Origin of the sequence: Myceligenerans indicum (assembly GCF_016742955.1) — a bacterium.
GTDB classification, from domain to species: Bacteria; Actinomycetota; Actinomycetes; order Actinomycetales; family Cellulomonadaceae; genus Myceligenerans; species Myceligenerans indicum.
Window position 1 is genome coordinate 1 of sequence record NZ_JABBYC010000007.1, and the last position, 112927, is coordinate 112927.

A 112927-nucleotide genomic window follows, 5' to 3' on the forward strand; every position below is an offset into this window, starting at 1 on the left:
GCCAGAACGGCGAGCCCGCTACCGTCGCCGGCCTCGACGGCGAAGAGATGGACTACGGGCACGTCGCCGAGATCACCGGCCTGCCCGGACGTGAGGGCTGGCCAGGCGATCTGCGGCTGATCGTCCGCCGTGTCCCGATCACCGCCCGCGACCAAGCCGCCGGGAAGCTCACCGACCTGGAGAAGCGCACCGGCTGGCGCTACGGGATCACGGCGACGAACATCCAGCGCATGCGCGGTATCCCCGGCACTCACCACGCCCAGTGGATCGACGTGCTCCACCGGCAGCACGCGGTCGTCGAGGACCGCGTCCGCATCGCCAAACAGACCGGCCTCGGACACCTCCCGTCGGCCTCCTGGCAGGTCAACACCGCCTGGACCCTGCTCGCCGGCACCGCCGCCAGCCTCGACGCCTGGACCCGCCTCCTGGCTTTCGCCGACCACGACCTACTCTCCAAGGCCGAACCGGTCACGATGCGCGAACTCGTCTACCGGCTCCCAGCCCGTCTCGCACACCACGCGCGCCAACGATTCCTACGGTTCGACCGCGACCACCCCCACACCCACACGATCACCACCGCCTGGCAGCGGCTGACCGCACTGACCACCTGACCCGCGACAACGACGTCCCACCACACGCCGCCCCGAGGAACGGCGCAGCACCACCACCGGCCGGAACCGGCGCACGCAGCGACACGCGCACGCGAAACGCGCCCAAACGAGACCAACGGCCAACTCAGCCGAACCGCTCAGGCCGGGCCACACACCACGCGAAGGATCAGGGCTGGTACCTGTTCGATTGGCGCACCTGCTTGAGTGCGGGGGATTCCTCCCCGGGTATACCCGTGAGCCGGTTGAGGATCGTCAGTTCGGCATCGATCAGTTGCTCGGTGATCCTGGCCTGTTCGTCACCGGCCGCCGCCTTGTCCTCCACATCGGAGTGCCAGCGGTCGAACTCCGGGGTCCAGTCGATCAGCACCCGACCAGTATTCCACGAATGGAATGCAGGGGCAAAGGGCTGCCTGCTCTCCACGCAGGTGGCTGATGGTGCGGGTCAGGTGCGTTCCCGGTGGGAGTATGACGTCACACCGGGCGCGGACGGCAACCCGGTGGTGGGTCTGCCGTCGTCGTCCACGACGGTGCATGACGGGCTGGAGTACACCACGCGGGTGGACGCGTACGACGAGGCGTTGCGGCCGACGTCGTCGACGGTCGTGTTGCCGGACGGTCTGGATGTGCTGACCGGTCTGGCGGGCCGGGAGTTCACCACGACGGTGGAGTACCGGATCGATGGTTCGGTGCGTCTGTCGGCAGCGCAGAATCTGATGTGTGGCTGTGCCGGGCAGTCTGTCAAGGAAGTGGTTCGAGCAACGGACAGGTGCTGCGCTTTGACCCGACCAACGGCTACTTTGGATCGAAGACAGGGAATGGTGTGATGAAGATCTTCTTCAGGCCGGACAATCCCGCTACGTACTGGGCAGGCGAGGTGCAGAAGGCGGTGTTGGCAGGTGGGCGTATCACCATTCCATGAGTGGTTCCGTGGCCGTGCGACTCAAGAAGGATGGCTACGAGTCGTGGAGTTCGCTGACGCCCTAATGTCGTGGTCGGAATTCGTCGACGAGTGCGCTGAGGGTTATAGCTTCGGCGTCTATGAGTACGACAACGACCTGCAAGTACGTGACCTGCTTGAGCTCGCCTTCGACGGCGAGGCCGACGAACTTCTCGGTGCTGAAGAAGCGCGCCGCAGTATCGTTGTGGTTGACGAGCGGTTTCGGAGGATCTTGAAACCGGGAGTGCGAGTTCCAGGTGCGTCTGAGACCTGGTGGAGCGGGGCCGTTCCGGCCCGAGGTGGTGTGGAGCTGGTCGAGGATCTTGAGGAGAACTACAGGACTGAGATCGACTTGGTCGAGGGTCGCTGAGAGCGCCTTGAGTGCGATCAAATATGCCTGCTTCTTCGAAGTGCGCGAGGCTTGAAAACGGCGGACTCACTGTTCGAAACCCTGGTGGGTCAGCTCAGCCAAAACCTAAGATCCCCTGCTCGCAATCGAGTATGCATTGCCGAGAGTTGGAGCATGATCCACGGTACGGATGACCAATGGCTTCCTGTGAAGACGTCGATGTCGCTTATCGCATTCAAGGCACGAGTGGACAAGCGCGGGTCCATCAAGAACTGGCGTAAGGAACGGTACACCGAGCCGCTTGTGACTGTCTTGTTGATTCGCGCAGAATGCCCAATGCACGTGACTGCGAGTCCGCGAACATTCTCATCAGGATGCTCCCTCGCCTGGCGCAACAGGAAATCCTCGAGCCACGCAATGCTTGTTTCGCGGTAGGTCAATTCGAGCAGGGAGTCCGTTGCTGCAGTCACGTCGTCACCGCAAATGCGATTCACCATCTCGCCCCCAATCCTTCACGTAGCGCCCACGCGCCGTTCGTGACCTGCGGCGACGCTCCGGAGCGGAGCACCCGTTTGGTGCGGCGGTGGTCAGCCGAGGCCGGGCAGCACCATCATGGTGCACGCTGATCTTAGCGTCTGTGCAGGTCAGCGCGCGATTCGCGCGGGGCCGTGAAGGATCGAGGTCGTACCGGGCATCACGTCCCCACGGCTTGCTCACCGAATCTTTCCATTGCACGTAACAAGGCCAACATCAGTAGGCGCGCTCTGCCGCTTCGGGTTGAGAGAAGACCAATCTCGCACGTGACCACGCCAAACAGGCCGGTCGGTGCGCAGCATAGTCGCCGTCCACGGGGATGACGCTGCCGGTGACGAAGCTCGACCGCTCCGAGCACAACCACACGACGGCGTCCGCGATCTCTTCGGGTCGCCTGATCCGACCGATGGGGTGCGCGGCGACCCGCGCGGCCATGACCCTGTCGCCGCGACCCGGACCGGGTCGGGCTGTCGGCCCGAGCTGAGGCCCACACCCGTTTTCCCGGGCCTCGATGTTGGTGACTGGTGGCACGATGACACCATGACGTGGTGCGAAAGGTGTGGCTTCGACAGTTCGATGTGTGAGCACGGCTTGGCAGAGCGGCAACGCCAGCAACGTGACGGGGCGGTCCCGGATTCCGTCCTCGTCTCGCCGCAGGGTCTCGCTCACTTCGGTGGGTGCAGCCACAAGGACGACACCGACTACTCACGCTGGGGAGTCCTCGACGCAACTGACGTGTGGCAGCGGCTCGGCAACGGCGAGTCGTTCACGATCAAGGACGACGGCGGACGGCGCCTCGTGGTCGCCGGGCGCTGCCGCGACTGCGTCGAACACGGACCTTGGTGAGGCGGTAGCCGACGTATCAGCGCCGGTGCCCGGGTTTCGGCGAATCCCGGCCGGGCCGAACCCCGGCCGGGGTCCCGGCCCGACTCGGCCGAACCGCACCTCGGTGCCGGTGGCTCAAGCTTGTGGCCGCGCCGTGGCCCACCACGCGTCGAAGTCGATGCCCTTCTTCTTCGCCAGTTCCTCCAGGCGTGCCTTGGTCGGCGGCTGGAACAGCTTCGGCGTGATCTTGCGGTCGATGGCGGCGTACTTCCGCTGACGTTTCGCCTGCGCCGCGGCCCCGTTCTCCGCCTGGGCGACCACGGCGCCGGTCGCCGTGACGCTCGCACCGGTCAGTACGCCGCTGACCAGCGGGGTGTAGCCGTTGGCGTGACCGGCGCGGTTGGGGTGGTAGGACTCCTGGAGGGGGCTGGAGAAGCCGTTGATCCACTCGGTCGGGTCGCACACGGCGTGGCCGGTGAACCGGCTGATCGGATTGACGAAGCTGAAGCCCTTCGCGGAGGCCGCCGTCGAGGTGACCGAGTTGATGAGCGTGACGGCGTCGTTGAGGGCGGCCTCGTCCGACGGGCTGAAGAAGGTCAACAGATTGCAGTCCTCGCCCATGAAGATCTTCGGGTAGCCGACGACGACCACCTTCGCGTGCGGCGCCCGCGTCCTGATGGCGGCGTAGAGGGTGTCGAGCCGGCCCGGGAGGGTGTTCGAGATGAACGAGCGCCCCGCGGCGACCGCGCCGGCGCAGTCGCTGGCCCACGCCGGCAGGGCGCACTCGGTGAGCACGTCGGCGAACCCGGCGTCGTTGCCACCCACCGAGACGGTCACGTACCTCGTGCTCGAGCTCAGCGCGCCGAGCTGGTTGTTCCGCACGTCGGCGACGACCGCTCCTGAGCAGGCCCGGAAGTTGAGGCTGTAGCCCTTGGCCGCCGCGGTGAGGCTGGCGTAGGCGTAGGCCGAGCGCAGGCACTCGGTGCCGTCGTCGATGTAGCTCCTCGTGCCGGTGCCGGAGGAATACGAGTCGCCCAGGGCGACATAGGACTCGCCGGAGGCGTACGACGGGAGGGTGGGTGTCGTCACCAGGGCAATCGTGGCAAGGCTCGTCGCCGCCACGGCGGCGACGAGCCGCAACAGGTGTCGCTTCATGGGCAGCTCCCTGAGGGTTCGTCCAGTCACTCCGAACGTGACTCGATCGCCTCTCTTTATAGGGCGTACCACCAGAAGCGCGCAATATCCGACAAATAGTTCACCAAAAGTTCTGTCTGTAGTGTTCCTCGTGCCCCCCGGTTCTTGGCCGGGCTCCGCGGACGGGACGCGACTCCAGATCTGGAGTCCGGTGACGAAGGTGGACTGGTCCGAGCAGAGCCACACCACGGCGTCGGCGATCGGTGGCGTGTCGACGGATCACCGGGCGAGCGAGATCGCGAAGGGCGCGAATCCGCTGGACCTAATCACGTGGGGTACGAACAGCACTGCGGCCTCGGTGGCGCGCGCGGTCTGGATCCCGCCGAGGTCGGTGATCCACTCCGTGCGCCAGCCGAGGTCGATGAGCAGTTCACGGACTGTCTGCTTGGCCTGAGGGTCATCGCCGGAGAGGAAGGCGTCGGGCGCCTGGGTGAGCGTGGCCGGCGCGGTCATCACCGGGAAGAGCATGGTGTTGAGCGTCTTGACGACGCGCGTTTCGGGGAGCGCTTCCTGGAGTTTCTCGGCGAGGCTCGCGCCGGGAAAGATCAGGTCGCCGGGCAGTCCGTCGGGTCCGTCGACGGTGGCGTTGGCGACGTCGAGGAGGATCTTGTCGCGCAGTTCCTCGCGCAGGGCGCCGAGCCGGTCCAGCGAGCCGGCGCCCGGGGTGGCGTTGATGACGATCTGGGCTGTCCGGGCAGCGTCGGCGGCCGCCCCCGGCGCCCGGTCCGTGGCGGTCACGGTGTGCCCTGCCCGGGTGAGGGCCGTGGCCAGGTTGCCGCCGACGCGGCCGGATCCGAGAACTGCGATCGTGGTCATGAGGAGCTGGTCCTTCCGTGTGTGCAGGTTGCGGTGTGCGGTCAACGCGAGAGCGTGGTGACGGCCTCGGCGTGGACGCCGGGCGCGGCGGCCAGGAAGCTCTCGCTCCGCGGGGTCCAGGGACGGCCCCCGGCGTCGGAGATCTGTCCGCCGGCCTCGGTGACGAGCAGCGCTCCGGGCAGCAGGTCCGCTCGGGCGCCGGCGAACTGCCAGAAGGCGTCGATCCGGCCGGCGGCCACGTTCAGCAGGTGCAGGGTCGCGGGCACGGAGGTGCGGACGACGAGCGCGTCGAAGAGCATCGCGGTGATCGAGGAGCCGACGCGACGCACGACCTTCTCGTCCTCGTCCGGCCGGGCCTGGCTGGTGGCCACGATGCTCAGGCCGAGATCCGTGGTCCAGGACACGTGCAGCGGCCTGCCGTCGAGGTGGGCGCCCGCGCCGGTGAGCGCCGTACAGGTCTCGCCGGTCAACGGCAGGTGGACCGCGGTGAGCACCGGCTGGTTCTCGCGTACGAGGGTGGCGGTCACCGCCCACTCCGGCAGGGCGTGCAGGTGGTTGACGTTGCCTTCGGCCGGATCCACGACCCACCACTCGCCGGGGGGCAATGCCCCGCCGTCCAGTTCGTCCTCCACCCAGCCGGCGTCCGGGCGCAGGTGGGTGAGGCGAGGGCGCAGGATGTCGAGGGCGGTGTCGTCGTTGGCGGCGAGCGCGCGCGTCAGCTCTTCGCGGGTCCGGTGGCGGACCACCTCGCCGAAGCGCTCGCGCAGCACCGAACCGGCGATACGCACGGCGGTCGAGGTCTGGGCGAGCAGGTCGGCGTCGGAGGCGCCGAGATCAGTGGTCTGAAGCGTTTCGGACATGGTGGTGCTCCCGTGTGAGGAAGGGTGATGAGGCCGGTCGGGGAACGAGCTGCGCTCTGCTTCCGGCGCGTCCGTGTCGAAGGTATGCAGCCCCACCGTTAACTGCAAGTGCATGTCAGGCACGGCTAGGATTACTCAGATGCAATTGGATCTGAACCTGCTCGCCGCGCTCGACGCGCTGCTGGAGGAGGGGAGCGTGGCCGGGGCGGCCGCGCGCCTGCATGTCACCGCCCCCGCGATGAGCCGGAGTCTGGGCCGGATCCGGCGCACGACCGGGGATCAGATCTTGGTGCGCACCGGCCGCACGATGACCCCGACGCCGTATGCGATCGCTGTCCGGGAACAGGTGCACGAGCTGCTGCACCAGGTCCAGGGGGTGCTGGCGCCGAGCCGTGAACTCGATCTGGCGCGGTTGGAGCGCACCTTCACGCTCCGCTGGCACGACTCCCTGGTTGCCCTGAGCGGACCTGCACTGCTCGCCGCCGTGCGCGGACAGGCGCCGGGCGTGCGGCTGCGCTTCGTCGCGGAGTCGAGCATCGACACCCCCGAGCTGCGGCGCGGTGAGGTCGACCTGGAGGCGAACGCCAACCGTCCGAGCGCGCCGGACATCCACGCCGAGGGCGTGGGCGAGGTGCGGCTCGTCGTCGTCGTGAGGCAGGGGCACCCCCTCACCCGCGCCGGGACCGTCACCGCAGAGCAGTACGCCGCCGCCGAGCACGTTGCGGTCTCGCGACGCGGAAACCTCAGCAACGCCCTCGACGACGCCCTTGCGCGGCTCGGCCTCACCCGCCGCGTGGTGGCGAGCGCGCCCACGGAAGCGACCGCGCTGGAGTTCGCGCGCGACTCCGATCTCCTGATCAGCGTTCCCGAAGTCACCACGCGCTCGGCGGCCGCCGACCTCGGCCTGGTCGTGCTCCCGCTCCCGCTCGAACTGCCGTCGGCGCCGATATACCTTTCGTGGCACCAGCGCTACGACACCGACCACGCCCACGCCTGGTTGCGCGGGCTGGCGCGAACCGCGCTGGCCATGTGCGGAGCGTCGTAGCCGGCGCTGTCCGGGTGCTCCGCCCGGCGGAGCCGCTGTCCCTTGCGGTGACACGAGTCACTCGATCGTGTACTCTGTAGTGAACGCTCCACACAGAGTGATTCTGTGATGTCGAAGAGGACAAGCGACGATGAAGTCAGAACATGCCGACTCGATGGTGGGTTCGGTGTCCGCGGCGCCCCTGCTGCTGTTGCACGGCGGTGGGCCGGGTGTCGACGCGCTGAGCAACTGGCGGAACGTGTGGGGCCCGCTGACGGACCGGTTCACCTGTGTTGCTCCCGACCTGCTCGGCTTCGGCGCGCGGATCCCGCACGACGGCCTTCCGCGCGGTCCGCGCGCCTGGAGCCGAGCGCGTGCTCACCAGCTCCTCGAGCTGATCGACGAACAGGGCCTGGATCGTGTCCACCTCGTCGGCAACTCGGCGGCGGGCGGCGCCGCAGCGCTGGCACTCATGGAGCTCGCACCCGGGCGCATCGGCCGCGCGGTGCTCATGGGTGGCGCCGGGACCGGCCCGCAGCCGCACACGGTCCCGTTCTACGACGAACCGACACGTGCGTCGATGCGCCGCACGCTGGCGCGCCTGGTCGCGGACGAGCGGGAGCACCCCCGGCTGCTCGACGAGCTCGCCGAGCTCCGGTGGCGCCAGGCCCTGGCGCCGGGCGCGGAGCAGGCCTTCCGCGCCATGTTCGCCCCCGGTCAGGACGGTGAGCGGCCGATCGACGTCACCGCGACCACCACACCAGTCCTGGCCCTGCACGGCGAGCTGGACCGGGTCTCGCCGGTCGAGGTGTCCGAGCGGCTGGTGCACGGCCTGCCGAACGGCCGGCTCAAGGTGGTCGCAGGTGCCGGCCACTGGATCCACGTGGACCGCCCGCAGCAGTTCCGTATCGAGGTCGAGGAGTTCCTGAGCACATGACGACGACAGGCGGAACAGAGCACGTCAGCGTACTCGTCATCGGGGCCGGCCCGGCCGGCCTGACGCTGGCCATGGACCTCGGGCAGCGAGGCGTCGACTGCCTGGTGGTCGAGGCGACCGAGGAGCGGTCCGCCAACCCGCGCTGCAACACGACGTCGGCACGATCCATGGAGATCTTCCGGCGCCTGGGCATCGCCCGGGAGGTCCGGCGAACAGGACTGCCGGGGGACTACCCCACCTCGGTCCAGTACCGCACGACGATGCTGGGGGAGGAGATCTACCGCCTCGACCTTCCCTCGTCGGCGGAGGTCGAGGCAGGCGTCGGGGCACGGGACTGGCCGACACCGGAGCCGCAGCACCGGATCTCGCAGCTCTTCCTGGAACCCGTCCTCGAGCAGCACGCGCTGGACACGCCCGGAGTGACCCTCCGGCGCGGGACCAGACTCCTCGAACTCCGCCAGCACGACGACCGGGTCGAGGCGGTCCTCGGGGCCGACGGCCATAGGTGGACGGTGACCTGCGACTACGCCGTCGGGTGCGACGGCGCGCACAGCACGGTGCGCAGCGCGCTGGGAATCAGGTACGAGGGCGTCGAGGCGATCAAGAAGTTCGTCTCCACCCTTGTGCGGTCACCCGAGCTGGGGCGGATCGCCGCCAAGGACCGGGCGTGGACCTACTGGACCTACGGACGTCGTCCCGCGGCCCTCATCGCCATCGACGGCGGCGAGCTGTGGCTCAACCACGTCGCCTTCGACGTCGACCAGGACACCGAGCGCGAGGACCCGGCACGGCTGCTCGACGAAGCCGTGGGCGGCGTCGTCGACCACGAGGCGCTGGGGACCGTCCGGTGGACCGGGCGGCAGCTCGTCGCCCGGCACTACCGGAAGGGGCGGGTGTTCCTGGCCGGCGACGCGGCCCACATCTGGATCCCGGCCGGCGGCTTCGGGATGAACGCCGGTATCCAGGACGCGGCGACCCTCGCCTGGATGCTGTCCGCCGTCCACCAGGGGTGGGCGCCGCCGAGCCTGCTGGACGCCTACGAGACCGAGCGCAAGCCCGTGGGCGAACAGTTCGCGGCCGCGGTGGGCGCGACCGCGAGGGCTTCCCTCGCCGGCGCACCGGCCGCCATCCACCTCGACGGGCCGGCCGGAGTCCGGGCCCGGGAGGATCTCGCCCGGCGGCTGGCCGCGACCGAGGCACACCGGTACTCGCCGGACGGGTTCAGCTTCGGCTACCACTACGCGGGGTCGCCCCTGGTCGTCGGGGGGTCGCCGCAGCCGCTCATGGACATGGGCAGCTACCCCGACGAGGCGCGGGCGGGCTTCCGGCTCCCGCACTCGTGGCTTCCCGACGGGCGATCGATCCTCGACGTGGTCGGGCCGGGCTTCACCCTCGTCCGCACCGACGCCAGCGCGGACGCGGCGGCATGGGCGGTGGCCGCGGAGAGGCTGTCGGTCCCCCTCGACGTCGTCGACGTCCGGCCCGAGCGGCCCGAGCGGTATCGCGCTCCGCTGCTGCTCGTCCGCCCGGACCAGCACGTCGCCTGGCTGGGCGGCTCGCGGGACGAACCGGCTGTCGAACCCGGGGCCGTGCTGCGTGCGGCCGTCGGGCGCTCGTAGCCCGCCCAACTCACAGCCCGCCCAACTCACAGCCCGTCCAACTCACAGCCCGTCCAACTCACAGCCCGTCCAACTCATCGCCCTTCCAAAGACGGAACCAGGCAAGACGGAACCAGGAGAACGAATTCAGATGGCATACGCACTGGGCATCGATGTCGGTGGCACCTTCACCGACGGGGTCGCGTCGGACGGCACCGGGCGCATCATCTCCGCCAAGACCCAGACCACCCCTCCGCACCGGGAGGCCGGGGTCATGCAGGTGATCGAGGACCTCTCCGCCGAGCTCGGTATCAGCGTCCGCGAGATGCTGTCGCAGACCGACTACATCGCGCACGGCACCACCGCGTCGATCAACGCACTGGTTCAGGGCGATGTGGCGGATGTCGCCCTGATCGCCACCAAGGGCCACCGCGACTCGATCTACATCATGAACGCCGAGGGAAGGACCCTGGGCCGCTCGGCGCACGAGATCCAGGACACCCTTCGCCAGCGGAAGCCGCGGCCGCTCGTCCCGAAGTATCGCGCCCTCGAGGTCACCGAACGCATGGACTACGCGGGTCAGGTCCTCGTGCCGCTCGACGAGGAGGAGGTGCGCCGCGTCGCCCGGACCCTGGTGGAGCAGGGCGTCGAGGCGATCGCGGTGTGCCTGCTGTGGTCGTTCAAGAACCCTGCGCACGAACGCCGGGTCCGCGAGCTGATCCACGAGGTCGACCCCGGCATGTACGTGACACTCTCCTCCGACGTCAGCCCGCGTATCCGCGAGTTTGCCCGGACCTCCACCACGATCATGAACGCCCAGGTCGGGCCCCGGCTGCGGACCTACCTGGAGCCGTTGCAGAAGCAGCTCGAGGACTCCGGACTGACCGGCCCGCTCCTCGTGATGCAGAGCGAGGGCGGGACCATCACCGCAGACAGGGCGCCGGAGCACGCGATCACCACCGTCGGCTCGGTCCTGTCGGGCGGCGTCATCGGCGGGCTGCGGATGGCCGGGCAGCTCGGCCACCGCAACGTCATCACCACCGACGTCGGCGGGACCACCTTCCTGGCCGGCCTCATCGTCGACGGGGAGCCCGTGATGGCCCCGGGCTCGATCGTGAACCAGTTCCCGATCAACGCCCCCACGATCCAGGTGCACACGATCGGTTCCGGGGGCGGCGCCCTGGCGTCGGTGGACGAGGGCGGCAACCTCCGGCTCGGGCCGCAGAGCGCGGAAGCGGTGCCCGGTCCGGCGTGCTACGGCAACGGAGGTCTCCGCCCGACCAACACCGACGCGAATCTGGTGCTCGGGATCCTGAGCGAGCGCGGCCTCCTCGGCGGACGGAAGCCGCTGCGCAAGGACCTCGCCGAGGAGGCGATCCGCACCTATGTGGCCGAGCCCCTCGGGCTCAGCGTGGAAGAAGCCGCCATCGCCATCCATGAGGTCCAGAACGCCCAGGCGGGCGACCTGCTCCGGCGCTCGGTGGTGCAGGCAGGGTTCGATCCGCGCGACTTCGTGGCCTACGCCTTCGGTGGAGCCGGGCCGGCGCACTGCGTCGGCTACTGCAGGGACCTGGGCGTGTCCGAGGTCGTCGTCCCGCTCGGCCCGGTCGCCTCGGCGTTCTCGGCCTACGGCCTGGCGGCGTCCGACGTCGTCATCAGCGCCGAGTTCTCCGACCCGTCGTCGTTCCCCATCGACCACACCACGCTGCAGGGCTATTTCGAGCAGCTGGAGGCCGACGTGGAGCGCGCCCTGGGAAGGCAGGGCGTGGTGTTCAAGGACGTCACCCTCCAGCGCGAGATCGACCTGCGCTACTCCATGCAGGTGTCCGAACTCACCACGCCGGTGCCGGAGGGGCCGCTCGACGAGCACAGCGGCGAGGCCGTCGTGCGCACCTTCGAGGAGCACTACGAGCGCATCAACGGCTCCGGGGCCGGCTATCGCGAGGCCGGTGTCCAGGCCATCACCTACCGCGTGCGCGCCAAGGCGAGCCTCGGCTTCCCGGTCCTGCTCCCCGAGGTCGAGGAAGCCCGCTCGGCAGACCCGTCCGCGGCACTCCTGGAGGAGCGGCCCGTGTGCCTCGACTCCCGGCGGGGGTTCGAGGCGACACCCGTCTACGAGTACTCCCGCCTGCGTTCCGGCCACGTGCTCGTGGGCCCCGCGATCGTCGACGTCCCGACCACGGTGGTGGTCATACCCGCAGGGTCGGCCGGGCGGGTCGACCACCTCGGCAACCTCGTCGTGACCTACCAGTGAGGACCCCTCAGATGAGAAACACGATCCCCGGCTCGGAGCACTTCACCAGCCGCCCGATGCCTCGCGACGAGCTGCTCGGCAGGATCCCGGACACGTTGCCCCTGCACTCCGTGCCCGAGGACCGCGTGGGCGACGTCGATGCCCTGACCTACGAGGTGGTCCGTCACCGGCTGTCGGCCATCACGCAGGAGATGGGCGAGACCCTGCGACGGATGTCCGGGTCGCACGTCGTCACCGAGTCCAACGACTTCAACTTCTCGATCTGCGACGAACTGGGCGAGCAGGTCCAGGTCGGCACCTTCAACATCGGGCTCATCGGTTCCATGGACCTCGCCGTCACCTGGACGCTGCAGCACCGCGCCACCAATCCGGGGATCGAGGAGGGCGACATGTTCCTCTGCAACGACCCCTGGATCGGCGGCGGGCTGCACCAGAACGACGCGGCGATCCTCGCCCCCGTCTTCCACGACGGAAAGCTCTTCGGGTGGACCACGGCCATCGCGCACCAGATCGACCTCGGTGGCCTCCGGCCGGGATCGTTCAGCCCGTCGGCCCAGGACGTCTTCGCCGAGGCCGCCCCGACCCCGCCGGTCAAGGTGGTCCGCGGCGGGGTCCTGCAGCAGGACGTCGCCGACATGTGGACCCGGCGCTCCCGCCTGCCCCACATGGTCGGTCTCGACCTGCGGGCCAAGATCGCCGCGAACAAGAACGCTGCCGACCAGCTTCTCCGGCTTGTCGACAGGTACGGCGCCGACACCGTGAAGTCGGTGATGCGCCGGATGCTGCAGGACGCGGAGACCCGGCTCAGGACCAAGCTCGACGGGCTTCGGGACGGTACGTGGACCGCGATCGGCTACCAGGAGCAGTCCGGTACCGGGGACCGCGACCTGCACCGGATCAAGGTGGCGATGACCAAGGCGGGTGACAGGCTCACCTTCGACTTCACCGGGACCGCCGAGCAGACGGGCATCATCAACTGCCCCTATCCGGGACTGCGCGCCGGGATCGTCTTCACGATGCTGCCCCTGCTCGCCGGGGACATCCCGTGGGCCGCGGGCGGCCTGCTGCGCTGCTTCGACATCGTCACCGAGGAACACACGATCACCAACGCCTCGTTCCCGGCCGCCGTCGGCAAGGGGCCGTTCGGCCCCGCCTGGGGTGTGGGGAACCTGGTCGCCGAGGTCCTCGCCAAGCTGCTCGACTCCGAACCGCAGCACCGCCGCGACGTCCAGTCCATCTGCAACGGCACGACCGACCTGTGCGTGGTCTCGGGCGTCGATGCCCGCGACGGCGGCCGCAAGGGCTTCGTCAGCCCCATCTTCGATGTCATGGCCGGTGGTTACGGCGCGCAGGTGAACCATGACGGCGTCGACACGGGCGGCCGTCTGATCATCCCGACGGCCAAGGCACCCGACGTCGAGATGACCGAGTACCTGTACCCCCTCGTCGCCCTGTGGCGCCGTGAGCAGACCGACTCCGGAGGTCCGGGGCGGCAACGCGGCGGCATGAGCGGCTCGGTGTGCTACGTCCAGCATCCCCAGCAGGACGCACCGATGTCGCTGGTCGTGTCCGGGACGGGAAAGGTCGCCAACCAGAACGTCGGGCTCGCGGGCGGCTACCCGGGCAACTCCCAGCTCGACATGGTCGTACGGGACATCGAGCTGCCCCAGCTGAAGGGCGCCACGACCGTCCCGGCCGACCTGGACGAGGTGGGCGGACGGGCGGAGGTCCTCCCGTGCGAGGGGGAGTCCGTGCTGGGGGTGAGGGATGCCCTGTTCCTGCACTGGCAGGCGGGCGGCGGATACGGCGACCCCCTCCTGCGGGAAGCCGGGAGCGTCCGCGACGACGTGCTGCAGTCCCGCGTCTCGACGCAGGCCGCACGCGATCTCTACGGCGTCGTGATCGACGATGGCGGAGCGGTCGACGTGTCCGCCACCGCCGCCCTGCGGCTCAGCCTCCGGGGGCGCCGCGCGGGACGGGCGGGCGGCCCGGCCCAGGCGCCCCTCGCGGTCACCGAGCCGGTGCTGGAGCGGGCGCACCGGCTCGACGACAACCTGGCGATCGTCGACGTCGACGGATCCGAGACGGTGGCCTGCACGCACTGCGGCACGCTCATCGGTCCCGCCCACAACTCCGACTTCGTGATCGAGCTGATCCGCACCGACGCCGAACCGTCGGCCGCGGGGCCGCACATCTGGCACGACCCGTCGGTCTACGTCGACGCGGAGGTCGTCTTCCGCCAGCTCTGCTGCCCGGGCTGCGCGACAGCCGTCTACTCGCGGGTCGTCCCGGTGGACCACCCGCTCCCCGAGGACGTCTACGGGGGACGGTCGTGAGCCGGGACCGGAGCCCGCGCCGCACCCTGGTCCGGGTGCGCGAGCTGACCAAGTCGTTCGGCCCCACGACCGCCCTGGACCACGTGAGCCTGACGGTGGGTGCCGGCGAGGTGCTCGCCGTGGTGGGACACAACGGGTCCGGCAAGTCGACGCTGGTCAAGCTACTGGCAGGCTTCCACGCACCCGACGGCGGTGTGATCGAGACCCGCACCCGGGACGGCGCGACGACCGACCTGCGGTTCATCCACCAGGACCTGGGACTCGTCGGCACCCTCTCCACGGTGGAGAACCTGTCCCTGGGGACGGCGCGGGGACTCGGCGTGCTCGGCCGCCTGCGCGGGGCCGACGAGCGGCGGGAGGCCGACGAGCTCATCAGGCGGTTCGGCGTCGACTTCGACGTCGACCGGCCGGTCGAGGAGCTGTCGCCCGCCGAGCGGACCATCGTGGCCATCGCCCGGGCGCTGAAGGGCTGGGACGAGCAGCAGGACGTCGTCGTGGTCCTGGACGAGCCCACGGCCTCGCTGCACGGCGCCGAGGTCGACCGGCTGATGGCGGTGGTGCGCGCGGTCGCCGAGCGCGGGGCGGGGATCCTCTTCATCTCGCATCGCCTCGACGAGGTGCTCGGCATGGCCGACACCGTGGTCGCGCTGCGCAACGGCAGGGTCGTCGGTGAGGTGCCCTGCTCGGACACGGACTACGCCGGACTCGTCGAGCTCGTTGCCGGCGAGGCGGTGGAAGGCCTCGACCGCAGGGCGCCGGTACCCGGCGACGTCGTCCTGCGCGTGTCGGACCTGGAGGGTGACACGATCCGCAACGTCAGCCTCGAGGTCCGGGCCGGCGAGATCGTGGGTGTCGCAGGCATCCTCGGGTCGGGCCGGGACGAGTTGTGCGCCGCGATCTTCGGCGGCCGGGCCTACGGGCGTGGCTCGATCGAGCTCGCGGGCCGGACGCTGCGCCCGGGTGACCTCCGGGCGGCGATCAGGCACGGGGCCGCATACGTTCCCGGAGATCGCCACAAGCACGGAGCCGTCATGTCCATGACGGCCTCCGAGAACCTGGCGGCGGTGCGCATCCCGCGGATCGAGAAGCCCTGGGCGCGGGTGCGCTCGCGGGACGAGGACCGCGAGGCGCGGCACTGGTTCACCACGTGCGGCGTGGTACCCGACCGGCCGCGCATGGAGCTTTCCCGCTTCAGCGGCGGAAACCAGCAGAAGGTGGTCATCGCCAAGTGGCTGCGCACCCGGCCCGGCCTGCTGTTGCTGGAGGAACCCACACAAGGCGTGGACATCGGGGCCAAGTCCCTGATCCACCGGCTGGTCGCCGGCTCGGCCGACGAAGGCACCGCGGTGCTGGTCGCCTCCTCGGAGGCCAAGGAGCTCGCCGAGCTGTGCGATCGCGTGCTCGTCCTCAGCGAGGGCGAGCTGGTCGACGAGCTGGCCGGCACCCGACTCACCGAAGCAGCGATCCTGAATGCGAGCGTCCCATCATGAGCACGGCAGCCAACGAGAAGGGGCACGCGATCCGGCGACGTCTTGCCGGCGCCCTGGCATTCCGCAACATCAGCGCCTTGTACATCCTCGCCGCCATGGTGGTGCTGTTCTCCGTCACGGCGCCGGAGACGTTCCCGACCATCGACACGGTGCGCATCATCCTCAACGACCAGGCGATCACCGCCGTCCTGGCCGTCGCGCTCACCGTCCCGCTGGCCGCCGGACTGATCGATCTCTCGATCGGTGCCCAGCTCGGCCTGGGCGCGATCCTGGTGGCCTGGCTGCTGTCCGTCCAGGGCGCGGGACTGGGGGTGTCCCTCGTCGTGACCCTCGCGGTGGGTGCGGGGGTCGGACTCCTCAACGGGCTGCTGATCACCCGCGCGAGGATCAGCTCCTTCATCACCACGCTGGGAAGCAGCTCCATCCTGCTCGCGGGCATCTCCTGGATCTCCAAGGACGCTCAGATCCTCGACCTGGGCGACGGCTTCCAGGCGATCGCGAACCACCAGGTCTTCCAGATCCCGCTGTCCGTCTACTTCATGGTCGGTATCGCGGTGGCCGTCTGGTACGTCATCGACAGGACCCACGCAGGCCGGGCCGTCTACGCCACCGGCGGAAACCCGGAGGCCGCCCGCCTTGCCGGTGTCCGCACCGACCGTGTCGTCATCCTCACCCTCGTGTGCTGCGGGGTGCTGGCAGCCACCGCGGGCATCCTCCTGAGCTCCTCGCTGGCGACGGGCGACCCGACGGTCGGCCCGGGGTATCTGCTGCCCGCGTTCGCGGCCGCCTTCCTCGGCTCCACCCAGTTCCGCAACGGGCGCTTCAACGTGCTCGGCACGGTGGTCGCGGTCTACGTGCTCGCGATCGGCGTCAAGGGGCTCCAGCTCTCCGGCGCACCGGTGTGGATCCCCGAGCTCTTCAACGGCGTCGCGCTCCTCGTGGCAGTGGCCGCGAACAGGCGCCAGGCCTCCGCCCGGCGGGTCCGCAAGGACAAGCCGGGCACCCCCTCGGAGTCGACGACGTCCTCACCGGCGAAGCCCTCGCCGACGACGGCCTCGCGGACGACGGCCTCTGCCTGACGGCCTCTGCCTGACGGCTCGTCCGGGCCGTCGAGGCCAACCTTCCGCCCGGGTGCATCCCGGGCGGTTCAACCCAGAAAAGGAAACCGAACCGATGAGAACACCGATGGGCCGTCCTGGCCCGAGACTGATCACCGGGCTGGCCTCGCTGGCCCTCCTCGCCGGGTGCAGCAGCGCCGACGGGAGCGCCGCCACGGCGAACTCCGACGAGTCGCAGAGCGCCGCTCAGGAGCTGATCGACCCCTATCTCGGTCAGCCGGGGGAGTTCCCCGTCACCGAGCCCCTCGACGCGCCCGTCCCCGCGGGGACCCGGATCGCCTACGTCGACAACGGCAACGCGCTCGTCGCCCTGATGTACCAGCTCATGCAGCCGGCGGCGGAAGAACTGGGCATCGAGCTGTACGCGGTGCGTGCCGGAACCTCGGCGAGCGGGGTGCAGAGCGCGTTCAGCACGGTGGTGCAGCAGCAGCCCGACGCGGTCATCAACACCGCCATCGACCCCGTCCTGTGGGACAACCAGCGCGAACAGCTGATCGACGCCGGTATCCCGATCGTCTCCCTCGGCACGGTCGCCGATCCGGATGCCGGTCTCGTCCAGCCCAACGGGGTGGCCGCGTTCGAGCGTCAGGGCCGTCTCCAGGCAGCCTGGCTGGTGGCGGGCCACGACGAGTCCGTCGATGCCGTCCTCTACGAGCACAGCGAGATCGCCTACGCGGAGGCCGTGCAGGAGGGCTTCGAGAGCGAGCTCGCCGAGCTCTGCCCCGACTGCACCGTGCGTGTCGTGCAGATCCCGATCGCCGAGGTGGGGAACAAGGCGCCCGAGCGCATCGTCAGTGATCTCCAGTCACATCCGGAGACCGACGCCGTCGTCTTCCAGTCCTCGGCCGTCGCGACCGGCCTTCCCGCCAAGCTGAAGGTGGCCGGGATGGACGACATCGAGATCGTGGGGGCGAACCCGCTGCCGACCAACCTCCAGTACCTCAAGGACGGGCAGTCGACGGTCGAACTCGGTGCCGACCTGAACACCCTGGCGTGGACGGCCGTGGACACGGCGGCACGCCTGGTGAACGGCCAGGACCTGCAGGAGAACGTGGCCGACGGTGAGGCGCTCGTGCACCAGTTCCTGCGTCCGGAGGACGTGACGTTCGACCCGGCACACGGGTTCGCGGGCTACCCCGACGTCGCCGACCGGTTCCGGGAACTCTGGAACCGATGACGGCACCGCTGCCCCGACGCCGCTCCGCCCGAATGTCCGGCGGGGACGGTGGGGTGCGGACCTATGATGGCCGGGTGTCGAGCTCAAGCATCACCGCATCCAGCCGGGACGTCATCCTCAAGGCGGCCCGGACGCTGATCTCGGACCGCGGCTACGACGGCATGGTCATCTCTGATCTCTCGGCGCTGTCGGGACTGCCGGCCAGCTCGATCTACTACCACTTCGGCAACAAGCTGGGCATCCTGACGGCGCTCCTGGAGCAGACGTTCGAGGACCTGCACGCCACGTTCCCGAGCCCGTCCTCGTTCGACGACCGAGAGCCGATCGAGCGGTTCGAGCTCTGGTACACCGCGGCGTGCCGGTCGCTCGACGAGCGGCCGGAGTACCTGCGGCTGCTGCTGGCGGTCAGCATCGGGTCCCACGCCGGCGAGGACGCGATCCGCGTTCTGGTGCGCAGGATCCGGGACTACGCGCACCAGTCGTGGATCGACGCGCTGACCCCGTTGTTCGCCCCCATCACCTCACCCGAGGACGAGGCGTTCCTCGACCAGCTGGCGGTCCTGGGTCGCGCCATGACGGACGGGCTGTCGGTCAGCACCACGTTCGACGGCGGGACGTACGTGGCGCACGTTCCGCCGTTCGTCGCGCTGGTCCGCGGCCTGGCGGCCGAGCGGCGGGGCCTGCACTCGTAGACCCCGCGCCGCTGCCGGCCTGGCGCGTCCGAGAGTTCGCGGCAAGGGATTCACGGGCAAGGACCTGTGCGGTCGTTGACTTCCACCCCGTCGATCAGTAGTGTAGTGAGCGTTACATACAGAGCGGAGATGATGATGTCGATGCTTGACCTGACCGGCACCCGCCTCGGGTACACCGACACGGGCGAGGGCGACGCGGTCGTGTGGCTGCACGGCTCCGGCCCGGGGGCCACGGGAATGAGTAATTTCGGGCCGAACCTGCCCGCGTTCTCCGGCTTCCGGAACGTCGTCGTCGACCTGCCCGGCTGGGGCGCCTCGCCCCGTCACACCGACGAGCCGCTGATCTTCCATGCGGCCGGCGTCATCGCGGAGGCGATGACCGCACTGGGCGTCGAGCGCGCTCATCTGGTCGGCAACTCCTACGGGGGCGCGGTCGCGATGCGGCTCGCCGTCGTGCATCCCGAACGGGTCGGCAGGCTCGTCCTCATGGCGCCGGGAGGGGTGCTTCCCGCCGACGCGCCGCCGTGGCCGGTCGGTCTCGAGCACCTCTTCGACTACATGGCGCTGCCCGAACCGTCCCGCTCGGCGATGGCGGACTTCGTCCGGCTCATGGTCCACGACCAGAGCCTGGCGACCGAGGCCCTGATCGACGAACGCTTCGAGGCCAGCGCCGCGACCCACCCCGAGCTGCCGATCCCGCCGAACTTCGGTGACCTGACCCCGGACCTGCACAAGATCCGGGCACGGACCCTGCTCCTGTGGGGCCGCGAGGACCAGACGGTTCCCCTCACCTGGGCCCCGGCGATCCTGCACGGCATTCCCGACGCCGAACTCCGGGTCCTGCCGAACTGCCGGCACTGGGTGCAGTACGAGCGGGCCGCCGACTTCAACCGCATCGTCCGCGAGTTCATCACGGACACCTCCACCAACTCGTCAGGGAAGTAGCCAGCATGGGAATCCGCCGACTGGGCCACGTGGGCCTCAACGTGAGCGACGTCGACGCGTGGGTCGATCTCTTCGACCGGACGCTCGGGGTCAAGGCGCGCGTGGAGAAGTACGACGACCAGGAAGTCACTCTGCTCGAGCTGGACGAGTTCACCTACCGGCTCGCGCTCTACCCGTCCACCGACGACGCGCCACGCCACATCGGCTGGGTCGTGGACGACGAGCGGGAGCTCGACAGGCTCAGCGGGCGACTCGAAGATGCCGGCCACGCCGTCAGCGACGGCACGACCGCCGAGGCGAGGCTGCGTGGCGCGACCGCGCTCAGGTGGTTCTCGGACCCGGTCGGCTACCGCGTCGAACTCGTGCTCGGCGAGGCGAAGCTGGGCCGCAGCCCCAGCCGTCCTCCGGAGGCGACTCCCGGGGTCACCGGGCTGGGACACTTCGTGCTCGCCAGTCCCCGGCTCGGCGAGCTGCGGGAGCTGTACGAGTCCGTCCTCGAGTTCAAGCTGACCGACTACCGGGCCCCGGGCCTGTACTTCCTCCGCTGCAACGCGACGCATCACAGCCTGGCGCTGGCGCACGCCGACCAGGTGAGCATCCACCACCTCGAGATCGAGCACGGATCGCTCGACGACGTCGGACGGGCACTGGACCGGGCTCAGCGCAACGATGCCCCGATCTCCATCTCGCTCGGCCGGCACATGAACGACAAGGCCATCTCCTTCTATCTCCGCAACCCGAGCGGATTCCACCTCGAGATCGGCTTCGGAGGCATCGAGGTGGACGGTGACCGGACCCCGCACGACTTCGGTGTGGCCGACGTGTGGGGGCACCACCACGCCGACGCGAACCCCTTCGCGACCCCGGCGGAAGCGTGAACGCCGCGCGTCCCGGTGCGGCACCCCGCTCGGGACCGGTGGCCGCATGAGCGGGCACGCCGGCCCGGGCCGCTTCGCCGGCCGGCTGGAGGGCGCCGCGGCCGCACGGGTCGCGATCCCGCCGCTCCGCGAGGAGATCGGCGCGGGCGACGTCGATGCGGCGTATGCCGTGCAGGCCGAGCTCACGCGGCGCCGGGTCGCTCGTGGCGGGCACGTCGTCGGGCGCAAGGTGGGCCTGACGTCGCCCGCCGTACAGGCTCAGCTCGGGGTCGATCAGCCCGACCTGGGTGTGCTCTTCGCGGACATGCAGGTCCGGGACGGTGCGGTGGTGCCGGCAGGGACACTGCTCCAGCCCAGGATCGAGGCCGAGGTCGCGTTCCGGCTCGGTCAGGACCTGACCGGCGAGCTCGACCCGGCCAAGGTCCGGGACGCCGTCGAGCACGCCGTCGCCGCGCTGGAGATCGTCGACAGCCGGATCGAGGACTGGGACATCGGGATCGTCGACACGGTCGCCGACAACGGCTCGTCGGCCCTCTTCGTGCTCGGTGGCGTCCGGCGGACGCTCGACGAGCTCGAACCTCGCGACGTCCGGATGTCGCTGTCGGTCGACGGCCGAGTGGTCTCGACCGGGTCCGGGGAGGACTGCCTGGGGGATCCGCTGGCGGCGTTGCTCTGGCTCGCGCGGACCGCTCAACGCCAGGGCGACCCGCTCCGCGCGGGTGAGGTCGTCCTGTCCGGCGCGCTCGGCCCCATGGTCGCGGTCGTGCCGGGGACCACTGTCCGCGCGGACATCACATCACTCGGCCCGGTCGCGGTCGAGTTCGGCAAGGAGTGAGCATGAGCAGGACAAAGGTCGCCGTCATCGGGTCGGGCAACATCGGCACGGATCTGATGTTCAAGATCCTCCGCCTGTCCGACTCCCTCGAACTGGCGGCACTGGTCGGTATCGACCCGGCCTCGGACGGCCTCGCGCGCGCCGCGCGCCTCGGGGTCGTCAGCATCTCCGACGGCGTCGACGGGCTCATCGGGACGGACGGCTTCGACGACATCGAGATCGTGTTCGACGCGACGTCCGCCGCGGCGCACGTCGCGAACGCCGCCAAGCTCGCGCCCTTCGGCAAGCGCATCATCGACCTCACCCCGGCCGCGATCGGTCCCTACGTGGTGCCCCCGGTCAACCTCGGCGCGCAGCTCGACGCCCCGAACATCAACATGGTCACGTGCGGGGGACAGGCCACGATCCCGATCGTTGCCGCGATCAGCCGGGTCACCCCGGTGTCGTACGCGGAGATCGTCGCGTCCATCGCCTCCCGGTCCGCGGGCCCCGGGACGCGAGCGAACATCGACGAGTTCACCGAGACCACCGCGTCCGCGATCGAGCAGGTCGGCGGCGCCGGGCGCGGCAAGGCGATCATCGTCCTCAACCCGGCCGAGCCCCCGCGCGTGATGCGGGACACCGTGCTCGCCCTGATCGGGGACGCGGACCACGAGCGCATCCGGGCCTCCGTCGCCGAGATGGTGGACCAGGTCTCCGCATACGTGCCCGGATACCGGCTCAAGCAGGACGTCCAGTTCCGGGCCCTGGCCGCGGACGAACCGGTCCACACCCTGACCCCGGCCGGTTCGCCGCGGGCGACGCACCAGGTCTCGGTGTTCCTCGAGGTCGAGGGCGCCGCGCACTACCTGCCCGCCTACGCGGGCAACCTCGACATCATGACCTCGGCCGCCTTGCGGGTGGCCGAGCGCGTGGCCGAACGTGTGGCCGCGCACACCACGGATCAGGAGCCCGCCCGATGACCAGAGTCTTCCTCCAGGACGTCACCCTGCGCGACGGGATGCACGCCCTGCGTCACCGCATCGAACCCGACGACGTGCGCCGGATCGTCGCGGCACTGGACGCCGCAGGCGTCGACGCGATCGAGATCGCGCACGGTGACGGCCTCGCCGGAGGCTCGCTCACCTACGGTCCGGGCAGCCACACGAACTGGGAATGGATCTCCGCCGCGGCCGAGACCCTCCGCAACGCACGCCTGACCACGCTCGTCCTGCCCGGCATCGGCACCATCAAGGAGCTCGAGCACGCCCATGAGCTCGGCGTCCGCAGCGTCCGCGTCGCCACGCACTGCACCGAGGCCGACGTGTCGGCGCAGCACATCGCGACCGCCCGCGAGCTCGGCATGGACGTGTCCGGATTCCTGATGATGAGCCACATGGCCGAACCGGCCGACCTCGCCGACCAGGCGAGGCTCATGGAGTCCTACGGCGCGCACTGTGTCTACGTCACCGACTCCGGCGGCCATCTCACCCCGCGCGGTGTCGCCGAACGGATCCGCGCCTACCGGGACGTCCTCGACCCGGCCACCGAGGTGGGCATCCACGCGCACGAGAACCTCAGCCTCTCGGTCGCGAACAGCGTGGTCGCCGTCGAGGAAGGCGCCGTACGGGTCGACGCCTCGCTCGCCGGTCTCGGCGCGGGTGCGGGGAACTGCCCGATCGAGCCGTTCGTCGCCGTCGCCAACAGGTACGGCTGGCAGCACGACGCCGACCTGTTCGCTCTGCAGGACGCCGCCGACGACCTCGTGCGCCCGCTCATGGACCGTCCGGTCCGCGTGGACCGCGAGACCCTCACCCTCGGCTACACGGGCGTCTACTCCAGCTTCCTGCGTCACGCCGAGCGTGCCGCGGCCGACCACGGCGTCGACGCCCGGGAGATCCTCACGGAAGTGGGTCGCCGCAAGCTCGTCGGTGGTCAGGAGGACATGATCATGGACATCGTCCTCGACCGGCTGGCCGCCCGCGCGCCGGGGTGAGTCTCCCTGCCCCGTCCGCGCGGCCGGCCAGGCCAGGGGTGCACTCGTGTTCAATCAGCCGTCCTGCCGGGCAGGACGAGCTGCTGCTCCAGGAAGGCGACCGCGCCGGCGACGCCGTACTCCTGTTCGCTCCCGTGGTTCTGCCCCTCGTGCTCGGTCAGCACGACGTCGGCGCCGCGTGAGCGGTACTGCGCCGCCAGCTCCCGCGCCCCCGAGATGGGGAGGAGCTCGTCGGCCGTGCCGTGGTACATGTACACGGGGGCGGTGGGGGTGCCGCCGATCCCGACGGGGCTGACGTCGTGGGCGAACTCGTGGAACGCCCCCCTGGTGAGCGAACCCGGCCGGGCCTCGAACTGGTCGAGGTCCGCGAAGGCCGGCCCGGAGATGACGGCCTCGCCCGCGCAGTCGTGCGCGACGTCGTCGGCATAGGCCCGCGCGGACGCGTTCAGGTACTGGTCGATGTCGGCGTCCGGGTAGGTGTTGCGCAGCGCGGCGAGCCCGAACGGGATCCAGCCGGAGTAGGGCTGACCGCTGACGGACCGCAGGACCGCGTTCAGGTCGGCAGGTACTCCTCCGACGGCGACGCCGCTGATCCTCAGCTCGGGGGCGTACCGGCGCTGCAGCTGCGCCGCGGCGGCCGTGGCGAAGCCACCGCCGGAGTAGCCCCACATGGTGACGGGTGCACGGCGGCCCACGTGGGCGTTCCTGAACGAGCGGGCGGCGCGAATCCCGTCGAGGACCCCGTGTGCGGCGGCGCCGGCGCCGAGGAACTCCGAGGCGGGCCCTTCGTAGTCCGGGACCATGACCGCCCAGCCGCGCCGTACGGCCGCTGCGACCTGCTCCCCGTCGAACCGGGCCTGGGCCAAGGTGCCGGCCGGACCCGTGGCACCCGCACGGAGCAGGTAGGACGGCGCGCAGGAGGTGGACAGGCCGTCCTCGGGGGTCTGGTAGGACACGAGCGGCCGGGTGGAGGCACCGCCCGCGGGGCGGCCCACCGGCACCAGAAGAGTGCCGGCCGTGGCCGTGGCGTGCCCCGCGTTGTCGCGGGTCTTGTACAGCAGCTGCCACACCCGAGCGGGCGCCGGAACTGCGAGCGCGTCGGCCGGCAGGGCGCGCCACCGCAGCACCGTGCCGTCCCGCTTCCGGTCCAGGTGAGGTGGTAGGTCGTAGAACGGGTCCTCGTGCGGAGGCGGAACGGTCTCGGTGGTGGCCTGCGACGGCGCGGCTGCCGGGCCGGCGGGGTCGGCGGTGGCGGGAACGGCGGTCGCGGCGCCGAGCAGCGCGGCGGCGACCAGCGCCCCGATCGCCGATCGAACCGTCCTTCTCCTGTACGGATGAGTTGTCATGGGTGCTCCTCACGCGGGTGTCCTGGTGCGTTCGGAACGAACCTACGGACACGGAGCCGCAGGTCCGTGGCACCGCTGTGCCTCGGAAAGCCGGACCCACCATCGCTGGAGCTGCTCGCCGGCTCCGGCCGGGCGACCACGCGGCGCACGGGGGTGGGACGCTCGGCGCAGCGTCCGCGCCTCCGGCCGGCCACGACACCGGTGCCGCTCGCGGGACGGCTCGAAGCGTCCACCGCACCGGCGGAACGCTTCGAGCCGTTCACCCGGCCCGCGGGACGGATCAGTCCTCGACGATGTCGGTGGTGACCGCGAGAGTGCGGGCAGCCTCGATCTCGGCGCTCAGGGTGCGGACGCGAGCCTCGGCGAACCCGAGCGAGTCGGATCCGAGGATCTGGTGCAGTGGTGCCGAACCGGTCGTCGCGACCTCGATGATCGCGGCTGCGGCCCGTGACGGGTCGCCCAGCTGGGTTCCGGGCATCGCCTGGTGTGCCTCGGTCATCTCCCGGACTGCCGGATAGGCGTCCAGTGCGGCCTCCGGGAGGCCGAGGGACTGCGAGCGAAGGAAGTCGGTGCGCAGGTACCCGGGCTCGATCAGGCTGACCCGGATGCCGTGCCCGGCGACCTCCGCCGCCAGCGACTCGGTGAGGCCTTCGAGCGCGTACTTGCCCGCGCAGTACAGCCCCCACCCGGGGAACGAGGTCAACCCCAGGATCGACGAGACGTTGACGACGTGCCCGCCGTGACGTGCGCGGAAACCGGGCAGAACCGCACGCAGCACGTTCCAGACGCCGAAGACCTGCACGTCGAACATCGCGCGTGCCTCGGCGTCGGTCACTTCCTCGACGGCGGCGAGGAAGCCGTACCCCGCGTTGTTGACCACGACGTCGAGGTCACCGAAGCGGTCTCGTGTCGCCGCGACGGCGGTGCGCACCTGCGCCTCGTCGGCGAGGTCGACCTCGAGGGGCAGGAGCCGGGTCGTGTCGGTGTCGCCGAGCGCTGCGCTCAGGCGCTCGACGGAGCGCGTGGTGGCCGCGACGTTGTCGCCGCGGCGCAGCAGCTGCGCCACGAGGTCGAGGCCCAGGCCCCGCGAGGCTCCCGTGACAAGCCAGGTCGCCGGACGGGTGGTGGGGTAGGTCATGAGTCACTCCCTTGGTCGTGGGCCGGCCAACGGTCTGGCCGGCAGTTCCAGACTCGTGCAGGAGATCCGCGCCTCATGACGCACACTCGGCCCCGCTCGTCCTGGTTCTTCGCTGCCTAGGACCACGCGGCCCAGGCGGCTCTCGACGGCACCTGGGATCATCAGGGAATGCCCAGTCCCCACCAAGAGCTCGGCGATTTCCTGCGCCGAGCGCGCGCGTCGAGCGATCCTCGACGCGCCGGGTTGCCCGCCGACGGGCGAGTTCGGCGCGTCGCCGGGCTGCGGCGCGAGGAGGTCGCCCTCCTTGCGGGGATCTCCGCCGACTACTACACGCGCCTGGAACAGGGACGTCGCATCGTTCCCTCCACGCAGGTGATCGATGCGATCGCACGTGCCCTCGACCTGGACCCGGCCGGTCGCAGATACGTTCACGACCTCGTCGGCGCGGCGGGGAGGCCGCGTCCGAGCGTGCGAAGGGCCGTGCAGCGGGTGCGCCCGGGCCTGTACCAGCTGCTCGACGCCCTGGATGGACAGCCGGCGATGATTCTCGGGCGCCGCACGGACGTTCTCGGTGCCAACCGGCTGGCACGCGCGCTGTTCACCGATTTCGAGCGCCTGCCGGCACGGGAGCGCAACTACGCGCGATGGATGCTGCTGTCGGACGAAGCGCGAGCTCTCTTCGTGGACTGGGAGGTGCAGGCCCGCCACGCCGTCGAGGCGCTCCGCCTCGACGCCGGGCGAACCCCCCAGGACCCCGGGACGCAGCAGCTGGTGGGCGAGCTGTCCCTCGCGAGCGGCGAGTTCCGGGAATGGTGGTCCGACCATCAGGTGCATCAGCGCAGCCACGGGGTCAAGAAGCTGTGCCATCCCATCGTGGGTGAGCTCACCGTCAGCTTCGAGACGCTCACCCTCCCCACCGACAGCGACCAGAGCCTGTACATCTACACGACCGCGGCCGGCTCCGCCTCACGGCAGGCACTTGGCCTGCTGGCAAGCTGGACGAACACGCCCAGCGGGGCCGATGCCCGTCCTCGATCCTGAACGGGTGTCGGTCCTGACGGAAGTCCGGGGCGTCGCTCCCGTCCGTCGCACGGCGGACGGCACCCGCGCGCGTTCATCCCGCGAAGCGGCGACCCGGGGGCGGCCCCTGGAGGTAGGTCACGCCGGTCAGTGCGGCCGATGCCTCCCAGAGGCGCCGCCCGTCGGCGACGTCGTGCGAGTCCGCGGACGCCTGGACCTCGGCGACTTCTCCGCGTCGCTCGTTCCGTCCCGCAGGTCCGAAGAACTGGCCTCCCTGTACGCCCGGGGCGGTGGCGGCATGGAGCTGTGGGAGGGCGCCCTGCGCCGTCGGCTGGGTCATGAGGGCGAGGAAGAGCGAGGCGGTGAGACGCCCGACCGGGCCGCGGTCGGCCCAGGCCCGCGGCGTGAGGTTCGACCGGGAGATGCCCGGGTGCGCGAGCAGGCTCATGATCGGGGAGCCCGCGGAGCGGAGCCGGCGGTCCAGCTCGATGCCGAACATGGTGTTGGCCAGCTTCGAGGCTCCGTAGGCGGCAGACGCGTCCCAGGTCCGTTCGAGCATGAGGTCGTCGAGGTCGAGGTGGGCGGTCTTGTGGGAGAGCGAGCTGAGGGTCACGATCCGGGGCGTGCTTCCGCGTTCGAGAAGCGGAAGGAGGAGGCCGGTGAGGGCGTAGTGGCCGAGGTGGTTCGTTCCCAGGTGCAGTTCGAACCCGTCCGCCGTGGTGTGTCGCGGTCCGAGGATCACCACTCCGGCGTTGTTCACCAGCAGGTCGATGTGTTCGTGCTCGTCCGCCGTGCGCGCGGAGAACTCGCGCACGGAGTCGAGCGAGGCGAGGTCGAGGGCCCGGACGGTGACGCGCGAGTGCGGCGCCACCGAACCGATCGCCGCTGCCGCCTCCTCACCCGTCGTCGTGTTCCGCACGGCCAGGACGACGTCGGCGCCGTGCCGGGCCAACTCGGTCGCCGTCACCAGGCCGAGCCCGGAGTTGGCTCCCGTGACGATCGCCGTCCGACCGGTCTGGTCAGGGATATCGGATGTGGTCCATGCAGTCATGCTCCCCACGCTAGGAGTGCCGATCCGGTTCCCCGGCGTTCTCGCTTCCCTGGGTCTGCCCGAACCACCCTCACGGTGGTCGTGGGGGCCAGAATGGAGGGGTGAGCAACAGGTCGACGGCAGAGCGCGAGCTGGGAACCTTCCTGCGCTCGCGCCGGGAGCGAACCCTGCCCGAGGACCTCGGGCTGGAGCCCGGACCGCGGCGGAAGGTGGAAGGGCTGCGCCGGGAGGAGGTTGCAGCACTCGCCGGGCTGAGCACCGACTACTACCAGCGCCTGGAACAGGGCAGGAACGTGCGCCCCTCCGACGCCGTGCTCGACTCGATCGCCGAGGCCCTCGACCTGGACGAAGCCGAGCACCGCCACCTGCTGACACTGGCCCGGACGGCGCGGCGGCCCGCGCCGCCGGCCCGTCGCACGAAGGATCAGGTGCCCCAGAACGCCAGACGCATGCTCATGGCGATGGGACTGCCCGCGTTCGTGATGAGCCGGCATCTTGACGTGCTGGCCTGGAACGATCTTGCGGAGGACCTGCTCGGCGATCCCCGCCGGCTTCCCCCGAGGCAGCGCAACGTCCTCTTCGAACTCTTCCGCGACGACGACTCGCGACTGCGCTGCAAGGGCTGGGAGGCGATGGCACTGGACTACATCGGTATGTTCCGCACCGCGATCGCTCATGATCCCGAGGATCCACGCGCCATCGCGATCGTGGGGGAACTGAGCATCCAGAGCGCCGACTTCCGTCGGCTGTGGTCCAGGAACGACGTCAGGGAGAACCTCCACGGCGCCAAGACGATCCGGCACCCGCGCATCGGTGAGATCGACGTCGAGTGGGACGCCTATCCCTTGGGCGGCACACCCGGGCCGACCATGATCGCCTTCGTCCCGCAGCCCGGGCACGAGGACCGGCTCAGCCTGCTCACCGCGGTCGCGGCGGAGGAGCGGACCGTGTCGCCTGCTGCGACCGAGGCCTGAGCGGGACGGCGTCCCCGAGTGCGGCCGTGATCCTGTCGACGAGCCCGAGCGCGGCGGACAGCTCCCGGACCTCGTGCTCGTCCAGGCACCGCGCCATCGCGTCGGCAAGACGCCCCAGGCGGGCCTCGCGGTCGCCGTCGAGCGCATCCTGGCCGGCCGGGGTGAGGTCGAGGACCTTCTTGCGGCCGTCGGCAGGGTCTGCGACGGCCGCTACATGGCCTGCCTGGACGAGTTCCTTGACCGTGGCGGCCATCGTCTGGTGCCGCACCCGACGGATCGCGGCAAGGTCGGACGTGGTCATGGGCCCGTTGCGATCCAGCAGGTCCATCACCGCCGCCGGGACCGGCGGCAGGCCGTCACGGGCGCGGCCCGCGCGGACCAGGTCGCCCACGGCGCGCCGAAGATGGGCGGCGGTCGCGTGGGGGTCCGCGCCGGGCGGGGAGGAGTCATTGCTCATGGGAGCAGGGCTCATGGGAGCAGGGCTCATGGGAGCAGGGCTCATGGGAGCAGGTCCAGTTCGGCGGTGAGAATCTGTACAGGCATACCTGTACAGTTTAGCCTGCACATTCCGCGACCAGGGAAGGACCTCGGATCATGGACCTGACCAAGCACGCCCACGCCTGCGTCAGCCTGGACAAGAACGGCTGCCGACTCGTCATCGACCCCGGTGCGTTCACCCCGGACGCCGCCGAGCTGGTCGCCACGACCGACACGGTGCTGATCACCCACGAGCACTTCGACCACGTCGACGAGACCGTGATCGGTGCCGCCCTGGCCGCCCGCCCGGAACTGACCGTCGTCGGGCCCGACGCCGCCGTGGGGCGCTGGCGCGAGGAGTACCCCGGCCAGATCGTCACGGTCGCCGACGGCGACCGGTTCGCGGCGGCGGGCTTCGACATCACCGTCCACGGCAGCCTGCACGCCGAGATCCACCGGGACATCCCGCGCTGCGCCAACGTCGGGTACCTGGTCGACGGCAGCTTGTACCACCCGGGCGACTCCTACCGCCTGCCACCCGGCCCGGTCGACACCCTGCTGCTGCCGACCAGCGGGCCGTGGACCTCGGTGAGGAACGCCGCGGACTACCTGCGTGACGTCGGCCCCCGGCAGGCGATCCAGATCCACGAGGTCATGCTCTCCGAGATCGGGCAACGGTCCGTCGCGAGGTTCCTCAGCCCCGAGATGCTGACCGAGGTTCCCCTGACCGTCCTTCCCGTCGGCGAGAGCGTCACCCTCTGAGGCAGGCGGTGAACGCTGCGGCGTCGGCCATGCGCACCCGCCCGGTCGGTGCGACCATCGGCGTGACGGGCGGCAGGGCGGCGGAGGGGGTGGTGACACTGACACGCGAATCGGTCGGTGCGGGCGCACCGAGTGATGCCGGCCGGAGGCCGGGCCTGGGGGCGCTCGCGGCGCTGGCGGCGGTGGTCGGTGTCCTGGCGGCGCTCGGCGCGGCGCTGTTCAGCTCGCTGGTCCACCTGGTGGAGGGCTGGTTGTGGGAGTCCGTGCCGCACGCCATGGGCAGAGCCGAGGCTCCGTGGTGGTGGGTGCTTCTCCTGCTGGTGATCGGAGCCGTCGGGGTCGCGGGCGCGACACGGCTGCCGGGGCACGGCGGGCACCGGCCGCTCGACGGCCTGGCCTTCGACATCACGCCGCGCGAGTTGCCCTCGACGCTGCTGGCCACGTCGTCGTCGCTGGTGTTCGGCGCGGTTCTGGGGCCGGAGGCGCCGTTGCTGGCGATCGGCTCCAGCATCGGTTTCGCCGTGCACCGGCGGATGCGGTCTCCGGCCTCGCGCGTGCTGGTCATGGCGGGGGCCGCGGCGGGGCTCGGCGTCGTCCTGGGCAATCCCGCCGTGACCGCGCTGCTGGTTCTCGAGGCGGCGTTCCTGTCTGCTCGCCCGAGCCCGGAGCGGCCGCTGGGCATGATGGTCGTGATCCTCGTGGCGCTCGGTGCCGGGTATCTCGTGCGGATCGGCGTCGGGGGATGGTCGGGCGTGCACGTTCCGGAGCTGTCGATGGGGGATATCGGGTCCTACCCGGCCGTCCGTGTGACAGACCTGCTCGTCGGGGCCGGCGTGGCGGTCGTGGTGGCGGCTCTCGTGGTCGCCGCGACGCGGGGCGCGGAGGCCGCCTCGCGCGTCGGTGCGTCCCGTCCGTCGGCGGCGCTGGTGACCGGGGCGCTCGTGATCGGTGGCCTGGCGGTCGTGGTGCGCGCCGTCACCGGTGCCGAGGTGGGTACCGTGCTGTTCTCCGGCCAGCAGGCACTGGGCGGCGTCGGCTCGACGGCGGGTGGGACCCTGCTGGTCATCGTTCTCGCGAAGGCGGCCGCCTACGCCGTCAGCCTCGGGACCGGGTTCCGGGGCGGGATCATCTTTCCCGCGGTGTTCCTCGGCGCGGCGGTCGGTGCGGCGGCGGCCGCTCTGGTGCCCGGGACATCCCTCGCGCCCATGGTGGCGTGCGGGATCGCGGCAGGTGCGGCTGCTGCTGCCGGGCTGCCGGTGACCGCGCTCGTCCTGGCACTCCTGTTGTGCCTGAGCGCGGGCCCGGCCGTCACGGTCCCGGCGATCCTCGGAGCGGTCGGGGGTGCCATGGCCAAGGCGTTCGCCCGTGCCCGCCGGCCCGCGCCAGCCCGCGGCGACTGAGCGTCGAGGGCTCCCGCGCGTGCGATCGGACCGAGCGGGAGCCCTCCCGCGTACGCGATCGCCGGGGTGTTCACCACGACCAGAGTTGGTTCGCGCCGCCCGTGCAGGTCCAGATCTGGAGTCGTGTCCCGTTCTCGGAGCTCGGGCCCGTCGCGTCGAGGCACCTGCCGGACCCGGTGTTGACCAGGCTGCCGTCCGCGAGCCGCTCCCATGCCTGGGCGCCGGTGCCGTTGCACGAGTACAGCTGCACCACGGTGCCGCCGGCGGTTCCGGCTCCGGCGACGTCGAGGCACTTCCCGAGCGCTCGCACCGAACCGTCCGGACCCGGTGACCACTGCTGGGCGTCGGTGCCGTTGCAGTCCCAGAGCTGGACGGCCGTCCCGTCCGCCGGGTTCGCCCCGGCGACGTCGACGCACTTGCCGCCGTATCCGACGATCGGCGATGCCGTCGGCGCCGGCCCGTCGTCGGGGACGACGTACGGGTTCTCCGCGTGTGTCAGCGTCTCCCATGCGACGAACAGGTAGTTCGTGCCCTGCGGCCGCAGCTGCTCGGTCAGGGCCTGGGTGTTCGTCATCGCGTGCCCCTGCCGGAAGCCGAGCGCGTTGAACCCGACCTCGGTGACGGGCCCGAGGCCCAGGTGCGGTGCGCCCCCGCAGAGCCAGGAGGGCGCCGGCTCGCCCCGCTGGTACTTCGAGTGGAACCCGAGCGCGTGCCGCAGCCGGTCGCCCACCTGCGGGTACAGGTCGTCCCCCTGGATCGCGGCGGTCTCGGCGACGTGCGAGGCGGCGGCCAGCCCGTACCCGGTGTGCGTGAAGTCGCGGCAGGTCTCCTGGGCGATCCCGTTCACGAGCGTGCGCTGACCGTGCCAGTACCCGAAGATCTCCTCGGGCGTGTCCCGCCAGTCCCCGGGCACGGTGCGGGGGACCGCGCCGTCGGACGTCAGGTAGATGAACGCCGGGACGCGGTTCAGGTATCGCTGCCGTGCCGCCGCGTACACGGCCGTGTCGTCGAGGAAGACGCCGATGCCCTGGGTCGCCTCGGTCATCGAGAGCTCCCAGTTCCCGTTGCTGAGCGAACCGTTGATGATCTCGGGCAGGTAGACGTCGCGCAGCATCCCCTCGAAGCGGTCGATGTCCTGCGCCCGCCACCGCGTGGAGGTGTATCGGGCGATCTCCGCGGCTCGTGGCCACACCGAGCCGGACCACGCGGTCTGCAGCGGTGCGTTCGAGTTCGTGTGGTCGCGGATCACCGCCGACCAGGCGTTCATGATCTCGATCGCCTTGTCGGCGTGCCGCTCGTCGCGCGTCACGTACCAGGCCAGGGCGTGGGTGTAGGCGGCGATGGCGTCCTGCCGCTCGTCGGTGCACCCGTAGTTCGGGTTGGAGTAGGACCCGCACTCGACCACGGCCCGCGGGTGAGGCGTGTAGGACAGGGATCCGAACCTGCTCGACATCATCTGGTCCCAGGCGTTCTGCCACGGCTGTGCCCCGGCCTGCACCTTGGCCCGCACATGGTCCAGCTGTGGCCGGCTCACGAGGACGCCCGGATGCGTGAACGACGCCGGCACGGCCGCCGGCATCGCGCCCTGTGCGACGACGGCGGTCGTCGTCGGGGGCGCCGATCCCGCAGCCGGGCCGGCCAGGACGGGGCCGGTGACGAGACCTGAGGCCAGCGCGACGGCGAGCACGGCGCGGATGCCGGGGGTGCGGCGCCTGGCGTTGCGGGATCGCTTCATGGGAGAGCTCCTCGTCGTCGAGGCCCGTGATGTGATGGGGCCGTCAGCACGGGAAACGTACTTCGGGGCGCTGGTTACTGACATCTGAGTAACCACGTAGGTGCACGGCGTGATTTCTGTACGTGACTTCCCTGATGTCGAGAACGAGGATGCCGCGTAGCGTTCGGATACTGACATGTCAGAAAGTTGAACGGGTTCGAGGAGGAACCATGTCACGTGTCCGCAGGCTCGTCGTCGCCGCGGCGGCCGTTCTCGTCACGGGGGCGCTCGGCGTCGTCGCCCCCGTGACCGCGACCGCCGCGTCCAGCGGCGAGGTCGTGAGCCAGGCAAACGGCAAGTGCCTGGATCTCACCGACGGCAGCACGGCCAACGGCACCCGGCCGCAGATGTGGACGTGCTACGCCGGGTCGGCCAACCAGACGGTCACCTTCGCCGACGACGGCAGCGTCCGCCTCAAGGGCAAATGCCTCGACCTCGCGGACAACAACACGGCCGACGGCGCCGTCGTGCACGTGTGGGACTGCTACAGCTCCGTGGCGACCCAGCGCTGGACGCTCAACGCCGCCGGCGACCTGGTCAACCTCGCGGCCGGCAAGTGCCTCGACATCACGGACGGCAACCTGGCCGACGGCGCGAAGCTCCAGGTGTGGAGCTGTTCGGGTGCGGCCCACCAGAAGTGGCGGTTCACCGGGACGACGACGCCGGGGCCCGGCCCCGACCCGGTCCTGCCCAACCCCGCCAATCCGGACCTGGGGCCGAACGTCGAGGTCTTCGACACGTCCATGTCCGACGCCGCCATCCAGTCGCGGCTGGACGCGGTGTTCGACGCGCAGGAGGAGGCGCAGTTCGGCGACGCCCGCAAGGCGTTCCTGTTCTACCCGGGCGGGTACGACGTCGACGCCAACATCGGGTTCTTCACCCAGATCGCCGGTCTGGGGCGCACCCCCGACGCCACGAACATCGACGGCCACGTGCATGTCGAGGCCGACTGGTGGCACGACGGCTCGCAGAACGCCACCCAGAACTTCTGGCGGTCCGCCGAGGGGCTGTCCGTCACACCGCCCGACGGCGCCGACCGCTGGTCCGTCTCGCAGGCCGCGCCCTACCGGCGGATGCACCTGCGCGGCAGCCTCGTGCTCTCCGACGGCGGCTGGTCGTCGGGCGGGTTCATGGCCGACACGGTGGTCGACGGGCAGATCGACTCCGGCACGCAGCAGCAGTGGCTGACCCGAAACTCGGCGATCGGGTCGTGGACCGGCTCGAACTGGAACCAGGTGTTCGTCGGGGTCGACGGCGCGCCGTCGAACAGCTTCCCCTCACCGCCGTACACAACCGTCGCCCAGGCGCCGAAGATCGCCGAGAAGCCCTACCTCTACGTCGACGCCGACGGGAGGTACCGGGTGCTGGTCCCGGCGGTACGGTCGAACAGCTCCGGGACGACCTGGGCGGCCGGCGACCCGGCCGGCACCTCGCTCCCGATCTCCACGTTCCAGGTGATCCGTCCCGGAGACACGGCGGCGACGATGAACGCGGCGCTTGCCGCGGGGAAGAACCTCCTGGTCACGCCCGGCGTCTACCACCTGGACCAGACGGTGCGGGTGGACCGGGCGGACACCGTCGTCCTCGGGCTCGGACTGGCGACGTTCGTGCCCGACGGCGGCATCGACGCGATGCACGTGGCCGACGTCGGCGGCGTCCGGCTCGCCGGGGTCCTGTTCGACGCCGGCACCGCGAACACCGACACGATCCTGCGGGTCGGACCCGAGGGCGCGTCGGCCGACCACGCCGCGAACCCGACGGTCCTGTCGGACGTGTTCGTGCGGGTCGGCGGCGCGATCGCGGGCAGGGCGACGAAGAGCATCGTGGTCAACAGCAACGACGTCATCGGCGACCACGCCTGGATCTGGCGGGCCGACCACGGCAACGGCGGCACGGTGGGCTGGAACGTCAACACCGCGCGCAACGGCCTGGTCGTGAACGGCGACGACGTCACCTTCTACGGCCTGTTCGTCGAGCACTACCAGCAGTACCAGACCATCTGGAACGGCGAGCGCGGCCGGACGTACTTCTACCAGAACGAGATGCCGTACGACCCGCCGAACCAGTCCGCGTACCTGAACGGAGCCACCCGCGGCTGGGCGGCCTACAAGGTGGGCGACCAGGTGACCACGCACGAGGCGTGGGGTCTGGGCAGCTACGCCTTCTTCAGTGCCGATCCCTCCATCGTCAACGAGCGTGCGTTCGAGGTGCCGGTCCGCGGCGGGGTGCGGTTCCACGACATGGTGACCGTCTCCCTGGGCGGCAACGGCACCATCGCACACGTCATCAACGACACGGGGGAGGCGGCGAACAACTCCCACCAGGTCACCTACCTGACCGCAGGACCGTGATCGGTGCGTGGCCGGCCCCGGCCGCCGGCCACGCCCGAACGGTCCCGGACCGTGCCGCCGCGTGCGGGGTCCGGGAAGGGGAACCAGCCGACCTGTGCCGCGAGCTCGGGCAGCGCTCGCGCACCGTCGACGGCGCGTTCGGTGAACGGCCGCACCGATTCGCCGAGCTCGGCGACCGCGTCGGCGAAGATCTCCATGTCGACCAGTTGCATCTCCCGCAGGTGCTCGGCGTTCCCCGGAGTGATGGCATGTCCGAGGGACTCGAGGGCGCGGCTGGACCCCGTGCCGGAGCGCAGGAGATCCATCAGCGGCGCGACCTCGATGCCCAGGTCGCTCGCGACTCGCACGATCTCGCGCAGGCTCTCCTGGTTGGCCATCAGCAAGGCGTTGTTGAGGAGCTTCGCCATCTGGCCGGCGCCTGCCCCGCCCATGTGCGAGATCTTCGCCGAGAAGGACTCGAACACCGGCGTGCACCGCGTCAGAGCCGCCCGGTCACCACCGACGATCGTCGTGAGCTGCTTCGCGACGGCACCCGCACGGCCACCGCTGACCGGGGCGTCGAGCACCGCGACCTCGTGCGGCTCGGCCAGCGCGGCCAGCTCGCGGGCGAAGGCGGGCAGGCCGGTCCCGTGGTTGACGAGCACCGCCCCGGCCCGGAGGGCTCCGAGGAGGCCGCCGTCGGTGAGAACCTCCCGGACGTTGTCGTCCACGTTGAGGCAGAGCCCGACGATCTCGCAGGCCGCGCCGAGTGCTGCGGGCGTGTCGTGGACGGTGAACGGCACGCCTCGCAGCTCCTCGAGCGAGGAGGGGCGGCGCGCCCAGACATGGAGCTCGTAGCCGGCCTCGGCGATGGCGCGCGCCATCGGTGCGCCCTGGTCGCCGAGTCCGATCCAGCCGACGGCGACGTCCTGATCGTTGGCCATGTGGTTCCTTCCTCTCCTCACGCGTGGCCGGATGGTCCCGCGCCACGTCGTGAATCCATGGTCGTGCGCGGACGCCGATCGACGGGATGCCCCGCTGAGACAGGGGCCTGGCAGGACCAGGTTCGGCGCCACGGAGCGGGCACGTGGCCGGCGTCGCGATGTCGTCCCGTGCTCCTCGGCCGGGGCGGAGACATGTGGGAGGCGGGAACTCAGCGCTCCGGCTCGACGAGCCAGGCGACGAGAGTGCGCCACTGCTCGGGGCGGTCCGTGTCCCGGGGGCCGATGCGGTAGATCTCCTCGACCAGGCCCGTCGAGCGCAGGTCGTTGCGGGCGGCGTGGGCGCCGACCGCGGCATAGGTCAGGTCGAGGTCGTCGTGGGGCCCTGCGTGGGTGGCGACCACCGCGCTCCGCTCCGGGAGCTGCAGCCGCCGTACGGCGGCGGGCACGTCGCCCGACGGCGGTGCCTCGGCCGGGAGGTAGACCGTGGCACGGCCGTGGCCCTCGGTGAACAGTTCGTGCTCGTAGCGGCCTCCGGGCGGGTGCACCGGCGCTCGGCCCGCCGCCTGATCGAGGTCCCGCATCGCGGCGTCGTACCACGTCAGGTCGGATCCGGGAGGGACGTCGAGGGACACGGCGAGGACGTCTTGCGGCGGCAGGACCTCCAGACTCACGGCTCGTTCGGCGTCCGGGTCGAGCAGCTCCCGAAGCGCCCCGACCGCACGCTGGGTGCGCCCGAGGCGGTCTTCGAGGCGGCGCAGGTGAGCGGCGAGAACCTGCTGTCCCTCGGCGCGACCGGACGCGTCGCCGCCGCCGGCCTCGGCGCGCAGGAGCCGCCGCAGGTCGGCGATCGGCAGCTCCAGATCCCGGAGCCGGCGAATGGCCAGCGCCGGGCGGATCTGCGCGGGGGAGTAGTAGCGGTACCCGGTGAAGGCGTCGACCTCGGCGGGCACGAGGAGATCCTGGTCGTGGTAGCGGCGGAGTGTCCGGATGCTCAGGTGCGTGATGCGGGAGAACTCCCCGATCGTGAGCCGCTCGGCCATGATGTGCTCCTCGTGTTCCGCGCCGGTCAGGGCTCGATGCTCAGCGACGTGATCCTCCCCTGAGTATCACGCTCGAACACGAAGTGGAGTGTCACCGGGCTTCCGGGGAAGTCGCCGGAGATCTCCGCCGTGGCCCGGCACGCGGCGGCGGGACCGGAGACCTCCCGGACGCGGTACCGCACCGGAGGTACCTCCGACCGCCAGGCGCGGACCTCTGCCAGGCCCCGGTGGGTCTTCCCGTCGTCACGGACGACCACCTGCTCGGCGAAGAGCGCGTGGTACCGCTCCGGGTCGGGATCGATCGCCGCGGCGAAGTATTCCTGGACGAATTCCTGGGTGTTCAGCACTGTCTTCTCCCGTTCTGCTGCTTCTCTGCTGGTTCTTCGGTGACTCCGCCGGCAGGCTCCCGGGGGTCGTCGCGAGCCGTCGGCCGCGGAGTCAGATGGTGCGGACGGTGCCGCCGTCGACGACGAGCTCGGTTCCGGTGATCGCGCCGGCCCGGTCCGAAGCCAGGAAGGCGATCGCGTCGGCGACCTCCTCGGGTTCGGCCGGACGGCCGAGCGGGATACCGCCGAGAACGTGCATCAGGTTGTCCAGGGCGGTCTCACGGCTGAGACCTTCCTCGCGCATGCGGCGTGCGATGAGCCGCTCGGCGCCGTCGGTCCGGATGAAGCCGGGAGCGACGGAGTTGACACGGACGCCCGACGGCGCGACCTCGCCCGCGAGTCCCTTGCTGTAGGTGGTCAGGGCGCTCTTGGCGGCGGCGTACGCGAGGGTCGAGTCGTGCAGGGGCATGCGGCGCTGGATCGAGGTGACGTGCACCACCGCGCCCGACCCCCTGTCCACCATCGACGGGAGGAGCCCGCGGTCCAGGCGCACCGCCGCGAGCAGGTTGAGGGCGAGCTCCTCGGCCCAGAGATCCTCGTCCAGCGCCGCGTACCCGCCGGCCGGCGCGCGGGAACCCCCCACGGTGTGCACCACGATGTCCGGCACGCCGCGCTCGGCGACGGCCGCGACCGCCGAGGCGCTGCCCTCGGCCGTGGCCAGGTCGGCCTGCACGGTGAACGATCCCGAGTCGTGCGGCGTCCGCGCGATCGTGACGACCTCCGCCCCGGCCTCGCGGAGCCTGCGGGCCGTCGCCAGCCCGGTTCCCTGGCTCCCGCCGGTCACCACGGCCAGGCGTCCCTGAAGTTCTGCTGCGTTCATGCCGTGAGAGTGGACCCTCCCGCAGGGAGAGACTCAACCCCGGACGTCGCGGGCGGCGTCCACCGGACATTCCGCGTGCGGGGCGGTCGTGCTCCTCGCGCCCACGGACCCGTGACTTTCGTGGCGGTGGTGGAGGGCGTCTGCCATGATCACGCGCATGACAACCCCAGCCCGCACCTCCGCGGGCCACTCTCCCGCCCCGGGCCCGGTGTCCGCGGCCCAGCTCGCCGAGTGGGTCGGTGCGGGCATCATCACGCAGGAGCAGGCCGACCGCGTCGCCGCGCACGAACGCTCCCGGGCGGCTGGGACACCGGCGGCGACACCGACCGCGACCCGCTCACTGCTCGTCGAGGCGCTCGGCTATGTCGGTGGCGTGGTCATCCTGGTGGCGGCCGTCCTGCTGGCCACCGAGTTCTGGGAGGAACTCGGCGACGCCGGCCGTGTGGCGGTGCTCGGCGGGGCGGCCGTGATCCTGTTCGTCGCCGGCATCGCCGTACCCAGGCAGGCCGGGAGCCAGGGGAGCCGTTTGCGGGCCGTGCTCTGGGCGGGAGCCACGGGCGCGTTCGCCGGGCTCATGGGGCTGCTCAGCTCGGACGTGCTCGGTATGGACGGCGACGACGGCTTCCTGACGGCCGCCGCCGCCACCGCGGCCGTCGCGGCCGTGCTCTGGTGGCTCCGGCCCACGGCGTTGCAGCACCTCGTGACTCTCGTGGCCCTGGCCACCGCGACGGCCGCGACGGTCGGGAAGTTCAGTGACCCCGACTCCCCGACCGGGATCGGCGTCTGGGCCCTCGGCCTGGTGTGGTTCCTCCTGGCCTACTTCGGGGTGCTCCGCCCGCGCAGGTTCGCGCTCGGTCTCGGCGCGCTGCTGGCGGTCGTCGGGGCGCTGCTGTTCGCGCTGTCGAGCGACGACGCCGGACTCGTGATGCCACTGGCCACGGCTGCGGCGATCGCCGCGATGGCCGTGGTGACGACGGACCTGGTGCTCCTCGGGGTCGGCGCCGTCGGGCTGCTCGTCGCCCTGCCGTGGGCCGTCTCGGCGTGGTTCGGCGGGACCTTCGCCGCCCCGGTCGCGCTGCTCGGAGCCGGGGTGATCCTGGTCGTGGCCGCGCTCTGGATCGCGCGCCGGCGACACCGGCCCGACGACGCCGCGGCGGTGCACGAACACGACGAGGCGCCCGAACACCACGACGAGCCCAGACCGTAGCTCCACGCCGCACCGGCCGCGCCGCCCCGCCGCGCCGCCCGGCCCGCGACTTGCCTTCGAGCGCGCTCGAAACCCTAGCGTCGCCCCCATGACGACGCACGAGAACACGGTATGGCTCATCACCGGCGCGAGCTCAGGTCTCGGCCTCGCCCTGGCCGAGGCCGCGCTGCGCGCCGGCGAGCGGGTGGTCGGGACAGCGCGGCGCACCGCCCGGTTCGACACGCTTCGCGCCCGGTACGGTGACCGGCTGCTCGCGGTCGAGCACGACGTGCGGGACACGAGCGGGGCGGCCGCGGTGGTGCGGCAGGCCCTGGAAACGTTCGGCCGGGTGGACGTGCTGGTCAACAATGCCGGCGCCGGACAGGTCGGCGCCGCCGAGGAGATCACCGACGCCCAGTTGCGCGACATGCTGGACCAGCATCTCTTCGGCCCTGCCGCCTACGTCCGAGCAGTCCTGCCACACCTGCGTGAACGCGGTTCGGGCGCGGTCGTGCAGATGAGCAGCCAGGGCGGGCGCATGTCGTTCCCGGCGGTCGGCAGCTACTCGGCGGGCAAGTTCGCGTTGGAGGGCTGGTCCGAGGCGCTCGCGGGTGAGGTCGCTCCGTTCGGCATCCGGGTCCTGATCGTGGAGCCCAGCAGGTTCCGTACCGAGTTCAACGCCGCCGGGGTCCTGCGGGAGGCTGCGCAGGACGCGTCCTACGACGGGGTGATCGGTGCCGTGCGCGCGAACCTGGCCGAGGCCGACGGGGTCCAGGAGGGGGATCCGGAGCGTGCGGCCGTCGTCGTGCGTGAGGTTCTCGACGCCCCCGACGCGCCGCTGCGCCTGCCGTTGGGGACGGAGTCGGTGCGCAACCTGCGGCGTGCCTACACGCGCGCCCTGGAAGACGTCGAGACGTGGGCGTCCGCGAGCGCGTCGGCGGACTTCCCGGGCCTGCCTCCTGCCGTGCGGGCGTTCTGATGCCCGGTCGCACCGTGGTCCCGTCTAGGGTGGCCGGCATGGCAACGGATGACCTGATGTCCCGGGCGCTGGACTTGCTGGGGGAGGACGGCGTGCCGTCGGTCGAGGCGATCCACCTGCTGACCGACCCGGACGCGACGACCGGGCCGATGACGATCGCCGAGGCCGCGGCCCACCTCGACGTCTCGCCTCACACGCTGCGCTACTACGAGCGGGCCGGCCTGGTCGAGGTGGGCCGGGACGCCACCGGCTACCGGGTGTACGACGCCGCGGCGATGCGCCGGCTGGTCTTCCTGACCCGGATGCGCCTGTCGGGCATGCCGATGCGTGACCTGCAGCACTATGTGTCGCTGGTCGACGCCGGTAGCCACACCGAGCCGGAGAGGCTGGACCTCCTGCTGGAGCACCGGGACACCATCCGTCGTCGTCTGCGGGAGCTGACCCTCTCCCTGGTGGCCACGGAGCACAAGATCGCCGCCTACGGCGGATCGACGGGGCCGGACGTGGCCGGGACCAGGGGCCGGGCGGCCTCGCCATGATCCGCGCCACGATCGCGCGCACGGTGGATCGCCGGGATCCCGAACGGTCTTCGCGCGGGTGCCCGGCCGTCGTCGCCCGTCACCCGCAGGTAGTTGCGTAGCTGCACGGCCGCCGAGACGACGCAGCCGAGGACGAAGCCCCACTGGTCGGTCGCCGGCCTCACAGGAGGCCTACGACCGCATGCTGCTGCCGGTGTCCGGCGAACCGCCCGGGCCGGTGCCGGGGTGCAGGACGAGCTTGCCCACGTGCCGGCGTCGTGCCAGTTCCTCCTGGGCGCGGGCTGCTTCCTCCAGGGGAAACGACGCCGCGACGACGGGCCGGATCTCCGCGCGCCGTGCCAGGTCCATCAGGAGGCCGAAGTGGGCGGGGGTGTGCATCGTCGAGCCGACCACCTGCGTGTTGTGCAGGTAGAGGCGGCGCACGTCGAAGCTCACCCGGTACCCGCCGAGCGCTCCGGCGACCACCCACCGCCCGCCCGGGCGCAGCAGCGGCAGGCCGTGACCCAGCAGGTCGCCCGCGACGACGTCGAGTGCGACGTCGATCCCCTCGGGCGCCGCCGCGCGGAGCTGCTCCACGACGTCTCGTGACCGGTCGACGACGTCGTGGGCGCCGGCCGCGCGGACGGCGTCGACCTTGGAACCGCTGCTGATCGCGACCACCCTGGCCCCGCGGGCGCGGGCGAGCTGTACCAGCGCCAGACCGACACCGCCGGACGCCCCGGAGACCAGGGCGGTCTGCCCGGAGCGCAGCCGTCCGCGCTCGATCATGCCCAGCGCCGTGCCGTAGGCGATGGGCAGGCTCGCGAGCTGGTCGTCGCTGAGCGGCGACCGCGTGACGTCGTGCACGCGCTCGGCGGGTGCCGTCACGTACTGCGCGTAACCTCCGTCGCGCTCGCTTCCCATCAGCCCTGCCACGTTCGCGTCCGGGCCGTCGGCGTCGTAGATCGCCGGGTCCACGACGACGCGGCGGCCGACGAGGCCGTCGTCGACCTCTGGGCCGACGGCGGCGATCCGGCCGGCGACGTCGGCGCCCTGGATGCGCGGGAAGTCGATCGGTCCGCGCCAGCCGGACAGCGCGGTGGGATCGTCCGCGCGACCGTACGCGCCCTCCCGCGTCCACAGGTCGGTGTTGTTCAGCGCTGCGGCGCTGACGGCGACCAGCACCTCCCCGGAGGCGGGCGTGGGGACGGGCACCTGCGTGACCTCGAGGGCCCCGGGGCCTCCGTGCGCGGTGATCCGTGCGGCGTTCATGGTCGTCGGGATGTTCATGATGCTCCACCCTGTCGAGAAGTACACTGATCGGTGAACCATGCCAGGGTATACCGATCGGTGAAGGAGTGCGCGCATGCACGAGACCCGGACCGTCACCCCTGCGGGCCGCCGCATCCTCGAGGCCGCGGAGGAGCTCTTCTACGGCCGGGGGATCGCGGCGGTCGGCGTGGACCTGATCGCGGAGCGGTCGGGCGTGACCAAGAGGACGCTGTACAACCAGTTCGGTTCCAAGGACGCCCTCGTCGCGAGCTATCTCGCCGAGCGCGACCGGCGGTGGCGGTCCCTCGTCCGCCAGGAGGTCGAGTCGAGCCCCGACCCCGTCGAGGCCGTCACGGCGCCGTTCGGCGCCCTGCGCACCTGGAGCCGGACCAGCACCCGCGGATGCGCCTTCATCAACGCGCTGGCCGAGCTACCGGATCCGTCGCTTCCCGCGTACCGCGTCGTCACCGAGCAGAAGCGCTGGCTGCTGGAACTGTTCACGGACCTGGCCACCGCGGCGGGCTGCGCCGGTCCCGACACGCTGGCCGTACGTCTCCTCGTCCTGCACGAGGGAGCGCTCGCCATGCAGCCGCTCCCGTTCGACGCGCTCACGCAGAGCACCGAGCTCGCCCGGGAACTCGTGAGAGCCGGCCTCGGCACGAGGGAACCCGGGCCGGACGCGCGTCGTAGGCTTGCCCGGTGACCTCGACCGAGCCTCCGGAGCGTGCCCTGGCCGACGCCGCCGCGCGCGGGCTGGAGGTCGCCCTGCTGTCCCGCACCTCGCGGCCCGAAGGAGTCGGTCCGGACGGGACCGTCGCGGTGAAGACGATCGTGCTGCACCGGCGCGACGGGTTCGTGTTCGTGCTGGTACCCCTGGACGAGCGGTTCTCGTGGCCGAAGCTGCGTGCGGCGCTGGGGGTGAACCGGGTGCGGCTGCCCAGCGAGGACGAGGCGTACCAGGCGACGGGGTACCGCCGGGGAACGATCACCCCGCTGGGGGCCGGCACGGCCTTCCCGGTGGTGGCGGACCTGCGCATCCTCGGCCACGACATCACGCTCGGCTCCGGCAGCCCCGGTCACGCGGTGAGGGTGCGGGCAGACGACCTCGTGCGGGCCTATGACGCGACCGTCGTCGATCTCGTTCCCGGTGGTCCTGCTTCCTCGGGCGAGCCGTCGACCGCCCGATGATCCCGGCCGCGTGCCTCAGCCGCGCGTGCTCTCCCGGACCACGATCGTGCTGTCGAGATGGATGTCCGAGCGGTTCGACGTGTCGAGCGCCAGTGCCAGGGCCGCCCGGCCGGCGTCGTCGAACGGCAGGGACACGGTGGTCAGCGACGGCGTGAGGTCGCGCGCGATCGGGATGTCGTCGACGCCCGAGAGCGCGACGTCGCGCGGTGCCTCGAGGCCGGCGTCGCGCAGGGCGTGCAGCGCGCCGATGGCCAGGAGATCGTTGCCCGCCAGGATCATGTCCGGCTTCTCCCGCCGGCGCAGCAGGCGGCCCGTGGACGCGTTTCCCCCGGCGCGCGTGACGGGTGAGCTCTCCACGGCGATCGACGCGGCGTCGTAGCCGGCGGCGCCGAGACCGGCCAGGAAGCCGCGCGTCCGCGCCTCCACGGCCGGGTGGCCCTGGCTGGTCAGCACGGCGGGACGGGCCCGGCCCAGGGTGGCCATGTGAGCGGCGACGGCGTGACCGATGGCCACGTCGTCGAACCGTACGGAGGGAAACGCGTAGTCGTGCTCGCCGATGAAGACGATGTGCACGCCCTCCCGCTCGGCGGCCTCCAGTTCCTGGAGGATCCGCGTGCTCTCCGTGCCGACGAAGCTGGCGCTGGTCACGACGAGGGCGATCGGCCGCAGGCCACGCAGGATCCGCAGTGCGGCCAGATGGGCCTCGGTGTCCGGCCCGACGGCGGTGATGGACACGGCCACGCCCCGTTCCCGGCCGGCCTCCTCCATACCCGCCGCCATCGCCGCGATCGACGCGGTCCGGGGGTCGCTGGCGAGCAGCACGACGCCGGATCGCCTCCCGCGCAGGGCGCGCGCCGCCTGGTTGCTCACGTACCCGAGCGCGTCCGCGACGGCGAGCACCCGGATGCGCAGTTCCTCCCGTACGCCCCGGCCGTCGCCGTTCAGGACCCGGGACGCGGTGGACGGCGAGACACCGGCCACCTCGGCGACGTCACGCAGCGTCGTGCTGCCGCTGCGGCGGTCGGTCGGCACTCGTCATCGCTCCTCTCTGCCGGGCCTGGCCGGCTCGTGCCCAGTATCCCGTGCCACGTCCCGCCCGCACCGCCGGTGACACGGTCCGACGGCCCCTCGAGGTGGGACAATGAGCCGGTGACGAGCGGCATCAGCAGTGACCAGGCCGGCGCCCGGCGGGCTGCCGTCACGCTCCGTGACGTCGCCCGGGAGGCCGGCGTCGGCCTCGGCACGGCCTCCCGGGCCCTGGCCCCGGGATCCCAGTACGTGGCGGACGACGTGCGCAGCCGGGTGCTCGCGGTCGCCGAGCGGCTGAGCTACCGGCCCAACGCCTCGGCGCGGGCGACGACCACCGGATCGACGCCGACGATCGCGGTCCTGGTCTCCGACATCCGCGACCCGTACTACGCCCAGCTCGTGCACGGAGCCATCGGCAAGGCCCGCGGCGACGGGCAGATGGTCACCATCACCGGCACCGACCACGCCGTGGACGACGAGGTGCGCGTGATCAGGATGCTGCGCAGCCAGCGGCCACGGGCGCTGGTGCTCACCGGTCCGCGGACCGGCTCGCCCGCCTCCCTGCTGCGCGAACTCGAACGCTACGAACGTGACGGCGGCCGGGTCGTCGTCGCGGGGGACGACGACCTGCCGTTCGACACCGCCGTCGTGCCCCGGCAGGAGGGCGCCCGCCTGCTCGTGACGACGCTGCGGGAGCTGGGGTACCGCTCGATCGCCCTGATCCGGCCCGCGGCGGACACCGCGGACGTGCGTGCGTGGGAGGCGGGCATCGTGCAGGGCGCCCGGGCGGCCGGTGTCCGGGTCGACGTGGTGCGGACCCCGGGCGTCGAGCGGTCGCGCGACGGCGGCCGGGCGGCGACGGCCGAGCTCCTGGACGACGGGCGCCCGGACGTCGACGCGGTGGTCGCGGCGACGGACACCATGGCCCTGGGGGCACTGAGCGCCGTTCGGGACGCGGGGCTCGAACCGGGCCGGGACCTGGGCGTGGCCGGGTTCGACGACGTCGTGGACGCGGACGACGTCGTCCCCGGGCTGACCAGCGTGGATCTGTCCCTGGAGGCGATCGGTGGTGCCGCGGTGGACCTGGCGCTGCTGGCGCCGGCCGCCGAGCGCCGCCGCATCGAGTTCGATGCCCGCGTGGCGGTGCGCGGCAGTACGCCGCCGCGCGGCTGAGGCAAGGGTGGCGCGCGGGGCCGGCCCGGCCGGCCCCGCGCGGTGTCGTCGTGGCATCGCCTACTTCGCGGCGTCCACCGCCGACCGGAGCTCGTCGATGAACCCTTCGGCCGCCTCCGCGGGCGTCCGCTCCTCGAACAGCACGTCCTGGAGGTACCGCAGGATCAGCGTGTCGGTCTCGGACGCCCCGTTCGGCACGATCTCCGGGGCGTCACCGAGCTGCGGGGCCAGGGAATCGCTGTAGTCGACGGCCTTCTTCTCGTCGTCGGTCAGCCCGTCGGCGATCGAGGCGAGGATCTCGGGGTTCGCCGGAAGCCCTCGCTCGGTTCCGAGGATCGCGCCGGCCTGCGGGTCGTTGACCATGAAGTCGACGAACAGCGCGGCCTCCGCCGGGTGCGCGCTGCGGGCCGACACCGACCAGTACATGCCCGGCTTGAGGTACTGGTAGCCCGACCCGTCGGCGCCGTCGGCCGGCAGCGCCGCGATGGTCACGTTCGCGCCGCCGGCGGCGGCCGCGTACGCCGTGAGCTGGGTGACCTGAGAGAAGATCATCGCGGTCTTCCCGGTCGCGAAGTCCTGCTGGTCCAGGGACGCCGACGCCTGCTCGGCGAACTGCGACGCCGACTGCGCCGCGCCGTCCTTGGTCCAGTCCAGTGCCCGCTGGAAGTACTGCTCCAGCGTCGCCGGGTCGATCGCCACGTCGCCGTCGGCGAAGAGCTCGTCACCGGCCTGCCGGGCGGCGAGCTGGAGGGAGTACTCGTTGTTCCACGGCGTGATGCCCACCGTCCGGCCGCCGGACTTCTCGGAGACCGACCGGGCGAACGCGTCGAACTCGTCCCACGTCCAGGTGTCCGTGTCCGGCAGCTCGATGCCGAGGTCGGCGAGCACGTCCTGGTTGACGAGAAGGCCGAACGCCGTGGTGGAGACCGGCATCCCGTAGAGCGTGTCCCCGGACCGGCCCATGCCCAGCACGGGATCGTCGAGGCCGGACGTCGTCAGCTGCGGGAGCGCGCCGAGGTCTGCGAGCGCGCCGCGGTCGGCGTAGGAGGCCAGGTAGAGCTGGTCCATCTGGATCACGTCAGGGGAGTTGCCTCCGGCGGTCGACGTCGCGAGCTTGTCCCAGTACCCCGTCCAGTCGGCGAACTCGCCGGTGACGTGAATGTTCGGGTGCTTCTCCTCGAAGGCGTCGATGGCTTCCTGGGTGCGCTCGTGCCGGGCGTCGCCGCCCCACCACGTCACCCGGAGGTCGACGTCCCCGCCGCTCAGCTCGGTGCCGCCGCTGCCTTCCGCCGTGCCGCAGGCGGCCAGGCCGACGGTCAGCGCGAGGGTGCCGGCGGCTGCCGCCGCACGCACGGACCACGTTGTCGTACGCATGTGTGTCACTTTCTGTCGGTGCCGTCGCCGGCAACTGGTGGTTACTTGCCGCCTGTGGTGGCGATGCCGCGGACCAGGTACTTCTGTCCGACGCCGAACGCCACGACCAGCGGGAGGACGGAGACGACGCTCATCGCGAACATCGCCCCGTAGGAGGACTGGGACTGCGCGTCGACGAACGACCGCAGTGCGACCGGGACCGTGTAGAGGTTCGGGTCGGTGAGGTAGATGAGCTGGCTGAAGAAGTCGTTCCAGGTCCAGATGAAGGTGAAGATCGCCGTCGTCGCGAGGGCCGGGGTCATCAGGGGCAGCAGGATCTGGCAGAAGATCCGTCCGTGGCCGGCGCCGTCGATGCGCGCGGCCTCGTCCAGCTCCTTGGGCAGGCCGCGGATGAACTGGATCATGAGGAACACGAAGAACCCGTCGGTGGCCAGGAACTTCGGCACGATGAGCGGCCACACCGTGTTGATGAGGCCGGCCTGTGCCCAGATCACGTACTGCGGCACGATCACGACGTGGATCGGGATCATGATCATCAGCAGCATGACCACGAAGGCCGGCCTCTGGAACCGGAACCGCAGCCGCGCGAACCCGTAGGCGGCCATGGAGCAGGAGATCAGGTTGCCGACGATGGCGCCGGCCACGACGAGCGCCGAGTTGAGCAGGTAGGTGCTGAACGGCGCGCCCAGGGCGTTCCACCCGGAGGTGTAGTTGGAGACCTCGAAGGTGTTCGGCACCAGGGAGGGGTTGCCGAAGATGTGGCCGTCGGGACGGAGCGAGCTGACGATCATCCACAGGATCGGGTAGAGGGCGACGACCACGACGGCGATCATGAGGGCCTGCCGCAGCACGCGGAACACCCGGGTGCGGACGCTCGGGCGGTGCCGTCGGAGCTCCGGGGGTGTCCGGGGACCGGTCGTGGTGGCGGGAGTGGTGATGGTGTCAGTCGTCATAGTGCACCCAGTACTTCGAAGCCCAGAAGTTGATCAGTGTGAAGGCGCCGACGATGACCACCAGCAGCCAGGCGAGGGCGGACGCGTAGCCCATGCGGAAGGCTCCGAAGCCTTCCTGGTACAGGTACAGCGTGTAGAAGAGGGTCGAGTCGCTCGGCCCGCCCGTTCCTCCGGAGACCACGAAGGCCTGGGTGAACGACTGGAAGGCGTTGATGATCGCGAGCACCAGGTTGAAGAAGATGATCGGCGTGAGCAGGGGGAGGGTGACGGACCGGAACTGCCGCCACGGGCTGGCGCCGTCGGTCGAGGCCGCCTCGTAGAACTCGCGGGGGATCTGCCGCAGCCCGGCCAGGAAGATCACCATGGGGGACCCGAAGGTCCACACGTGCAGCAGGATGATGGCCCACAGGGCGGTGTCGGGGTCGGCGATCCAGGAGGTGGAGGTGTCGATGCCGACGGCGCCGAGCAGGCCGTTGAACAGGCCTGCCTGGCCGAAGATCAGGCGCCACAGGACGGCGATCGCGACGCTGGAGCCCAGCATCGAGGGCAGGTAGAACGCCGAGCGGTAGAACGCCAGGCCGCGCATCCCGCGGTCGAGGGCGACGGCCAGCGCCAGCGCCACGACGAGCTGTGCGGGGACCCCGACGATCACGTAGGTGAACGTGACGGCCAGCGAGTGGTGCAGGCGTTCGTCGCCGAGCATCCGGGAGAAGTTGTCCAGGCCGACGAAGTTCGGGTCCTGCAGCAGGTTGTAGTCGGTGAACGCCAGGTACAGCGAGGCGAGCAGCGGGCCGACCACCAGCACGACCGCGCCGATCAGCCAGGGTCCGAGGAAGACGAGTGCCGCCTTGTCGTCCGGCGTCTCCTGCCTGACCCGTGGACCACTCCTCCGGCGGGTCATCCGTTGTAGCTCAGCAAGACTCACGGCCTGGTTCTCCTTCCGCACCCTCGCGCGAAGTTCTGGCCGACGCTGGGTCGGCGGCTGCCCGGTTCCTCCCGCAGCGGCTCGTTCGTATACTGACAACGGTTCCATACGATGTCAACGGGCGGTAGGCTTCCGCACACCGCCGGAGACTCTCACGGCAAATGCTCTGAAACATGCCGCGAGGTGCTCGACGGTCCCCGACCTGGACAGGGATGTCTCGGGTCGATGAAGATAACGGTTCCATTGCGAGTCGCGGGAGCTGGCAACGACACCTTCGGAGGTGGGCATGAGCAGGGGATACGTGCGACAGGAGCGCGAGGACGGTCTCGTCGTCGCCGAGGCCGGCGTGACCGTGCGCGTCGGGGTCGCGCCTGGTGAACCGCCCGCGGTCCGCAGGGCGGTGGACAACCTCGCCGCCGATCTCGCGACGGTCAGCGGCTGCTCCGCGACGGTGACCCACGACGGCGCGCTCGCGCGGGTCGTCGTCGGCACGATCGGCTCCTCGCCGCTCGTGGACGAGGCCGTCGCCTCCGGAACCCTGGACGTCACCGGGCTCCGGACGGACGACGGCGGCCTGCGGTGGGAGGGCTTCGTCATCGCCGCCGCCGGGGACACGCTCTACGTGGCGGGGGCCGACCGCCGGGGCACGGTCTACGGCGTGTACGACCTCTGCGAGGCCATGGGGGTCTCGCCCTGGAGCTGGTGGGCCGATGTCCCCGTGCGACGGCGGGAGCACGTCACCGTCGTCCGCGGGACGACGTTCTGCGACTGGCCCGGGGTCCGCTACCGCGGAATCTTCCTCAACGACGAGGAGGAGCTCGAGGCCTGGGCCCGCGCCCACCTGGGGGAGGACACCATCGGCCCCGCGACCTACGAGCGGGTGTTCGAGCTGCTCCTGCGCCTCAAGGGCAACTACCTCTGGCCCGCCATGCACGTGAACGCCTTCAACCACGACCCGGCAAACGGGCGCCTCGCCCACGAGATGGGCGTGGTCGTCGGCACCAGCCACTGCGACATGCTGCTGCGCAGCAACGAGCACGAGTTCGGCCCGTGGGCCGCCGCGCGCGACGAGCCCGTCGCCTACGACTACTCGATCCCGGGCCGCAACCGCGAGGAGCTGCGGGAGTACTGGCGGGGCAGCGTGCGCCAGAACCGTGACTTCGAGGTCTCCTGGACCGTCGGGATGCGCGGCATCCACGACTACGGCTTCCAGACCTCGGTCATCGACGCCGACGAGCACCTGTCCGAGGCGGAGAAGCACCGCGCCCGCGTCGAGCTGCTCCGCACCGTGATCGCCGACCAGCGCGACCTGCTCGCCGAGGAGCTCGGGCCGCGGGGGCGGGACGCCCCGCAGCTCTTCGTCCCGTACAAGGAGGTCCTCCCGCTGTACGACGCCGGCCTGGAGGTCCCCGAGGACGTGACCATCGTGTGGTCGAACGACAACTTCGGGTACGTCCGGCGGTTCCCGAGCTCCGCGGAGCGCGAGCGCACCGGCGGGCACGGCCTGTACTACCACTCGTCGTACTGGTCGATGCCGCCCCGGTCCTACCTCGCCACGTCATCCACGCCCCTGGCACTCATGCGTCACGAGCTGGGCAAGTGCTGGGACCGCGGCATCCGGACGCTCTGGGTGAACAACGTGGGCGGCATCAAGCCCCTGGAGGTCGAGACCGAGTTCTTCCTCCGCTGCGGCTGGGAGGCGGGCAAGGAGACCACCACCGACGACGTCGTCGGCTTCGTCGAGCAGTGGACCGACCGGACCTTCTCGGGCGGGCACGGCAAGCGGGTCGGGCCGCTGTACGCGGCGTACTACCAGCTCGCGAACCAGCGCAAGATCGAGCACCTCTCGAGCCAGGCGTTCAGCCGGACGGCGTACGGCGACGAGGCCGGCCGCCGGCTCGACGCGCTGCGGCGCCTCTCGGAGGAGGCCGACGACGTCCTGGACGCCCTGCCCGCCGACGAGCGCGAGGCGTTCTTCCAGCTCGTCGTCGTGAAGATCCACCTGGCGCACCTGACCAGCGGCCAGTTCGCGCACGCCGACCGCAGCACGCTCGCCCACCGGCAGGGCAAGCTCGCCGCCGCGGACCAGCACCTGGCGCTGTCCCGCACCTACGACGCGCACAAGCGTGCGCTGCTGCACTACTACGACACGGCGATGTCCGGGGGTAGCTGGAGCCACATCTTCACACCCGAGCAGTTCCCGCCGCCCGTCATGGCGCTCCACCCGGCGGCCACGCCCGCACTGCGTCTCGGGGACCCCGGCCTGGGCGTCGTGACATACGACGAAGAGATCCCCTCCGGCCGGCCGGCCCTGACGTTCTGGCCCTACGGGCGCGCCGCCAAGTGGATCGAGGTCTTCACCACCGGCGCCCCGGGCGTCACGTTCACCGTGACGGCCGACGACTGGATCGACGTCGACGTCGCCGCAGGCACCGTGGACACCGAGGAACGGATCGGGGTCCGGGTGACCGACGCCCTCGCCCACGCCGGCCGGACCGGTGCGATCACCGTGACCGGCGACGACGGCACCGTCGTGGGCATCGAGGTCCGGGTGGCGGCCGATCCCCGCGTCGCCGCGGGCTTCGTCGGGGCGGTGGAGGCGGACGGGTACGTCTCGCTGGACCCGACACTTCCCGAACGACACGCTCAGGGCCCGGACTCCGCCTGGGTGACCGTGCCCCATCTCGGCCGCCACGGGAACGGCGCCGTCGTCGCCCACCGCACCGGGCCCGACGCGCCGGACGGGGACGCGCCGGACCCGGACGCCGCGACCCTCGAGTACGATCTGCAGCTCGCCACACCGGGCGCCCACCTGGTCGAGCTCCAACGACTGCCCACCCTCGACTCCACGGGGCGCATCCGGACGGGCGTGAGCATCGACGAGACACCCGCCGTCGTGGTCGAGTCCCCGACCACCGACGAGTACCGCGGTGCCTGGGAGAGCGCCGTGCTCGACAACGTCGAGCGGCTCCTGGTGCGGATGCCGTACCTGGAGGCGGGACCCCACACGCTGCGGCTGCACGCCGTCGACCGTGACGTGGCGCTGTCCAAGATCGTGCTGCACACCCGTCCGCGCCGCGAGTCCAACCTCGGCCCGGAGTTCAGCCGCCACACGGGCCGGGCCGCGCGGGAGGTGCAGGACCCGCCCGTCGGCGCCGACGCCGCCGCACGGCTCGGCGAGCTCGCCGGCGCCCTGCCCCGCGGCGGCCCGGACCGGCTCCTCCCGCCGCCCGTCGTCTACGCCGGGCCGGGGTTCTGGGACGGTCCCACGACGTTCCGCCCGAACCTGTCCGTGCCACAGACGTCCCTCGGACCTCCCCGGGACTGGACCGGCCCGGACGGTCGCAAGGACGTCCCGGCCCGGCTGCGGGCCGGGGCCGCGATCGAGGCCGGGGGAGTCCTGGCGATCGAGGCCGAGTCCGTCCTGGGGCAGAACGCCGGAGCCTGGACCACCCCCAGCCTCGACCCGGAACCCCGGGACTGGACCCACACCCAGGCCGAGACGGACGGCGGCACCGGCCTGGCGATGCACGTCGCCCGGCGCGGCCTGTCCTGGGACGACCCGGGCCGCGCCCCCGGCCTGCACCACGCCCTGGAGGTCACCCGGGCCGGGACCTACCACGCGTGGCTGCTGGTCAAGTTCGACGGTACGGACGACGACGCCTGCCTGCTGGCCGTGGACGGCACCGTCCAGCCGGCGGTCCGGCAGTACTCGGGCGGGAACCTGTACAGCTTCGGGACGCAGCAGATCTGGTTCTGGACCCTGCTGTCCGACGTCGACCTGCCGACGGGCCGGCACGTGCTGTCGGTCCTGGCACGCAGGTCAGGGCTGCGCATCGACCGGATCTACCTCACCACAGGGGACGAGCTCCCCCCGGCCGACGCCGCCTGGGTGCCCAGCCCGCGTACGTCGACGAGGCCACCCCGATGACGCCGCCCGCCTCCGGAGACGGCGTGCGCACCCGCCGCCGCCCACCCTCCCCGGCCAGGTCGCCACCGGCCGGCTCACCGACCCGGGCCTCCGGCCGCATACCGGCATCCCCACCACCCACCTCACGGACAGGAAGGCACGACGATGTACCTCGCACAGTCCACACCCAGACGCCTCGCGGCCGCGCTCGCCGCGGCGGCGACGGTGGCCGCGGCGCTCGCAGCGCCCGCGGCCGCCGCACCACCGGCGACCACGCCGGGCGCCTCCCACGCACGGCCGCCCGCCGGCTACCTGGACAAGTCGGAGCTGAAGGCGGCGGGCCGCCAGGTCGTGGGCAGCGGCCTGCTCCCCGTCACGGACGGCTCGGCCCCCACCGGAACGGGAACCACCTACTACGTCGACTCGGCGGGCGGGGACGACGACGCCGCCGGAACCTCGCGATCGTCCGCGTGGCGCACGTTCGCCAACGTCAACGCCACGGTGTTCGGCCCGGGCGACCGCATCCTGCTCAGGGCCGGCAGCACCTGGTCCGCCGGCGGGGACGAGGTGGCGCGCGAGGCCTACGACTACACCGACTGGACCACCGGAGAACCGCGCGACGTGCTGGGCGAGCCCGCCACCGCTCTGCTCGCGCCGCGGGGCTCGGGCACGGCGGACGCCCCGGTCGTCCTGTCGAGCTACGGCGACGGGAACGCTCCCGAGCTGAACGGCCGCGGCGTCGTCAACGACGTGCTGCAGCTGACCGGCCAGCAGCACTGGGACATCTCCCACCTGGAGATCAGCAACGTCACCGACGGCTTCGACCCGACCACGTTCGAGCCCGCCGCCGGCAACGGCCAGACCCCCGGTGACGAGAACCCCGCCACGGGCGACCTGCGCGGCATCCACGTGCAGGCCGAGAACGCGGGAACCCTCAAGGGGTTCGAGATCCACGACGTCTTCGTCCGTGACGTCTCCGGCGTGACCTGGTCGGTCAGCCGTGCGGGCCTGGACCGCTCGAAGCGCACGGGCGGAATCGTGTTCGAGGGACTCAAGGGCGACGCGCTCACCGCCTCCCAGCTCGCGGACGTCACCGTCCGGGACAGCTACCTCGCCAACACCTCGTTCGCGAACCTCTCGTTCCGCCAGTTCTCCGGGATGGGCACCAACCGCTACCGGGACGTCGCTCCCGGATGGGGCGACCGCGCCGCCGGCGCGGCGGCCGTCGACGGGACCCTCACCGAGGACCCGGACTGGCGTCCCCACTCCGACATCGAGATCGCCGACAACTACCTCACCAACCGCGGCACCGAGTACGGCTGGGACGCGATGTACCTCACCAGCGTGCGGGGTGCCACGGTGAAGGGGAACGTGATCGACGGCGCGGGCGTCTCCGGCATCGAGATGTACTACTCGGACGACATCGTCGTGCAGGACAACGAGGTCGCGGAGCTCGAGCCGCGTACCGGGGCCGCGGACTCCAACGGCATCGACCCCGACCGCGGGACCTCGAACATCCTCGTGCAGGCCAACTACGTGCACGACTCCGGCGAGGGCATCCTGCTGTGCGGCTTCGGCTTCAGCACCACGGTGGTGCGCTACAACGTCATCGCCGACGTGGACCGCAACTACGTCAACCCGCACGGGAACAGCGGCGTGAACGTCGTCCACAACAACCTGATGTACAACACCCGGGAGCCGCTCAAGGACAGTGTCGGGTTCTTCAACTCCTCGGGCAGCAACGGCTCCTACCTGGTCGAGCGGAACCGGCACCACCTGATCGACAACGTCTTCGTGAACACGCGCGAGGACGTCGGCGGGGCCGCTTTCGCCGCCGGCTATCCCGGCGTCGACTTCTCCCACAACGCCTACTTCGGGCCCGAGGTCGTCGCACCGGCCGCCGACGCCGCCGCCATCACCGGCGATCCGGTCCTCGGCGGGGACCCGGCGGACGACCTGCGCAACATCGTGCCCGGTTCGGCCGCTTCCGCCCTGATCTCCGCGGGGGTGGCGGTCGACCTCGCCGAGATCGCTCCCGGCATCCAGGTCACCGGCGGCACGAACCGCAGCGCCCTGCCGCCGGCGGGCGACTTCTTCGGTGAGCAGGTCCTGACACCGCCGCACGTGGGCCCGGCGTCCTACCGGCCCGCCACCGGCAACGGCCTCGTCACCGGCCTTGTCACCGACCAGGACGGCGAGCCGGTGGCGGGCGCAACGGTCTCGGCCGGTGAGCTCACGGTGGCCGCCGACGACGGCGGACGGTACGCGATCGAGGTCCTGGCGGGCGACTACGCGCTGACCCCGTCGGCGGACCTCTACGCCGACGGTGACACCGTCGAGGTGACGCTGGGCGACGGCGAGACCCTGCGCCGGGACCTGGCGCTCGGCCGGACCCTGACCACCCAGGGCACCGTCGCCGGAACCGTCTCCTCAGGGGGTGAGGGCCTCGCGGACGCGTCGGTGACGGTCTCGCGCGGCGGGCAGGCGGTCGCGACCGCGACCAGCGGTGCCGACGGGCGGTTCACCGTTCCCGGCGTGGACGGCGGTGACGGCTACACGGTCTCGGCCACGAAGGACGGCCATCTCCCGGCGTCGCGGTCCGACGTGACCGTCCGGGCGGCTCGCACCGTCACGGTGGACCTCGTCCTGTCGCTCGACCCCGGCGACGTCGTCCACGTGATCGACGAGGACTTCGACGACGAACCGGCAGGAGCGTTCACCGGCACCGCCGACGGCGTGCTGGCCGCACGGGCGGACGCCGGGGCGGGAACCGTCACGGTCGTCGACGACCCCGCCGGGGGAGGCAACAGGTACCTGCGGCTCGACAAGTCCGGGTGGGGTTCCCTGTCGGTCTACAACACGAGCGACCTCGACCTCACCGGGGTCGTGACGCTGGAGGCGCGGCTCCAGCGCACCACCACGTACGACGGTCCGGACCAGGTCGCGATGTACTCCTACACGGAGTCGGACTGGAACGCCGCCGACCCGCCGTCGTCGAGCAACCCCTCGGCGACGTTCGGGTTCTCCCGGGGCAAGATCATGACGCACAACGTCACCGGATCGAGTTCCGTGGTGAACGCGGCCGACTACGAGGTGGGGCGGTGGTACACCGTGCGGAACGTCGTGAACCTCGACACCGGCACGTTCGACTTCTACGTCGACGACCTGACCACCCCGGTGCTCGCGGACCAGCCGCTGCGCACGCAGGTGGACGACCTCGACCGCTTTCTCTTCTTCGGCAACCGGTCGAACGAGGGCGACCTCCTGGTCGACTACTTCCGGGTGAGCACCGGAACGCCGTAGGGAAAGAACCGGCCCGGGAGGTGGCTGCTGCCTCCTGGGCCGGATCCGGTGCCGCCGGGAGTTGTCCCCGTGGGCCTACAGCCTGCGCGAACGGGTCAGGGTGCGCAGGACGGCGTCCGTCTCCGCGGCGGCCTGGGCGATGTCGCCATCCGACGCCGAGCGGCGTCGGCGGGCAGTCCGTAATCCGTTCCTCGCGGCTCCCAGTGCGGTAAGCCTCGGAAGAGGCTGAGCTTCGGTGTGTTCGGGGGTTCGTGAGCGACGACATACGTGGTGTTCAGGGATCCTTGCGCGACCGTTCTGACCATGTTCGCACCCTTCTCGTGGATACGAACGTAGCGAATCGGCACATGGCAGGGAATGCTTCGTGCGGCAGGGAATGCTTCGTTCGGGTGAACGGAACAGCGGCCGGCTCCGTGCCGGGCCGTCACCGGGTGCGGTCGCCTCTGGATGTCGGGTTCCGGCCCCCGGCGTATCGTGAAAATGTCCACTCCGCCACAGGCGGTTCCGAGCGGGAGCAGTCAGGAGGTCATGGTCATGGTCAGGTTCATGGACGTGCACACAGGGATGCAGGGCATCACCGAGGAGGCTCTCAAGGCGGCCCACCAGGCCGACGTCGACATCCAGGCCGACGAGGGCGTCGACTTCCAGAAGGCGTGGGCCGACCCTGACTCGGGGAAGGTCTGGTGCGTGTCGGAGGCGCCCAACGCGGACGCCGTCAGGCGCATCCACGAGCGCACCGGTCACCCGGCGGTCGAGGTCTACCCGGTCCCGCTGGAGGTGTAGGTGCGGCGCCGCCCGGCCGGTACCGGTGCGGATCGCGGGCGGACGGCCACGCGCTCCACGACGGCCCTCCCCCCGCGGGTGGGGGCCGTCGCCCGTCTCAGCGGGTCAGGGCGACCAGTGCGGAACGGGAGCGCGCCCCGTGCTTCCGCAGCAGGTTGCCGACGTGGTACTTCACGGTGTTCACCGTCACGCCGAGCTGCCCGGCGATCTCGGCGTTGGGGGCGCCGGAGGCCACCAGGCGCAGGACCTCCCGTTCGCGAGGGGTGAGGTCCTCGGAGTCGTCCACCCGCGCGGCGGTGGCCGGCGGGTCGAGCGGGATCCTGATGCTCAGGTTCGAGCCCCACCCCGACGTGGACTCCAGTTCGAGCGATCCGCGCACGGACCGGACGCGCTCCCCGATCGGGCGCATGGCGTCGTCGTGGGCTCGTAGCTCGCCCGCGCCGTCGTCACGGATCTCGATGAGGAGGTGCAGCCCGTCGCAGTCCCACTGGACCCGGACGCGACGGGCACTCCCGCCCTCCGCGAGCGCGAGGACGGCGCTGCGCACGATGGCACGTGCCTCGTGGGCGATGTCGCCGGGCAGGCCGCGTCCGGTCGCCGGGGGCTCGACGAACTGCACGTCCAGGTCGCCGAAGCGCGCCAGGGGCCGCAGGTCTGTTCGCAGGCGTGAGAAAGCGCTGGTGACAGGCTCGATCAGGGCTGTGCGGCGTTCGTCGGTGGCGGTGCGCAGCCGCACGAGCTCGGCGGACGCGATCTCGATCGCCTGGGCCCGGGCGGCGTGGTCGTCGAGGTGTTTCGAGCGCAGTGCCGCCACGACCGCCTCCAGCGCGAGCATGTAGCGGTCCGCCTGCTCGGCCAGTGACTGCGCGTGCTGCCGAACCGCCGCGCGCGCTTCGGGCGAGGGGACGGGAGGGTCCGGGTCCACGACGTGCACCCTATCCGAAAGCGTCTCCCTGCCCGAAAGGATAGGGCGACTGCCGGTCCTGGTAGCGGCACGCCGCGAAGGCGTGCTGCAGGCTGAGTCGCATGAATGCCACTCGGACCGGCGTCGCTGACGCCCTTGGGATCGTCGCCGACGAGAACGTCGAGCTCATCCAGCGCCTTCGGGCGCTCGGCGACGCTCCGATGGACGGCCTGGCCTCTCGCATGGAGTCGGCCCGGCGGGTCTTCGTCCACGGCGCCGGCCGTTCCGGCCTCGCGCTGCGGATGGTCGCCATGCGGCTGATGCACCTGGGGCTGAAGGTGCACGTCGTCGGCGAGGTGACCGCACCGGCCATCGGCCGGGGCGACCTCCTGCTGGTCGCGAGTGGATCGGGTCGTACCCCCGGTGTCGTGCGGGCGGCGGAGACCGCCACCGACGTCGGCGCTCAGGTCGCCGCCTTGACCACGGCCGCCGACTCACCGCTCGCGCGGCTCTCGTCCGTCGTCGTCCTGCCCGCTGCCCACAAGACCGACCGCACGGCGACCGCGTCCGTGCAGTACGCCGGCTCGCTGTTCGAGCAGGGCGTGCTCCTGGTCGGGGACGCGCTGTTCCACCTCCTGTGGCAGCGCGGCGGGCAGACGGCCGACGGCCTGTGGCACCGCCACGCCAACCTCGAGTAGACGCCACGCGCGAGACCAGCCCGAACCCCCCCACCCGGATCACCAGACGGAAGCAGAAGACGATGCAACTCCAGTTCGCCATGGACACCCTCACCACCGAAGCCGCGCTCACGCTCGCGGCTGCCGCGGCGCCGCACGTGGACATCCTCGAGCTCGGCACGCCGCTCATCAAGAGCGAGGGGCTGTCCGCCATCACCGCGATCAAGCAGGCCCACCCCGACAAGATCGTGTTCGCCGACCTGAAGACGATGGATGCGGGGGAACTCGAGGCGGACATCGCGTTCACGGCCGGCGCGGACCTGGTCACGGTCCTCGGGACCGCGGGCGACAGCACCATCGCCGGCGCCGTCACCGCGGCGAAGCGGCACGGCAAGGGCGTGGTCGTCGACCTGATCGGCGTCCAGGACAAGCCTGCTCGTGCCCGCGAGGCGGTGGCGCTCGGTGCTGACTTCGTCGAGATGCACGCGGGGCTGGACGAGCAGGCCGAGGACGGTTTCACCCTCGACACGCTCCTGCGTGACGGTGAGGCCGCGGGCGTGCCGTTCTCGGTCGCCGGGGGGCTGAACGAGAGCACCGTCGCTGCCGCGCAGGCGTCCGGGGCGCGGACGGCGGTCGCGGGCAGCGCGATCTACGGTGCCCCCGACGTCGCCGCGGCCGCCGCGGCGATCCGGGCGGCCATCGCCTGAGCGGGGATCTCCCGCACGCGGACCGGCGAGACGAGCCCCGCCGGTCACTGCCACCTCGGCGGTGACCGGCGGGGCTCGATCGTGTGCTCGCGGTGCCGGTGGGTACCCTCATGGACTCCAGATACCCCATGGGGTATATTGAGTTCCGCAGATACCCCAGGGGTATACCCGGGTGCCCGTCGCCAGGAAGGATGCACATGGCCGAGGTCTCCATCGACGAGTTCGCCGCGGCACGGGCGGACGGCGCCTTCGTCGTCGACGTCCGCGAACCGTCCGAGTACGTCCAGGGGCACGTCCCCGGTGCCGAACTCGTCCCGCTGGGCGAGCTCGCGCGACTCGTGCGCACGTTCCCCGGGAGCGGGCCGGTCTACGCGATCTGCGCCAGCGGCAACCGCAGCCTGCGCGCCACCGAGCACCTCCGTGCCGCCGGCGTCGAGGCCTACTCCGTCCGTGGAGGCACCACGGCATGGATCGGGACCGGGAGACCGGTCGTCACCGGACCGCACGTGAACGCCTGAGCGCCGCCCCACCACCGTCCAGGGAGGACCCCCTTCATGACCACCAGGATCATCGCCATCGAGACGCCCTCGCTGGGCGACCGCACCTATCTCGCGCACGACGGGGAGGTCGCGTTCGTCGTCGACCCCCAGCGCGACATCGACCGCGTCCTGGACGCGGCGGCCGCGGCCGGCGTGCGGATCACGCACGTCTTCGAGACCCACATCCACAACGACTACGTCACCGGCGGCTACGCCCTGGCCCAGGAGACGGGTGCCCTGTACCACGTCAACGCCGACGACGCGGTGTCGTTCGAGCGCACCCCGATCCGTGACGGCGACGTCGTCGAGGTCAGCCCCGAGCTGAGGGTGCGCGCGATGCACACCCCGGGCCACACGTTCACGCACCTGTCCTACGTGCTCGAAGGCGCGGAGCCCGCGGTGTTCTCCGGCGGCTCCCTGCTGTTCGGCTCCACGGGGCGGCCCGACCTGCTCGGGGAGAACCACACGCACGACCTCGCCCGTCACCAGTACAGCTCGGCCCGCAGGCTCGCGGCCGAGCTGAGCGACGAGACGCGGGTGATGCCCACCCACGGATTCGGCTCCTTCTGCGCCGCCACCTCGGCGGGCGAGGACGCGACCGCCTCGACGATCGGGCAGGAGCGGCTGATCAACCCGGTGCTGAGCCAGGACGAGGAGGACTTCGTCGCCGACACCCTCGCGGGCCTGGACGCCTATCCGGCGTACTACGTGCACATGGGTCCCGCGAACGCGGCGGGCCCGGCCGCCGCGGACCTGTCCGAGCCCGAGCGGGCGGACAAGGAGCAGCTCCGCCACCGGCTCGAGCAGGGGGAGTGGCTCGTGGACCTGCGCAACCGCACCGCGTTCGCCGCGGGGCACGTGCCGGGCACGTTCAACTTCGGCCTGGACGGCCAGTTCTCCACCTACCTGGGCTGGCTCATCCCCTGGGGCACCCCGGTCACGCTGCTCGGCGAGTCCCGCGAGCAGGTCGCCGAAGCCCAGCGGGAGCTGGTCCGGATCGGGATCGACCGCCCCGCCGCGGCCGCGACCGGGCGGCCGGCCGAGTGGACCGACGCGCCGCTCGCGACCCTCACGACCGCCACGTTCGCCGACCTCGTCCAGGTCCGCCACCACCGGTCCGTCACCATCCTGGACGTGCGCAGGGCCGGCGAGTGGCGTACGGCGCACGTCGACGGCGCCGTGCACGTCCCGATCCACGACATCGTCACGCGCATGGACGACCTGCCCGAGGGGGAGATCTGGGTGCACTGCGCGTCCGGCTACCGTGCCTCGATCGCCGCGTCCCTGATCGCGGCCACCGGCCGCCGGGTCGTGGCCGTCGACGACGACTTCGACCGCTCCGCCCGGGTGGCCGGCCTGGCCGTGGTCCCCGAGACGCAGCCGGCCCCGGCGTGACCGCGCGGGCCGCTGCCCGACGCCGGGGGGAGGCGCGGCCGTGCTCGCGGTGATCCTGCCGATCGGCCTCGTCGTCGGGGTCGCCCTCGGCGCGCTCGGCGGCGGCGGCTCCATCGTCACCGTCCCCGCGCTGGTCTACCTGCTGGGCCTCGATCCCCGGTCGGCGACTACCGGATCCCTCGTCATCGTGGGGGTCACCACCCTGATCGGGGTGGTGCCGCACCTGCGGGCCGGCCGGGTTCGCCCGGGGCAGGGCGTCGTGTTCGGGCTCCTCGGCGTCGGCGGCGCGTTCGCGGGCTCGCTGATGTCGGCCGCGGTGCCCCAGAACGTCCTGCTCGCAGCCTTCGCGGTCCTCATGCTCGTGGTCGCCGCGGTGATGACCCGGCGCCGTCGCGCCGCCGCACGGGCCGCCGCGCCCGGCGGTCGCGAGGCGGAGCTCCGCGAGGCCCCGATGATCTCGCTGCGCCCCTTCCGGTGCGGCTGCCAGGCGGTCGCCGTGCTGGTCGCCACGGCCACCGCGGTCGGGATGCTGACCGGGTTCTTCGGGGTGGGCGGCGGGTTCGCCGTCGTCCCCGCCCTGGTGCTCGCCCTGCGGATGCCCATGCCCGTCGCCGTCGGGACGTCGCTGGTGGTCATCACCGTGAACAGCGCGAGCTCGCTGCTGTTCCGGCTCGGCCAGGACGTCTCGCTCGACTGGGGTGTCATCGCCGCCTTCTCGGCAGCGGCCGTGGCGGGCAGCTTCCTCGGCGCCCGCATCACCTCGCGGGTGCGGCCGGACCGGCTCAACCTCGCGTTCACGGTGCTGCTGGTCGTCGTCGCGCTCTACACCGCCGTCCGCAGCATCTCCTCGTTCCTCTGACCGTTTCCCGGACCCAAGGACCCGTACATGACCCTCACCCTGCCCGCCGCACGCGGCACTGCGCCGCCACGTCGCCGGCCCGGCGCCGAGACGCGCTCGGTCGCCGGGATGGTCGCCGGCGTGCTGCTGCTGAACCTGGTCGGCTGGGGCGTGCTCCTCCTGGCCGTGGTCCCGCAGGGCCTGGAGATCGGCAGCGCCGGAGTGTTCGGCGTCGGGGTGGGCGCCACGGCGTTCCTGCTCGGCGTCCGGCACGCCTTCGACGCCGACCACCTCGCCGTCATCGACAACACGACCCGCAAGCTCGTCGGCGAGGGACGGCCCGCCGCGACCACCGGGCTCTGGTTCTCCCTGGGGCACTCCAGCGTCGTCCTCGGCCTCTCGCTGCTGCTCGCCCTGGGCCTGCGGGCCGTCGTCGGCCCGGTCTCCGGCGCGGGCTCCGGCCTGCAGCAGACCCTGGGCGCCGTGGGCGCGGTCGTCGCCGGGACGTTCCTGATCCTCGTCGGCCTGCTCAACCTCGGGTCCGTCGCCGGGATCCTCCGGGTCTTCCGGGAACTGCGCGGCGCCCCACTGGACGAGGCCGAACTCGAACGGCACCTGAACAACCGGGGCCTGCTGGCGCGGGTGCTGAGCCGGTTCACCCGCCGGGTGGGCGCGCCATGGCACCTGTACCCGGTCGGCCTGCTCATGGGTCTCGGCCTCGACACCGCCACCCAGGTCGCCCTGCTCGTGCTCGCCGGCGGCACCGCCGCCCTGACCCTGCCCTGGTACGCCATCCTCGTGCTGCCGGTGCTCTTCGCGGCCGGCATGAGCCTGTTCGACGCCGCCGACGGCGTGCTCATGGCGCGCGCCTACCGATGGGCGTTCCTCGCCCCCGTCCGCAAGGTCTACTACAACCTCGCCGTCACCCTGCTGTCCGTCGTGGTCGCGCTGGGCGTCGGAGCGATCGTGCTGCTCCAGTTCCTCGCCGAGCGCACCGGGGCCGGCGACGGGTTCCTCGGCTGGGCCGCCGGGCTGGACCTGGGCCACGTCGGCTACGCGCTCGCCGGGCTGATCCTCCTGGCCTGGGGCGTGAGCGCCGTCGTCTGGCGCCTCGGCCGGTTCGAACGGCCCCGGGACGGCGTCGCGGCGGTTCCCGCTACGACTCGCGGGGGCGCATGAGGTAGGGCTCCGGGCCGGTGGTGAACAGGGCCTGGTGCAGGAGAGCGCGCACCCGCGTGAAGGGGTGCTGGTTCCCGTCGTACGCCTCGGCCGCCTGGGCCGCCATCGCCATGGGCAGCGTGAGCAGGACGTCGTCGACCGTCACCCCCGGCCGCAGGGCGCCGGCCGCGCGAGCCCGCTCGGCCAGGGGTGCGATCGCCGCAGCCGTACGTGCCGAGAGCTCACCCAGTCCCAGGGACGTCCCTCCCGCGATCATCCGAGCCAGCCAGGGGGCTTCGAGCTGCGCGTCGAGGAGGTGATGGAAGAGCTGCTCGGCACCGTCGTCCGCGCCGGCCAGAGCGGCGGACCGTGCCTCGATCTCGGCCACGTTCTGAGCGAGGACGGCCGAGGCGAGCATCTCGCGGCTGGCGAAGTGCCGGTGGAGCGTGGTGCGGCTGACGCCCGCGGCCGCGGCGATCTCGTCGAGCGGTGTGTCGGGCCCGAGGCGCGCGAAGACGCTTCGCGCGGCGTCCAGCAGGCGCTCGCGGTTTCGCGCGGCGTCTCGCCGGGTGGGTGCGTGCGTCATGCGTCCGAGGCTACCGAGCCGTGCCCGGCGCAGGGGCGGACGGGTGTGCCGGGAGCCGGCCGGGTGCGTGCCGGGGGATCGGGACCTCGCCTCGCGGGGGCTCCCTGTGCTAGAAACGTACACGCATGTACGTTTCTGGCCCACCGGCCCGACGAAAGGTTCAGCCTTGACCGACACCACCACCACCTCCGAGCCCCGTGACCTGGGCTTTGACCCGGACGAGCTGCGCGAGAGGTACCGGCGGGAGCGTGACCGGAGGGTCCGTCCGGACGGCGCCGCTCAGTACCGGCGGGCGGCCGGGGAGTTCGGCTACTACGCCAAGGACCCGTACACCGAGCGCGTCGAGCGCGAGCCGCTGACCGACCGTGTCGAGGTGCTGGTGGTGGGCGGCGGTTTCGGCGGCCTGCTCACCGGGGCACGGCTGCGCGAGGCGGGCGTGGAGTCCCTGCGCATGATGGACGAGGCCGGTGACTTCGGTGGCACCTGGTACTGGAACCGGTATCCGGGGATCCACTGCGACATCGAGTCCTACGTCTACATGCCGCTGCTGGAGGAGACGGGGTACCTGCCGCGGTGGCGCTACGCGCCCGGGGAGGAGATCCGGCAGCACGCCGTGCGGATCGCCGAGCACTACGGCCTGTACCGGGATGCGGCCTTCCACACCCGGGTCACCGAGCTGCGGTGGGACGAGAAGGCGGGCGAGTGGGTGGTGCGGACCGATCGATCGGACGTGATGCGCGCCCGGTACGTCGTCGTCTCCTCCGGCACGCTCTCGCAGGCCAAGCTGCCCGGCATCCCGGGCATCGAGGATTTCCGCGGCCACACCTTCCACACCAGCCGCTGGGACTACGCGTACACGGGGGGTACGGCCGACGGCGGCCTGACCGGCCTCGCGGACAAGCGCGTGGCGGTGATCGGCACCGGTGCCACCGGACTTCAGGTGGTGCCCCACCTCGCCCGCGACGCCCGGCACCTCTACGTGATGCAGCGGACGCCGTCGACGGTGGACGTCCGGGACAACCGGCCCACCGACCCGGAATGGGCGGCCTCGCTGCGGCCGGGGTGGCAGCGGGAGCGGATGGAGAACTTCCTGGCGACTCTTGCGGGCGAGCCGGTCGAGGAAGACCTGATCGGGGACGGCTGGACCGGCACGGCGCGGCTGCAGCGCCAGATGATCACGGGTGCGGTGGACACGACCCTGGACCCGGCCGAGCGCGAGCGGCTGGACGAGCTGGCCGACTTCGCCACCATGAACCGGCTTCGCGCCCGGGTGGAGGAGCTCGTGGAGGACCCGGCCACCGCGGAAGCGCTCAAGCCCTGGTATCGGTACATGTGCAAGCGCCCCGGCTTCAGCGACCAGTACCTGCAGTCCTTCAACCGGCCGAACGTGACCCTGGTGGACACGGCCGATCACGGCGGCGTCACCCGGATGACCGAGGACGCGGTGGTCGTCGGCACCCACGGGTACGAGGTGGACTGTGTCATCTTCGCCACCGGCTTCGAGGTGGGCGTCTCCGGCGTGGTCTCCGGCACCCTGCCCGTCCACGGCCGGGGTGGCACGCAGTTGCTGGAGGCGTGGGCTCGCGGGCCGCGCACGCTGCACGGCTTCTCCGCGCACGGGTTCCCCAACCTGTTCCATCTCGGCAGCGTGCAGAACGCGAACTCGGTCAACTTCGTGCACATCCTGTCCGAGCAGGCCGGGCACATCGCCGCCGTCGTGGCCCGTGCCGCGAAGGACGGGGCGCGCCACGTGGAGCCCACCGTGGCAGCCCAGGACGCCTGGGCCGCCACCATCGCCGAGGAAGGGGCCGGCCGGGACAACTCCGCGTTCCTGGCCGAGTGCACGCCCGGCTACTACAACGGCGAGGGCTCCCGCAGGGGCGGGGCGCCGACGTCGTACGCCCCCGGGCCGGTCGCGTTCCACCGCGTGCTGGCGCAGTGGCGCGAGGGCGACATGAGCGACGTCCTCGTCGGCGCCGCGGAACCGGCGGACGGCTGAGCCGCGAGGGCCAGCCCACCGTGGCGGAGGCCGGGGTCCGGGCGCCCTGCTCGACGCCGCCCGCGCGGGGCGACGGCTCCGAAGGAGCCGAGGCGGCCGGCGTCGTGCCCGCGGCGGGTCACGACGTCGCGGTCCTCAGGCCGTGGCGTGGCGGGGATCCCCGGGTGCCGGACGCGCCTCGCGGTCGACATGCGAGCGGGCATGGGTGATCGCCGCGTCGAGGGTGGTGAACAGATGGCTCTCGTGGCGCAGCCGCTGGAGGGCGCCCACGTTGACCAGCAGCGTGCGGTGCCTGTCCTGCACGCCCTTGACCAGCACGGTCACCCCGCGCTGTTCGAGCTCCGTGATGAGTTCGGCCAGGGCGTTGGCCCCGGTGGCGTCGACCAGCCGGACCTGGGACAGCCGCAGGATCACCACGCGCACGTCGTCGCGTCGGCTGGCGCGGGTCACCTCGTCGAGAATGCGCCCGGACGCCCCGAAGAACATGGCGCCCTCGAGCCGGTACAGCGCGATGTGCTCGTCACCGGGACTGGCCAGGCCGGGCAGCGGGTCGCGGTGCACCGACGAGGCGCGGGCGATGTGCCGCAGCGTCAGGAAGGCGGCGACGAGCAGCCCGATCTGCACGGCCTCGATGAGGTCGAACGCGACGGTGATGATCGCGGTGACGACGAACGTCGCGGCGTCGGACCGGGTCGAGGTGAGCACCGCCCGCACGGTGGCGGCGTGCACCATCCGGAAGGACGTCACCATGAGCACCCCCGCCAGCGCGGCCAGCGGGATCCGGGACACCGGACCGGTCGCGAGGTAGATCACACCGAGAACCACCAGGGAGTGGACGACGGCGGCGAGCCGCGTGCGCCCGCCGGAGCGGACGTTGACCGCGGTGCGCGCGATGGCGCCGGTGGCGGGCATCCCGCCGAACATCCCGCTCGCCACGGAGGCGAGACCCTGGCCGACCAGTTCCCGGTCGGGCTCGTAGGGTCCGGTCCCGCCGCGGTCGGTGGGCATGGTGGCGGCGACCCGTGCGGACAGCAGGGACTCGATCGCGGCCAGCGCGGCGATGGCGATCATGGCGCCGAACACGTCGCGGACGGCGTCCGGCGTGATGCCGGGCAGGTGGGGGACCGGGAGCGCGGAGGGCAGCTGGTCGATCCGGGGTGCCGGCGCGCCGGCGAGCTCGGCCGCCACGGTGACGACGGTGACGGCGACGAGGGAGGCCGGAAGTCCCCGGCTGATCCGGGGGAGCAGGACCATGATCGCCACCACGGCCGCGACGATGCCCAGTGTCCAGAGCGTGGCCGCGTCCGGCTCCCGGACGGCGTCGGCGATCGCGACGAGTGCCGTGACGAACGTGTTGTGCCCGGCCTGTGCCGCCACCGCGAGAGCGTGCGGGATCTGCTGCAGGAAGATGATGGCGGCGATGCCGAGCGTGAAGCCCTCGACCACGGGCCAGGGGAGGTAGGTGACGACGCGGCCGAGCCGGAGGATGCCGAGCGTGAGCACGATGAGCCCGGCGCCGACGGTCACCAGGGCCACCGAGCCGAGACCGTGCCGGGCCACGATCGGCGCCAGGACCACGGCCATCGCGCCGGTGGGTCCGCTGACCTGGACGTTGGAGCCGCCGAACACCGCCGCGACGACGCCCGCGATCACCGCCGTGACCAGGCCCGCCGCCGGGCCCACACCGGAGCTGATGCCGAAGGCGAGGGCCAGCGGGAGGGCGACGACGCCGACGGTGATTCCCGCCGCGAGGTCCGCGCGGAAGGTGCGGGGCCTCAGGTCGTAGTCGGTGCGGGTGGGCAGGAGGCCGCGCAGGTCGAGCCGCGCGACGAGATCACGCGCGGTCATGCACGTGACCCGGCGTCTGCGGCGTGGGTGGCGGCCAGGACGGTCCGGGCGCTGGCACCGGGCAGTGCGGGCAGGTCGCGAGCGGCGGCGAGTTGCTGCGCGGCGCCGTCGCGGCCCGCGCTGAGGGTGGAGAGCAGGAAGGCGCGCGCGACCACGAGAAGCTCGGCGACGAGCGGTTCGGCCAGCCGGTAGTGCACGGCGTTCCCGGTCCGGGTGGCCGTGACGACGCCGGCTCGCTTGAGTACCGCGAGGTGCTGGGAGAGCTGGGACGCCTCCGCGCGGGTCACCTCGGCGAGCCGGGCCACGGCCGCGGTGTGGTCGGGTGCGGCGGCCAGGACCTCCAGCACCTGGATGCGGGTGGGGTGCCCGAGGGCCTTGAAGAGGTCTGCCTTGATCTGGTAGAGCGGCTGAGTGTCCATCGATTGGTGAGTTTAGCAATCCATCAAGTCATGTGCCCGCGGCGGGCCTCAGCCCGAGGTCCCGGCGGCGATGCCGAGCAGGTCGCGTACCGGGCCGGCCGGCGGGCGGGCGCTGCCGACCCACACCGCGGTGAAGTCCCGGCGCAGGTCCAGGCCGGACGTGGCGACCTCGCCCAGGCGGCCGGCCTCGATCTCGCCCCGTGCCGCCCGGCCGCTGACGAAGGTGGGCGGGCTCCCCGCGCGGACCGCGGCCAGGATCGCCGCCGTCGTGGTCAGCTCCACCTCGGAACCCGGCGGTCCGACGCCGAGCGCGCGGAACGCGTTCTCGACCACCTGGCGCGTCCCCGACCCGGGCTCCCGGCTGGTGAGCCGGCGCCCGGCGATCTCCCCGGCGGTCAGCGGCCTGCGGCGACGCAGCCAGGGATCACCGGGCTCCGCGACCAGGACGAGCACGTCGTGGTCGACCACGCGTGAGGCGAGACGGCCCAGGTCCGCCGGGCCCTCGATGAAGCCCACGTCCGCCAGTCCGCCGCGGACGGCGTCGAGGACGGTCTCCGAGTTGGTGGCGTGCAGGCTCGCCGTCGTGTCGCGCTCCCGCCGCAGCCTCACGAGCAGCCGGGGCAGCACGAACTCGGCCGTGGTCATGCTGGCGTAGACACGCAGCTCCCGGGAGTGCTCCTCACGCAGGGTTCGCAGGGCGAGGTCGATCTCGTCGGCCTGCTCCAGCAGCGGCCGGCTCCACTCGATCAGGAGCCGCCCGGCCGCCGTCAGCGTCGAGCCGGTCGTCGCGCGACGGATCAGGACCAGTCCGGTCTGCGCCTCGACCGTGCGCAGGCGCTCGGAGGCCGACTGCTGCGAGATCCCCGCCGCGCGGGCGGCGGCCCCGATGCTCCCCAGCCGCGCGACATCGGTGAGCAGGCGCAGGGCCGGGAGGTCGGGCAGCAGATCCATTCCGTCACCGTACCCCGGGGCCACAGGGATCTCCTGTGGCGGCACAGGGGACGGGTCACTACCGGTGAGCGCGCGCCGCACGCAGGCTGGAGCCATGACCGCCACCGCCCTGGACCGAGGGGCCACCGAGTACGCCGGGCGAGCCGGCCGCATCAGCCGGCCTCTGGCCGAGCTCGCCGGCGCGTCCCCCGTCGGCTTCATCGGACCCAACTGGTTCGCGTCCGTGATGGGAACCGGAATCATCGCCGTCGCACTGGCCGGGCTCCCCTTCCCCGTTCCGTACGCCGAGACGGCCGCGGCAGGGGTCTGGGTCCTGGCGACCGTGCTCCTCGTGGTGGTCCTGGGCGCCACCGCCGCGCACCACAGGCACCACCCCCGCGTCGCCCGCGGACACCTGGACGACCCCGTGATGTCCCACTTCTACGGCGCTCCCGCCATGGCGCTGATGACGGTCGGCGCCGGCGCGATGGTCGCCGGACACCGGCTGATCGGCACGGGGCCGGCGCTCGCGGTCGACGTCGTGCTGTGGTCGGCCGGGACGCTGCTCGGTCTCGTGACCGCGGTCCTGGTGCCGTACAAGGCGTTCACCGGTCACGAGGTGCGCCAGGACTCCGCGTTCGGCGGCTGGCTGATGCCGGTCGTGCCCCCGATGGTCAGTGCCGCCACGGGCGCGCTGCTCGTGCCCCACCTCCCGGCCGGTCAGGCCCGCGAGACGCTCCTGCTGGCCTGCTACATGTGCTTCGGGCTGACGCTGCTGGCGAGCCTCGTCGTGATCACGTTCGTCTGGAACCGGCTGCTGCACCACGGGGTCGGGGCGGCCGGTGCGGTGCCCACGGTGTGGATCGTGCTCGGCCCGCTGGGCCAGTCGGTCACCGCGGCGCACCACCTCGGTCAGCTCGCGCCCGGCGTCGTGGGCGACCCGTACGGACCCGCCCTGCGTGCGCTCACCCTCGTCTACGGGGTGCCGGTCATCGGGTTCGCGCTGCTGTGGCTCGCGCTCGCGGCGCTGATCACCCTCCGCACCGCGCGGACGCAGGATTCCGGCCTGCCCTTCAGCCTGACCTGGTGGTCGTTCACGTTCCCGGTCGGGACCGTGGTCACCGGTCTGTCGGGACTCGCGGACGTCACCGGGCTCCTGGCGTACCGGGTCGCCGCAGGCACCCTGTTCGCGCTGCTGGTCCTCGCGTGGGCCGTGGTGCTCGCGCGCACCGTGGCCGGCACGTGGTCCGGGCGTCTCCTCAGGGCGCCGGCTGCCGCTCCGGCCCCGACACCCGCTCCGACACCGGTACCGGCTTCGGTGCTCGCCCGCTGATCACGGGCGCCCGGGCCGCTGCACCCGTGGCGTCAGCGGCCCTCGTCGTAGGCGGCGCGGGCCGCGTCCACGTCGGTCATGTGCCGTTCGGCCCAGACCTTGAGCCGCCCGACCACGGCCACGAGCGACGTGCCCAGCGGGGTGATCGCGTAGTCGACGCGGACCGGGACCGACGGGGTGACGGTGCGTGTGACCAGGCCGTCCCGTTCGAGCCTGCGCAGGGTCTGGGTGAGCATCTTCTGGCTGACGCCCTCGATGCGTGACGCGAGCTCGGAGTACCGCATCGGGCTGCGCCATCCGAGCGCGACGAGCACGAGCGTGACCCACTTGTCGCCGATCGTGTCCAGCAGGCGCCGGCTCGGGCAGTCGGCGCTCAGCGCGTTGAAGCAGTCCGTATAGCGCGAACCCTCCGGATCGGCCGGACCGGCTGACTCCTCGCGCGCGACCGTCGTCGTCCCCGCCATGGCATACCTCCAGGTGCGTACCCGACTTCAAAGTGCCTACTTCCCAACGGAGAGTAGCTCTCGCACAGTAAGTGCGTCCAGGCGTGGTCCTGGACGTACCGAATGCACCTCGACCGAAGGAAGTACCCATGCGATCCCTCGTCACACGGCCGGGAGCCACCCCCTTGCTCATCGACGTCGAACCCGCTCCGGTCGGTCCCGCCGGCCTGCGGATCGAGGTCGCCGCTGCCGCGGTCAACGCCTCCGACGTGTTCCTCGCCACCGATCTGGGCCGCGCCACGTTCGGCGTCCCGGAGCGGGCCGGCCTGGGCATGGACGTCAGCGGCACGGTCACGGAGGTCGGGCAGGAGGTCACCGGGTTCGCGGTGGGCGACCGGGTCGCCGCGATGCACCACGACTTCACGGCGCCGAGCCGGACGCACGCCGAGAGCGTCGTCGTCCCCGCGGCGCACGCGGCACCGGTCCCCGACGGCCTCGACCTGATCGCCGCCGGATCGATCCCGCTGAACGCGCTCACCGCACGCCAGGGCCTCGACCTGCTCGGCCCGGCCGACGGCCGCAGCCTGCTGATCACGGGTGCGGCCGGCGGCGTCGGCGGCTACGCCACCGAGATGGCGGCCCGCGAGGGCTGGCGGGTCTCGGGGCTCGCCCGGTCCGGCGACGCGGACGTGGTCCGCGACGCCGGTGCCGTCGAACTGCTCACCACGATCCAGGCGGGCAGGTTCGACGCGCTGTTCGACGCCGCCGCGCTCCAGGGCGACGCGATCGGCGCGGTCCGCGACGGAGGTGCGTTCGTCGGCGTCCAGCCGCCCACTCCGGTCGCGCCCGAGCGCGGGATCGAGCCGGTCGACGTGTTCATCCAGCCCGACGCGGAGCGGCTCGCCGAGCTCCTCGCGCTCCACCTCGACGGCACCCTGACGGCCCGGGTCGCCGGCCAGGTGGCGCTGGCCGAGGCCGAGACCGCCTACGCCAAGGTGGCCGGGGGAGGGCAGCGCGGGCGCTGGCTCATCGTTCCCTGACCCCGGCCCGGTAGGCTCGGATGCCATGCAGCACTCCGACCCGTCCGGCGTGAGCGCGGCCACGCCGGACAGGCCGGGCGTCGCGGTGCTCGGCCCCGTCGAGGTGCTGCCCGACACCGTTCCGGTCGCGCCGAGCGGGCACCGCACCGGCGTGCTGCTCGCCGTTCTCGCGCTGGCCGCGCCGCGCCCGGTACCGGTCGCCACGCTGGTGGACACCCTCTGGGGCGAGGACCTGCCCGCCGTGCCGCGAGCGGCCCTGCAGTCGCTGGTGTCACGGCTGCGGGCGGTGGCCCCCGGAACCGTGCGCTCCGGCCCCGGCGGGTACGGGCTCGACGTGCCGACCGATCTGGACCTGGCCCGCGACGCCGCCGCGCGGGCCAGGACCCTGCTCACGTCGGCCGGGGGCGCGTCCGGCACCGATCCCGGGGCCGGGCGCGCAGCCGGGCATGACACCGAGCCCGGAACCGAGCCCGGAACCGAGGCCGCGGCCGTGCTGGACCGCGCGCTCGCGCTGTGGCGGGCGGCCCCGGGGGAGGACCTGGCAGGCCACTCGCCCGGGGTCGCCGCCGAACTCGCGGACGCCGCGCGCCGGGTGCGCACCGAACTGCTGACCCTGCGCCGCACGGCCGCCCGCAGGACCGCCGATCACGACACCCTTGCCGCGCTGGCCCGGGCGGCGCTGGAGGCGGACCCTCTCGACGAGGACGCCGCACGCGACCTCATGACCGCGCTCGTCGCCACGGGTCGTCCCGACGAGGCCGTACGGGTCTATGCCGGACTGCGGCACCAGCTCGTCGCCGAGCTCGGCACGGACCCGGCCCCGGACATCACCGCCCTGCACGACGGGCTCCTGTCCCCGGCGGGGCCCGCTCGGCGCGGCCTGCCCGCCGAGGCCACGCCGCTCCTGGGGCGGGAGGAGGACGTCGCGGCCGTCTCCGGACTCCTGCGCACCCACCGGCTGGTCACGGTGCTCGGCCCGGGCGGGCTGGGCAAGACCCGCCTGGCCCGGGAGGTGGCCCGTGCCGAGCGGCACGTGGTGATGGTCGAGCTGGCCGGAGTGCGCACCGACGACGACGTCGTGCTCGCCGTGGCGGATGGTCTGGGCGTGTCGGCGGGATCAGCCACGACACGGCTTGCCGACCGGCTGCTCGCCGGCGACCTGCACGAGCAGATCGCCGCGCGCGTCCGGGGCGCGAGCCTGCTGGTGGTCCTGGACAACTGCGAGCACGTCGCCGACGGCGCCGCGCGCTGGGCGGGCGAACTGCTCGCCGCCGGCCCGGGCGTGCGGCTCCTCGCCACCAGCCGTTCCCCGCTCCAGCTTACCGCCGAGCAGGTGTACCCGCTGGCACCGCTCGTCTCGCGCCACGGCGGCGGGACCGGGCCCGCCGTCGAGCTGTTCCGCCAGCGTGCGCGCGCCGCCCGGCCCGGCGCGTCGCTGGCCGACGACGTCGTGGCGCGCCTGTGCGACCGCCTGGACGGGCTGCCGCTGGCCATCGAACTGGCGGCCGCGCGCGTCCGCACCCTGTCCGTGGAGGAGATCGAGCGGCACCTCGACGCCCGCTTCGCGCTGCTGCGCGGCGGGGACCGCAGCGCCCCGGACCGGCACCGCACCCTGGAGGCGGTGATCGACTGGAGCTGGAACCTGCTGACGGACGGCCAGCGGGCACTGTGGCGCCGCGTCGCGGTGCTGCCCGACGGCGTCCCCGCACGGGCGGTCGCGGTGCTCGGCCGCGCCGGGACGGACACCGGGGGCGCGCCGAACGGCGGCGAGCACCTGTTCGACGTGCTCGACGACGTCGACGGGCTGGTCGCCCAGTCCCTGCTGACCGTCACGGAGCCCGACGGCGACGTGCGCTACCGGATGCTCGAGACCGTGCGGGAGTTCGGCCTGCTGCGCCTGTCCGAGGCCGGCGAGGAGGAGACGGTGCGTGAGGCCCTGTGGGCGTGGGCCCTGGGTGTCGCGGCCCGCTGCGAGGCGGACTTCCTGGGGCCGGGACAGCCCGGCGTGGTGGCCGAGCTGGCGCGGGAGAGCGACAACCTGCTGTTCGCGCTGCGCGAGGCGGCGCGGCCGGGCGCGGCGGGGCCGGCGCGCCCCGACGTCGTCGTCCGGCTGTTCGTCATGCTCGGCGGGGTGTGGATGGTCAGCGACGCCGGGGAACGGATCCTGGGTCTGGTCCCGCTGCTGAACGACGCCGTGACCGGGTGGCAGGTACCCGAGGAGCAGGCGGGCACGACGGCGCTCGCGCTGCTGCTCGCCGTGGGGGCCGCGCAGTTCCCCGGCGGCGGGAACGCTGCCCGGCCGCTGGCCCGGCTGCGGCGGCTGCTGCGGGACCACCCCGGGATCGGCGAGCGCACCCGCGTGATCGCCGAGCACGCCTTGTCGACGCCCCAGGAGGCACTGGCCGGGCTGGCCGGGCTGGGTGACCACCCGGACCCGCTGATCGGGTTCCTCGCGTGCATGGGCGTGGCTCAGGAGGCGGAGAACGCGGGCCGGATCCAGCTGGCGCTGGAGCGCTCGCTGCGGGCGTACGAACGCGGCCGCGACGTGGGCGACGTCGCCACCCGCGCCGCCGGCGCGATGTACGTGGCCTCGTGCGCCGCCGAGCAGGGCGACCTGGTCACGGCGGCGCAGTGGTCCGCCACGGCGCGTGCGCTGCTGGACGAGCTCGGGGCGCACGCCATGCAGCGGCAGCTGGACGGGATCGATCTCGCCGTGGCGCTCGAGGAGGGGGACCTGCGGCGGGCCGAGGAGGTGTGCGCACGCCTGGAGGCGGCGCGTGACGACGAGGCCGGTGGACGCGACGTCCTGGCCGCCGCGGAGTCGTACCGTGCGGAGATCTCGCTGGCACGCGGGGACGTGTCCGTGGCGTTCACCTGGTACGAGCGGGCGATCGCCGCGATCTCCGCCGGTGACGGGCCCGGGCCGCACACACCCTGGGTGATCATCCTGGGATCCGCCTACCTGGTGCGCCTGGCCGAGCACGGCCGCACCGGCGGGAGCCAGGATTCCGGTACCGCGGTGGGCGGGGAGGCCCGGGCCGCGGAGGTCCTGTCCCGGGTGATCGACGCCGTCGGCATCTACCGGCGGTGGAACACCAGGCCGATGGACCATCCGGTGGTGGGTACGGCCTGCCTGGGCGTCGGGGTGCACCGGGCGCTGGGCTCGGACGCCACCGCCGCGGCGGGCGGCGCCGCCCTGGAGCTCGTGGCCCTGGGCGAGGTCATGGGTGCTCGTCAGGACATGGTGGCGCTGCGGCACGAGCGGTTGTTCGCGCTGCTCACGCGCCGGTACGGGGACGACGCCGTGAGCGCCGCCCGTGCCGCCGCCTCGCGCATGCCGCGCGAGGACCTCCCGGCGCGCGCCCTGACGCTCCTGGAGGTCCCCGCCGACGAGGATCAGGCCTTGCGCATGTAGGCGCGCACGGCCAGCGGCGCGAGCACGACGACCACCAGTGCCGCGCCCACGAGCGTCCAGGTCACCTCGCTGGTCGCGGTGCCCGTCCCGGTCAGCTCGCGGACCGCCGTGACCAGGTGGGACACCGGGTTCACCTGGACGAACGAGCGCAGCCAGCCCGGCAGCGTGTCGGCCGGGACGAAGGCGTTGGACAGGAACGTCAGCGGGAACATGATCAGCATCGAGATGCCCTGCACCGACGACGCCGTGCGGGCGATCATCCCGACGAACGCCCAGATCCAGCTCACCGCCCAGGCGACGAACATCACCAGCAGCCCGGCGCCGACCACCGCCAGGACCCCGCCGCCGGGCCGCCACCCCATGATCAGGCCCATCACGATCGTGAGGGTCGTGGCGATGAGGTAGCGGACGGAGTCGGCGAGCAGTGCCCCGGCCAGCGGTGCGATGCGGGCGATCGGCAGCGAGCGGAACCGGTCGAAGACCCCCTTGTCCATGTCCTCGCGCAGCTGTGTCCCCGTCACGACCGAGGTCGTGATGACGGTCTGCACGAGGATGCCCGGGATGATGGTCGGCAGGTAGTCCTGCACGCTGCCGGCGATGGCGCCGCCGAAGATGTAGGTGAACATCAGCGTGAAGATGATCGGCTGCAGCGTGACGTCGAACAGCTGCTCCGGCGTGCGCCGGATCTTGACCAGACCCCGCCAGGCCATGGCCACGGACTGGCGTGCGGCCGCGGCGACGCCGCCGGCAGGCGGGGGCACGGGAGCGGAGGTGGGCGACGGCGCGGCGGGCGCGGTCGTGAGGGTCGCGGCGGTCATGCGGGCACCTGCACCTTCGGGGTCTCGTTCGGGTTCTCGGCCTCGGGGTCCTGTTGCTCGGCGGTGTGGCCGGTCAGCGTCAGGAACACCTCGTCGAGGCTCGGCCTGGACAGGCTCAGCCCGAGGATGTCCACACGGTCCTCGCGCAGCCGCAGCAGGACGTCGGCCACATGGTCGGGCGACTCCAGCGGCACGGTGAGGCGGACGCTGCCGTCCGCGTCCGGACCTCCGAGCGCGGTCCGGGCGGCGTCGTGCCCGGTGACCGCCGCCAGGGCGCGTGCGGCGGCGTCGGCCGGCGGCGCGCCGCCGGGCGGCGTGGTGGTGGGAACCGTCACCTGGAGGGCCTGGGCGCCCACCGATCGCTTGAGGTCGTCGGCGGTGCCCTCGGCCACGACCTGCCCGCGGTCGATGACCGCGATGCGGTCGGCGAGCTGGTCGGCCTCGTCGAGGTACTGCGTGGTGAGCAGCACCGTGGAGCCCTCGGCGACCAGGCGCCGGACGGTGTCCCACATCTGGTTGCGGGTGCGTGGGTCCAGGCCGGTGGTGGGCTCGTCCAGGAAGATCAGCGGTGGCCGGGCGATGAGGCTTGCGGCCAGGTCCAGACGGCGGCGCATGCCGCCGCTGAACTGCTTGAGGGGACGACGGGCGGCGTCGGACAGGCCGAACTCCTCCAGCAGTTCCACCGCCTTGGTGCGCGCGGCCCGCGTGGACAGGCCCAGCAGCCGCCCGAACAGCACGAGATTCTCCGTGGCGCTCATGTCCTCGTCCACCGACGCGTACTGGCCGGTGACGCCGATCAGGGCGCGCACCGCCTGGGGCTCGCGCACGACGTCGTGGCCCAGGACGCGGGCGGAGCCGCCGTCGGGGCGCAGAAGCGTGGCGAGCATCTTGATCGTGGTGGTCTTGCCTGCGCCGTTGGGCCCCAGCACCCCGTACACGGAGCCCGTGGGCACGGTGAGGTCGACGCCGTCGACGGCGCGGTTCCGGCCGAAGACCTTGACGAGGCCGGTGGCCTCGATCGCGTTCGTTGTCATGGCCTCAGCCTGCGGGGGCGCGCTCGCACGGTGCTGTCACGGCACTGTCACGGTGCTGTCCGGCTCCGTCACCGCAGGGCGCTGCCGCGGCCCGCGGCTGCCGGTCACGCCTCGGTGAGGGCGTCGAGCCGGCCGCGGTAGATCTCCGCCATGGCGCGCTGGTGACGGGCCAGGAAGGCGAGCTCGTCGGCGGTGTAGCCGGCGGTCAGGGAGACGACCTCGTCGACGTACGGGGAGTACAGCGCGGCACCGCGTCCGAGGCCCTCGGGATCGGGCGTGACGATGACACGGCGCCGGTCGGCGGGGTCCCGTTCGGCCGTGAGGTACCCCGCCTTCTCCAGACGGCGGATCATGCTGGTGATCGCGCCCGTGGTGAGGTGCGTCTGCCGGGCGAGCTCGCCCGCGGTGGCGCTGCCGCGCTCCATGAGGAAGTCGAGGCATTCCATGTCGGTGACCGTGAGCCCGAGCCGGGCCGCGACGGCGGTGCGGAACATCAGGGACAGGCGTGACTCGTCACGGCCGGTCGCCAGGTAGTCGTCCAGCACCGCCTCGCGGCGCCCGGCACTCACGTCGCCGGGAGCAGGGGGCGGTGCAGGCTCGGCAGAAGCTTGAGCATCACCCATTGCTGCACTCCCTTGCTGCCGGTCAGACGCCGCATCATGCCCTCGGCCAGGTCGACGGCCTTGAAGGCGTAGGGGATCATCTCGTCGCGGTAGGCGGCGAGTGCCGCGGTGATCGCGTCGGACGAGCCGCCTGCGGCGTACGCGGCGGCCAGTTTAGCGCCGAGGAGTGCGGCGTCGCGCAGGGCGGTGTTGCCGCCGTGAGCTCCGAAGGGCGGCATCGCGTGGACGGCGTCGCCCGTCGCGGCGGCGTTCGGGAGCGCCCAGGGTCCGGGCCGGCTTCCGGCCGCGAACGTGCTGAGGATCGTGGCCGCGGGGTCGCTGGTCTCGATGAGGCGACGGATGAACGGGTGGTGGTCGGCGGCGGTGGCGAGGGCGAGCTGCCGGAGGGCCACCGGGTCGTTCACGGCGGCTCCGGCGGGGATCTCGGGCCGGGGCAGGACGACGCCCCACATGATGTAGTCCTCGATGTCGGGGGCGGGTGCGCCGGGGGCGTGCCGGGCGAAGGCCTGGGCGGGTGGCCGGGCGAACTCCATGGTGGTGAAGAAGACCGCGCGCCCGGTGCGGTCGCCGAGGGCGAGGACGCCGCTGCGGTCGAGCGCGTCGGGGAGGATCCGCGTGCCGTTCTGCACCAGCGGGGTCCGTCCGTAGACGCCCGCCATCCCCGTGTCGCGAGGGGCGCCGTCGGGGGCGATCCGGTCGCGCAGCGCCGAGCCGATGCCGTCGGCGGCGATCACCGCGTCGGCGGTGACGTGCCGGCCGTTCTCGAGGCGGAGCAGGGCGCGGCCGTCGGCGGTGGGCTCGACGGCGGTCACCTCGTGGCGGTAGTGGACCCGGTCCTCCAGGCCGAGCAGGAGCACGGAGCGCAGCACCTGGCGGTCCATCTGCCGTTCGGCGTCGTCGTCGGCGTCGAAGCTGAGCTTGAAGGCCTGGCGCAGGCGCTGGTCGGTGAAGCGGAAGTAGCCGCCGGGGTTGCCGGCCGCGGAGATCGCGAGCTCGTACAGGTGCGGCGGGAGGCTGTCGCGCAGGGCGGTGAGGCCGTCGGCGTCGACGGTGATCCGGTAGCCCTGGGGGCGGGTGAAGGGGCCGGGGTCGCGCTCGTAGACGCGGACGTCGATGCCGCGCAGGCGCAGGTACTGGGCGAGGCACAGGCCTGACAGGCCCGCGCCGGCGATCGCGACGGAGGTGGTGTGGTGCGTGGAGGGCTCGGTCATGCAAGTATCTTAACCATTAAGATAAATGGACGCCAGGGCGGGGGAGCGAGCCGCCCTGCGCGGTGGTGGAATGGAACGGGGAACGGACTCTCTCGGATCCACCGCTGGAAGGAGAGGAATCATGCCCAAGGCATCCAAGACCACCGCCTCGGAACACGTCGAGGTCGAGGGCTACGAGGGGCACATGGAGAACTTCGACGGGGGCTACACCGTGGCCTTCGAGAAGTACACGGCCGACGCCGACCTCGCGGAGTTCTTCAAGGGGCTGCCCGGTGACCAGTGCCAGGCCGCTCACTGGGGATTCGTCCGGGCGGGCAAGGTCACCTTCAGGACGGCGTCCGGCGAGGAGACGTTCGAGGCCGGTGACGCCTACTTCGTCCCGCCGGGGCACACGCCCGTGCTGTACGCCGGCACCGAGGTCGTGGAGTTCAGCCCCACCGACCAGCTCCAGGCGACCCTCGACGTGGTCACCAAGAACATGGAGGCCGCCGGCTGAGTGCCGCCGGGAGGGGGCGCGCAGGCACGGGCGCGTCACGCCGGTCACCGGGGCCGCGGCGCCGCCGGCGGTGGCCCGGCAGGGTGCCGGGCCACCGCCGCGCGTCAGGCGGCGACGAACTCCAGGAGGTCCTTCGTGAACTCCTCCTCGTAGGCGCCGTGCAGGCCGTGCGGGGCTCCCTCGTACACCTTGAGGGTGGCGTCCTTGACGATCTCGGCCGTCTTGAGCGCTGCCGCGGCGATCGGCACGATCTGGTCGTCGTCACCGTGGGCGACGAGGACCGGGACGTCGATCGTCTCCAGGTCCGCGGTGTAGTCGACGGCGGAGAACTGCTCGATGCAGTCGTACGCCGGCGCCAGGCCGGCCTGCATCGACAGCCGCCAGAACTGGTCCCGCGTCCCCTGGGTGACGGTGGAGCCCTCCCGGTTGCCGCCGTAGAACGGCACCGACAGGTCCTGGTAGAACTGCGCGCGGTCGGCCAGCACCCCGGCGCGGATGTCGTCGAACGCCGACAACGGTGTGCCCTCGGGGTTCTCCTCCGTCTGCAGCATCAGCGGCGGGACGGCGCCGAGCAGCACGGCCTTGCGCACGCGTGCCGAACCGTGCCGGCCGAGGTAGTGGGCCACCTCGCCGCCGCCGGTCGAGTGGCCCACCAGGACGACGTCCCGCAGGTCCAGCGCGTCCAGCAGGGTGGCGAGGTCGTCGGCGTAGTGGTCCATGTCGTTGCCGGTGAACGTCTGGGTGGAGCGTCCGTGCCCGCGCCGGTCGTGGGCCACGCCCCGGTACCCGGCGTCGGCCACGGCCTTGAGCTGCCGGTCCCAGGCGTCGGAGTTCAGGGGCCAGCCGTGGCAGAACACGACCGGGCTGCCCGAACCCCAGTCCTTGTAGAAGATGTCGACGTCGTCGGATGTGGTGATGTACGGCATGTCAGAGACCTGCTTCCTTGATCCAGTCGATGGCGATATCGGCGACCTCGGACCAGCCGTGGTCCACGGTGAGCGAGTGCCCGCGGTCGACGAGCTCCACGAGGTCGGTCACCTCGTGGGAGTTTCGGGAGTACAGCTTGTGCGCGGTCCGGGTGAGCGAGGCGGGCACCGTGTGGTCCATGCCGCCGGCCACGAGGAGGAGGGGTCCGCGCTCGGCCGAGAAGTCGACGGCCGCCGGTGAACTCGGCACCAGGTTGGCTGCGGCGTCCTCGAAGAGCGGGCGGCCCGGTGAGGGGACCGTCCAGCGCTCGTACAGCTCGGTGCACTCGGCCTCGTCGAGCTCGTTGCCGAACCCGTAGGCGAACTCCGACGGCGTCAGGCTCACCGCGCCCCGGAAGTTCGCCGGGTTGCGCAGCGCGACGGACGCCACCCGCAGGGACGACGGCGGCAGGACGATGTTGCCGCGGACCGGGGCCGGGTCGACGGCGACCGCGGCGGCGACGTGGCGCTCGGCCAGGAGCCGCTGCACGACCAGCCCGCCGAACGAGTGGCCGACGGCGACGACCGGTTCGTCCAGGGTCGCGACGTGGTCGGCGTAGTGGCGTACCACGTCGTCGATCCCGTACCCCCCGACGCTCTCCGGGTGCGCACGGGTCTCCTCGACGGTGGGCAGGGTTCCGGGCCAGCCGGGCGCATGGGCCTCGTGCCCGGCCGCGGTGAAGTGTTCGATCCAGGGGTCCCAGGACGTGGCGTGCAGCCACAGTCCGTGGACGAAGATGACGGTGCTCATGGGTGCCTTCCGGAAGCGGATGAGGGCGTGATGCCAATCTGCTCCGGAACCGGCCCGCGACGCATCAGTCAGATGACTGCACCTGCACCTGCACCTGCACCTGCACTGCCATGCCATCTGCACCGTCGCGGGCGCGGAGCCCCGGGGCCGCCCGTGGCCCCGTTCGCGCGCTCGGTTCCCGCGGGGCGGCGTGCGACGCAGCCGTCCCCGTCGTCAGTCGCCGACCACGTCGCGCAACTGGGCCCGGCTGGTCACGCCCAGCTGTGGGAACACGCGGTACAAATGGGACGACACCGTGCGAGGCGACAGGAAGAGGCGGTCCGCGATCTCCCGGTTGGTGAGGCCCTGGGCGGCGAGCCGCACGATCTCTCGCTGCTGCGGCGTCAGCCCGGCGAGCGCCTCGTCGGCGGCGGACCCGCGGACGCCCGCGGCGCGCAGCTCCGCGGCCGCCCGGCGCTCCCAGGGTTCGGCTCCGAGACGCCGGAAGGTGTCGTGGGCCGCGATCAGAGGGGGCCGGGAGTCGGCGGAGCGTCTCCGCCGGCGCAGCCAGCTGCCGAGATCCAGTTGCACCCGGGCACGCTCGTACGGCCAGGTGGCGCCCCGGGGATCAGCCAGTGCGGCGGCGAACCGGGACTCCGCCTCGGCGTCCGCGCCCCCGGCGCGTGACGCGCCGGCGACGAGCGCGGCCGCGTGCTCGACCAGGCTCCGCAGACGCGGGGAGCCGTGCCCTGCCCGCTCCCGGAAAGCTGCCGCGACGTCGCGTGCCTCGGAGAACCGGCCGCTGCGCAGCGCCGCGGTGACCACATCGGTCATGCCGAAGAGGGACTGCTGGGGATGCACGGGGTGCCCGGTCTCGTCGACGAGCAGACGCAGGAAGTGATGCGCCCGTTCGTGGTCGCCGGCGGACAGTGCGGCCAGACCGACCGCCCACCGGGCGAGCACGGCAACCGACCGGCTCGCATCCGGGTCCAGGCCGGCCAGGGCGCGGTCGGCCAGCTCCGTGGCGAGCCGGGAGTCACCCCGCAGGGCCGCCAGGCGGGCGAGCTCGGCGTGGCAGACATGCACCACCATCTCCGTGCCGGTGTCCTCGGTCAGCCGGAGGCACTCCGCGTACGTCGCCTCTGCCTCCTGCCACCGGCCGGCATCCCGCAGCGCGGTGCCCAGCGTGCTCAGAGCCAGGGCGTCCGCCGCGCCCAGGGCCGCGCGCCCCTGGCGTTCCAGGAACGTGCGCAGCACGGTCACCGCCAGTTCGGTCCGGTCGATCGTCCAGGCGGCACCGCCGAGCTGGTTGAGCGTCACCTGGTCCAGACCGGACGGGTGGCCTGCGGCGTCCAGCGCTGCCTCGACGGCGCGAACCGAGCCCACCGGGTCGAGCGAGGCGGCCAGCCACACGGCCTGCGGGAGGAGGCCCTCGCCGCCCGGACCGTCGTCGAGTCGGTGACGGTCGAGAACGGCGGGATCGAGGACGGCGGCGCCTGGCGGCGGGTCGAGCGGGACGGGGGTGTCGTACGGGGCAGGGGCGGCCTGGATCCGGGCCAGCAGTTCGGCGCCCCCGAGCGGGGGCTCGCGGTGACCGAGGACCTGGGTGAAGCGCTGGACGACATCCCGTGCGGCCGCGACCTGCTGACGGTGCGCGATGTGCCCGGAGTAGTAGGCGGCCACCGCGGCCGGGGACAGCGCCGACCACGCGAGATCGAGAGCCCCGGTGCGGGCCGCCCGCACCGCGACCGTGGTCAGTGTGGTCACCGCCTCGCCGTGGTGCACGCCCCGGGCCGCCGCCCAGCCCTTGGCCAGGCATGCCTCCAGGGTGAGGCGCAGGTTGTCGGTCAGATCGGCGGCCCGGTCGCTCAGGCGCCCCGCCCAGGTCGCGTCTCCGGCGTAGATCGCTGCCCGTGCGGCCAGCACGTAGCGGCGGGCGGCAGCGTCGTCGTCGGTGGAGAGCCGGGCCGCGTGCTCCAGCATCCGGGCGGTCGCGGACCAGCCGCCGTGTCGCTGCGCGGCGCCCGTGGCGTGTTCGAGCTGGGACGCCATCTCCTCGGACGGGCCCAGCGCCGCCGCGGCGAGGTGCCACGCCCGCCGGTCCGGTCGCGTGGTGAGAGTGCTCGCGAGGGCGCGGTGGGCCCGACGGCGGTCGACGAAGGGCGCGGCGTCGTACAGGGCGGCCGGGGTTCCGGCATCCGACCAGGACAGCGGTACCGGGTCCGTGCCGTCCAGACGGACCAGGCCGGCTCGTTCGGCGGGTGCCCAGTCCGCGTCGGTCGCCTCCGGCAGCCCGGCGAGGAACAGCGGCAGGTCCTCCGGAGCCGCACTCGCCGCGGCGAGCAGGAGGTGCCGGGTCCGCTCCGGCAGGCCGGCGACGACCGTGCGCGGGTCCGGGCCGTCGCCCGTCCCGCGGCTCACGAGGTCCGGGGCGCCGGTCTCCCCGGCTGTCTCGCTCCGGTCGTCACCGCCCGGGCGGGAACCCGGTGACGCAGGGCCGTCGATCGGCGCTGGGACCACGGCGGTTCTCCCTCCAGGTGCAAGGGCGGCCGCCGTCGCCGTGAGGGACCCGGCGGCAGTGTTGCGGACCCCCGAAATCTACACCGCCGAGGGCTGCACCCTGCCCGTCCCGCCCGGCTCGTACCCGGCGTTCGTGACCGTCGCGGACACCGCCCACCGGAAGAGCGTGAGCGAGGAGGGCGAGTGATCGCCCGCTGGGGCGCCGGATGGTCGTGCGCGCGGTGGCGGGTGTGGTCGTTGGCCTGAATCATGGTGAGGTCCCTGCGGGCGCGAGCCCGGGACGGCCCTACCGACGATCGGATCGAAGATGCCTGCATACACGCTGCCGGACCTGCCCTACGACTACTCCGCCCTGGAACCCCACATCAGCGGTCGCATCATGGAACTGCACCACGACAAGCACCACGCGGCGTACGTGGCGGGGGCGAACGGCGCCCTGGAGGCCCTGGCCGGGGCCCGGGCGTCCGGCGACCTCGGGGCCGTCAACCTCTACGAGAAGAACCTGGCGTTCAACCTCGGCGGCCACGTCAACCACACGATCTTCTGGAACAACCTGTCCCCGGACGGGGGTGGCGAGCCCGAGGGCGAGCTGGCGGCCGCGATCACCGAGTACTTCGCCTCGTTCGACGCCTTCAAGGCGCACTTCGCCGCCGTGGCCACGGGCATCCAGGGCTCGGGCTGGTCGGTGCTCGCGTGGGACGTGGTGGGGGAGCGGCTCTCGGTGTTCCAGCTGTTCGACCAGCAGGCGAACCTGCCGGCGGGGACCGTTCCGCTGCTGATGCTCGACATGTGGGAGCACGCGTTCTACCTGGACTACCTGAACGTGAAGGCGGACTACGTCAAGGCGTTCTGGAACCTGGCGAACTGGGCGGACGTCGCGGCGCGGCTGGAGCGCGCCCGGTCCGCGACCAGCGGGCTGCTGACACCGGGGGCGTGAAGGCCCCACGGCGGGGTGCCCGCCGAGAGGCCGGCGTGCGTCCCACGGCCCGGCCTGGCACGGCAGACCGGAGCAGGTCGCGGCCGGTGTCCGCCACGGCCGGGGCTGCGGGCCCCCGCGCGCGGGGCGGGGTACCGGGATGTATCGTCCCAGACAGCTGCAACGTCTCACCGTGTCATCACCGGTGTGCACGTCATCGACCGCAGGCACAACGCGCCTGACCAGCCATTACGTCGCTGGGAGCATGCATGGCACACCTTGAGACGGAGGCGCCGGCAGGAGGGGCCGCGACACGGGTCACACTGCTGACCCTCACGGCGATGGTCGTCGGCTCCATGGTCGGGGCCGGGGTCTTCTCCCTGCCGAGCAGGTTCTCGCAGGAGACCGGGGTCGCGGGCGCTCTCATCGCCTGGGCGGTGGCCGGGACGGGCATGCTCATGCTCGCGTTCGTGTTCCAGCGGCTCGCGATCCGCAAGCCCGAGCTCGATGCCGGGGTCTACGCCTACGCCAAGGCGGGGTTCGGGGAGTACACGGGGTTCTTCTCCGCCGCGGGCTACTGGGCCAGCGCGTGCGTCGGCAACGTCACCTACTGGGTGCTCATCATGTCGACGCTGGGGCAGTGGGTGCCGGCGCTCGGCGCGGGGGACACCGTGCTCGCCATCGTGCTCTCGACGGTGGGGCTGTGGCTGTTCTTCCTGCTGGTGCGGCGCGGAGTCAAGGAGGCGACGGCGATCAACCGGATCGTGACGGTCGCCAAGGTCATTCCGATCATCGTCTTCGTCCTGCTCGCGCTGTTCGTCTTCGACCCGGCCGCCTTCGCCGAGAACTGGGGCGGAGCCGACTATGCGGGCTCCCTGTTCTCGCAGGTGCGCGGCACCATGCTGGTGACGGTCTTCGTGTTCCTCGGGGTCGAGGGAGCCAGTGTCTACTCGCGGCACGCCCGCCGCCGGGAGGACGTGGGCCGGGCGACGATCCTCGGGTTCGTGAGCGTGCTGGCGGTGTTCGCGTCCGTGACGATCGTGTCCTACGGCATCCTTCCGATGAGCGAGCTCGCCGAGCTGCACCAGCCGTCGATGGCGGGCGTGCTGGAGGCCGCCGTCGGCGAGTGGGGCACCGTGTTCGTCTCGGTCGGCCTGATCGTCTCCGTGCTCGGCGCCTACCTGGCGTGGACGCTCATGGCGGCCGAGGTGCTGTACGTCGCCGCCAAGGACCGCGACATGCCTCGCTTCCTCGCCCGCCTGACGGATCGGGACGTGCCGGTCAACGCGCTGCTGCTGAGCACGTCGCTGTCGATGGTGGTGCTGGTGCTGACGTACTTCTCGGAGGACGCCTTCGACTTCGCGCTCGACATGACCGCGGTGATGACCCTCATCCCGTTCCTGCTCGCGACGCTCTACGCGCTCAAGCTCCGCGTGACGGGCGAGACCTACGCAGGGGCGCGGGCCGCGACCCTGCGCGGAGACCTGCTGGTGGCGGTGGTCGCCACCGTCTACACGGCCTTCCTGGTCTTCGCCGCCGGCCTCTCGCTCGTGCTGGTCTCCTTCCTCTTCTACGCCCCGGCGACGATCCTCTTCCGCATGACACGTCGCGAACAGGGGCGCCGTGTCTTCGCGCCCATGGAGCTGGCCATGTTCGTGGTGGTGCTGGCCATCGCCGTGGTCGCCGTCGTCGGGCTCGCCGCCGGACGGATCTCGATCTAGCTCGTCTCCTGTCGACCATGCCAGCCGAGGAAGGATCCCCTCATGACCACCACACAGCCTGCTCCGGTCCATGGCGTCCACTCGGAGGTGGGCCGCCTGCGCAAGGTGCTGGTGTGCGCACCCGGCCTGGCCCACGAACGGCTCACCCCGACCAATTCCGACAGCCTGCTGTTCGACGACGTCATGTGGGTGGAGTCGGCGCAGCGGGACCACCTGGACTTCGTCAACAAGCTGACCAACCGCGGGGTGGAGGTCGTCGAGCTGCACGAGCTGCTCGCCCAGACCATGGCGATCCCCGAGGCACGTTCCTGGCTGCTGGACCGCAAGATCGTGCCCAACCTGGTCGGGCTGGGCCTCGTCGAGGGGGCGCGAGCCTACCTGGACACGTTGACGCCGAGCGAGCTGGCCCGCTTCCTCATCGGCGGGTTGTCCACCGCGGATCTGCCCCAGGACTACCGCACCGGATACGCGGCCCTGGCGCGCGAGTCGCCCGACGCCCGCGAGTACCTCCTGGCGCCGCTGCCCAACACCCTGTACACGCGCGACACGACGTGCTGGGTCTACGGCGGGCTCACGCTCAACCCGCTGTACTGGCCGGCCCGCACGGAGGAGACGCTGCTGATGAAGGCGATCTACTCCTTCCATCCCGACTACCGGACCTCGACCGTGTGGTGGGGCGACCCGGAGCAGGACTGGGGGCAGGCCTCGCTGGAGGGCGGCGACGTCATGCCCATCGGCAGGGGAGCCGTCCTGGTCGGTATGAGCGAGCGCACGTCGCGGCAGGCCATCACCCAGTTCGCCAAGGCCCTGTTCGACGCCGGTGCCGCGCAGCAGGTGGTCGTCGCCGGGATGCCGAAGCTGCGAGCGGCCATGCACCTCGACACCGTGTTCACGTTCGCCGACGTCGACCTCGTCACGGTCCACCCGACGATCGTCGACGGTATCCACCCCTACGTGCTGCGCCCCAGCGACAAGGCTCCGGGGATCGAGGTGACCGACGACGGCGGCACCCCCTTCGTGGACGTGGTGGCGCGCGCGATGGGGCTGCCGTCCCTGCGCGTGGTGGAGACCGCGGGCGACGCCTACGCCTCGGAGCGCCAGCAGTGGGACTCCGGCAACAACGCCGTCGCCCTCGAACCCGGCGTGGTGTTCACCTACGACCGCAACACGATGACGAACGCGGCCCTGCGCCGCGCCGGGGTCGAGGTCATCACCATCGTCGGCGCCGAGCTCGGCCGCGGGCGGGGCGGGGGACATTGCATGACCTGCCCGATCACGCGGGACGCGATCGACTGAGGCGGGCCATGGCCCCGCGCGGCGCTCAGGAGCGCTCGTCCTGCGCGTCCAGGGCTCGGGCGGCGAGGGTGAGGCGTAGGGCGATCTCGGCGTTCGTCTCGACCTGCTCGTAGCCGTCGGCACCGAGACGCACGATGACCACGCCGGTCTCCGGGGCGACCACCATCACCTGACCGAAGCGGCCCAGGGCGGCCGTCGTGCCGTCCGCCTCGTCGAGGCCCCACCATCCGCCCCGGTAGGAGAACCGGGCAACCTGCCAGTCCACGACGGGCGGGGTCTCCTTGACGGTCAGCGCGGAGGCCACCGTGTCCCGTGGGACGACCTGCCGTCCGTCCACCCGGCCGCCGTCCAGGAGGAGCTGACCCACCCGGGCCAGGTCCCGTGCGGTGAGCACCGCACCGCTCTCGTGCCAGGGAAAGCCTTCGCCGTCGACCAGCCAGCGCGCCTCGTGCTCGGCGCCGAGCTCGTCCCAGAAGGCGGGGAGGGCGTGGGCGTCCAGCGTCTCCCCGGTCGCGCGCTCGTACGCGAGCCCCAGCAGGTTCGGTGCGTAGTCGTTGTACACGAAGCTGCCCGGCGGCGCCTCGATCTGCGTCCGCGTCAGCACGGTGGAACGCAGGTCGCTCGCGTAGTAGACACGGGCGGCGTCCTGGTCGAGCCAGGGGAATCCCGCCTCGGCGTCGAACGCGACCCCGGAGCGCATGTCGAGCAGGTCCCGCAGCGTGACGGCGGTGAAGCGGGCGTCCCGCTCGGCGAGCTCGGGGACGTAGGTGGTGATCGCCTCGTCCAGGTCGATCACGCCCTCCGCCTCGGCGCGAGCCAGCAGGAGGGCCAGCAGCGACTTGCTGACGGAGAAGGCAGGGAGCGGGTCGTCGGGCGTGACGCCGTCGGCGTACCACTCGCAGATGACCTCTCCGTCGCGCACCACGACCAGCGCTCTCGCCCCGCCCGCGCGCAGGTGGAGGTCGGCGTTCCCGTCCGTGCCGAGCGCGGCCTCGACGTCCCGGCAGTCCGGATTCTCGGGCCATGCCCGTGGGCCGGAGGAGGCGGGGACCGTCACCGCGTGCTTCCACAGCACGTCGTCCGTCCCCGCGTCGCCGTGGGTCAGGACCCGGCCGGCGTACGCGAGGTCGCCGTCGCTCAGGGCCGTGGCCGCCGCGAGGAGGCCCAGGGCGAGGACCGTCACGGCCAGGACGCCGCCCAGAACGGTACGACGGCGGGGCCCGTGTGTGCTCATGCGATCACTGTAGGGAGCATTTCCGGGCGGTACGGGAAAACCGCCGGCCGGCTCAGCCGCGCGCCGGCTGGAGTTCGTCCAGGTCCCGCAGGTGCCGGATCGGGCTGCGCCAGATGATGACCGGTGCGAGGAGCATGACGAACGCGGAGGCGACGAGGACGGTGCGTGTCCCGGCCAGTCCGGCCGCCGCGCCTGCGACCAGCCCGCCGAGGGGAATCGCACCCCAGGACACGAAGCGCACCGTCGCCATCACGCGCGACAGCAGCTCGGGCGGGCTGGCGACCTGCCGGTAGGTGCGGGTCACCACGCTGCCGGGGACGACGGTCGCGGCGAACAGCAGGTTGCCCAGGGCGAAGCACACCCAGCCGAGGTATCCCACGCCGGCGGGGATCAGCAGAGCCGCGAGGAACCCGGCCACGCCGTCGTACAGCACGATCCGCGCCGAACCGAAGCGCCGCACCAGCCACGGTGTCACGGCCGCGGCGGCCAGCGCCCCGGCGCCCTCGACGGCCAGCAGCACCCCGACCAGCGCGGGAGGCGTGTCGAGCTCCCGGACGAGGTAGACCGTGAACAGGGCGAGCTGGGCACCGCACACCGCGTTCGTCACGAAGGCCCACCAGGTCGCCGGGGCCATCACGGGGTGGTGCATGACGAACCGGAACCCGTCGGCGATCTGCGATCGCATCGAGGCGGGGAGATCGCCCGCGGGCCGGCGTCGCTCGGGGAGGCGGTGCAGCAGCGCGGCGGAGGCGAGGTAGGAGACGGCGTCGGCCAACAGGGCACCCGCGGCTCCCGCGACCTGCACGAGGAGGCCGCCGAGCGAGGGGCCGCCGAGCTGGCTCGCGGCATGAGTGCCGGAGATCAAGGAGTTGCGGGCCGTGAGTTCTTCCCGGGGGACCACCGAGGGCAGGAACGTGGTGTTCGCGGCGAAGAACAGCACCTCGGCGGCGTTGAGGACCAGCGCCACCAGGACGAGGTGCCAGAAGGTCAGGTGCCCGGCCCAGGCGGCGAGCGGCACGCTGAGCAGGACCGCGGCCCGGACCAGGTCGCACGCCACCTGCACGGCTCGCAGCGGCAGGCGGTGCACGATCGCGCCGGCCGGCAGGCCCAGCACGATCCACGCGACGTACGACGCCGCGGCGAGCACGCCGGTCCGCAGCGGGCCGGCGCCCAGGACGGTCACCGCCACCAGCGGCATCGCGACGACGGTGACCGCGCTGCCCAGGTTGCTCGTGGCGGTCGCGGACCAGTAGAGCCAGAACGGGCGGGAGCCGAGCCGGTCCTGGGTGATGTCGTCCCGGGTGCTTCCGGTGGGGCCGGTGGCCCGTCCTGATGCGCGCATCCTGTCCTCCTCGATGTGAGTTCCAATTTGGAACTGACTGCCGGAAGTGTGACAGGATCGCCAGGGCATGGGCAAGCCGTGCCGAGGACGGCGCCCGGAGAGGAAGCCTTCGTGAGACGTGAGGACCTGGCCGACGCCGACTGCGGCATCGCGCAGACTCTCGGCGTGGTCGGCGACTGGCAGAGCCTGCTGGTGCTGCGCGAGGCCGCCGCCGGCGTCACCCGGTTCGAGGGATTCGACCGGGCGCTCGGGTTCAGCCGCCGGGCGCTGACCGAGCGCCTCGGCGCGCTGGTGGAGCACGGGATCCTGCGCAAGGAGGCCTACTCGGACCGTCCGCCGCGCTACGACTACGTCCTCACCCCGCGCGGCGAGTCCCTGCTTCCCGTCCTGGTCGCGCTCCAGGAGTGGGGGACGCAGCACCTGCTCGGTGACGGGGAGACCAGCGGCGCACCGGGCGACGCCGAACTCCGTCGCGTCAGCGGTCTGCTCGGGACGACACCACCCGACGTCGTCCTCGCCACCCAGGACGGCGCCACTGTGCACCTGCAAGACCCGGACCTGTGGACGGTCGCCTTCTTCTTCCCCGGCGCCTACGCGCCCGAGTCGCACTCCTACCCGCCCGGCTGGTCGGCGGTACCGGGCGCGCGGGGCTGCACCCTGGAATGCCGCTCCTACGCGACCCGGCACCAGGCGCTGCGCGATGCCGGGGCGCGGGTGCTCGGAATCAGCACGCAGCACCCCGAACAGCTCGCGGCGTTCAGCGCCTTCGCCGGGCTGCCGTACACGCTGGCGTCGGACCAGGACGGACGCGCGGCATCCGCGCTGCGGCTCCCGGTCTTCCGCGCCGGCGGATCGGACCGGCTCAAGCGGGTCACCCTCCTGCTCGACCCGGCCGGAACGGTCCGCCACGTCCAGGCTCCGGTGACCGACCCGGCCGGGGCCGTCGACGAGATGCTGGACGTGGTGTCGGCGGCGAGCGCGCGGACGCGCTGAGGAGGCGCGTGCCAGCATGTGTCACATCCTGCCTCGCGGTGGCCGCTCAATCGGATCCCGTCGGCATCCCGCAGGACCACCAGCCCCCGTCCAGCCGAACGGGGTCGGTGCAGGGCATGCCGTGCATGTCCAGGTGGGGCGTGCGGTGGGGCGAGTAGATGTAGCCCCCGGCGTCGTCGACCAGACGGGCCCACTGCGGAACGAAGATCGTCACCGTGTCCGGGTCGTCGGTCGCGTGGTGCACGTCGACGGAGCCGGTCACGGCGACGAACTCCAGGGTCGGGGGGAGCTCGGCGTACATCCCGTCGAGGTCACCGCGCGCGGCGAGCTCGACGACGTCGTCGAGGGCGGGACGCAGCGTCTGGAAGCCCTGCCGTGCGTCGTCGTGCGACAGGCCTGCTCTTCCCGGCAGCCCACCGGTGTCGGGCGGTTCAGCCGGCGGTGAGCGGCGCCTCCTGCTCGATCCGGGCGTCGAGCATGCGGACGGTCGCGTCGACCGTGGCCAGCGTCGCGGCGTCGTGCGAGACGAGCAGGGTCGCCGCGCCGGTCTCCCGCGCCAGGCCCGTCAGCAGCTCCACCACCTGGGTGCCGCGCTCGTGGTCCAGCGCCGACGTCGGCTCGTCCACCAGCAGGACCTGCGGCTCGCCGGCCAGCGCCCGCGCGATCGCGACGCGCTGGCGCTGCCCGCCGGAAAGCTGCGCGGGCCGCTTGGCGTGGTGGTCGGCCACGCCCACGGCGTCGAGCAGTTCCATGGCACGTGCGCGCAGGCTCGCCGGGCGGCGTCCGCGCAGGTGTGCCTGGAGCTCGAGCTGCTCCAGCGCGGTGAGGGAGCCCAGGAGCTGGGGCGACTGGAACACCATGCCGATGCGCTCAAGGCGCACCCGGGTGGCTTCTGCCACCGTCGTGGCGGGGGTGAACACGATCTCGCCGCCGATCCGCACCGTCCCGCTGCTCGGCCGGGTCAGTCCGGCGGCCACGGCCAGCAGGCTGGACTTGCCGGCCCCTGACGGGCCCAGCAGAGCGGTGGTCGTCCCTGCGGGCACGGCGAGGCCGACGTCGTTCACCGCGGTGAGGGTGGTGTCGCCGTCGGGGTAGGTGAGGGTGATGTTCTCCAGGTGCAGGTCCACCGGGTTCTCCTTCGGGGATCGTGGGTGTGGGGGTCGGGCTGGTCAGCGTGCGGCGAGCGCCGCGTGCGGGTCGACGCGCGTGATGCGGGCCACGGCCACACCGGCGCCGATCAGGCCGAGCAGGATCAGGGTCGCGGCCGGGGTGAGCGTCGTGGCCGTGGTGACGACGACCGGCACGGCGGCCGGCAGCAGGGAGGCGCCGGCGACCGTGAGACCGGTGCCGATCGCGACGCCTCCGGTCAGCAGCACCACGGCCTGGCCGAGCGCGTCGCGCAGGAGGTAGCCGGTGGACCCGCCGAGCGCCTTGAGGACGGCGATGTCGCCGGTGCGGCCGATGGTCCAGACGGTGAAGAACGCGCCGACCACCAGCGCGGAGATGGCGAGCAGGAAGGCCTGCATGATCGTCAGGGAGGTGTTCTCCCCGGCGAAGGACGGAACCGCCGATCGTGCCTGGGAGGTCGTGACGGTCGTGGTGCCGAGGTCGTCGTCGGCCGCGGCCAGGTCGGCGTCGTCGGCTCCTGACGTGGTCAGTGCGACGACCGTCGCGACCGGGCCCTCGGACGGGTCGGCGAGGCCGCGCGCCCCGACGGCCTGCCAGTCCTCCAGCGCCATCCACACCACCGGCGTGTGGGAGAGCGACTGGTCGGCGTCCACCGTCGCCGCGACGGTCAGCTCGTCGCCGCCGAGGGTCACCGTGTCGTCGGTGGTCACACCGAGCGCGTCGGCGGCGCCGGGGGTGAGCACGACCGTTCCGGGGCGGACGTCGCCCGCGTCCGACGGCACCAGGGCGCTGCCCTGCGCGACGCCGAACGCCGTGACCGAGGTGGTGGTGCTGTCCGACTCGGCGCGGGTGGTGGCCACGCCGAGCGGGTCGGCGGACACGACGCCCGGGATGCGTGCCCAGTCGTCCCACTGGCCGGAGGTGACGCGGGACGCGGTGAACCCTGGTGCCTCGTCGCCGGAGGGCATGGAGAACGCGACGTGGTCGGCCGGCAGGTCCGTCAGGGCCGACGTCGAGTCGCGCGCCAGGCCTGCCGTGAGGGATGCCAGGAAGGTCACGAGGAACGTGATCAGCACGATCACCACGGACATCAGGACGAAGCGGCCACGGGCATGGGTCAGATCGCGCAGGGCGACGAACACGAGGTACCTCCATACGGGGCGGAGCTGGATCGCTGGTCGGATCCGTTGCCGGACGTGTTCCAGCCTCCGCCTCGACGGGCCCGGGATCATCGGGACGCGGAGTGATCCCGCGACGCCGAAGGATGGGGCCGCGGATCATCCGTTCGGACGATGCGCGCGTTGTGAGGCTGGCTATCGTGGACGGGTGATCCGCCGCCACCCCGTCCCCTCGGCGACGCACGGGCTCATCGTGGGGCTCGACCTGCTGCTGGCGACGCTGGTGGTGGTCGCCGTCGTCCAGGCTCCGCCCGAGACCGCGCTGAGCGCGCTGCTCGTGGGCGGGGTGCTGCTCGCGATCTACGTGTGGGGGCGTGCCGTGGTGCGCACGCACGAGGGGCTCGTCGACATCCCCCGGGGCGCGTGGTGGCCCGACGCCGCCTGGATCGGCGCGCTCATGGTCAGCTGGGTGCTGCTGCTGGGGCTGTCCCCGGCGGCGCTGTGGATCGCGTTCCCCTTCATGCTCCTGCAGATGCACGTGCTCGGGCCGCATCGCGGCGTCCTGCTGGTCGCCCTGACCACGGTCGTGACGGTCGCCGACGGCCTGCTGACCCAGGCCGGGACCGGTGAGCGGTGGACGGGCTACGTGCTCGGTCCCGTGCTCGGGGCGGGGGTGGCCGTGGCCGTGGTGCTCGGCATCGAGGCGTTCCTCCGGGAGTCGCAGGACCGGCAGCGCACCGTGGACGAGCTGACCCAGGCCCGCCTCCATCTCGCGCAGGCCGAGCGTGAGCGGGCCGTCACCGACGAGCGGGCGCGCCTGGCCCGCGACATCCACGACACCCTGGCGCAGTCCCTGTCGGCGATCGAACTCCTGCTGCGTGCCGCCGAGGACGCCGTCGGGGTCGACGAGCCCAAGGCGCACGAGCTGCTGGGGCAGGCGCGATCCGCCGCGCGCGACAGCCTCGCCGAGGCCCGGCGGGTGGTGCAGGACCTCACCCCGGCCGACCTGGAACGCACGACCCTGCTGGGAGCGGTGCGGCGTGTCGCCGACCGGCTGAGCGGCCCGCGGCCCGGCAACGACCGGCCGTCCGCGCCCCTGGCGATCACCGTGCACACCAGCGGTACCCCGCGTCCCCTGCCTGTCCCCCTGGAGACCGCCCTGCTGCGCATCGCCCAGTCCGCTCTCGCCAACGTCGCCGAGCACGCCGCCGCCGCTCGCGCCCGGGTCACCCTGACCTACGAGGCCGACAGCATCACCCTTGACGTCGTCGACGACGGCACCGGCTTCGACCCCGCGGCGCCGGGAACCGGCCGCACCGGCGGGCGCGGGTTCGGCATCCCCGCCATCCGCTCACGCGTGCAGGAGCTCGGCGGGACGTTCGCGCTGGAGACCAGCCTCGGCGGTGGGACGGCACTGGCCGTCACGCTGCCGGTCCGGGCGGAGGACGAGCGATGATCGACGTCGTCCTCGCCGACGACCACCCGGTGGTCCGTGCCGGGCTGCGCGCCGTCATCGACGGCCAGCCCGACATGCGGGTCGTGCACGAGACCCCGACGGCCGAGGACCTCCTGCGCTGGCTCGACGACGGCGGCCGGGCGGACGTCATCCTCCTCGACCTGCGCTTCGGCGAGGCGCGGATGGGCGGCGCGGAGGCCACCGGGACCATCGTCCGGCGGCACGGTACGCCCGTGCTCGTGGTCACGACCTACGGCACCGACGCCGACATCCTGGCCGCCGTCGAGGCCGGCGCCACCGGCTACCTCCTCAAGGACGCCCCCACCGAGGAGCTCGCCCGCGCCATCCGCTCCGCCGCGGCGGGCGAGGTCGCACTCGGCGCCGACGTCCAGCGCCGGCTGCTCGGGCGCATGCGGGCGCCCGCGGTGACGCTCAGCGCACGCGAGCTGGAGGTCCTGCGCCTCGTCGCGGCCGGGCGCTCCAACGACGCGGTCGCCCGCGAGCTCTTCCTCTCCGTGGCCACCGTGAAGTCGCACCTGGCGCACATCAACACCAAGCTCGGCACGCAGTCGCGCACCGAGGCCGCCGCCAGAGCCCGCGACCGCGGCATGCTCTGACCGCGTGACACGATCGTCGCCATGCCACCGGAAGCCGGGCCGCCCGTCACGATCAACTTCCACCCCGACCGTCTGGTGGCGGACGGCTCCGAGACGCTCGTCGAACGGCTGGTGCGCGACGGCGTCTGGCGCTCGCAGTTCGAGACCGGCACCTCCAACGGCGGCCTGACGGCCGGTCCCGGCGGGGACCGGCGGCGGTGGGAGACGCGGCTGTTCGCGGGCAGGTACGACGACGGCCCGGCCCGCGAACGCCCCAGGTACGGCGCGCTGAACCGTCTCGGGCGTGCGGCGGGCGGCTCCCCGCGCTTCGGCTCGGCGCACCTGCGCCTGCGCCCGCACGTGCTGGAGCGCACCTCGTTCTGCTATCCCGACTCGGTGTTCGAGCCGGAGAACATCGCCGCACAGGGCGACGCGGCAGGACTGGCGCACCTGCTCGCGCTCGCGGAGGCGGACGACGCCGCCGGAACGCACGATCTCCTCGACGACTACGTCGAGGCGCACGTCCACGGCCCGGTGGTCCTGGCCGACGACGTGGCCGCCGTCGTCCTGGACCCGTGCTATCGCGGCGCCGCCGTCGAAGCGGCCGCGAGGGAGCTGTCGGCGCGGCACGGCCTCGCCGTGGAATGGCACGACGGCTTCCGCCTGCACGTCGATGACCTGGCCGCACGGCCCGGATATCGCGGTGCTCGGATCGTGGCGGTGGCGCGGGAGGTCGCCGCCGGGCACGCGCCGGACGGATGGTTGGACGGCCGGGTGGTCGGTGACGCCGTGCGGACCGGCCTCCACGACCCGCAGGACCTGAAGAAGGTGTGGCACCACGTCGCCCGCTGGGGCGCCGCCCCGGACCAGGCAGCCGGCTCGTCCCCCGGAGCCGGGAGGCCGGCGCCGCCGGCCCGCTGACGGTGGAGGCGTGGCGCGGACGTTACGCTGCGCGGCATGACGACGACAACGGTTGCTGCTGTTCCTGGTCAGGCGGTCGCGGTGCGGCTTCGGCGGCGGGTGCGGGGGTGGCTCGTGGTGTTCGTCGTCGGGCTGGCGGTCAGTGGGCTGACGGCCTTTCCGCTGGAGACCGAGGTGCGGGCGGGGCTCGACGTGTTGCACGCCTGGGGTGCCGAGCAGTGGGCTCCCGGGCTCGTGGAGTGGTTCACCCGTGTGGAGCAGGGCCTGACGGTCACGAACGACGCCTACCCCTTCATCGCCTACGGGACGGACTGGCTCGCCTTCGCCCACCTGGTGATCGCGGTGGCGTTCTGGGGGCCGCTGCGTGACCCGGTGCGGAACGTGTGGGTGGTGGACTTCGGCCTGATCGCCTGCGCCGGCGTGATCCCGCTGGCCCTGATCTGCGGCCCGGTCCGGGGCATCCCGTTCGGATGGACGCTGATCGACATGTCCTTCGGAGTGTTCGGCGCCATTCCGCTGCTCCTGGTCCGCCGCATGATCCAGCGCCTCGAGGCCCTGGAGTCGCCCGGCCTGTCGTAGACGGGTCACCGCACGGGTGCCGCGCCGACGGTCCCGTCGTACTCGGGGAGCTCGATGGCACCGGTCCGCTTGTCGATCCCGCCCATCATCGGGCCGGCGAGCGGGGTGCGCAGGAGCCAGCGCGTCACGGTCTGCCCGGTGCGGATCGCCCGGCGCGTGGCCGGCAGGAAGGCCTTGGTCCCGCCGGGCAGCGGCGCACTGTTGGCGTGCGCGTACGGGCGGACACGCTCCTCGTAGGCGGCGAAGGCCGAACGGGGGTCGCCAGGACGCCGCGCCAGCTCACCGGCCATCACGTACGCTCCCACCAGCGCGATCGTCGTGCCCATGCCCACCGAGCCGGCAGCGCACGCATCGCCGAGCAGAACCACTCGTCCGCGACGCCACGGGGTCTCGACACGGCCGTGCCGGTCGAAGTAGAAGTCCGGGGCGTCGTGCAGGGCGGCACGCACCTGCGGCACGTGCCAGCTCTCGCCGGCCAGCACCCGGTCGACGATGCGCTTCTGCTCCTCGACGTCGTGCCGGTCGTACTCCATCGGCGGGCACGCGAAGTGCACCATCGCCCGCGCGGAGTCGCGGGTCGGGTAGAGCAGCACGTTGCGCCCTCCCGTGGTGCCGTTGCCGGCCGGCATCGAGTACATGAGCTCCCAGCCGTCGAGGTCGGGCCCGCCGGACATGGTGAACACCGCGCGGTGGTACCCGCTGTCGATCAGCCGGGCCTCGGGGAACATCAGACGGCGGACGGCGGAGAACACGCCGTCCGCCCCCACCACGGCGTCGAACCGGCGGGGTGCGGACCGCGCGAAGGTCACGTCGACGCCGTCGGACCGTTCCGCCAGGCTCGTGACGGTGTCGCCGAAGACACGCTCGACCCCACCGGAGGCGACGTCGTGACCGGCGGCTGCGGCCAGGATCCGCACCAGGTCGCTGCGCAGGATCTCCAGGTCGGCGACGATCCCGCCCGAATGGCCGACCGCGTCCGCCGGCATCTCCACGCGGACGCGGCCCGCGGCGTCGACCTGCCGGATCCCCCGCACACCGGTGTGCGCGGCGCGGACCTGCCGGGTCAGGCCCATCCGGTCGATCACCTCGCGGGCCGCGCCTCGGATGTCGATGCCCTGCCCGCCGGGACGCGGGCCGGGAGCGCGCTCGACGATCGTCACGTCGATCGCATGGTGCCGCAGCCGCGCGGCAAGGGCTTCGCCGGCAACACCGGCGCCGACGACGAGGATTCGGGTCATGAGGATGCCTCCTGGTTCCGCCGAGCCCTGTCGCCCGGTTGAGTACACCGTACGAACGAGCACGCCATCGCAGCCAGCAACAGGTAGTACGGTGGTAGTGCACTACCTCGGGACGGTACCTCCGGCAGGGTGGTGCACCAGTGCACCGACCGGGAGGAGCCCGATGACCGCCGCCTACGAGCGCATCGCCGACCGCATCGAGGGGCTGATCCGCTCCGGCGACCTCGCCCCGGGCGACCGCGTGCCCTCGACCCGCCGCATCGTGGCCGACCACGGCGTCGCGATGGCGACGGCGACGCACGCGCTGTCGGAACTGCGACGGCGCGGACTGGTCGAACCCCGGCGCGGGGTCGGGACCGTCGTCGTCGGTGACGCCGCACGCCGCCGGTCCGGGACCGCCCGGGGCGGTCCACCGGCGCACGCCGTCACCACCACCGACGTCGTGCATGCCGCCGTGCGGCTGGCCGACGCCGAGGGCCTGGGCGGGCTGACGATGCGGCGCATCGCCGCGGACGTCGGCCTGCCCACGATGTCCGTCTACCGGCACGTCACCGGTCGCGACGACCTCGTCACCCGCATGCTGGACGCCGTGTACGGCCGGTTCCCGCCGCCCGAGCCGGGGCCCGGCGGCTGGCGCCAGGTCGCAGAGGCCTGCGCGCGAACGCTCTGGGCGATGTTCCAGGTCCACCCGTGGGCCGCGCACGCGATGTCGGTGACGCGGCCGCAGGCCACGCCGAACGGGATGCTGTTCACCGATGCGCTCCTGCGCGCCTTCGGCGACGCGCCGTCCGGCCGCCGGCTCGACACGGAGGCGCGCATGCACCTGACGGTCGTGCTCTTCCAGTTCGTGCGCGGGGTCGGGGTGAGCCTGGAACCCACCCTTCAGGCACGGCAGGACTCCGGCATCTCCGACGAGGAGTGGATGGAGCGCGCCAAGCCCGCGCTGCGGCGCGTGGTCGACCCGCGCCGCCACGAACATCTCGCCGAAGCGATCCGGACCGAGATCGACCTCACCCAGGACTCGCTGTTCGAGTTCGGGCTCGCACGACTGCTCGACGGCTACGAGGCCTTCCTCTAGCGGGCAGGGCCGCCCGGCCACCGCGCGCCGCGGGATCGCCTACTCGGCGACGGCCGCCACCTCACTCGCCACCTCACTCGCCACCTCACTCGTCACCTCCGCGCCGGCCTCACGGCAGGCAGGCACGTCCCGGACCAGCTCGACCAGGTGCGGCGCGGGGGAGTCCGCCGCCGACGGCGCCGTGACCACGGAAACCACCCACTCCAGGCCCACGTCCCCACGCAGCGGCACCTTGACCAGCGTCGACGCCTGCGGCTTGGCCGCGACATGCCGAGGGACGACCGCGACCCCGAGGCCGCGGGTGACCAGGTCGAGCAGCGTGTGGACGTCGTTCACCGCGAAACGCACCCGGCGGTGCACCCGGCGCGCCTCGAACGCCAGGTCGTTGAGCTGCCGCACGCCCCAGGACGGGTGGAAGTCGATGAAGCTCTCGCGCGCGAGCTCGTCGTGCCCGACCGACGTGCGAGAAGCCAGAGGATGCGCGGACGGCAGCACCGCGACCAGCGGCTCGTGCCCGAGCCGCACACCGGACAGCGACCCTGCCTGCTCCGCCCCGGCGACGAACGCGACGTCGATCCGGCGCTCGCGGATCGCGGCCAGGAGGTCGCCGGAGCCGGCCTGGAGGAACTCGACCTCGACGCGCGGGTGGCGGCGATGGAACCGTTCCAGCACTGTGGGTACGTCGACGATGCCGAGGCACTGCTCGGCGCCCACCCGCAGCTGCCCCGACAGCTCGTGGGAGAGGTGCACGACGGCGTCTCGCGCAGCGGCGGCCTGACCGAGCATGGAACGGGCGTAGGGCAGGAGCGCCGAGCCGGCCTCGGTCGGTTCGACCTTGCGGGTGGTGCGGTGGAACAGCTTGGTGCCCAGCTCCTCCTCGAGGCTGCGGATGGCGGCGGAGAGTCCCGACTGGGACACGCCGGTCAGTTCCGCGGCCCGGGTGAACTGGCGCTCCTCGGCCAGTGTGACGAGGTACGCAAGCTGTCGCAGCTCCATTGATCGATCCTTCTTCTGAGAGTCATGAGTTGGAGTTGTTGGACTTCTAGGTTACCGCTCTCTACTGTCAGGACGGGCGGTGCCGTGTCGCTCGGCCCGCAGGGCGATCCGCAGTGCGAGCACGACGACCACCCGGCCGGCCCGCGGGCCGGCCACCCCGCACGACCAACCCGTATGGCAAAGGAGACGTACCACGATGCAGACCCGCAGCATCGGTGACCAGCAGGTGGGCGCGATCGGCCTCGGCGCGATGCCGATGTCCATCGAGGGCCGCCCCGACACCACCCGGTCGATCGCCACCATCCACGCCGCGCTCGATGCGGGCGTCACCCTCATCGACACCGCCGACGCCTATCACCGCGAGGCCGACGAGGTGGGCCACAACGAGGAGCTCATCGCCACGGCGCTGCGCACCTACGGCTCGTCCACCGATGACGTCCTGGTCGCCACCAAGGGCGGCCACCTGCGCCCGGGCGACGGTTCCTGGACGCAGAACGGCGACCCCGCCTACCTCAAGCAGGCCGCGAAGGAGTCCGCCCGGCGGCTCGGCGTCGAGGCCATCGGCCTGTACCAGTTCCACCGGCCCGACCCGGCGGTCCCGTACGCCGACTCGGTCGGCGCCGTCCGCGACCTGCTCGACGAGGGCGTCATCCGGATGGCGGGCATCTCGAACGCGAACCCGGACCAGATCCGCGAGGCCAACGAGATCCTCGGCGGACGGCTGGTCTCCGTGCAGAACCAGTTCTCGCCACGCTTCCGCTCGTCGCTGCCGGAGCTGGAGCTGTGCGCCGAGCTGGGCATCGCCTTCCTGCCCTGGAGCCCGCTCGGCGGCATCGCCCTGGCCCGCTCCGGTGAGCTGGGCGCGGACTTCGCGCCCTTCGGCGAGATCGCCCGGGAACGGGGCGTGAGCCCGTTCCGGGTGGCGCTGGCCTGGGAGCTGGCGCTGGCGCCCGTCGTCGTCCCGATCCCCGGCGCCTCGCGGCCGGAGTCGATCAGGGACTCGGTCCAGGCGGCCGACCTCGTGCTGACCGACGACGAGATCGCGCGGCTGCGCGGATCCGGCGAGCGCACCGCGGAGGTGGCCCGATGAAGACCTTCACCCTTCCCGGTACGGACATCGTCGCGCCGAACGTCGTGCTCGGCCTGATGCGTATCCAGGAGAAGTCCGACGACGAGGTGCGCACCCTCGTGCACACCGCGCTCGACGAGGGCATCACCTTCGTCGACCACGCCGACGTCTACGGCTCCGAGCTGCACGGGTGCGAGCGGCGCTTCGCCGAGGCGATGCGGCTGACGCCGTCCGAGCGTGAGCGGCTGGTGATCCAGACCAAGTGCGGCATCGTGCGCGACGGGCCGTACTTCGACTTCTCCTACGAGCACATCGTGAACTCGGTCGAGGGATCGCTCCAGGCGCTCGACACGGACTACCTGGACATTCTCCTGCTGCACCGGCCCGACGCGCTGGTGGAGCCGGAGGAGGTCGCGCGAGCGTTCGACGACCTGTCGGCGGCCGGCAAGGTGCGGGCGTTCGGCGTCTCGAACCACACGCCCGGACAGATCGAGCTGCTGCGCCGGGCCGTGTCCCAGCCGATCGTCGCCAACCAGCTGCAGCTGTCGCTGCCGCATGCCGCGATCGTGGCCCAGGGCGTCGCGGCCAACATGGTGGGCCTGGACCAGTCGACCAGCCGGGACGCCGGAGTGCTCGACTACTGCCGGCTGAACGACATCACGGTCCAGGCGTGGTCGCCGTTCCAGGCGGGGTTCTTCACCGGGACGTTCCTCGGGTCCTCGCAGTTCGCGGAGCTGAACGCCGTCATCGACCGCCTCGCCGAGCGGTACGACGTCCCGCCCATCGCGATCGCGACGGGCTGGATCACGCGTCACCCGGCCGGGATGCAGGTGGTGCTCGGCACCACGACGCCCGAGCGGGTCGCGGGCGCCGCGCAGGGGTCCGAGGTGCCGCTGACGCGGGCCGAGTGGTACGAGCTGTTCCGCGCGGCGGGTCATCTCGTCCCCTGAGCTGCCCGGGGCCCGTGCCCTGGTGACGCGGGGACGGCCGTCCCGGGACGGGGGCGGCCGGCCCCGCGTCCCGGGACGCCGGCATCCGTGGCGGCAGTGGTGGGGCCGCCGTGGGTGTCCTCGGTCCCGCGGCCGAGGACCGTTGGTCCCTGGCCGGGCGGCCTGGTGGCGAGGAACGCTGGGGTGCAGGCTCGCCGTCCGAGGCGGGGAGGCACCGACCGACAGGAGCATCGCCATGGCCCACACGTGGAACGTCGTCGTCCAGCTCTTCGACGCCGACGACATCGAGACCGAGGGCACCGAGACCACGGCCCACGCCGTGCTCACGACGTCGAGCGGAACCTCGCTGGAGAGCCGCGGGACGGCCCGGCGCAACCCGGACGACCCGGAGGTCCCGGAGATCGGCGAGGAACTCGCCACGGCGCGTGCCCTGCGTGACCTGGCGGACCAGCTCCTGCGGGTGACGTCGGACGACATCTCCCAGATCGAGCACCAGTCGATCCATCTGCGCAGATGACGTCCCTGGCGCGCGCCGTAGGTGGGCCTTCGGGTGCGGCGCGTGGTGGGGAGTGGCAGGGGGATGACCGGCCGTGCCGCGCGTTCGGGGCGCGTGGCACGGCCGGTCGCATGCCGGCGTCGCATGCCGGCGTCGCATGCCGGCGTCGCATGCCGGCGGGAGACCGGATAGAGGTGCGTCAGTCCTGCAGGATGGTCCTGGACCGGGCGGGCGCGACCGGGGCGTTCACCGGAGCGCCGCCGAGCGGGACCACCTCGACGGGCGTGTCGGCGGCAGCGAGAACCGCTCGCGGCACCGGGCCGAGGCGGGCCAGGTGCCGCAGGTCCCGGTGGTGCCGGGCGACCAGCACGACGTCGGCGTCGAGCGCGGCCCGAACGAGGGCGGGGGCCGCATCCCCGGAGGGGAACGAGGTCTCCACGGCGACGTCCGGGAAGGCGGCCGACCAGTCGCGGACGAGCGCCTCCAGGCGCATCGTCTCCTCGCCGACGTGCCCGCGTGCGTGGACGACCCGCAGGACCGCGTGCTGCGTGTCGGCGGCCGAGAACGCGGTCGCGAGCAACTTCCCGGAGTAGGCGCAGGACTTGACCCCGGCGACGACGCGGCGGTACCTCAGGCCCTGCCAGTCGGCCGGGACCACCACGACGGGACCCGTCGCCCGGGCCGCGACCTCGGTGGTCACGGCACCCAGGACGGGCTTCCCGGTGTCCTCGCGCGGGAGGCGGCCCAGCACGAGGAGGCCGGCGGCCGTCGTCGTCTCGACCAGTTCCGCCGTGCGCGAGCCCCGTTCGAGCAGCCAGTCGAACGTGACGTCGGTGGCGTCGGCGCAGGTCTGCGACATGCCCGGATCCATGATCTCGTGCGACGGGCACCCGTGGTCGCTCAGCACATGGACCAGCCGCACGCCGGTGCCGCGGGCGCGTGCCTCCTGGATCGCGTAACGGATCGCTCCGGCGGTGCGGCGACCGTCGACGGCGACCACGACCCCGGGTGCGGCGCCGCTCATGACGACGTGTCCCTCGACCTGTCGTCACCTCCCGGCCCGCCCGCGGTGGCCAGGTCGTCGACGCTGCGGCGCGGTGCGTGCTCCTGTGCGGCGCTCGTGCCCAGCCGCATGAGCATCTGCGGGAACGAGTCGAGCGACAGTGCCCTGCGCAGGTCGTGGCGGGTGGTGGGGTTCTCCAGGACGGTCGTGGCGAACGACGCACGGACGAAGTACGTGGTGCCCGTCAGCAGGGCGTGCTCCAGGGCCTGACCCGCCGCCACCCAGTCCCGGGGCGAGTCACCCGGTGTCGCCAGGACGGCCATCGTCGAGCGCTGCTCGAAGTGTGCGCTGCCCTGGCCGGCGAGGAAGTGCCGGACCGGCGCGTCGTCGGAGTCCGGGACGGGACCGAGGAGCCCCTGGGGGATGCCGTCGTGCCGGTCGGCCGTGATCGCGGTCCAGGCTTCCTCCTCGGCGCGCGCGGCGGGGTCCTCGGCGGCGAGTTCCTCGGCACGGCGCACGAGACCGGTGACCTCCTGGCGCACCGGGTCGCTGGGCTGGATGAGCCGGAGCCGGGCGCCTTCCGTGTGGGCGGCCGCCTGGATGGCGGCCAGGACGTCCGTGGGCAGGGGTTCGTCGGCGAACGGCTCACGTGACGTCGACCGCCGGGTGATCGCGACCGACAGCTCGAGCTCGTCGCTGCTCGGGTCGCTGCCCGGCTCGAGGGAGACCTCGGCGACGAGGTGCTCGTCGTCCGGATCGGGCAGCACACGGGCGACCGCGACCAGCGATTCCCGGCGGGCCGCCGCCCGCGCGTTGAACAAGAACGCCCCGCAGCTGATCAGCATCTCGCGGCCCTGCGGGTCGCTGTGCCGCAGCTGCCTGGACGGATCGGCACGGAGGGTCAGCAGGCTGCCCGTGACGTCCACCTGCCAGGGCTGGGTGTTGTAGACGCTCGGCGCCCAGCTGGCCGCCTGCAGGATTCTCTCCACCCGTGCATCGACGTTGTTCATCGTTGTCTCCCTCGTCGCTGGTCCGGCAGGTACGCATCGTCACCGCACCCGCCGCGAACTGCTCGTGTGCCTACGGCTCAGAACATCACCCGGCCGTCCGGGTCGCCAGGGCAACAGGGCCTCTTCTCGGCGCCCTTCGTCCTGCCGCCCAGGGACCAAGGCCCCTGTGCGCGCGGGCGTGACCTCCCGTGGCGCACCCGGCCGGAGCGGCTCACCGCGCGATGTAGCCACCGTCGACGTAGAGCTCGGCCCCCGTGACGAAGGACGCGTCGTCGCTCGCGAGGAAGGCCGCGGCCGCCGCGATCTCCTCGGGGCGGCCCAGACGTCCCATGGGCGTCACGTCGAGCATCATGGTCTCGAAGTCGGTGCCGCGTGCCTGGTCGAGGATCGGGGTGTCGATGAAGCCCGGGTGGATCGAGTTGACACGCACCCCGTCACGGGCCCACGCGATCGCGACGTTCTTGGTCAGCGTGCGCACGGCGCCCTTGGCGGCGTGATAGGCCGGTGACGTGCCGAAGCCGCCGCTGGTGCCGAAGATCGAGCTGATGTTGACCACCGAGCCGTGGCCGGAGGACTTGAGATGCTCCGCGGCGGCCCTCGTGCCCAGGAACACCCCGGTCTGGTCCACCGAGACCGTGTGCTCGTACTGCTCCAGGGTCGTGTCCTCGATGGTGCCGAGGCCGCCGATCCCGGCGTTGTTGACCAGGACGTCGAGCCCGCCGAACTCGGCCACGGCGCGCTCCACCACGGCGGCCCACGCATCCTCGTCGGCCACGTCGTGATGCAGGAACAGGGCCCGGCCGCCCTCTCCGCGGATCTCGGCGGCGACCTTCTCGCCGGCGTCGTCCTGGACGTCGGTGACGAGCACCGCGGCCCCCTCCTCGGCGAACCGCAGGGCGATGGCCCGGCCGATGCCGCTGGCACCCCCTGTGACCAGTGCCGTCCTCTCGCGCAGTCGATCCATGGTCGTCCACTCCTCCCGGAAGTCGCGTCGTGGGTCTCGGCCGGGTCCCCGGCCCCGCGCCGGAGACCGTTCCGGCACTCCTTCGAGTCTTCGCGCGCGGGCGCCGGCCGGGCAGGGGCCGAAAGGCCCATGTGCGCGGGACCGACGGCTCTGACCCGCGGCCGACCTGCCGTCAAAGGTGGTACCAGTGAGCCGAGGAAGAGCCGAGGCGCCGTCGAGGGAGGCGAGAACGTGGTACGCGCACTGGTGATCTATGAGTCGATGTTCGGGAATACGGAGGCGCTGGCCCAGGTGATCGGAGCGGGCATCCGTGCCTCGATGCCCACCGACGTCGTCGAGGTGGGGGCCGCACCCGACGTCGTGCCCAGCGACGTGACCCTGCTCGTCGTGGGCGGTCCCACGCACGCCTTCGGCATGTCGTGGCCCTCGACCCGCCGCGACGCCGCCGGGATGACGAGCGACGTGATCTCCCGGCACCACGGCATCCGTGAATGGCTCGGTGCCCTGCCCGGATCGGTGACCGGCGCCGACGCCGCCACGTTCGACACGCGCGTGACGTCGTACATCACCGGCTCGGCGGCGCGGGCGGCCGGGCGCAGGCTGGCGCGGCTGGGCTACCGGATCGTCGTCGCTCCCGCGAGCTTCCGTGTCACCGACGTCCAGGGCCCGCTGGCCGAGGGCGAGCTCGACCGTGCCCGGCAGTGGGGCAAGACGCTGGGCACCCGGGCCACGGCGACCAGCTCCGGCGGGCTGACGTACTGACCCGCGCCGGCAGCGTGCCGGCCGAAGGAGGCGGACATGACGACGGCGCTCGCCACCCTGGACCTCGGCGTCCTGGACGCCGTCGTTCTCGACACGGACGGTGTCATCACCGACACCGCCCGGGTGCACGCCGCCGCCTGGAAGCGGGCCTTCGACGAGATCCTCGGGGACAGGGATCGTGACCGGCGCGACGGCGGACGGCGCGAAGACACCCGCACGGCGCCGTTCGACATCGGGTCGGACTACCTGCGGTTCGTCGACGGCCGGTCGCGCGCGGACGGCGCCCGCACGTTCCTCGCCTCGCGCGGGATCGTGCTGCCCGAACGGGAGGGCGCCGGCTCGCTGGAGGCCCTTCTCGACCGCAAGACCGGGTACTTCCTCGAAGAGGTCGCGGAGCACGGGGTGCGGGCCTTTCCCTCCACGGTGACGCTCCTGCGCGAGCTGAGGGATCGGGGTGCGGGCATCGCAGCGGTCTCGGCGAGCCGCAACTGCGGCGCGGTGCTGCACGCGGCGGGCGTGGACGGCCTGGTCGACGTCCGGGTCGACGGCGTCGACGCGGCGCGGCTGGACCTGCCGGGCAAGCCCGATCCGGCCCTGTTCCAGGAAGCGGCGCGGCGCCTGGCCGTCCCACCCGGCCGGTGCGCGCTGGTCGAGGACTCGCTGGTCGGCGTCGAGGCCGGCCGGCGCGGCGGGTTCGGGTCCGTGGTCGGCGTCGACCGGCAGGGCCGGCTGCGCGAGGACCTGGCCGGCCGCGGCGCGGACGTCGTGGTGCGCGACCTCGCCGAACTCACCCTGGTAGGGAGGCACCATGGAGCACGCCACCCTCTCGTATGAGGGCTTCGACCCGGAGGCCGAGGGACTGCGTGAGGCGCTGTGCACCCTCGGCAACGGATACGTGGCGACGCGGGGCGCGGCCCCGGAGTCGCCGGCCGGAGACGTGCACTATCCCGGGACCTACCTCGCCGGCTGCTACGACCGACTGACGTCCGAGGTGGACGGTCGTGAGGTGGAGAACGAGGACCTGGTCAACGCCCCGAACTGGCTGCCGCTCACCTTCCGCACGCCGGGCCAGGACTGGCTGACCCTCACCGGGAGCGAGGTGCTGGAGCACCGCCAGGAGCTTGACACCCGCCGGGGCGTCCTGGTCCGCCGCACGCGCTTCCGCGACCCGGCCGGCCGGGTGCTCGCCGTGACCCAGCGGCGGGTGGTGTCCATGCACGACCAGCATGTCGCCGCGCTGGAGACCACGTTCGTGGCGGAGAACTGGTCCGGTTCGCTGGAGGTGCGCGCGAGCCTCGACGGGCGGGTGACCAACTCGGGCGTGGCGCGGTACCGGGACCTGGACGGACGCCACCTGGTGCCCGTCGTGGAGGGGTACGACAAGGAGGAGCGCGTCGCCTGGCTGCAGGTGCGTACCGCCACGTCGCAGATCCGGATCGCGCAGGCGGCGGCGATGGTGGTCACCGGGGCGGGGCAGACACCGGCGATGACGTTCGAGCGGACCGCCGGCCAGGCCACGCTCCGGTTCCGTGCCGAGCTGACCGAGGGCGTCCCCGTCACGGTCGAGAAGCGCGTGGCGATGTACACCTCGCAGGACCGGGCCATCTCCGAGTCGCTGTACGCCGCCCGCCGGCACGCCGCCCGCCTCCCGCGCTTCGAGGAGCTCGTGGCGGAGCACGCCTTCGCCTGGGAGCGCCTGTGGCAGGTGAGCCGTGTCGCCGTCCCGGGCGAACCGCAGCGGGCCCTGGACCTGTACGTCTTCCACCTGCTGCAGACGCTGTCCGAGCACACCGCACACCTCGACGTCGGCATGCCCGCGCGCGGCCTGCACGGGGAGGCCTACCGGGGGCACGTGTTCTGGGACGAGCTGTTCGTCTTCCCGTTCCTGCTGCTGCGATTCCCCCGGACCGCCCGCTCGCTGCTGATGTACCGGTGGCGGCGCCTGCCACGGGCCCGGCGGGCGGCGGCCGACGCCGGGTACCGGGGCGCGATGTACCCGTGGCAGAGCGGCAGCGACGGCCGGGACGAGACGCCCCGGATGCACCTCAACCCGGCGTCGGGCCGGTGGATCGAGGACCACACCGACCTGCAGCGGCACGTGGGCATCGCCGTGGCGCACAACGTCTGGCAGTACTACCAGGCCACCGGCGACCTGACCTTCATGTACGACCACGGCGTGGAGATGCTCGTCGAGATCGCGCGGTTCTGGTGCAGCCTCATGACGCACGACGAGGCCGACGACCGGTACGACATCCGCGGCGTGGTGGGCCCGGACGAGTACCACGACGGCTACCCGGACGCCGAACGCCCCGGGATCGACAACAACGCCTACACCAACGTCATGGTCGCCCGGGTGCTCAGGTATGCCCTGGAGGCCCTCGACGCGCTGCCCGAGCGGGAGTCCCGCGCGCTGCGTCACCGGCTCCGGCTGGAGGAGGGGGAGACCGGCCTGTTCGACCGGATCAGCCGCCGGATGCGGGTCGTGTTCCACGGCGACGGCGTGATCAGCCAGTTCGAGGGCTACGACCGGCTCGCGGAGCTGGACTGGGCCGCCTACCGGGCGCGCTACGGCGCCATCCGGCGGCTCGACCGCATCCTGGAGGCGGAGGGCGACTCGGTCAACCGCTACCAGGCGTCCAAGCAGGCCGACGTCCTGATGCTGGTGTTCCTCCTCGGTGAGGACGGGGTGCTGGAGACGCTGGCCTCGCTCGGCTACGACTTCGACGCCGCCGCGCTGAACCGCACAGTGAACTACTACCTGGCACGTACCAGTCACGGCTCGACCCTGAGCGCCGTGGTGCACGCGTGGGTGCTGGCCAGCCGGGACCGGCGTGCCTCCTGGAGGTTCTTCCGCGAGGCTCTCGACAGCGACATCGCGGACGTGCAGGGAGGAACGACCCCCGAGGGGGTCCACCTCGGCGCGATGGCCGGGACCATCGACCTCCTCCAGCGCTGCTACACGGGCCTGGACATCACCGGCGGCGTGCTGCGGCTGGCCCCCCGCCACCCCGCGGAGCTCGGCACCCTGGACCTTCGCCTGCGCTTCAGGGACCACTGGGGCATCACCGTGAGATGCACCCACGACCGCGTGCGCATCGGCATGGCCCGCTCGCCGCAGCTGCCGCTCACGGTCGCCGTCTTCGGCCGGGAACACGTTCTGGCGCCGGGGGAGACCTGGGAGGTTCCCTCCCGTGAGGCGCCGCGGCCCCACCGGCCGCAACTACGCTGACCCCATGGACGTCCACCCCGTGATCCTCCTCGTCGGAGGCGCGCATGCCGACGAGATCGAGGCCGAGTTCCGGGCGCGCTACGACCGCGACTACCGGATCGAGTGCGTGGGATCGGCCACCGCAGCCCTGGAGGCGCTTCGCGACCTCGTGGCAGGTGACGTCCCGGTCGCCATGGTCGCCTCCGAGTACCGGCTGTCCGACAGCGACGCCGTCACGCTGCTGCACCAGGTCCCGGCCGTGGTGGCCACGGCCCGCCGTGTCGCGCTGGTGCCGGTCGCCGAGTACACGGACGCCGTGGACGGCCTGCGGGCCGCCACCCTGCGACGCGACATGGACACGTTCGTCGGCATCCCTCGCGGAGAGCGCGACGAGGAGTTCCACACGGCGCTGGTCGAGCTCCTCTCGGAGTGGGGCTGGTCGGTGTCCCGCCCCACCGTCACCGCGGTCGACGTCGTCGCCCCCGAGGGCGACCGGCAGGCAGGGGCGGTCCACGACCTGCTCGAACGCCTGGGCATCCCCAACCGCCGGCTCGACCCGCTGCACGAGGACGCGCGGGCCGTCCTGGAAGAGGCCGGCTCCGGCGCGCAGCTGCCGGTCGTGCGGGCGTACAACGGGCGGATCATCACCGGGGCGACCCCGGCGGCAGTGACGGAGGCGATCTACGGAGGGTTCGACTCGATCCCTGACGGCTCCATCGCCGACGTCGTCGTGATCGGCGCCGGGCCCGCCGGCCTCGCGGCCGCGGTCTATGCCGCGTCCGAGGGCCTGGCCACCATCGTTCTCGAACGGGACGCGATCGGGGGACAGGCCGGATCGAGCTCCATGATCCGCAACTACCTCGGGTTCCCGCGCGGCATCTCCGGGATGCGGCTGGCCCAGCGCTCCCGCGTGCAGGCGGGCCGGTTCGGCGCGCGGTTCTACACCGGCCGCGCCGCGGCACGCATCGAGCCGGGGCCGGCGGACGAACCCCGGCACCACCACGTGCACGTCGACGGCGCGCAGATGTGCGCGCGCACCGTCGTGCTGGCCACCGGGGTCGCCTACCGGCGACTCGGCGTGGAGGGGATCGACGACCTGGTCGGCGCCGGGGTGTACTACGGCGCCGCGACGTCGATGGCCCGTGAGATGGCGGACCGCGACGTGTACGTCGTGGGCGGCGGCAACTCCGCCGGGCAGGCGGCGGTGCACCTGGCCAAGTTCGCGGGGTCGGTGACGATGGTCGTCCGGCGGGCCGGCCTGGCCGAGACCATGTCGGACTACCTGGTGCGGGAGATCGAGGCGACGCCGAACATCTCGCTGCTGGCCCGCACCGTCGTGGCCGACGGCGGCGGCGACGGGTGGCTGCGATGGCTGCGGTTCCAGGACCTGGACTCGGGGTCGGTCACGCTGCGGATGGCCGAGGGGCTGTTCTGCATGCTCGGGGCCGAGCCGGACTGCTCCTGGCTGCCGGGCGGTCTCGCGCTCGACGAGCACGGGTTCGTGCTCACCGGCCGCGACACGCCGCGCGAGTCCTGGGCCGACGGATGCCCGCCCGCGAGCCTGGAGACGACGCTGCCGGGCGTCTTCGCCGTCGGCGACGTGCGTGCCGGGTCCATGAAGCGGGTCGCGTCCGCCAGCGGCGAGGGAGCCTCGGTGCTGCCGCTGGTGCACGCCCACCTGACATGGCTGAGCGAGCAGGAGTACGGCGCGCCCGTCTGACAGGACCACGGCACCGGGGCGGTCGGTCCGGGCCGTCACTCCGGGCCGGTCGGTCCGGGGCGGTCACTCCGAGCCGGTCGGTCCGGGCGGTCGGTCCGGGCGCCGGCGCGCGTACTCCAGTTCGGGGCGTCCGCGTGTCCCGTACCGGGGCGAGCGGGTGACCACGCCGCTGTCCGCGAGGAACTCCAGGTAGCGGCGCGCGGTGATGCGTGCCAGACGCAGCTCGTCGGCCACCTCGCTCGCGGACATCGCGTCGGTGCGCCGCGCCAGCAGGTCCGACACGGCGTCCAGCGTGTCCTGCGACAGGCCCTTCGGGAGGCCGGCCGCGTTGGAGGTGCGCAGGGCCGCGAACGCGGTGTCCACCTCCCGCTGGCTGAGCCGCGACACCGGGGAGCGCAGCTGCTCGAAGTAGGTGCGGTACGCCCCGAGCTTCTCGGCGAACAGCCCGAAGACGAACGGCTTGATGAGGTACTGCACGACGCCGACGGCGACCGCCCCGCGCACGACGTCGAGCTCCCGGGCGGCGGTCACCGCGATGACGTCCACCACGAGGCCCGCGGCCCGGAGCCGCCGGCACAGCACGAGACCGTGCCGGTCGGGCAGGTTCATGTCCAGCAGGAGCAGGTGGACGTCCCGGCCGGCCTCCTGGGCGTCGTGCAGCGCCCGGACGGCGTCGTTCGCGGTGTGCACCACGCCCGCCAGCTCGAACCCCTCCACCCGGCGGACGTACTCGCCGTGTGCCTCGGCGGTGCGCGGGTCGTCCTCCACCACCAGGACGCGGATCACGGGGCTCCCGCCGGGGCGGAGGGGCCCGGAGGGGCAGGCCGGGGGATCGTGACGGTGAGGACCGCGCCGCCACGGAGGCCCGCGCCGTCGGACACCTCGATCTCGCCGCCCAGGCTCTCCACGGTCTCCCGCACCAGGGTCAGGCCGTACCCGCGGCCGGCGGCCGTCGCTGCCTTGGTGCTCCAGCCCTGGCCGAAGACACGCTCTCGGTCCGCCTCGGGGATGCCGGCCCCGCTGTCGGAGACCTGGAACACCAGAGCCCCGTCGTCACCGCTCGCG

Annotated in this window: 104 protein-coding genes (1 of these 104 cut by a window edge); 60 read left to right on the plus strand and 44 right to left on the minus strand. The window is 72.3% G+C overall.

What is annotated here, in order from left to right:
• Nucleotides 1–611, plus strand: a 611-nt coding sequence (locus tag HGK34_RS06385; protein ID WP_201845752.1) for a transposase, incomplete at its 5' end; no start/stop codon positions are given.
• 166 nt (nucleotides 612–777) lie between these two features.
• On the opposite strand, the gene HGK34_RS06390 is transcribed toward HGK34_RS06385, so the two are convergent.
• Nucleotides 778–978, minus strand: a complete 201-nt coding sequence (locus HGK34_RS06390; RefSeq protein WP_201845753.1) for a hypothetical protein — start codon at nucleotides 976–978, stop codon at nucleotides 778–780.
• 58 nt (nucleotides 979–1036) lie between these two features.
• On the opposite strand from HGK34_RS06390, the gene HGK34_RS06395 reads away from it, so the two are divergent.
• Nucleotides 1037–1435, plus strand: coding sequence for a hypothetical protein (locus tag HGK34_RS06395; RefSeq protein WP_201845754.1), 399 nt, complete (start codon nucleotides 1037–1039; stop codon nucleotides 1433–1435).
• A gap of 138 nt (nucleotides 1436–1573) precedes the next feature.
• Nucleotides 1574–1918: a hypothetical protein gene (locus tag HGK34_RS06400; protein WP_201845755.1), complete on the plus strand. Its 345-nt coding sequence runs from the start codon at nucleotides 1574–1576 to the stop codon at nucleotides 1916–1918.
• 729 nt (nucleotides 1919–2647) lie between these two features.
• On the opposite strand, the gene HGK34_RS23480 is transcribed toward HGK34_RS06400, so the two are convergent.
• Nucleotides 2648–3118 carry an SDR family oxidoreductase gene (locus HGK34_RS23480; protein ID WP_307815824.1) on the minus strand — a complete coding sequence of 157 codons (471 nt, stop codon included), beginning with the start codon at nucleotides 3116–3118 and terminating at the stop codon, nucleotides 2648–2650.
• Here HGK34_RS23480 and HGK34_RS06410 point away from each other — a divergent pair.
• Nucleotides 3023–3277, plus strand: a complete 255-nt coding sequence (locus HGK34_RS06410) for a hypothetical protein (protein WP_201845757.1) — start codon at nucleotides 3023–3025, stop codon at nucleotides 3275–3277. The genes HGK34_RS23480 and HGK34_RS06410 overlap by 96 nt on opposite strands.
• 114 nt (nucleotides 3278–3391) lie before the next feature.
• Here the strand turns inward: HGK34_RS06410 and HGK34_RS06415 are convergent, their stop codons facing one another.
• The 3 genes from HGK34_RS06415 to HGK34_RS06425 all read right to left on the minus strand — a co-directional run bounded on the left by HGK34_RS06415 (nucleotide 3392) and on the right by HGK34_RS06425 (nucleotide 6126).
• On the minus strand, nucleotides 3392–4411 hold the full coding sequence (locus tag HGK34_RS06415; RefSeq protein WP_201845758.1) for an SGNH/GDSL hydrolase family protein: 1020 nt from the start codon (nucleotides 4409–4411) through the stop codon (nucleotides 3392–3394).
• Nucleotides 4412–4669: 258 nt separating this feature from the next.
• Nucleotides 4670–5266 carry an NADPH-dependent F420 reductase gene (locus tag HGK34_RS06420; RefSeq protein WP_201845759.1) on the minus strand — a complete coding sequence of 199 codons (597 nt, stop codon included), beginning with the start codon at nucleotides 5264–5266 and terminating at the stop codon, nucleotides 4670–4672.
• A 41-nt stretch (nucleotides 5267–5307) separates the two neighbouring features.
• On the minus strand, nucleotides 5308–6126 hold the full coding sequence (locus tag HGK34_RS06425; RefSeq protein WP_201845760.1) for an inositol monophosphatase family protein: 819 nt from the start codon (nucleotides 6124–6126) through the stop codon (nucleotides 5308–5310).
• A 139-nt stretch (nucleotides 6127–6265) separates the two neighbouring features.
• On the opposite strand from HGK34_RS06425, the gene HGK34_RS06430 reads away from it, so the two are divergent.
• From HGK34_RS06430 to dmpG, 14 genes are all read left to right on the plus strand, one after another.
• On the plus strand, nucleotides 6266–7171 hold the full coding sequence (locus HGK34_RS06430) for a LysR family transcriptional regulator (protein WP_201845761.1): 906 nt from the start codon (nucleotides 6266–6268) through the stop codon (nucleotides 7169–7171).
• 130 nt (nucleotides 7172–7301) lie between these two features.
• Entirely contained in the window at nucleotides 7302–8087 is a 786-nt protein-coding gene (locus HGK34_RS06435; RefSeq protein WP_201845762.1) for an alpha/beta fold hydrolase, read from the plus strand.
• Complete coding sequence (locus HGK34_RS06440) at nucleotides 8084–9706, plus strand: FAD-dependent monooxygenase (protein ID WP_201845763.1); 1623 nt, start codon at nucleotides 8084–8086, stop codon at nucleotides 9704–9706. The genes HGK34_RS06435 and HGK34_RS06440 overlap by 4 nt, the downstream gene beginning before the upstream one ends.
• Before the next feature lie 130 nt (nucleotides 9707–9836).
• Nucleotides 9837–11939, plus strand: a complete 2103-nt coding sequence (locus HGK34_RS06445; protein ID WP_201845764.1) for a hydantoinase/oxoprolinase family protein — start codon at nucleotides 9837–9839, stop codon at nucleotides 11937–11939.
• 11 nt (nucleotides 11940–11950) lie between these two features.
• The gene (locus HGK34_RS06450; RefSeq protein WP_201845765.1) at nucleotides 11951–14275 is read left to right on the plus strand and encodes a hydantoinase B/oxoprolinase family protein; all 2325 of its coding nucleotides are present in this window, start codon (nucleotides 11951–11953) and stop codon (nucleotides 14273–14275) included.
• The gene (locus tag HGK34_RS06455) at nucleotides 14272–15765 is read left to right on the plus strand and encodes a sugar ABC transporter ATP-binding protein (RefSeq protein ID WP_201845766.1); all 1494 of its coding nucleotides are present in this window, start codon (nucleotides 14272–14274) and stop codon (nucleotides 15763–15765) included. The genes HGK34_RS06450 and HGK34_RS06455 overlap by 4 nt, the downstream gene beginning before the upstream one ends.
• Entirely contained in the window at nucleotides 15762–16844 is a 1083-nt protein-coding gene (locus HGK34_RS06460) for an ABC transporter permease (RefSeq protein WP_201845767.1), read from the plus strand. Before HGK34_RS06455 ends, HGK34_RS06460 begins: the two co-directional genes overlap by 4 nt.
• A gap of 94 nt (nucleotides 16845–16938) precedes the next feature.
• On the plus strand, nucleotides 16939–18060 hold the full coding sequence (locus tag HGK34_RS06465) for a sugar ABC transporter substrate-binding protein (protein ID WP_201845768.1): 1122 nt from the start codon (nucleotides 16939–16941) through the stop codon (nucleotides 18058–18060).
• Nucleotides 18061–18134: 74 nt separating this feature from the next.
• Nucleotides 18135–18752, plus strand: a complete 618-nt coding sequence (locus HGK34_RS06470) for a TetR/AcrR family transcriptional regulator (RefSeq protein ID WP_201845769.1) — start codon at nucleotides 18135–18137, stop codon at nucleotides 18750–18752.
• A gap of 141 nt (nucleotides 18753–18893) precedes the next feature.
• Entirely contained in the window at nucleotides 18894–19697 is an 804-nt protein-coding gene (locus HGK34_RS06475) for an alpha/beta fold hydrolase (RefSeq protein ID WP_201845770.1), read from the plus strand.
• A 5-nt stretch (nucleotides 19698–19702) separates the two neighbouring features.
• A complete protein-coding gene (locus HGK34_RS06480; RefSeq protein ID WP_201845771.1) occupies nucleotides 19703–20575 on the plus strand; it encodes a VOC family protein in 873 nt (290 codons plus the stop codon).
• Nucleotides 20576–20621: 46 nt separating this feature from the next.
• Entirely contained in the window at nucleotides 20622–21410 is a 789-nt protein-coding gene (locus HGK34_RS06485) for a 2-keto-4-pentenoate hydratase (protein ID WP_201845772.1), read from the plus strand.
• Between the two features lie 2 nt (nucleotides 21411–21412).
• Complete coding sequence (locus HGK34_RS06490) at nucleotides 21413–22372, plus strand: acetaldehyde dehydrogenase (acetylating) (RefSeq protein ID WP_201845773.1); 960 nt, start codon at nucleotides 21413–21415, stop codon at nucleotides 22370–22372.
• A complete protein-coding gene (gene dmpG, locus HGK34_RS06495) occupies nucleotides 22369–23385 on the plus strand; it encodes a 4-hydroxy-2-oxovalerate aldolase (protein WP_201845774.1) in 1017 nt (338 codons plus the stop codon). Before HGK34_RS06490 ends, dmpG begins: the two co-directional genes overlap by 4 nt.
• A 50-nt stretch (nucleotides 23386–23435) precedes the next feature.
• Here dmpG and HGK34_RS06500 read toward each other — a convergent pair whose 3' ends face one another.
• Nucleotides 23436–24731, minus strand: coding sequence for a lipase family protein (locus tag HGK34_RS06500; RefSeq protein ID WP_201845775.1), 1296 nt, complete (start codon nucleotides 24729–24731; stop codon nucleotides 23436–23438).
• A 280-nt stretch (nucleotides 24732–25011) separates the two neighbouring features.
• Complete coding sequence (locus tag HGK34_RS06505) at nucleotides 25012–25869, minus strand: SDR family NAD(P)-dependent oxidoreductase (protein ID WP_201845776.1); 858 nt, start codon at nucleotides 25867–25869, stop codon at nucleotides 25012–25014.
• Between the two features lie 168 nt (nucleotides 25870–26037).
• On the opposite strand from HGK34_RS06505, the gene HGK34_RS06510 reads away from it, so the two are divergent.
• Nucleotides 26038–26910: a helix-turn-helix domain-containing protein gene (locus HGK34_RS06510; RefSeq protein ID WP_201845777.1), complete on the plus strand. Its 873-nt coding sequence runs from the start codon at nucleotides 26038–26040 to the stop codon at nucleotides 26908–26910.
• 73 nt (nucleotides 26911–26983) lie between these two features.
• On the opposite strand, the gene HGK34_RS06515 is transcribed toward HGK34_RS06510, so the two are convergent.
• Nucleotides 26984–27940 (minus strand): oxidoreductase, encoded by a 957-nt coding sequence (locus tag HGK34_RS06515; protein WP_201845778.1) that lies wholly within the window; start codon nucleotides 27938–27940, stop codon nucleotides 26984–26986.
• Between the two features lie 101 nt (nucleotides 27941–28041).
• Here HGK34_RS06515 and HGK34_RS06520 point away from each other — a divergent pair, with 101 nt between their 5' ends.
• On the plus strand, nucleotides 28042–28914 hold the full coding sequence (locus tag HGK34_RS06520; protein ID WP_201845779.1) for a helix-turn-helix transcriptional regulator: 873 nt from the start codon (nucleotides 28042–28044) through the stop codon (nucleotides 28912–28914).
• Here HGK34_RS06520 and HGK34_RS06525 read toward each other — a convergent pair.
• The gene (locus tag HGK34_RS06525) at nucleotides 28859–29371 is read right to left on the minus strand and encodes a MarR family winged helix-turn-helix transcriptional regulator (protein WP_201845780.1); all 513 of its coding nucleotides are present in this window, start codon (nucleotides 29369–29371) and stop codon (nucleotides 28859–28861) included. The two genes, HGK34_RS06520 and HGK34_RS06525, sit on opposite strands and share 56 nt — an antisense overlap.
• A gap of 137 nt (nucleotides 29372–29508) precedes the next feature.
• On the opposite strand from HGK34_RS06525, the gene HGK34_RS06530 reads away from it, so the two are divergent.
• Nucleotides 29509–30153, plus strand: a complete 645-nt coding sequence (locus HGK34_RS06530; protein ID WP_201845781.1) for an MBL fold metallo-hydrolase — start codon at nucleotides 29509–29511, stop codon at nucleotides 30151–30153.
• Between the two features lie 29 nt (nucleotides 30154–30182).
• Nucleotides 30183–31553, plus strand: coding sequence for a chloride channel protein (locus HGK34_RS06535; protein ID WP_201845782.1), 1371 nt, complete (start codon nucleotides 30183–30185; stop codon nucleotides 31551–31553).
• 70 nt (nucleotides 31554–31623) lie between these two features.
• Here HGK34_RS06535 and HGK34_RS06540 read toward each other — a convergent pair whose 3' ends face one another.
• Nucleotides 31624–33288: a ricin-type beta-trefoil lectin domain protein gene (locus HGK34_RS06540; protein ID WP_244666489.1), complete on the minus strand. Its 1665-nt coding sequence runs from the start codon at nucleotides 33286–33288 to the stop codon at nucleotides 31624–31626.
• A gap of 209 nt (nucleotides 33289–33497) precedes the next feature.
• Between HGK34_RS06540 and HGK34_RS06545 the strand changes: the two genes are divergently transcribed.
• Nucleotides 33498–35678 carry an RICIN domain-containing protein gene (locus HGK34_RS06545; protein ID WP_201845783.1) on the plus strand — a complete coding sequence of 727 codons (2181 nt, stop codon included), beginning with the start codon at nucleotides 33498–33500 and terminating at the stop codon, nucleotides 35676–35678.
• Here the strand turns inward: HGK34_RS06545 and HGK34_RS06550 are convergent.
• The 4 genes from HGK34_RS06550 to HGK34_RS06565 form a co-directional block, all read right to left on the minus strand.
• Nucleotides 35657–36601, minus strand: coding sequence for an NAD(P)-dependent oxidoreductase (locus HGK34_RS06550; protein ID WP_201845784.1), 945 nt, complete (start codon nucleotides 36599–36601; stop codon nucleotides 35657–35659). The genes HGK34_RS06545 and HGK34_RS06550 overlap by 22 nt on opposite strands.
• Before the next feature lie 209 nt (nucleotides 36602–36810).
• The gene (locus HGK34_RS06555) at nucleotides 36811–37641 is read right to left on the minus strand and encodes a MerR family transcriptional regulator (protein ID WP_201845785.1); all 831 of its coding nucleotides are present in this window, start codon (nucleotides 37639–37641) and stop codon (nucleotides 36811–36813) included.
• A gap of 26 nt (nucleotides 37642–37667) precedes the next feature.
• Nucleotides 37668–37988 carry a nuclear transport factor 2 family protein gene (locus HGK34_RS06560; RefSeq protein WP_201845786.1) on the minus strand — a complete coding sequence of 107 codons (321 nt, stop codon included), beginning with the start codon at nucleotides 37986–37988 and terminating at the stop codon, nucleotides 37668–37670.
• Between the two features lie 91 nt (nucleotides 37989–38079).
• On the minus strand, nucleotides 38080–38847 hold the full coding sequence (locus HGK34_RS06565; RefSeq protein WP_201845787.1) for an SDR family oxidoreductase: 768 nt from the start codon (nucleotides 38845–38847) through the stop codon (nucleotides 38080–38082).
• Between the two features lie 157 nt (nucleotides 38848–39004).
• Here HGK34_RS06565 and HGK34_RS06570 point away from each other — a divergent pair, with 157 nt between their 5' ends.
• From HGK34_RS06570 to HGK34_RS06580, 3 genes are all read left to right on the plus strand, one after another.
• The gene (locus HGK34_RS06570) at nucleotides 39005–40054 is read left to right on the plus strand and encodes a DUF2157 domain-containing protein (RefSeq protein ID WP_201845788.1); all 1050 of its coding nucleotides are present in this window, start codon (nucleotides 39005–39007) and stop codon (nucleotides 40052–40054) included.
• Between the two features lie 88 nt (nucleotides 40055–40142).
• A complete protein-coding gene (locus HGK34_RS06575; RefSeq protein WP_201845789.1) occupies nucleotides 40143–41012 on the plus strand; it encodes an SDR family NAD(P)-dependent oxidoreductase in 870 nt (289 codons plus the stop codon).
• Nucleotides 41013–41050: 38 nt separating this feature from the next.
• On the plus strand, nucleotides 41051–41551 hold the full coding sequence (locus tag HGK34_RS06580; protein WP_201845790.1) for a MerR family transcriptional regulator: 501 nt from the start codon (nucleotides 41051–41053) through the stop codon (nucleotides 41549–41551).
• Between the two features lie 171 nt (nucleotides 41552–41722).
• Here the strand turns inward: HGK34_RS06580 and HGK34_RS06585 are convergent, their stop codons facing one another.
• Nucleotides 41723–42820, minus strand: coding sequence for a zinc-binding dehydrogenase (locus tag HGK34_RS06585; protein ID WP_201845791.1), 1098 nt, complete (start codon nucleotides 42818–42820; stop codon nucleotides 41723–41725).
• 76 nt (nucleotides 42821–42896) lie between these two features.
• On the opposite strand from HGK34_RS06585, the gene HGK34_RS06590 reads away from it, so the two are divergent.
• Both HGK34_RS06590 and HGK34_RS06595 read left to right on the plus strand, forming a co-directional pair.
• The gene (locus tag HGK34_RS06590) at nucleotides 42897–43505 is read left to right on the plus strand and encodes a TetR/AcrR family transcriptional regulator (protein ID WP_201845792.1); all 609 of its coding nucleotides are present in this window, start codon (nucleotides 42897–42899) and stop codon (nucleotides 43503–43505) included.
• A complete protein-coding gene (locus tag HGK34_RS06595) occupies nucleotides 43502–43990 on the plus strand; it encodes an aminoacyl-tRNA deacylase (RefSeq protein ID WP_201845793.1) in 489 nt (162 codons plus the stop codon). The genes HGK34_RS06590 and HGK34_RS06595 overlap by 4 nt, the downstream gene beginning before the upstream one ends.
• A gap of 15 nt (nucleotides 43991–44005) precedes the next feature.
• On the opposite strand, the gene HGK34_RS06600 is transcribed toward HGK34_RS06595, so the two are convergent.
• Nucleotides 44006–45022: a LacI family DNA-binding transcriptional regulator gene (locus HGK34_RS06600; protein ID WP_307815826.1), complete on the minus strand. Its 1017-nt coding sequence runs from the start codon at nucleotides 45020–45022 to the stop codon at nucleotides 44006–44008.
• A 117-nt stretch (nucleotides 45023–45139) separates the two neighbouring features.
• Between HGK34_RS06600 and HGK34_RS06605 the strand changes: the two genes are divergently transcribed.
• A complete protein-coding gene (locus tag HGK34_RS06605; protein ID WP_201845794.1) occupies nucleotides 45140–46192 on the plus strand; it encodes a LacI family DNA-binding transcriptional regulator in 1053 nt (350 codons plus the stop codon).
• 60 nt (nucleotides 46193–46252) lie between these two features.
• On the opposite strand, the gene HGK34_RS06610 is transcribed toward HGK34_RS06605, so the two are convergent.
• Genes HGK34_RS06610 through HGK34_RS06620 form a run of 3 tightly spaced genes read right to left on the minus strand, consistent with a single transcriptional unit; the run spans nucleotide 46253 to nucleotide 49420 of the window.
• Nucleotides 46253–47566: an ABC transporter substrate-binding protein gene (locus tag HGK34_RS06610; protein WP_201845795.1), complete on the minus strand. Its 1314-nt coding sequence runs from the start codon at nucleotides 47564–47566 to the stop codon at nucleotides 46253–46255.
• Between the two features lie 41 nt (nucleotides 47567–47607).
• Nucleotides 47608–48519, minus strand: a complete 912-nt coding sequence (locus tag HGK34_RS06615) for a carbohydrate ABC transporter permease (protein WP_201845796.1) — start codon at nucleotides 48517–48519, stop codon at nucleotides 47608–47610.
• Nucleotides 48509–49420: a carbohydrate ABC transporter permease gene (locus tag HGK34_RS06620; protein ID WP_201845868.1), complete on the minus strand. Its 912-nt coding sequence runs from the start codon at nucleotides 49418–49420 to the stop codon at nucleotides 48509–48511. The genes HGK34_RS06615 and HGK34_RS06620 overlap by 11 nt, the downstream gene beginning before the upstream one ends.
• 310 nt (nucleotides 49421–49730) lie before the next feature.
• Here HGK34_RS06620 and HGK34_RS06625 point away from each other — a divergent pair, with 310 nt between their 5' ends.
• The 3 genes from HGK34_RS06625 to HGK34_RS06635 all read left to right on the plus strand — a co-directional run bounded on the left by HGK34_RS06625 (nucleotide 49731) and on the right by HGK34_RS06635 (nucleotide 57440).
• The gene (locus tag HGK34_RS06625; protein ID WP_201845797.1) at nucleotides 49731–53375 is read left to right on the plus strand and encodes a glycosyl hydrolase 115 family protein; all 3645 of its coding nucleotides are present in this window, start codon (nucleotides 49731–49733) and stop codon (nucleotides 53373–53375) included.
• Nucleotides 53376–53519: 144 nt separating this feature from the next.
• Nucleotides 53520–56657 carry a carboxypeptidase regulatory-like domain-containing protein gene (locus HGK34_RS06630; RefSeq protein ID WP_201845798.1) on the plus strand — a complete coding sequence of 1046 codons (3138 nt, stop codon included), beginning with the start codon at nucleotides 53520–53522 and terminating at the stop codon, nucleotides 56655–56657.
• Nucleotides 56658–57203: 546 nt separating this feature from the next.
• On the plus strand, nucleotides 57204–57440 hold the full coding sequence (locus HGK34_RS06635) for an SCO4226 family nickel-binding protein (RefSeq protein WP_201845799.1): 237 nt from the start codon (nucleotides 57204–57206) through the stop codon (nucleotides 57438–57440).
• Nucleotides 57441–57537: 97 nt separating this feature from the next.
• Here HGK34_RS06635 and HGK34_RS06640 read toward each other — a convergent pair whose 3' ends face one another.
• Nucleotides 57538–58365, minus strand: a complete 828-nt coding sequence (locus HGK34_RS06640) for a helix-turn-helix transcriptional regulator (protein WP_307815828.1) — start codon at nucleotides 58363–58365, stop codon at nucleotides 57538–57540.
• Between the two features lie 101 nt (nucleotides 58366–58466).
• Here HGK34_RS06640 and hxlB point away from each other — a divergent pair, with 101 nt between their 5' ends.
• The 6 genes from hxlB (at nucleotide 58467) to HGK34_RS06670 (ending at nucleotide 63679) form a co-directional block, all read left to right on the plus strand.
• A complete protein-coding gene (gene hxlB / locus HGK34_RS06645) occupies nucleotides 58467–59042 on the plus strand; it encodes a 6-phospho-3-hexuloisomerase (RefSeq protein ID WP_201845800.1) in 576 nt (191 codons plus the stop codon).
• Between the two features lie 62 nt (nucleotides 59043–59104).
• Nucleotides 59105–59728 carry a 3-hexulose-6-phosphate synthase gene (hxlA, locus tag HGK34_RS06650; protein ID WP_201845801.1) on the plus strand — a complete coding sequence of 208 codons (624 nt, stop codon included), beginning with the start codon at nucleotides 59105–59107 and terminating at the stop codon, nucleotides 59726–59728.
• 197 nt (nucleotides 59729–59925) lie between these two features.
• Nucleotides 59926–60246: a rhodanese-like domain-containing protein gene (locus HGK34_RS06655; RefSeq protein WP_201845802.1), complete on the plus strand. Its 321-nt coding sequence runs from the start codon at nucleotides 59926–59928 to the stop codon at nucleotides 60244–60246.
• A gap of 36 nt (nucleotides 60247–60282) precedes the next feature.
• Nucleotides 60283–61662, plus strand: a complete 1380-nt coding sequence (locus HGK34_RS06660; protein ID WP_201845803.1) for an MBL fold metallo-hydrolase — start codon at nucleotides 60283–60285, stop codon at nucleotides 61660–61662.
• Between the two features lie 40 nt (nucleotides 61663–61702).
• Nucleotides 61703–62521 (plus strand): sulfite exporter TauE/SafE family protein, encoded by an 819-nt coding sequence (locus HGK34_RS06665; protein ID WP_201845804.1) that lies wholly within the window; start codon nucleotides 61703–61705, stop codon nucleotides 62519–62521.
• A gap of 27 nt (nucleotides 62522–62548) precedes the next feature.
• Nucleotides 62549–63679 (plus strand): HoxN/HupN/NixA family nickel/cobalt transporter, encoded by a 1131-nt coding sequence (locus HGK34_RS06670; RefSeq protein WP_201845805.1) that lies wholly within the window; start codon nucleotides 62549–62551, stop codon nucleotides 63677–63679.
• Here HGK34_RS06670 and HGK34_RS06675 read toward each other — a convergent pair.
• A complete protein-coding gene (locus HGK34_RS06675; protein WP_201845806.1) occupies nucleotides 63657–64244 on the minus strand; it encodes a TetR/AcrR family transcriptional regulator in 588 nt (195 codons plus the stop codon). The genes HGK34_RS06670 and HGK34_RS06675 overlap by 23 nt on opposite strands.
• A gap of 166 nt (nucleotides 64245–64410) precedes the next feature.
• On the opposite strand from HGK34_RS06675, the gene HGK34_RS06680 reads away from it, so the two are divergent.
• Entirely contained in the window at nucleotides 64411–66243 is a 1833-nt protein-coding gene (locus HGK34_RS06680; RefSeq protein ID WP_244666490.1) for a flavin-containing monooxygenase, read from the plus strand.
• Between the two features lie 135 nt (nucleotides 66244–66378).
• On the opposite strand, the gene HGK34_RS06685 is transcribed toward HGK34_RS06680, so the two are convergent.
• The 3 genes from HGK34_RS06685 to HGK34_RS06695 are packed head-to-tail and all read right to left on the minus strand — an operon-like array spanning nucleotide 66379 to nucleotide 69461.
• Nucleotides 66379–68091: a SulP family inorganic anion transporter gene (locus tag HGK34_RS06685; RefSeq protein ID WP_201845807.1), complete on the minus strand. Its 1713-nt coding sequence runs from the start codon at nucleotides 68089–68091 to the stop codon at nucleotides 66379–66381.
• Complete coding sequence (locus tag HGK34_RS06690) at nucleotides 68088–68510, minus strand: ArsR/SmtB family transcription factor (RefSeq protein ID WP_201845808.1); 423 nt, start codon at nucleotides 68508–68510, stop codon at nucleotides 68088–68090. The genes HGK34_RS06685 and HGK34_RS06690 overlap by 4 nt, the downstream gene beginning before the upstream one ends.
• A 48-nt stretch (nucleotides 68511–68558) precedes the next feature.
• Nucleotides 68559–69461 carry a LysR substrate-binding domain-containing protein gene (locus HGK34_RS06695; RefSeq protein ID WP_201845809.1) on the minus strand — a complete coding sequence of 301 codons (903 nt, stop codon included), beginning with the start codon at nucleotides 69459–69461 and terminating at the stop codon, nucleotides 68559–68561.
• 94 nt (nucleotides 69462–69555) lie between these two features.
• Here HGK34_RS06695 and HGK34_RS06700 point away from each other — a divergent pair, with 94 nt between their 5' ends.
• On the plus strand, nucleotides 69556–70773 hold the full coding sequence (locus HGK34_RS06700) for a TDT family transporter (protein WP_201845810.1): 1218 nt from the start codon (nucleotides 69556–69558) through the stop codon (nucleotides 70771–70773).
• A gap of 32 nt (nucleotides 70774–70805) precedes the next feature.
• On the opposite strand, the gene HGK34_RS06705 is transcribed toward HGK34_RS06700, so the two are convergent.
• Nucleotides 70806–71237: a winged helix-turn-helix transcriptional regulator gene (locus HGK34_RS06705; RefSeq protein ID WP_201845811.1), complete on the minus strand. Its 432-nt coding sequence runs from the start codon at nucleotides 71235–71237 to the stop codon at nucleotides 70806–70808.
• A gap of 128 nt (nucleotides 71238–71365) precedes the next feature.
• Here HGK34_RS06705 and HGK34_RS06710 point away from each other — a divergent pair, with 128 nt between their 5' ends.
• Nucleotides 71366–72256: an alcohol dehydrogenase catalytic domain-containing protein gene (locus HGK34_RS06710; RefSeq protein WP_201845812.1), complete on the plus strand. Its 891-nt coding sequence runs from the start codon at nucleotides 71366–71368 to the stop codon at nucleotides 72254–72256.
• Nucleotides 72257–72281: 25 nt separating this feature from the next.
• Entirely contained in the window at nucleotides 72282–75671 is a 3390-nt protein-coding gene (locus HGK34_RS06715) for an ATP-binding protein (protein WP_201845813.1), read from the plus strand.
• Here HGK34_RS06715 and HGK34_RS06720 read toward each other — a convergent pair.
• From HGK34_RS06720 to HGK34_RS06735, 4 genes are all read right to left on the minus strand, one after another.
• Nucleotides 75653–76489 carry an ABC transporter permease gene (locus HGK34_RS06720; RefSeq protein WP_201845814.1) on the minus strand — a complete coding sequence of 279 codons (837 nt, stop codon included), beginning with the start codon at nucleotides 76487–76489 and terminating at the stop codon, nucleotides 75653–75655. The two genes, HGK34_RS06715 and HGK34_RS06720, sit on opposite strands and share 19 nt — an antisense overlap.
• Nucleotides 76486–77523 (minus strand): ATP-binding cassette domain-containing protein, encoded by a 1038-nt coding sequence (locus tag HGK34_RS06725; RefSeq protein ID WP_201845815.1) that lies wholly within the window; start codon nucleotides 77521–77523, stop codon nucleotides 76486–76488. Before HGK34_RS06725 ends, HGK34_RS06720 begins: the two co-directional genes overlap by 4 nt.
• A gap of 104 nt (nucleotides 77524–77627) precedes the next feature.
• Nucleotides 77628–78092 carry a MarR family winged helix-turn-helix transcriptional regulator gene (locus HGK34_RS06730; protein WP_201845816.1) on the minus strand — a complete coding sequence of 155 codons (465 nt, stop codon included), beginning with the start codon at nucleotides 78090–78092 and terminating at the stop codon, nucleotides 77628–77630.
• Entirely contained in the window at nucleotides 78089–79357 is a 1269-nt protein-coding gene (locus HGK34_RS06735; protein ID WP_201845817.1) for an FAD-dependent oxidoreductase, read from the minus strand. Before HGK34_RS06735 ends, HGK34_RS06730 begins: the two co-directional genes overlap by 4 nt.
• A 121-nt stretch (nucleotides 79358–79478) precedes the next feature.
• On the opposite strand from HGK34_RS06735, the gene HGK34_RS06740 reads away from it, so the two are divergent.
• Nucleotides 79479–79853 carry a cupin domain-containing protein gene (locus HGK34_RS06740; protein ID WP_201845818.1) on the plus strand — a complete coding sequence of 125 codons (375 nt, stop codon included), beginning with the start codon at nucleotides 79479–79481 and terminating at the stop codon, nucleotides 79851–79853.
• 104 nt (nucleotides 79854–79957) lie between these two features.
• Here the strand turns inward: HGK34_RS06740 and HGK34_RS06745 are convergent, their stop codons facing one another.
• The 3 genes from HGK34_RS06745 to HGK34_RS23485 all read right to left on the minus strand — a co-directional run bounded on the left by HGK34_RS06745 (nucleotide 79958) and on the right by HGK34_RS23485 (nucleotide 84068).
• Entirely contained in the window at nucleotides 79958–80779 is an 822-nt protein-coding gene (locus HGK34_RS06745) for an alpha/beta fold hydrolase (protein WP_201845819.1), read from the minus strand.
• A gap of 1 nt (nucleotide 80780) precedes the next feature.
• Nucleotides 80781–81569: an alpha/beta hydrolase gene (locus tag HGK34_RS06750; RefSeq protein ID WP_201845820.1), complete on the minus strand. Its 789-nt coding sequence runs from the start codon at nucleotides 81567–81569 to the stop codon at nucleotides 80781–80783.
• Between the two features lie 213 nt (nucleotides 81570–81782).
• Nucleotides 81783–84068 (minus strand): LuxR family transcriptional regulator, encoded by a 2286-nt coding sequence (locus HGK34_RS23485; protein ID WP_201845821.1) that lies wholly within the window; start codon nucleotides 84066–84068, stop codon nucleotides 81783–81785.
• A gap of 61 nt (nucleotides 84069–84129) precedes the next feature.
• Between HGK34_RS23485 and HGK34_RS23165 the strand changes: the two genes are divergently transcribed.
• The 4 genes from HGK34_RS23165 (at nucleotide 84130) to HGK34_RS06770 (ending at nucleotide 88001) form a co-directional block, all read left to right on the plus strand.
• Nucleotides 84130–84255 (plus strand): hypothetical protein, encoded by a 126-nt coding sequence (locus HGK34_RS23165; RefSeq protein WP_280517859.1) that lies wholly within the window; start codon nucleotides 84130–84132, stop codon nucleotides 84253–84255.
• Between the two features lie 120 nt (nucleotides 84256–84375).
• Nucleotides 84376–85005, plus strand: a complete 630-nt coding sequence (locus tag HGK34_RS06760) for a superoxide dismutase (protein WP_201845822.1) — start codon at nucleotides 84376–84378, stop codon at nucleotides 85003–85005.
• Between the two features lie 248 nt (nucleotides 85006–85253).
• Nucleotides 85254–86705 (plus strand): basic amino acid/polyamine antiporter, encoded by a 1452-nt coding sequence (locus tag HGK34_RS06765; RefSeq protein WP_201845823.1) that lies wholly within the window; start codon nucleotides 85254–85256, stop codon nucleotides 86703–86705.
• A gap of 42 nt (nucleotides 86706–86747) precedes the next feature.
• Nucleotides 86748–88001: an arginine deiminase gene (locus tag HGK34_RS06770; RefSeq protein WP_201845824.1), complete on the plus strand. Its 1254-nt coding sequence runs from the start codon at nucleotides 86748–86750 to the stop codon at nucleotides 87999–88001.
• A gap of 25 nt (nucleotides 88002–88026) precedes the next feature.
• Here the strand turns inward: HGK34_RS06770 and HGK34_RS06775 are convergent, their stop codons facing one another.
• Nucleotides 88027–89235, minus strand: a complete 1209-nt coding sequence (locus HGK34_RS06775; RefSeq protein WP_201845825.1) for a serine hydrolase domain-containing protein — start codon at nucleotides 89233–89235, stop codon at nucleotides 88027–88029.
• Between the two features lie 52 nt (nucleotides 89236–89287).
• Nucleotides 89288–90577: an MFS transporter gene (locus HGK34_RS06780; protein ID WP_201845826.1), complete on the minus strand. Its 1290-nt coding sequence runs from the start codon at nucleotides 90575–90577 to the stop codon at nucleotides 89288–89290.
• Nucleotides 90578–90688: 111 nt separating this feature from the next.
• Here HGK34_RS06780 and HGK34_RS06785 point away from each other — a divergent pair, with 111 nt between their 5' ends.
• Nucleotides 90689–91570, plus strand: a complete 882-nt coding sequence (locus tag HGK34_RS06785; RefSeq protein ID WP_201845827.1) for a winged helix-turn-helix transcriptional regulator — start codon at nucleotides 90689–90691, stop codon at nucleotides 91568–91570.
• Between the two features lie 46 nt (nucleotides 91571–91616).
• Here HGK34_RS06785 and HGK34_RS06790 read toward each other — a convergent pair whose 3' ends face one another.
• From HGK34_RS06790 to HGK34_RS06800, 3 genes are all read right to left on the minus strand, one after another.
• Nucleotides 91617–91871, minus strand: coding sequence for a hypothetical protein (locus HGK34_RS06790; RefSeq protein ID WP_201845828.1), 255 nt, complete (start codon nucleotides 91869–91871; stop codon nucleotides 91617–91619).
• A 130-nt stretch (nucleotides 91872–92001) separates the two neighbouring features.
• Nucleotides 92002–92697 (minus strand): ABC transporter ATP-binding protein, encoded by a 696-nt coding sequence (locus tag HGK34_RS06795; RefSeq protein WP_201845829.1) that lies wholly within the window; start codon nucleotides 92695–92697, stop codon nucleotides 92002–92004.
• Between the two features lie 42 nt (nucleotides 92698–92739).
• The gene (locus tag HGK34_RS06800) at nucleotides 92740–93840 is read right to left on the minus strand and encodes an ABC transporter permease (protein WP_201845830.1); all 1101 of its coding nucleotides are present in this window, start codon (nucleotides 93838–93840) and stop codon (nucleotides 92740–92742) included.
• Nucleotides 93841–94024: 184 nt separating this feature from the next.
• Between HGK34_RS06800 and HGK34_RS06805 the strand changes: the two genes are divergently transcribed.
• Genes HGK34_RS06805 through HGK34_RS06820 form a run of 4 tightly spaced genes read left to right on the plus strand, consistent with a single transcriptional unit; the run spans nucleotide 94025 to nucleotide 97368 of the window.
• Entirely contained in the window at nucleotides 94025–95272 is a 1248-nt protein-coding gene (locus HGK34_RS06805; RefSeq protein WP_307815831.1) for a sensor histidine kinase, read from the plus strand.
• A complete protein-coding gene (locus tag HGK34_RS06810) occupies nucleotides 95269–95889 on the plus strand; it encodes a response regulator (protein ID WP_201845831.1) in 621 nt (206 codons plus the stop codon). Before HGK34_RS06805 ends, HGK34_RS06810 begins: the two co-directional genes overlap by 4 nt.
• A gap of 21 nt (nucleotides 95890–95910) precedes the next feature.
• A complete protein-coding gene (locus tag HGK34_RS06815) occupies nucleotides 95911–96789 on the plus strand; it encodes a DUF3626 domain-containing protein (protein ID WP_201845832.1) in 879 nt (292 codons plus the stop codon).
• Between the two features lie 36 nt (nucleotides 96790–96825).
• Nucleotides 96826–97368 carry a hypothetical protein gene (locus HGK34_RS06820; protein ID WP_244666491.1) on the plus strand — a complete coding sequence of 181 codons (543 nt, stop codon included), beginning with the start codon at nucleotides 96826–96828 and terminating at the stop codon, nucleotides 97366–97368.
• Between the two features lie 5 nt (nucleotides 97369–97373).
• Here HGK34_RS06820 and HGK34_RS06825 read toward each other — a convergent pair whose 3' ends face one another.
• A complete protein-coding gene (locus HGK34_RS06825; RefSeq protein WP_201845833.1) occupies nucleotides 97374–98606 on the minus strand; it encodes an FAD-dependent monooxygenase in 1233 nt (410 codons plus the stop codon).
• Between the two features lie 163 nt (nucleotides 98607–98769).
• Here HGK34_RS06825 and HGK34_RS06830 point away from each other — a divergent pair, with 163 nt between their 5' ends.
• Nucleotides 98770–99684 (plus strand): GntR family transcriptional regulator, encoded by a 915-nt coding sequence (locus tag HGK34_RS06830; RefSeq protein ID WP_201845834.1) that lies wholly within the window; start codon nucleotides 98770–98772, stop codon nucleotides 99682–99684.
• Between the two features lie 39 nt (nucleotides 99685–99723).
• Here HGK34_RS06830 and HGK34_RS06835 read toward each other — a convergent pair whose 3' ends face one another.
• The gene (locus HGK34_RS06835; protein ID WP_201845835.1) at nucleotides 99724–100680 is read right to left on the minus strand and encodes a LysR family transcriptional regulator; all 957 of its coding nucleotides are present in this window, start codon (nucleotides 100678–100680) and stop codon (nucleotides 99724–99726) included.
• Nucleotides 100681–100876: 196 nt separating this feature from the next.
• Between HGK34_RS06835 and HGK34_RS06840 the strand changes: the two genes are divergently transcribed.
• The 3 genes from HGK34_RS06840 (at nucleotide 100877) to HGK34_RS06850 (ending at nucleotide 103216) form a co-directional block, all read left to right on the plus strand.
• Entirely contained in the window at nucleotides 100877–101770 is an 894-nt protein-coding gene (locus HGK34_RS06840; RefSeq protein ID WP_201845836.1) for an aldo/keto reductase, read from the plus strand.
• Nucleotides 101767–102699, plus strand: coding sequence for an aldo/keto reductase (locus HGK34_RS06845; protein WP_201845837.1), 933 nt, complete (start codon nucleotides 101767–101769; stop codon nucleotides 102697–102699). The genes HGK34_RS06840 and HGK34_RS06845 overlap by 4 nt, the downstream gene beginning before the upstream one ends.
• Nucleotides 102700–102934: 235 nt before the next feature.
• Complete coding sequence (locus HGK34_RS06850; protein WP_201845838.1) at nucleotides 102935–103216, plus strand: DUF1876 domain-containing protein; 282 nt, start codon at nucleotides 102935–102937, stop codon at nucleotides 103214–103216.
• Between the two features lie 178 nt (nucleotides 103217–103394).
• Here HGK34_RS06850 and HGK34_RS06855 read toward each other — a convergent pair whose 3' ends face one another.
• From HGK34_RS06855 to HGK34_RS06865, 3 genes are all read right to left on the minus strand, one after another.
• Nucleotides 103395–104219: a universal stress protein gene (locus HGK34_RS06855; protein ID WP_201845839.1), complete on the minus strand. Its 825-nt coding sequence runs from the start codon at nucleotides 104217–104219 to the stop codon at nucleotides 103395–103397.
• A complete protein-coding gene (locus HGK34_RS06860; protein WP_244666493.1) occupies nucleotides 104216–105208 on the minus strand; it encodes an Acg family FMN-binding oxidoreductase in 993 nt (330 codons plus the stop codon). The genes HGK34_RS06855 and HGK34_RS06860 overlap by 4 nt, the downstream gene beginning before the upstream one ends.
• 211 nt (nucleotides 105209–105419) lie before the next feature.
• The gene (locus tag HGK34_RS06865) at nucleotides 105420–106172 is read right to left on the minus strand and encodes an SDR family NAD(P)-dependent oxidoreductase (RefSeq protein ID WP_201845840.1); all 753 of its coding nucleotides are present in this window, start codon (nucleotides 106170–106172) and stop codon (nucleotides 105420–105422) included.
• A gap of 231 nt (nucleotides 106173–106403) precedes the next feature.
• On the opposite strand from HGK34_RS06865, the gene HGK34_RS06870 reads away from it, so the two are divergent.
• From HGK34_RS06870 to HGK34_RS06885, 4 genes are read left to right on the plus strand one after another with little or no spacing between them, the layout of a single operon-like run.
• On the plus strand, nucleotides 106404–106934 hold the full coding sequence (locus HGK34_RS06870) for a flavodoxin family protein (protein ID WP_201845841.1): 531 nt from the start codon (nucleotides 106404–106406) through the stop codon (nucleotides 106932–106934).
• Between the two features lie 36 nt (nucleotides 106935–106970).
• The gene (locus HGK34_RS06875; protein WP_201845842.1) at nucleotides 106971–107768 is read left to right on the plus strand and encodes an HAD family hydrolase; all 798 of its coding nucleotides are present in this window, start codon (nucleotides 106971–106973) and stop codon (nucleotides 107766–107768) included.
• The gene (locus HGK34_RS06880) at nucleotides 107743–110163 is read left to right on the plus strand and encodes a glycoside hydrolase family 65 protein (protein ID WP_201845843.1); all 2421 of its coding nucleotides are present in this window, start codon (nucleotides 107743–107745) and stop codon (nucleotides 110161–110163) included. Before HGK34_RS06875 ends, HGK34_RS06880 begins: the two co-directional genes overlap by 26 nt.
• Before the next feature lie 4 nt (nucleotides 110164–110167).
• Nucleotides 110168–111862, plus strand: a complete 1695-nt coding sequence (locus tag HGK34_RS06885) for an NAD(P)/FAD-dependent oxidoreductase (RefSeq protein WP_201845844.1) — start codon at nucleotides 110168–110170, stop codon at nucleotides 111860–111862.
• Between the two features lie 63 nt (nucleotides 111863–111925).
• Here HGK34_RS06885 and HGK34_RS06890 read toward each other — a convergent pair whose 3' ends face one another.
• Both HGK34_RS06890 and HGK34_RS06895 read right to left on the minus strand, forming a co-directional pair.
• Nucleotides 111926–112648, minus strand: a complete 723-nt coding sequence (locus tag HGK34_RS06890) for a response regulator (protein WP_201845845.1) — start codon at nucleotides 112646–112648, stop codon at nucleotides 111926–111928.
• A protein-coding gene (locus HGK34_RS06895; protein ID WP_201845846.1) for a sensor histidine kinase crosses the window boundary here: on the minus strand, nucleotides 112645–112927 show its 3' end. Its footprint extends 1388 nt past the window's final position; the window shows 283 of its 1671 coding nt (coding positions 1389–1671); the start codon falls outside the window, past its right edge — the gene reads right to left on this strand; its stop codon occupies nucleotides 112645–112647. The genes HGK34_RS06890 and HGK34_RS06895 overlap by 4 nt, the downstream gene beginning before the upstream one ends.

Excerpts from the sequence above, each read along its gene's own strand:
- HGK34_RS06415 (WP_201845758.1), bottom strand. The coding sequence starts at position 4,411 with ATGAAGCGACACCTGTTGCGGCTCGTCGCCGCCGTGGCGGCGACGAGC.
- HGK34_RS06420 (WP_201845759.1), bottom strand. The coding sequence starts at position 5,266 with ATGACCACGATCGCAGTTCTCGGATCCGGCCGCGTCGGCGGCAACCTG.
- HGK34_RS06425 (WP_201845760.1), bottom strand. The coding sequence starts at position 6,126 with ATGTCCGAAACGCTTCAGACCACTGATCTCGGCGCCTCCGACGCCGAC.
- HGK34_RS06430 (WP_201845761.1), top strand. The coding sequence starts at position 6,266 with ATGCAATTGGATCTGAACCTGCTCGCCGCGCTCGACGCGCTGCTGGAG.
- HGK34_RS06435 (WP_201845762.1), top strand. The coding sequence starts at position 7,302 with ATGAAGTCAGAACATGCCGACTCGATGGTGGGTTCGGTGTCCGCGGCG.
- HGK34_RS06440 (WP_201845763.1), top strand. The coding sequence starts at position 8,084 with ATGACGACGACAGGCGGAACAGAGCACGTCAGCGTACTCGTCATCGGG.
- HGK34_RS06445 (WP_201845764.1), top strand. The coding sequence starts at position 9,837 with ATGGCATACGCACTGGGCATCGATGTCGGTGGCACCTTCACCGACGGG.
- HGK34_RS06450 (WP_201845765.1), top strand. The coding sequence starts at position 11,951 with ATGAGAAACACGATCCCCGGCTCGGAGCACTTCACCAGCCGCCCGATG.
- HGK34_RS06460 (WP_201845767.1), top strand. The coding sequence starts at position 15,762 with ATGAGCACGGCAGCCAACGAGAAGGGGCACGCGATCCGGCGACGTCTT.
- HGK34_RS06465 (WP_201845768.1), top strand. The coding sequence starts at position 16,939 with ATGAGAACACCGATGGGCCGTCCTGGCCCGAGACTGATCACCGGGCTG.
- HGK34_RS06475 (WP_201845770.1), top strand. The coding sequence starts at position 18,894 with ATGCTTGACCTGACCGGCACCCGCCTCGGGTACACCGACACGGGCGAG.
- HGK34_RS06480 (WP_201845771.1), top strand. The coding sequence starts at position 19,703 with ATGGGAATCCGCCGACTGGGCCACGTGGGCCTCAACGTGAGCGACGTC.
- HGK34_RS06485 (WP_201845772.1), top strand. The coding sequence starts at position 20,622 with ATGAGCGGGCACGCCGGCCCGGGCCGCTTCGCCGGCCGGCTGGAGGGC.
- HGK34_RS06490 (WP_201845773.1), top strand. The coding sequence starts at position 21,413 with ATGAGCAGGACAAAGGTCGCCGTCATCGGGTCGGGCAACATCGGCACG.
- dmpG (WP_201845774.1), top strand. The coding sequence starts at position 22,369 with ATGACCAGAGTCTTCCTCCAGGACGTCACCCTGCGCGACGGGATGCAC.
- HGK34_RS06500 (WP_201845775.1), bottom strand. The coding sequence starts at position 24,731 with ATGACAACTCATCCGTACAGGAGAAGGACGGTTCGATCGGCGATCGGG.
- HGK34_RS06505 (WP_201845776.1), bottom strand. The coding sequence starts at position 25,869 with ATGACCTACCCCACCACCCGTCCGGCGACCTGGCTTGTCACGGGAGCC.
- HGK34_RS06510 (WP_201845777.1), top strand. The coding sequence starts at position 26,038 with ATGCCCAGTCCCCACCAAGAGCTCGGCGATTTCCTGCGCCGAGCGCGC.
- HGK34_RS06515 (WP_201845778.1), bottom strand. The coding sequence starts at position 27,940 with ATGACTGCATGGACCACATCCGATATCCCTGACCAGACCGGTCGGACG.
- HGK34_RS06525 (WP_201845780.1), bottom strand. The coding sequence starts at position 29,371 with ATGAGCAATGACTCCTCCCCGCCCGGCGCGGACCCCCACGCGACCGCC.
- HGK34_RS06530 (WP_201845781.1), top strand. The coding sequence starts at position 29,509 with ATGGACCTGACCAAGCACGCCCACGCCTGCGTCAGCCTGGACAAGAAC.
- HGK34_RS06535 (WP_201845782.1), top strand. The coding sequence starts at position 30,183 with ATGCGCACCCGCCCGGTCGGTGCGACCATCGGCGTGACGGGCGGCAGG.
- HGK34_RS06540 (WP_244666489.1), bottom strand. The coding sequence starts at position 33,288 with ATGAAGCGATCCCGCAACGCCAGGCGCCGCACCCCCGGCATCCGCGCC.
- HGK34_RS06545 (WP_201845783.1), top strand. The coding sequence starts at position 33,498 with ATGTCACGTGTCCGCAGGCTCGTCGTCGCCGCGGCGGCCGTTCTCGTC.
- HGK34_RS06550 (WP_201845784.1), bottom strand. The coding sequence starts at position 36,601 with ATGGCCAACGATCAGGACGTCGCCGTCGGCTGGATCGGACTCGGCGAC.
- HGK34_RS06555 (WP_201845785.1), bottom strand. The coding sequence starts at position 37,641 with ATGGCCGAGCGGCTCACGATCGGGGAGTTCTCCCGCATCACGCACCTG.
- HGK34_RS06565 (WP_201845787.1), bottom strand. The coding sequence starts at position 38,847 with ATGAACGCAGCAGAACTTCAGGGACGCCTGGCCGTGGTGACCGGCGGG.
- HGK34_RS06570 (WP_201845788.1), top strand. The coding sequence starts at position 39,005 with ATGACAACCCCAGCCCGCACCTCCGCGGGCCACTCTCCCGCCCCGGGC.
- HGK34_RS06575 (WP_201845789.1), top strand. The coding sequence starts at position 40,143 with ATGACGACGCACGAGAACACGGTATGGCTCATCACCGGCGCGAGCTCA.
- HGK34_RS06580 (WP_201845790.1), top strand. The coding sequence starts at position 41,051 with ATGGCAACGGATGACCTGATGTCCCGGGCGCTGGACTTGCTGGGGGAG.
- HGK34_RS06585 (WP_201845791.1), bottom strand. The coding sequence starts at position 42,820 with ATGAACATCCCGACGACCATGAACGCCGCACGGATCACCGCGCACGGA.
- HGK34_RS06590 (WP_201845792.1), top strand. The coding sequence starts at position 42,897 with ATGCACGAGACCCGGACCGTCACCCCTGCGGGCCGCCGCATCCTCGAG.
- HGK34_RS06610 (WP_201845795.1), bottom strand. The coding sequence starts at position 47,566 with ATGCGTACGACAACGTGGTCCGTGCGTGCGGCGGCAGCCGCCGGCACC.
- HGK34_RS06615 (WP_201845796.1), bottom strand. The coding sequence starts at position 48,519 with ATGACGACTGACACCATCACCACTCCCGCCACCACGACCGGTCCCCGG.
- HGK34_RS06620 (WP_201845868.1), bottom strand. The coding sequence starts at position 49,420 with ATGACCCGCCGGAGGAGTGGTCCACGGGTCAGGCAGGAGACGCCGGAC.
- HGK34_RS06625 (WP_201845797.1), top strand. The coding sequence starts at position 49,731 with ATGAGCAGGGGATACGTGCGACAGGAGCGCGAGGACGGTCTCGTCGTC.
- HGK34_RS06630 (WP_201845798.1), top strand. The coding sequence starts at position 53,520 with ATGTACCTCGCACAGTCCACACCCAGACGCCTCGCGGCCGCGCTCGCC.
- HGK34_RS06635 (WP_201845799.1), top strand. The coding sequence starts at position 57,204 with ATGGACGTGCACACAGGGATGCAGGGCATCACCGAGGAGGCTCTCAAG.
- hxlB (WP_201845800.1), top strand. The coding sequence starts at position 58,467 with ATGAATGCCACTCGGACCGGCGTCGCTGACGCCCTTGGGATCGTCGCC.
- hxlA (WP_201845801.1), top strand. The coding sequence starts at position 59,105 with ATGCAACTCCAGTTCGCCATGGACACCCTCACCACCGAAGCCGCGCTC.
- HGK34_RS06655 (WP_201845802.1), top strand. The coding sequence starts at position 59,926 with ATGGCCGAGGTCTCCATCGACGAGTTCGCCGCGGCACGGGCGGACGGC.
- HGK34_RS06660 (WP_201845803.1), top strand. The coding sequence starts at position 60,283 with ATGACCACCAGGATCATCGCCATCGAGACGCCCTCGCTGGGCGACCGC.
- HGK34_RS06670 (WP_201845805.1), top strand. The coding sequence starts at position 62,549 with ATGACCCTCACCCTGCCCGCCGCACGCGGCACTGCGCCGCCACGTCGC.
- HGK34_RS06675 (WP_201845806.1), bottom strand. The coding sequence starts at position 64,244 with ATGACGCACGCACCCACCCGGCGAGACGCCGCGCGAAACCGCGAGCGC.
- HGK34_RS06685 (WP_201845807.1), bottom strand. The coding sequence starts at position 68,091 with ATGACCGCGCGTGATCTCGTCGCGCGGCTCGACCTGCGCGGCCTCCTG.
- HGK34_RS06690 (WP_201845808.1), bottom strand. The coding sequence starts at position 68,510 with ATGGACACTCAGCCGCTCTACCAGATCAAGGCAGACCTCTTCAAGGCC.
- HGK34_RS06695 (WP_201845809.1), bottom strand. The coding sequence starts at position 69,461 with ATGGATCTGCTGCCCGACCTCCCGGCCCTGCGCCTGCTCACCGATGTC.
- HGK34_RS06700 (WP_201845810.1), top strand. The coding sequence starts at position 69,556 with ATGACCGCCACCGCCCTGGACCGAGGGGCCACCGAGTACGCCGGGCGA.
- HGK34_RS06705 (WP_201845811.1), bottom strand. The coding sequence starts at position 71,237 with ATGGCGGGGACGACGACGGTCGCGCGCGAGGAGTCAGCCGGTCCGGCC.
- HGK34_RS06710 (WP_201845812.1), top strand. The coding sequence starts at position 71,366 with ATGCGATCCCTCGTCACACGGCCGGGAGCCACCCCCTTGCTCATCGAC.
- HGK34_RS06715 (WP_201845813.1), top strand. The coding sequence starts at position 72,282 with ATGCAGCACTCCGACCCGTCCGGCGTGAGCGCGGCCACGCCGGACAGG.
- HGK34_RS06720 (WP_201845814.1), bottom strand. The coding sequence starts at position 76,489 with ATGACCGCCGCGACCCTCACGACCGCGCCCGCCGCGCCGTCGCCCACC.
- HGK34_RS06725 (WP_201845815.1), bottom strand. The coding sequence starts at position 77,523 with ATGACAACGAACGCGATCGAGGCCACCGGCCTCGTCAAGGTCTTCGGC.
- HGK34_RS06735 (WP_201845817.1), bottom strand. The coding sequence starts at position 79,357 with ATGACCGAGCCCTCCACGCACCACACCACCTCCGTCGCGATCGCCGGC.
- HGK34_RS06740 (WP_201845818.1), top strand. The coding sequence starts at position 79,479 with ATGCCCAAGGCATCCAAGACCACCGCCTCGGAACACGTCGAGGTCGAG.
- HGK34_RS06745 (WP_201845819.1), bottom strand. The coding sequence starts at position 80,779 with ATGCCGTACATCACCACATCCGACGACGTCGACATCTTCTACAAGGAC.
- HGK34_RS06750 (WP_201845820.1), bottom strand. The coding sequence starts at position 81,569 with ATGAGCACCGTCATCTTCGTCCACGGACTGTGGCTGCACGCCACGTCC.
- HGK34_RS06760 (WP_201845822.1), top strand. The coding sequence starts at position 84,376 with ATGCCTGCATACACGCTGCCGGACCTGCCCTACGACTACTCCGCCCTG.
- HGK34_RS06765 (WP_201845823.1), top strand. The coding sequence starts at position 85,254 with ATGGCACACCTTGAGACGGAGGCGCCGGCAGGAGGGGCCGCGACACGG.
- HGK34_RS06770 (WP_201845824.1), top strand. The coding sequence starts at position 86,748 with ATGACCACCACACAGCCTGCTCCGGTCCATGGCGTCCACTCGGAGGTG.
- HGK34_RS06775 (WP_201845825.1), bottom strand. The coding sequence starts at position 89,235 with ATGAGCACACACGGGCCCCGCCGTCGTACCGTTCTGGGCGGCGTCCTG.
- HGK34_RS06780 (WP_201845826.1), bottom strand. The coding sequence starts at position 90,577 with ATGCGCGCATCAGGACGGGCCACCGGCCCCACCGGAAGCACCCGGGAC.
- HGK34_RS06790 (WP_201845828.1), bottom strand. The coding sequence starts at position 91,871 with ATGTACGCCGAGCTCCCCCCGACCCTGGAGTTCGTCGCCGTGACCGGC.
- HGK34_RS06810 (WP_201845831.1), top strand. The coding sequence starts at position 95,269 with ATGATCGACGTCGTCCTCGCCGACGACCACCCGGTGGTCCGTGCCGGG.
- HGK34_RS06815 (WP_201845832.1), top strand. The coding sequence starts at position 95,911 with ATGCCACCGGAAGCCGGGCCGCCCGTCACGATCAACTTCCACCCCGAC.
- HGK34_RS06820 (WP_244666491.1), top strand. The coding sequence starts at position 96,826 with ATGACGACGACAACGGTTGCTGCTGTTCCTGGTCAGGCGGTCGCGGTG.
- HGK34_RS06825 (WP_201845833.1), bottom strand. The coding sequence starts at position 98,606 with ATGACCCGAATCCTCGTCGTCGGCGCCGGTGTTGCCGGCGAAGCCCTT.
- HGK34_RS06830 (WP_201845834.1), top strand. The coding sequence starts at position 98,770 with ATGACCGCCGCCTACGAGCGCATCGCCGACCGCATCGAGGGGCTGATC.
- HGK34_RS06835 (WP_201845835.1), bottom strand. The coding sequence starts at position 100,680 with ATGGAGCTGCGACAGCTTGCGTACCTCGTCACACTGGCCGAGGAGCGC.
- HGK34_RS06840 (WP_201845836.1), top strand. The coding sequence starts at position 100,877 with ATGCAGACCCGCAGCATCGGTGACCAGCAGGTGGGCGCGATCGGCCTC.
- HGK34_RS06845 (WP_201845837.1), top strand. The coding sequence starts at position 101,767 with ATGAAGACCTTCACCCTTCCCGGTACGGACATCGTCGCGCCGAACGTC.
- HGK34_RS06850 (WP_201845838.1), top strand. The coding sequence starts at position 102,935 with ATGGCCCACACGTGGAACGTCGTCGTCCAGCTCTTCGACGCCGACGAC.
- HGK34_RS06855 (WP_201845839.1), bottom strand. The coding sequence starts at position 104,219 with ATGAGCGGCGCCGCACCCGGGGTCGTGGTCGCCGTCGACGGTCGCCGC.
- HGK34_RS06860 (WP_244666493.1), bottom strand. The coding sequence starts at position 105,208 with ATGAACAACGTCGATGCACGGGTGGAGAGAATCCTGCAGGCGGCCAGC.
- HGK34_RS06865 (WP_201845840.1), bottom strand. The coding sequence starts at position 106,172 with ATGGATCGACTGCGCGAGAGGACGGCACTGGTCACAGGGGGTGCCAGC.
- HGK34_RS06875 (WP_201845842.1), top strand. The coding sequence starts at position 106,971 with ATGACGACGGCGCTCGCCACCCTGGACCTCGGCGTCCTGGACGCCGTC.
- HGK34_RS06880 (WP_201845843.1), top strand. The coding sequence starts at position 107,743 with ATGGAGCACGCCACCCTCTCGTATGAGGGCTTCGACCCGGAGGCCGAG.
- HGK34_RS06885 (WP_201845844.1), top strand. The coding sequence starts at position 110,168 with ATGGACGTCCACCCCGTGATCCTCCTCGTCGGAGGCGCGCATGCCGAC.